A 111605-nucleotide genomic window follows, 5' to 3' on the forward strand; every position below is an offset into this window, starting at 1 on the left:
ATCACGCGACAGCTGCCCGTGTCCCAGTCGGCCGTCTCACAGCATCTCAAGGTGCTGCGCGAATCCCGCTTGGTTCGTGCAGAGCCGAAGGGCGCCAGCAACGTCTATTACGTCGATCCGGCGGGACTCGGCCAGATGCGAGCCTGGCTCGACCGGTTCTGGAGCGACACGTTGGCCGCTTACAAACTAGCCGTCGAAAAACCATCGGAGGGATCCAGATGAACACACGTGTATCGATTGCGCCCGTCAAACATTCCATCGTCGTCGAGGCGCCGATCGAGCGCGCGTTCAAGGTCTTCACCGAAGACTTCGGCAGCTTCAAGCCGCGCGAGCACAATCTGCTCGCCGTTCCCATCGCAGAGACCGTATTCGAACCTCGGGTGGGCGGAAGCATTTATGATCGGGGAATCGACGGCAGCGAATGCCGCTGGGCGCGCGTGTTGGCGTTCGAACCACCCAATCGAGTCCTCTTGAGCTGGGACATCAGCCCGCGCTGGCAAATCGAGACCGATCCCGCCAAGACGAGTGAATGGGAGGTCCGGTTCATTGCGGAGACACCAAGCCGGACCCGCTTGGAGCTGGAGCACCATCACCTCGATCGGCATGGCGAGGGCTGGGAAGGCGTCCGCAGCGGCGTTGACAGCGATCAGGGTTGGCCGCTCTATCTGCGGCAGTTTGCCGAACTGATTGCCGCCAAGCGTTGACGCGCTTCCTTCCGACGCCGCGTCATGACGAGGAGAGGCCCTGTCGGGCCTTGCTCCGATCGGGCCCGGAAACTTCTCACCTCCGCAGCCGTTATTTCGCGGCTGAGGAGACGTCATGCCGGTCAAGGATCAGATCAAGAACTTCGCCAAGAAGCTGGTAGAGGAGCAGCCCGATGCAGCGACGCTGCGGGGGCTGGTACGGGCCCGCAAGCCCACGGCCATGCACTTTCGCGATGACGGCATCGTGCCGAACCATCCGCGCTTCCCGGCGCTGCTCTATCGCGGCGCGGTGAAGCTGAACGGTCGGCGCTTTCCGCCCGAGGTCGTCATCGATACGCTGTTCGACACCAATGGCTGGGGCCGGTCGTGGCGCGACACCGTGTACGACTTCGTCCACTATCATTCGCAGATCCATGAAGTGATGGGCGTGGCGCGCGGCACGGCGAGGATCGAGTGCGGCGGGATCAAGGGCCGCATCCTGAAACTGAAAGCCGGGGACGTGCTGGTCCTGCCCGCGGGCACCGGCCACCGGCTGATCGAATCCAGCCGGGACTTTATGGTCGTCGGCGCCTACCCGCAGGACGGCACCTATGACGAGTGCACCGACACACGCCAGCGTCCCGACGCGGTCAAGCGCATCGCCAAGGTCCGCAAGCCGAAGACGGATCCCGTGCTGGGGAGCGGCGGACCACTGCTCGCCGCGTGGCGGTCCGCTCAGCTTAGATAATCCGGCGAGAAATCCGCAAGTCTGCGCAGCTCGTCGGGCTGGAGCAGCTCGATCTCGCTGCCTTCCCACGCGATCAATCCGCGGTGCCTCAGCTCCTGGATGGTGCGGTTGACGTGGACGATGGACAGGCCACAGGCGTCCGCGACGTGGCGTTGCGTCATTGGCATCTGGAAGCAGTTGCGCTTGACGAGGCCGACGATCTCCAGCCTTGCGGCGAGCTCGCAGATGAGGTGCGCGACCTTGGGCAGCGCCGCCTGCGCGCCGAGGCGGGCGATCCATTGCCGCGAGATGGCCGCGTCGATCAGCGTCTCGCGCCAGAAGACGCGGGTCAGGTGGATCGAGCTGTCGAGCAGCTGGCGGAGCTGGCTGTGGGCGACGGTGCCGACGATGGTCGGGCCGAGCCCCACGAGATCCGCGTCCATCGGCGAGACCAGCAGCGTGTGCAGGCATGGCATGTCGCCGGGAACATGGAAGGCGAGGGTCTGGCTGCGATCGCCGACGATGCGCGACTGGTAGAGGAAGCCGCTGACGACGAAGACGCAGCGGCTCGCGGCCTCGCCTTGGCGCAGCACGATCTCGCCATCCGCGACCTGGCGCAGCGTGGACGGCAAGCCCGCGATCTGGCGGCGCTCGTCCTCGGACAGGCCTTCGATCGTCTGCAGACGGACGATGAATTTCGGATGTGGCATGGGCCTCGCGTGCAGCTTCAGCCGTCCCGCGGCACGGACGCCTCGGCCAGGCGACGCGACAGTTTCGCAAGCGTCCAGTCGGAAACCGGCACGGAGCGGAACTCGCGGATGGCGCGAGCGAGCTCCTGATCCGACATCGGCCGGACCGGCTCCCTCAGCGTTCCCTTCAGCAAGGCGTCGCTGATGCTGTCCAGATGCTCGCCGGCATCGGATGCGAACAGGCGCCGGATGCGCTCCAGGAGAGTGGTGCTTTTCATGTTAAGGCCGGCTGGTCCGAATGGGGGGAATGGGGTGGCTGCGATCGATGCGTCGCAAGCCGGTTAGCAACCTGTGCTTCCGATCTGCGTTCTAGTCCGCTGAACGCAAGCCGGACGTATCATTTGATAGAACCGGCGCGATTTTTGGCGGCTCCATGGAAAAGGCTCACGACGTGCTGATACGGAACCTCGGCGAGCACACCGCGCTCGCAGAGGAGGATATTGGCGAGATTCGCGCGTTGACCTTCATGCTGCGCGATTTCGCAACCAATGAGGATTTCATCCGTCAAGGCGACGAGCCCGAGCATTCCGCTTTGGTCGTCTCCGGCATGGTTGCCCGCTATCACCTGCTCGGCAGCGGGCGGCGGCAATATCTGGCGTTCCATCTCACCGGCGACCTTCCGGATGCGCAGGGGTTGTTCATCGACCAGATGGATCACGGGCTCAGTGCGCTCGGGCCGGCGTCGGTGGCGTTCATCCCGCACCGCGAATTGTTCATCGCGTTCCGGCGGCGGCCGACCTTCGCCCTCGCGGTCTGGCGCGAGACGCTGCGCGATGCCGCGATCTTTCGCGAGGCCATCACCAACAACAGTGCCCGGCCGATGCAGACGCGCATGGCGCACTTGTTTTGCGAGCTGTTTTACCGCGCCCGCGCGGCGCAGCTGGTGCGCGGCAATCGTTGCCGCATGCCGATCAGTCTCACGCAACTCGGCGAGACGCTCGGCATGGCGATCGCGACGGTGAACCGGACGCTCGCCGATCTCAGGCGCAGCGGCGCGATGGATCTTCGTGATGGCGAGCTGGTCGTGCTGAAATGGCGCGAGCTGCAGCGGCTCGGCGATTTCAGTCCGACCTATCTGCATCTGAAGCGGCAGTCGCCGCCGCATGCGTGAGGCGGAGGCATCAACCCTCCGCGGGTGCCGCTCCACCGCGCACCTCGTGGAAATGCTTCTTCACCCAATCGTTACAGCAGCAGGCTCTCGCTTCGAGCGCTGCTGCGTCGAGGATCAGGATGGCGCCGCGGCGGGTCGCGAGGATGCGCCGCGCCTTGAACATCTGGATGACGCGGCTGGCATAGCTGCGGGAGACGCCCAGCATGCCGGCGAGCTGCTCGTGGGTGAGAGGAATCTCGGCTCCGCCGATATGTTCCTGCGCGGACATGATCCACTTGGCGGCCCGCTGCTCGATCGAATGCGCAGCGTTGCAAGCCGCAGTCTGCAAGAGCTGCGCGAACTGGCAGTCGGCATAGCGCGCGAAGGCCTCCTGGAGCGTCGCCGATCTCTGCTGCGCCTGCTCGAGCGCGCGCAACGGCAGCCGCACCAGGGTGCCGCCAAACTTCACGACCATGCGCGAATAGGCGAGCGAAGGGCTGGGGCCGGCGGCCATGCCGACCGCGCCCTCGCGCCCCACCAGCAGGCTTTCGACCTCGCGATCGTCCTCGACCGGCACGGCGAACGACACCAGCGCGGGACCGCATGGAAAATGGACCGCGGCGACGTCGTCGCCGGCGTGATGCAGGACGTAGCTCGCCTCGACGTCGATCGGCTGGAGGTGAGGCGCGAGCAGTTCGAAATCCTGATGATTGAGCTGCCGGAGCAGATCGTTCTGGGGCCGACCGGTCACATTGTGTTCTCTTGGGCGGGCCGGGAATCGGCGCCAGCGGCAAACCTACGTTTCCGCGGCGGAACCGACGGTTCCAAAGTGCACACAACGGACGTTCGAACGTTGAAAACCAGAGCACGGCGTCGCGGCTTCAGCGGGCTGGACGGCAGCGAGGATCGTCAGCCGCAGCGGACTTCGCGATCCCCCGTCAGTCGGCCCTGTGACGCAGCGGCGCGGTAAGCGTCGATCGCCCGGTTGGCGAGCATCAGTTGCCGGCGCTCACCGGTTCGAAGCTGGGCCTCGATGGCGTCGAGCAGGAAGTTCGCGCTCGCGTCCGGCGGCCCGAGCTCGCCGCTCTTCTCGAGGCAGCTCCAGGCGATGAAGAATGCGCTTTCGACGGTGCAACGGATCGACATGCGCAGCCAACGCGGCGCGGCCGCAGGCGTTCCGTGCGGCGGGCGAGACTTGCGTCGGACCCGCCGCGCCGCGGTCAGTTCTTCAGGACGATGCGGCCGACGACCTTGCCGGCACGCAATTCGTCGATCCATTTCTGCACGTCGCCCATCGGCTCCTCGCGCATCGGCGTCGGCTTGATCTTGCCGGCGCGGGCGAGCGCCATCAGCTCGTGAGCCTCCGCGAGCGTGCCGACCATGAAACCTTCGATGGTCATGCGCTTGTAGACCCATTGCACCATCGGCAGCGTGAACTGGCCGCCCATCAGGCCGGAGACCACGATCTTGCCGCCGCGCGCGGCAACGGCGACGGCAAAGGCCATCGACTTCTCGTTGCCGGCGAAATCGACGATCTCGTCGAAGCCGCCCTCGGTCTCCTTCAGGATGCGCTTGATCACGTCGGGCTCGGCCGGATCATAGGCCGCCGCCGCACCGTTCTTGAGGGCGGTCTCGCGCGCGGCCGGCGAGAGGTCGGCGACCGTGATCGGCTGCTTGAACATCGCCTGCGCGAACGACAGGCCCATCATGCCGACGCCGCCGAGGCCGATCAGCAACAGATTGCGCTGGCGCGGACGGTCGACCAGGCGCTTGAGCGCGCCATAGGCGGTGACGCCGGAGCACATCAGGGTGGCGGCCTGGTTGACGGGCAGGGGATCGTAGTCGAGCAGATATTTGGCGTCGGGGACCAGAACGTGGGTGGCGAAGCCGCCGTCGATGGAAACGCCGAGGAAGCGTTGCTTCACACAAAGATTCTCGTCGCCATTGGCGCAGTCGCGGCACTGGCCGCAGCCGATCCACGGAAACACCGCCTTCTTGGCGCCGACGAGGCTGGCCGGAACATCGGGGCCGACCTCGTCGACGACGCCCGCGATCTCGTGGCCGAGCGTGAAGGGCAGCGTCATGCCGCGCGTGGTGTCGAGCTTCTTGCCGCCGCCGAGATCGGCATAGCCGTCCTGGATGTGGAGATCGGAATGGCAGAGACCGCAGCGCTCGATGCGGACCAAGACCTCACGGCCCTGCGGCTTGGGCGTCTCGACGATGGTCTCGCACAGCGGCGCATCGAACTTGACCAGGGACTGCCGACGCATCAACGCCATTTTCTTTCCTCCGGAATTCTTGGTTACTCAGTTTTCGCTGCGTATATCCGCCAATTCACGCGCCATGGCAACAAAGCCGGAGATGGGAATGGTCTCGGCGCGCCGCGTCGCGTCGACGCCGGCGGCTCGTGCAAGCCGCGCCGGATCGACATTCAATGATTTCAGGCTTTGCCGCAGCATTTTCCGGCGCTGGCCGAAGGCGGCGGCGGCGACCTGCTCGAGCAGCCTGCGATCGCAGGCAAGCGGCTCTGCGCGCGGCTTGAGGCGCACGACGGAGGAGGTGACCTTCGGCGGCGGCACGAAGGCGGACGGCGCAATGTCGAACAGGATCTTGGTCTCGCAGCGCCAGTTGGCGAGCACGCCGAGCCGGCCATAGGCCTCCTCGTCTTCGCGCGCGACGATGCGCTCGCCGACCTCGCGCTGGAACATCAGCACCATGATCTCGTACCAGGGCGGCCACGGCTCGGTAATGAGCCAGTTGATGAGAAGCTGGGTCGCGATGTTGTAGGGCAGGTTGGCGACGATCTTGGCGCGTTCGCCCGCGAGCAGCGGGCGTGGATCGAAGGTCATGGCATCGCCATGCACGATCTCGAGTCTGCCCGGGTAGCGCGCGGAAATATCCTGCAAGGCGGGGATCGCGCGCTCGTCGTGCTCGATGGCGATGACGCGGCGGGCGCCGAGCGCGAGCAGCGCCCGCGTCAGCCCGCCCGGGCCGGGGCCGATCTCGACGATGGTGGAATCCTCGAGCGGTGCGGCCGCACGCGCGATGCGCGCGGTGAGATTGAGGTCCAGCAGGAAGTTCTGGCCGAGCGATTTGCGCGCCGACAGCGCGTGCTGGCGAATGACCTCGCGCAGCGGCGGGAGGTCGTCGATCGCGCTCATCAGCTTGTCGCAGCCGCCATGCGGCTGGCGAGCCGCAGCGCGGCGATCAGGCTCGCCGGATTGGCCTTGCCCGTGCCGGCGATGTCGAAGGCGGTGCCGTGATCGGGCGATGTGCGGATGAAGGGCAGTCCGAGCGTGACGTTGACGGCGTCGTCGAAGGCGACGGTCTTGATCGGGATCAGCGCCTGGTCGTGATACATGCAGACCGCGCAATCATAGGTCCGTCGCGCCGCCTCGTGGAACATGGTGTCGGCGGGCAGCGGCCCTCTGGCCTCGATGCCGTCGTTGCGCAGCGCTTTCAGCGCCGGGACGATGACGGTCTGCTCCTCGTGGCCGAGCGAGCCGTCCTCGCCGGCATGGGGATTGAGACCGGAGACCGCGATGCGCGGCCTTGCGATGCCGAAGCGGGACTTCAGCTCGGTGGCGACGATGCGGACGGTCGAGACGATCAGCTCGCTGGTGAGCTCGCCCAGCGCATCGCGCAGCGAGACGTGGATGGTCACGGGCACGACGGCGAGCTGGGGCGACCACAGCATCATCACCGGCTGCGGCACGCGGCCGTTCTCCGCGGCGAGCTCGGCGAGGAATTCGGTATGGCCGGGATGACGGAAGCCGGCGCGGTAGAGCACGCTCTTGGCGATCGGGTTGGTGACGACGGCGCCGGCACGGCCCGCGCGCACGTCGAGGACCGCCTGCCGGATCGAGGCGAGCGCGGCCGGCGCGCTGGATGAATCGGGCTTGCCGGGCTCGGCGGTGGCGCGCTCGCCGGTCGCGACCACGGGCACGGCGTCCGTGAACGCGGAACCCGCTTCACTGGGGCCCACCGCGGCGATCCTGATATCGGCGCCGAACGCCTTGGCGCGGCGCGCGATCAGGGCCTCGTCGCCGAGCAGATAGAAGGCGGGCAGGTTCAGCTCGTCCCGCCTGAGCCAAGCCGCGATCGTGATGTCGGGGCCGATGCCGGCGGGCTCTCCCAGGGTGAGGGCAAGGGGCTTGGCTGCAAGGGGCTTGGTTGCAAGAGGCTTGGCTGCGGACTCGGTGGAGGGCTCTGAGAAGGGCTTAGCCATCAGCGGTTGCGATATTCGATCATCGCCGCCTTGCGCAGCTCGTCGAGATAGGCCTTCTGCGTCTTCTCGTACTTCTCCTGATACATCTTCTCGCGGACCTCACGCTTCTTCGGCGTGTCGATCATGGTCGGCTTGCGCGAGCACAGCACCACCATCTCGATGCCGTTCTTGGTCATCTCGGGCGCGGTCAGGCGGCCGATCGGGGTGTCGTCGAGCACCTTGCGCAGCGGCTCCGGCAGCTCCGCGGTGGTCTTGGTGACGGTGTCGCGGATGGTCGCGTTCGGGGTCGAGCGGAACAGCGAATTGGCCTCCTCGCAGCTCCCGACGCGGGCCCGATAGGACTCGGCTTCTTTCTTCCGGGTTTCCAGGAACGCCGCCGACGAGCCGCGCGGCACGATCAGCACGATCGGCTGCATCTTGTACTCGGTGCCCTCGATCTGAAGCTTTTCGCCGGTCTGCGCCTGCACGGCCTGCGCGACGTCGCGCTCGCCGACCAGCAGCTTCTCCTTGAAGCGGCCGCGCACGAGGCTGCCCCAGACCATCTCGGCCCTCATGCGGCTCTTCAGCGTCTCCGGGCGGACGCCCTTGGATTCGAGCGACTTGGTGAGCTGATCCGGCGTGATGCGCATGCGCTGCGCCATGCCGTCATAGGACTGGTTGATGTCGGAGACGCTGGGATCGACGCCGTATTTCTTGCCTTCCTTGATCTTGACCTTGTCGTCGATCAGCACGTTGATGACCTCCTGCCGGCTGGGGGTCTTCTGTGTCGACAGCTGGTCGAGCTTGATGCGCTGCTCGATGTCGAAATCGGTGATGGGATCGCCGTTGACCATCACGGCGATGTTCTGCGCGCGCGACGGCGAGGGCAGGGCGGCCAAGATCAGCCCGGCACCGATGGCGAGAAGGAGGCGGAAGACAGGCAATGGCGTCGTCATGATGTCGCTCGCATGTCGGCCGCGTCGAGATAGGGCAAACGCGGCCGGCACTTCAAACCATTTACTGGAGGCCGGCGGAACTGCTGGATGTCGTTGAGTTCGCCAGCGTGCGCAGGCCGATTTGGAACATGAACGCGTGGCTCAGCGTGGGCGGTGCGGTGCCCGCCGAATAGCTATACGAAGTTACGTAATTCGCCGCCAGCACGAAGCAATCGTCGACATAGCCGGCACCGAGCACATATTGGTTGATCTTGTTGGTCTCGAGGTCCCAGCGCGCAGAGCCCGACACCACCCAGTTGGTCGCGACCTTCAGCGAGCCCGTCGTCAGGATGCCTTCGCGGCGGGTCAGATAGCCCAGCTCCGGCTGCTCTGCGTAATTGCCGTACAACACGCTGACCGACCAGCGATTGAAGTTGGCGCGGCCTTCCGCCTCGAAGCGCTGCACGTTCCAGGTCTGCTCGTCCATGCGGGAGCGGACGCTGAACGTGTAGGTGCTGTTCGGCGAGTAGTTGGCGCTCGCAACGTAATCCGACCGCGGCTTGTCGAGGCCGGAGTTGAGGCCGGTATTGATGGCATCCTGCACCGTGAAGGAGTTCAGGCCGAACAGGTGGTAGGACTGGCCGAACAGCACCTTAACGGCGCCGCCCCTGTCGAACTGCGTGGTGGACTGCACGCCGACATTGGCGCGGCCGCCGCCCTCGACCCGGTCGTAGCCGGAGAACTTGTCGACGCTGAACAGGTTCGAGGCGTCGAACACCAGGCTCTGGGCGTCCTCGTTCGGCAGCCTGCCGGCATAGGTCTCGTTCGGCCGGATGATAATCTGCGCGATCGGCTCGAGGGTGGTCGAGCCCCAGGGCTGAACGTTGATGAAGGGATAGCGGTACTCCAGGCCCAGGGTCGGCATCAGGCGGAACGCCTCGGTGTCGCCGACGGGCAGGTAGTTCGACACGCCGGGCTGGTTGGAGACCGAGGACCTGATCGCGTCGGCACGCAGGCTCGCGAACGGCGTCCAGATCTGGCCGAACGGGTCGGTGAAGGACTTGCGCCACTGCGCTTCCGCGGTGAGGCGGGTGTAGGTGCCGGGGAAGCCGCGCAGCAGGCACTGCGAGGGCATCCGCGCCAGCGGATCGGCCGATGCCGTGGTGCACAGGCTGTTGGTGTTGGCGAGCGTCGTGATCGGGTCGAACACCGCTTCGTCGCGCGACAGGTTCACGAAATTGGTCTTGTAGCTGAACTCGCCGCCGAAGACGGGATAGTTGAGCACGTTGGAATAGTCGATCACCGGGTAGACGATCGGCACCTGGCTCTGGTTGCCCGAATAGCTCAGCCAGTACATCGTGCGCGCATCGAAGAAGCTGCGGTTGCCGACGCCGGTCAGATAGAGCTGCGACAGCGCTTCCGTCGGCAGCAACAGGAACGAGCCGAGCGGATCGCGGTACTGGTAGAGCCGGTAGTCCGAAAAGAAGTAGTAGTCGGACATCAGCACGCCGTCCCAGCCCCAGACCCATTTGTCGTTGAGGGCGAACTGACCCTTGGTGTCGATGGCGCCGCGGAACTCGCGGTCGCCGGGCAGCCCCGCGAATGCTCCGGGATCGAGCTGGTAGATGCCGTAGGCACGGATCTGGTAGGCGCCGTCGATCAGGCGCTGGCGGAATTCGCCCTGCAGCAGCGCGCCTTGCCGCGACAAGAAGCGCGGGGTGATGGTCGCGTCCATGTCGGGCGCAATCGCCCAGTAATAGGGAACCTCGACGCCATAGCCCGTTCTGTCCGTGCCCGAAATATAGCCCGGCATCAGGAAGCCGGATTTACGCTTCACCGTCGGGTCGGGCGTCGAGAAATAGGGCATGTAGGCGAGCGGCACGCCGAAGAACTCGATCTGTGCCGTCTCGAAGTACAGCATCTTCTCCTGCTGGTCGTGGATGATGCGGGCACCCTTGACCTGCCACAGCGGCGGCTTCTTCGGATCGTCCTTACACGGCGCGCAGGCCGTGTAGACGCCATTCTCGAACACCGTGTAATTGCCGCTGGAGCGGTCGGCGCGGCTCGCGGCCATGCGGGTCTGGTCCGCCGTGTCCACGCGCAGCGAATCGACGAAACCGTCGCGGTAATCGTCGGAGAGATCCAGGATCTCGGCATAGGTGATCTTGCCGTCGGCATCCGTCATGCGGATGTTGCCCTCGGCATGCAGCCGCTTGGTCTTCTGGTCGTAGATGACCCGGTCGGCCTCGACGCTGGTGCCGTTGTAGAACAGCTGCACGTTACCGACCGCGGAGACGCGCGAGTTGTTGTAGTCGTAGTTCACCTCGGTGGCCTGAACCAGCATCTGGTTGTCGTTGGGGGCCTTTGGCGGCTTCGCACGCGGCGGCAGCGGATTGTAGGTGAAGCTCTGGGCCTTCGCCGGCGCCACGGCGGCAGCGTCGATCAAGCCGCCGAGCGAGGCAGCCGCGACGGCGGCAATCAGGAGCCTGCGGACGGACAAGTCGCGCCCGTTCGCGCGCACCCATGTGCGCCGCGTCAAACGAGACACGTGCCCTCGGCGGACGGCAGTCACTATCCGTCCTCCTGATAGAGCAAGGCCAAAAAGCCGGTGAGGCCGCCCACCACAACGGGCAACCACGCCGCAGCGATCGGATGCATCAACTCAGCCTTGCTCAAGTCCTCAGTTACTTTCGACAGAACGTAGAGCAGAAAGCCTGCGCCCACGCCACTCAAAACCATCTTCTGCACGCCGCCCATCCGGAAGAAGCGCAACGACACGGAGGCCGCGAGCATCACCATGGCTGCGAGCAAAAACGGCTGTGCCAGAAGCTTCTGATACTGGAGTCGGTATCCGGCTGTCGCGAAGCCCGAGCTTTCGGAGGAGCGGATGTAGCTCGGTAGTTGCCAAAAGGACACAGTCTCGGGGGTGGAAAAGCTGTTGCGGACCTGCGCCTCGGTCAGCGTGGTCGGAATTTCCAGGGTGGCCTGGTCGATCGGCGGTCCGTCCAGCGAGAAGCGGCGGACGCCCTTGAACAGCCAGCGGCCGGCATCCAGCGTCGCCTCGCGCGCCTCGACCCGCTCCTTGAAGTGCTGGTCCTGGTCGAACCGGAACAGCGTCAGCCCGGTCAGCCGGATGCCCTGCTGCTCGCTGCGCGCCGCATTGATGATGGTCTGCCCGTCGCTGGTCATCTGGTTGAGCCAGAAGCCGGAGGCGTCCTGGATGCCGCCGCCGGGTGCGGAGCCGAACAGCTCGGCCTCCATGCGCTTGGACAGCTCGCGCAAATTGGCCGACATCGGATTGTAGGCGACGGTGGCGATCACGCCGATCAGGAGCGCACTGCCGAGCGCGGGCGCGATGAACTGCCAGGCGGAGATGCCCGCGGCGCGCGCCACCACGAGCTCGAGCCGGCGGGAGAGGGCGAGATAGCAGGTCATGGCGCCGATCAGCATGCAGAACGGCGTCAGCTTCTCCAGGAGCTGCGGCACCCGGAACAGCGAGGTCTCGGCCACCATGAGCGCGGAGGCGGATGCAAGGCCCGAGGTCTTGCGCACCATCTCGATGTAGTCGACCAGCACCAGCAGCAGGAAAATGCCGCCGAAGACGCCGAGCGCCGCGACCACGAAGCGGCCGGCGAAATAGCGCCCCAGTGTGTTGGTGAGCATGCTCATGCGGTGGCCGGACGTCCGAACAGCCGTGCGATCCGTGCATTCGACCGGTTGATGGCCTCCATCAGGCCGGGAGGCGGCTCGACCACGACACCGCGGATGATCATCCACAGCCCGACGCCGATGGCGCCGAAAACCATCGCATATTGAGCCAGCACCGCGCCCGGCGACTTCACCGCCATCACCGAGCAGGCGAAACCGGCCATGCGCAGGCCGAACACCGCCACGATCGAGGAGGCGATGGAGAAGTTGCGGCTCTGGCGAGTGGTGCGCGGCGCTCCGAGAAAGGCAAAGGTCAGCACCGCAAAGGCGAACGGATACATCGGCGCGAGCAGGCTGTCATGCAAGGCCGCGCGGAACTGCCCTGGAATCTGCTTGTAGACGGGATCGTTGTCGGATGGCGAGAACAGCTCCCAGAGATAGCGCTCGCGGATGCCGAGGGTGACGTCGCGGCCCTTGGCGAATTTCGACATGTCGAAGCCGTAGCGGCCGAAGGCCACGAGCGCCGGATCGCGCTTGCCCGCCTCGAAGCGCTGGAGATTGCCGGTTTCCAGCACCAGGAACGAGCCGGTCTCGTTCTTTACGACCTCGCCGTGCTCGGCGACGATCGAGACGCGCTCGTTCGGATCGCGGCGGTCGTCGATGAAGATGCCGGCGAGGATGCCGCCCGGTTGGCGTTCGCGAATCCGGATCGTGAGGTTCTCGTCGAGCCGGGCGAAGCGGCCGGGCTGCAGGATGTTGGTGAGCACGTCCGCGGTGATCTCGGCATCCCACTGCTTGATGCGCCGCATCCCGTCTGGGGCGAGATAGGCCGCGATGAAGGCGACCAGCAGCGCCACCACGCAGGTGGCATACAAGAACGGAACGAACAGCCGGATCGGCGAGAAGCCGGCGGCATTCATCACGATGATCTCGGAATCGGTCGCGAGCTTGTTCAGTGTGTGCGAGATCGCGATCATCAGCGCGATCGGCGAGATGATCAGGACCAGGGCCGGGATCACGAGGCTGGTGATGCCGAGGAAGGTGAGGATGGTCTGACCCTGGCTCGTCATCAGGTCGATGCCGCGCAACGCCTGCGTAATCCAGATCACGCCGGTGAGGCTGACCAGGACCAACGCAAACGACGCCAGCGTCGTGCGGAAGATATACCTATCGATCGACCCCATGCGCTACCGCACGAATTCCCACCAAGCCCCAATTCCGATCGGAATTCCGGCTGCCCAACCAATCCCCGATCAGGGGGATCCCCAAGGTCGGCCAACAGCTCTTCCGCCAGTTCATCCTCTCACTACCATCCCTTTGATCCGTCAACAAAATGGCTGCCCCGTGGCACCCTCATCATATGGTTAATATTTCGCTGTTGTGGCGTGGCGGCCACGGCGGAGCTTGGCATCTGCCGGGCGGGTGGCCCATAGTGGGGGACGCCTCAGTGAATCGCCGTTCAGCTCCGGTTGTGGCTGGAACGCCCGAACGACGAAAAGCCCCATCTTTTGGAGGAGTTATCCATGTCCGATGCCATCAAGGTCGGCTTTGTCCCGCTGTCTGCCGCCCCTCGTGGCATCCTGGTCGTGTTCTGCGACGACGGCCTGAAGCTCGGTCCGGCGACGGTCAAGGCCCTCGGCGGCGCTGCCGAGATTGTGAAGCGCGCGGCGGCTGCGGCCGCCTTCAAGGGCAAGAGTGGTGCTGCGCTGGACATTCTGGCGCCGGAGGGGGTGAAGGCGACCCGGCTGATCGTGATCGGCGCCGGCAAGGCGACCGGCCTCAAGGCCAACGATTTCCTCAAGTTCGGCGGGGTGGCGGCCAGCAAGCTGCCCGCCGGCACCAGCGCCATGACCATCCTGGCGGAGCTGCCGGGTGGCGCCCTGACCAGCGAGCAGGCGGTTGCGATCGCCTCGGGCCTGCGCTTACGCGCTTACAAGTTCGATCGCTACAAAACCAAGAAGAAGGACGGTGAGGAGGGCGGCGCGCGCGCCGACGTCTCGCTTGCGGTCGGCGATGCCGGTGCGGCGAAGAAAGCGTTCGCCGCGGCCGGCCATGTCGTCGACGGTGTGATCATCGCACGCGACTTCGTCAACGAGCCGCCGAACGTGCTTTTCCCGGAGGAGTTCGCCCGCAGAGCGGGTCAGCTCCGCAAGCTCGGCGTCAAGGTTGAGGTGCTCGACGTCAAGGCGATGCAGAAGCTCGGCATGGGCGCGCTGCTCGGTGTCGGCCAGGGCTCGGCGCGGCCGAGCCGCACCGTGATCATGCGTTGGGACGGGGCCAAGAAGGGCGAGGCCCCCGTCGCCTTCGTCGGCAAGGGCGTCTGCTTCGACACCGGCGGCATCTCGATCAAGCCGGCCGGCAGCATGGAGGACATGAAGGGCGACATGGGCGGCGCGGCCTGCGTCGTCGGCCTGATGCATGCGCTCGCCGCGCGCAAGGCGAAGGTCAACGCGGTCGGCGCCATCGGCCTCGTCGAGAACATGCCCGACGGCAACGCGCAGCGGCCGGGCGACATCGTCACCTCGATGTCCGGCCAGACCATCGAGATCATCAACACCGACGCCGAGGGCCGCCTCGTGCTCGCCGACGTGCTTTGGTACGTCGCCAAGAAGGTGAAGCCGAAATTCATGGTGGACCTTGCGACGCTGACCGGCGCCATCATGGTGGCGCTCGGCACCGAGCATGCCGGCATGTTCTCCAACAACGACGAACTGGCCGACCGGCTGCTCACGGCAGGCATCGAGAGCGGGGAGAAGGTCTGGCGCATGCCGCTCGGCCCGGAATACGACAAGCTGATCGATTCCCAGTTCGCCGACATGAAGAACACCGGCGGCCGCCATGGCGGCTCGATCACCGCCGCGCAGTTCTTGCAGCGCTTCGTCGACGGCGTGCCCTGGGCCCATCTCGACATCGCCGGCACCGCCATGGGCGCGCCGAAGACCGACATCAACCAGAGCTGGGGCAGCGGCTACGGCGTTCGCCTGCTGGACCGCCTGGTCGCCGACCATTACGAGCGCAAATGACCCGACATGACTGAAGTGCTGTTTTACCATCTGCAAAACATGACGGTGGAGAATGTGTTGCCGCCGCTTCTCGAGAAATCGCTCGAGCGCGGCTGGCGCGTCGTGGTGCAGTCGACCTCGGAGGAGCGCGCCGATGCGCTCGACTCGCACTTGTGGACCTATCGCGACGATTCATTCCTGCCGCACGCGACATGGCGGGTGAACGATGTTGCCGACCAGCCGATCGTGCTGGCGATCGAGGGCGGCAATCCCAACGGGGCCAACGTCCGCTTCCTGGTCGACAACGCCGCGCTGCCGGAGGACGCGCAGGGCTATGAGCGCATGGTGCTGCTGTTCAACGGCGACGATCCCGACGCGCTTGCGCTCGCCCGCACCGCCTGGACGGATTGCAAGGCGCGGGGATTTGATGTCACCTATTGGCAGGCCGACGACCGCGGCCGGTGGCAGAAGCGCAATTAGCCGCAATTAATGATAATTTGCACTTTTCGGGCGATGCTGGCTTCGGCCACCTTCATGCCGCAAAGGGATGTTGGGACAATCGCTTAGGGCTGGTCCTTCACGTGGGGAATTCGTTTATCGTGCGACATCAAAAGCTTCCCGGCTCGCTCTTGATTGCGTTGGCTGCCGTAGCACCGCTGGTCGCGGGCTGCGCGGGCGGGGCCGATTTGCTGTCGAAGGATGCCGAATGGTTCCAGAAACCCGGCCGCCTCTTCATCAAGAACATCTCGATCGAATCGCCGCCGCTGACCCCTGACAAGCCGGTCCGGGCTGAGGATCTCGTCAGCGCCGACGGCGCCTGTCCCGGCATGGCGCCGCCGCCCGGACCGGCCGATGCCAATGCCTCGACGACGCCCGCGCCGATCGGCGGCACGGTCGCGCTCGGCCACACCGAATGCGACGTGGTGCGCGGCATCGGCGCGCCCTCGACCGTCAACCTGTCCAACGACGCTGGCGGCCGCCGCGTCGCCGTCGTCACTTGGACCACTGGTCCGCGCGCCGGCATCTACACGTTCACCGCCGGACGTCTGTCCTCGATCGAAGGCAATCCGGACCCGCAGCCGGTGCCGAGGGCGGCCAAGGGGAAGAAGAAGCAGGCATAGGCGGGGATCACTTCCGCAGCAGTGAAAGAATCTTCGCGCTCAGAGGATCGGCTTGGTGCTCAAGCGATCAGGCTCGCGAACGCGGAAACGGCCCTTCATCTTGAGGCCGTCACGCATGTTGAGACCGAGCAGAACGATGTTCGCTGCTCCGGCGGCCAGCTCGAGAGCCTGCACGGCGTAGAACGTGGTGTCGAACTCCGCGGCCTTCGCCTTGGAGGCAAGAAACAACGCGGCGGGAATCAGAATCAGGATGCCGTTGCCGGCAATGAACGGCATGCGTTTGATCTTCGCACCGATCAGGCCGGCGCGCCGCTGCTTTGCCAGGACGAATCCCGAGCCTCCCGTCGCCGCAAGCATCGGAATGAGCAGCAGGAAGCCCCACGGTATGGCGGTCTTCACCATGGCTATGGTCTCGTGTGACGCAAACAGCTCGGTGAGAGCCGTGGAAAGCCAGAAAGTCGCAATGGTGATCAGTGCGACCGCTCCCGCGACTGGGTGGATGATCTTGGTCATGGGTCTGCCGTTTTCGAAGCGAGCTACGCGACGCAGATGCCGGGCACCGCGACTTTCTGGAACAGGTGCGGGGAGGCGACCGCGGATGCAGGGTAAGCCGAGATCTTCGACCTGAACTCGGGGTGCGTGAACGCAGCCCGGAAGTCGGCATTCGTCTGCCAAACTGCGTAGTTCAGATACGTGGGGCTTTCGCCGATCGCCCGATGAAGCTGGGTGGAGATGAAGCCGGGCTGCCGCTTCATGAAGGCGGCATCGTCCTGCCAGACCTGGAGAAAGCTTTGTTCGTCGGCCTTGTCGAGCGTGAACAGATTCACCAGCACCAAAGGGCCGGTGTCGATGCCGAGCTGACGCTCGATGGGAAAGTCAGGGTCCAGTGGGCGTAAGCGTGCCATGACGAACTCCGTCGAGATGGTTTTATGATGTCAATATGGTACTATATGCAATCTAGTAATTTGACATCATGATGTCAATAACTGTCTATGGTGACGGATGCGGAAATCCCAACGGACGCCGGCCGGCGATGCCCTGACGAACCTCATGCTTGACTTGTTCCGGCTGAACAGCCTGCTCCTGACCGCAGGGGACCGTTTGGTGGCCCCGCTCGGGCTCACCAGCGCCCGCTGGCAGATTCTCGGCGCCATCGTGCAGGCAGAGCGACCGCAGCCGGTAGCCTGGCTCGCCCGCGATCTCGGCGGCAACCGCCAGAACGTGCAGCGGATCGTCAACGACCTCCATGCGGAAGGCCTCGTTGCCTTCGAGGCCAATCCGCATCACCGCCGCGCACAGCTCGTCGTCCTCACCGACAAGGGGCGGCGCGCTTTCGACGCCGCCATGGCTTTGCAGATGCCGTGGGTCAACAGCCTTTCCGAAGGGCTTGCGGTCAAGGATCTGCAAACGGTTCATCGCATCGTCGCGGCACTGCGGACGAAGCTCGAGAGCGAAGCCGAGGCGCAGACGTGAGGTGGGCGATGGCGAGGCCGCGTGCAGGTCGCATGTCCTCCATCGAAGGCAATCCGGACCAGCAGCCGATGCCGAGGGCAGCCAAGTCCGAAGAGGAAGCAGACGTAAGGTAACGGCTACGGCCGTCCCTTCATTGCATCTTCGAACAACAGGATCTGACCGCTCAGTCCCCTGAATGTAGTTTTCTCGGGCCAAATTTTCTCGAGCTCGCCGAGCAGATGGCGGGTGAGCGGCTTCCAGTCCCAACCCGACCTTAGAGAATAGATGCTGAGGGTCATGCCTTCATCCGCACGAGTAGGATGGATACGAGCGAGCCACGGCTCGTCGTCCACGCTGATGCTGATTCCGGCATCGTTGCACAGGCTTACGCTCCGCCATATGACGTTTCCATCCTGGCTGTGTACGTCGCGCCGAATTGATAGCGCTTGCGCTTGACCGAAGTCGGCGAAGGTTTGCTCGAGTTTTTTCCATTCTTCGGGCGGCACCCTTAGATTTGCATGGACTTGTAGTCGGACGGGCGTGCGGCTGTCCCGGAAGAGATTGTGGCAGCTTTTGTCTCTTACGACGACCGGCAGGACGAAGACGCCGCATGTCAGAAGGACGGCTGCAGAAACGACACGCCATGATCGTTCATCAGACCCGGATATTCGTATGGCGGCCCAAAAGGTGAGGCCGCCAACAAGGCCCAACGAACCCAGGAGTCCTAAGGTGCTGACGTACTCGATCCAACCAAACGGGGGTGGTGCGCCGTTGAACCAATTGATCGTTGTCGGCGTGCCGCCACCGATCATGGAAATCAATGCTAGGACTCCGAATGGCATTGCCCCGACGGCGAAGCCTCCGAGAGCGCAGGCCGCAATCCCGACGTGCGATCGCTTGCGGCTGATGAGAAGATAGAGGGGAAGACCGAGCAGCACTGCGTGCGCCGTTGCGACCATGAACGTCGTCATGGTCAGGTTCAGGCCTTGCGTGATCACGACGATATTGATCGTCTCTTCGATCTGCATGAAAGATGGGATGACGAACGCAATGGTCGCAGCGAACGCCGCAAGTAGAGCCGCAGCCAATAGATGCAAATGCCGCTGAAATCGCATGTCGAGTGGTGGCCCAGATTGTCGTGATCCCACAACTGACAACTTAAAGCATGATGCGGAAAAAGGGCGAAGCGGTTTTCCGGAGAGTTCATGCGCAGCGAACAGCCAAAAGCGTGACAGCTCAGGATCTCGTCGCGCATTAGCGCACCGCCTGATCAATTGCCGGCTGCTTGCCACGGGCCCGGTCGCAGTCGCTCAGATATCCGTCTGCGTTGGTGGCCCGACCATAATCGTGATCGCAACACTCCTGCTGACGTCGCTTTCGTGATGGCCGCGCGCCCCGGAATGCGCTTTGATGGCGCAAACAACAATCCGGAGGAAACTAATGCGGTTCATTGCCCTCGCATCGGCGCTGCTTTTGCCGCTCGGTGCGGCATTCGCCCAGGACTATCCGACCCGGCCCATCACCATGCTGGTTCCATTCGCGGCGGGCGGGCCGACCGACACCATCGCGCGCCTGACCGCGGCCGGCATGGCGAAATCGCTGGGACAGCAGGTCATCGTCGAGAACGCGACCGGTGCCGGCGGCACCATCGGCACGACCCGCGCTGCGCGCGCCCAGCCGGACGGCTACACGCTGCTGATCCATCACGTCGGCATCTCGACCGCGGCGACGCTCTACCGCAACCTCAGCTACGACACCAAGACGGCCTTTGCGCCGATCGGGCTCGTGACCAACGCGCCGATGACCATCATTGCGCGGCCCGATTTCCCGGCCAACACGCTCAAGGAGCTCGTCGCCTACGCCCAGCAGCAGGGCGACAAGCTGACCTACGCCAACGCCGGCCTGGGTGCGGCCTCCCATCTGTGCGGCATGCTGTTCATGACCGCGATCCAGAAGCAGCTCACCACGGTGCCCTACAAGGGCAACGGCCCGATCATGAACGACCTGCTCGGCAAGCAGATCGATCTCACCTGCGACCAGGCGACGAACACGACCGGGCCGATCACGGCCAAGCAGGTCAAGGCCTACGCGATCACCACCAAGGAGCGGCTGAAGAGCCTGCCCGATCTGCCGACGGCCGACGAGGCCGGCCTGAAGGGTTTCGAGCTCGGTGTCTGGCACGGCATCTATGCGCCCAAGGGCACGCCGCCGGCGGTCGTTCAGAAGCTGACGGCGGCGCTGCAGACCGCGCTCAAGGATCCCGCGCTGATCGCCCGGTTCAACGACATCAACACCGAGCCGGTCCCGCAGGACAAGGCGACACCGGAGGCGTTGGGCGCGATGCTGACCAGCGAGATCGACCGCTGGGCGCCGATCATCAAGGCGGCCGGGCAATACGCGGATTGAGCTGGGGCGTCCCGCTGGGCTTGCCGGCCGAGCGGGCAAAAAGCAACTCCTTCAAAGGCTAGTTCGCCGGTGCCATCATGCCGGTACTGTGCATGGGGTTGTTTTGCACGTTTGGTTGGAGTGCGGAGGAGCGCTAGCCCGCCGCCTCGTCGAACTGCGCGCTCGCCTCGAGCCATTGCTCCTCGGCGCGCGCCAGCGCGTCGGCGGCATTGGCGCGCGCCTTGGACAGCTGCGCCGCCTGCTTGGGATCGCGCGTAAAGATGTCGGGCAGGGCCAGCGCCCTGTCGATCTTGGCGATGATCTCGCTGACGCGGGCGATCTCGGCCTCGGCTTCCGCAATGCGCTTCTTCAAGCCTCCGCGATTGTCCGCTTTCGGCCGCTGCGGTTTCTCAGGCGTCGCGCTGCGCTCGCGCGGGGCCTCCGCGTTGCGCGTGGACAGCACCAGGCGACGATACTCGTCGAGGTCGCCGTCGTAATTGGTGACGGTGCGGTCGGCGACGATCCAGAGCCGATCGGCGCAGGCCTCGATCAGATAGCGGTCGTGCGAGACCATGATCACCGCGCCGGGAAACTCGTTGATCGCTTCCGCGAGCGCGCCGCGGCTGTCGATGTCGAGATGGTTGGTCGGCTCGTCCAGGATGATCATGTTGGGGCCGAAGAAAGTCGCAAGCCCCAGCAGCAGGCGCGCCTTCTCGCCGCCTGACAATTTGCCGGCCTTGGTGTCGGCCGCCTTGCCGGAGAAGCCGATCGCGCCGGCGCGCGCCCGCACCTTGGCTTCGGGCGCATCGCCCATCAGCTTGCGGACGTGGTCGTAGGCGGAGGCGTCCTCGTTGAGCTCATCGAGCTGATGCTGCGCGAAATAGGCGATCGACAGCTTGTCCGCGCGCGTCACCTTGCCCGAGAACGGCGCGAGCCGTCCGGCGAGCAGTTTTACAAGCGTCGACTTGCCGTTGCCGTTGGCGCCCAGCAGCGCGATGCGGTCGTCGTTATCGATGCGCAAGGTGACGCGATTGAGCACGGGGCTCGCCGGGTCGTAGCCGACCGAGGCGTTGTCGACGGCGATGATCGGCGGCGACAGAATCTTTTCCGGCGCCGGGAAGCTGATCTCGCGCACGTCCTCGGTGACCAGCGCCGTGATCGGCTTCAGCCGCTCCAGCATCTTGACGCGCGACTGTGCCTGCCGGGCTTTCGAGGCCTTGGCCTTGAAACGATCGACGAAGGACTGCAGGCGAGCGCGCTCGGCCTCCTGGCGCTTGACCGCCTTGGCGTCGAGCAGCTCGCGCGCGGCGCGCTGCTCCTCGAAAGAGGAGTAGCTGCCCTTGTAGAGCGTGAGCTTGCCGCGCTCGAGGTGCAGGATCTGGTCGACCGAGCTTTCCAGGAGGTCGCGGTCGTGGCTGATCACGATCACCGTGCGCGGATAATGCGCAAGGTGATCCTCCAGCCACAGCGTGCCTTCGAGGTCGAGATAATTGGTGGGCTCGTCGAGCAGCAGCAGGTCGGGCGCCGCGAACAGCGTTGCCGCGAGCGCAACGCGCATGCGCCAGCCACCGGAGAACTCGGCGCAGGGGCGGAGCTGATCAGCGGCGGAGAAGCCGAGGCCGGAGAGAATCGCAGCCGCGCGGCTCGGCGCCGAATGGGCGTCGATGTCGACGAGGCGGGTCTGGATCTCCGCGATGCGGTGCGGGTCGGTGGCGTGCTCGGCTTCGTTCAGCAGCGCGTCGCGCTCGAGGTCGGCCTTGAGCACGACCGAGATCAGGCTTTCGGGGCCGTTCGGCGCTTCCTGCGCGAGGCTGCCGATGCGCCAGCGCGGCGGCAGGGTCACCGAGCCGTGCTCGGCCGCGAGCTCGCCGCGGATCACCTTGAACAGCGTCGACTTGCCGGTGCCGTTGCGTCCGACCAGGCCGACGCGCGATCCGGGCGTGATCTGCACGGAACTCTGGTCGATCAGAAGGCGTCCGGCGAGGCGGATGGAGAGGTCGGTGATGGCGAGCATGCGGCCTTGTCACCGCAAGGCGCGGCGAACGCAACTCGTTTTTGCGTTAGTGCGTCTCGCGTTCGCGCCGCTGCAGCTCGTTCAGGAGCTGCTCGAGATGGGTCGGAAGGCGCGGCTCGGGCCGGAGGCTCTGCTGCAGCCGTTCGCCCACGGCATCGCAAATCGAGCGGCTGGTGCGCCGGTCGATCTGTTCGCTGTCATTGGCAAAAAGCCCAGCCATCGCAAGGTTCCGTGTTCTCGAAGTAAAGACACGGTACCAAGTCATTGCCGGCGAAATGGTTTCGCTGGCTTTGGGGAAAGCCGGGTATTCTCGTAAAAATTGTATGAGCGGCGCTTTGTACGCTCAAGGCAAAGCCCCGGCGAGGGGGGCGCCGGGGCTTCTCTTGGAAGGTACCTGGGGGGCTTAGGTAGCCTTCGGAAGTTGCTGACGGATTCAGTAGCAGCGGTTGATCAGCCGCCAGCGGGGTCCCCAGGGGGTCGGGACCAGCCGGCGCACATAGCAGCCGCCATAACCGTAGGAGACGGGACCGCCGGCGTAGAAGCGCGGTCCGCCCCAGCCATGGCCGTGGTGATGGCCGTGGTGATGGTGCGCGTGCCCGTGGTGCCGGCCACCGCCATGCCCGCCGCCTTGCCAATGAGCGGAGGCCGAGGTCGGCGCCAGCGCAGCTCCCAGCGCGGCTGCGGCGACAGCGGCAAGCGAAAGTTTCCTCAACATGGTTATCTCCTGAAGACTGCCAGCGCGGGGCTATCGCGCCGATGGAAAGGCCGCCGAAACGGTCCGCCTGAGGTCAGGCTTCGGTTTCGATGGGCCCAACCTTACGCCGGGGAAGCTGAACCGGATCCTGACAGCGGTTTCAGATTGGGTTCATCTGGGTGAAATTGTCGTCATCCAGCGGATCGGGAGCCATCCCCTCGCGGAAACCGCCTATGAGGCTGTTCCGCGGTCGCTTGCCGTCCGGCAAAGGCGCCGATATAAGCCCCGCAACCCCGAACCCCCGCTTTCTCCCCAAGGACAAGATCATGGCCATCGAACGCACTTTCTCGATCATCAAGCCCGACGCGACCGAGCGTAATCTGACCGGCGCAGTCAACGCCGTGATCGAGAAGGCGGGCCTGCGCATCGTCGCGCAGAAGCGCATCCGCATGACCAAGGAGCAGGCCGAGACCTTCTATGCCGTCCACAAGGCGCGCCCCTTCTTCGGCGAGCTCGTCGAATTCATGACCTCCGGCCCGGTCGTGGTTCAGGTCCTGGAAGGCGAGGGCGCGATCGCCAAGTACCGCGAGGTGATGGGCGCGACCGATCCGTCCAAGGCCGCCGAGGGCACCGTGCGCAAGCTCTACGCCAAGTCGATCGGCGAGAACTCGGTGCACGGTTCGGATGCGCCGGAGACCGCCGCGATCGAGATCGCGCAGTTCTTCTCGGGTAACGAGATCGTCGGCTGATCCAGTCGGCAGACTAGAGGCGACGGGCGAAGGGACTCATTGTGGACTGGCTCTGGCAGATCTTCGATCCCGCTACGATCGGGAGCTTCTTTACCCAGTTCCGCAACGAGATGGCCGCACCGACTTTCTGGATCGCGGTCGGCAAGATCATCTGGATCAACATCCTGCTCTCTGGCGACAACGCGCTGGTGATTGCGCTCGCGTGCCGCGGTCTGTCGCCGCGGCATCGGCTCTGGGGCATGATCTTCGGCGCCGGCGCAGCGGTGATGCTCCGGATCATCTTCACCGGCATCGTCGCCACCCTGATGGAGCTGCCGTACCTCAAGCTGGTCGGCGGCCTTGCGCTGATCGTGATCGCGGCAAAGCTCCTGGTGCCGGAGAACGAGGACGAGAACGACGTCGACGCTGCCGCGCATCTGTGGCACGCCATCCAGATCGTCGTGGTGGCCGACATCGTCATGAGTCTCGATAACGTCATTGCTGTCGCTGCCGCGGCCAATGGCAGCGTGCCGCTGCTGATCCTCGGCCTTACCATCAGCGTGCCGTTGATCGTCGCCGGCGCCGCGCTGATCATGGCACTGCTCACAAAGCTCCCGGTGCTGGTCTGGGCCGGTGCGGCGCTGCTCGGCTGGATCGCGGGCGAGGTGATGGCGACCGATCCCGGGGTCACGCCGCGGCTGCATGCGCTGTTCGAGGGGCCGTTCGGCGCCTCGCTCGACGCCATGCTCGGGGTCTTGCGCATCCCGCCGCAATTCGGCCATGGCGGGGCCGGCGGCGAGTATTTCTGTGCTGTGATCGGAGTCGTCGTCGTGCTGGTGGTCGGCACCATCTGGCGCCGGCGCAGTCTCACCGCGGCTGCCCTCGAATCCTCCGAACGGCACGCCAAGGCCTCCACGGAGTGACGTTGAAGCGCTGATCGGTGCGGCCGCCCCTCCAGCGATGAGAGGCGTCCACATCACTGAGGCGCTTCCCGCGTTGGCAGGACGCGAGCGATCACCGGCCACGGGTTCGGCCGAATCCTCCCATCATTGCATTCGTATGACCGGCGCGCATCACGCTTCGCGAAAGCTCGCGTCGCGCGCGCGTGCGCGCGGGCGTTGCGTGGAGAGTGGTCGTTCGCAACCCTCACGCGATTTAGACCTTGTCTTATTATAAACTACTGAGATTCAAGGGTGCTTTCGTTGACTCGACGAGGGTTCCCACGGCACCTCGCCCCGACGTTCATGTTCATGAAATCGGAAGGTGCGATGTCGTCGAAAGTGTTTTCTCGTCCTGTTGCCGTTCTTGCCGCTCGCATCAAGACGCTTCTGACGTGCGCCAGCCCGAGAGCCTTCACGGTTTTCCTGGTCTCCATTGCCTTGTGCAGCGACGGCGTCCTGCACGGCAGCAGCGCGCAGAGCGCTGCGCCCCAGGCCGCGGGGGGAGGCACGTTGCCGGCGGTGACCGTCACCGCAGACGCGCCGAAGCCGCGCGCGCGTCCACGAGCCAATCCAGTCAGGAGGGCGGGCCGCGGCGCGCCCGCGAACGAGCAGGCTAAATTGCAGGCGGAAGCGACCCCGACGGCTGCGAGGCCCGGTGCACTGCCGCGGACTTACGCAGGCGGGCAGGTGGCACGTGGAGGCCAGGTCGGTTTGCTCGGCAACAAGGATTTCATGGATACGCCCTTCAACATCACAAGCTACACGGCGAAGAAGATCGAAGATCAACAGGCCGTCACCGTCGCCGACGTCGTCAGCAACGATCCCTCGGTCCGTTTCACCGGCCAGACCGGCGGCATTCTCGATTCCTTCTTCATCCGCGGCTTTCCGATCGGGGAAGGCAATGTCGGGGAAATCGCCTTCCACGGCGTCTATGGCGTTGCACCGAACTACCGCGTGTTCACCGATTACGTCGAGCGCATCGAGATCGTCAAAGGCCCGACCGCGCTGCTCTACGGGATGGCGCCGAACAGCAGTGTGGGCGGCACCATCAACATCGTTCCGAAGCGTGCCGGGGATGTCGATCTCACGCGGGTCACGACTGACTACGCGTCAAACACCCAGCTCGGCACGCATCTCGACGTCAGCCGGCGGTTCGGCGAGAACCGCGAATTCGGCATTCGCGTCAATGGCAGCTATCACAACGGCGATACGCCGTTGGACAATCAGTCCCGCGAGGCGCATGTCGGCTCCGCAGCGTTCGATTATCGCGGCGAGAAGTTCAGGGCCTCGCTCGATTTCATCGATCAGGAGGAAAAGTTCGACGCGCCGACGAGACCGTTCCTGGTCGCAACCGGCGTCGCCGTTCCGACCGCGCCGGTCGGGCGGCGCAACGTCACGCAATCCTGGGAATTTGCCAAGGTTCACGACAACTCGCTTCTGGCGCGCGCCGAATACGACGTGACTGACGCAGTGACGGTGTTCGCCAATGTCGGCGGCGGCAGGACCCAGGTCGACCGTCTGTTCGGGACGCCGACGATCCTGAACGCGGCTGGCAACACCACGTCGACCCCGGGACGGTTCAAGTTCGACATCAACAGGAACGTGGCCGACGTCGGCGTGCGGGCCCGGATCGAGACTGGCGCGATCAGTCATGCCGTGAGCTTGCAGGGGAGCTACTACGGGGATGAGATCTCGCGGGGCTCGGTGAACGGCACGGCGGTGTCGTCCAACATCTATGCGCCGATCGCCCGTCCCCAGCAGTTCGTTGCGGCTCCCGCGACCGTGCCGCGGCTGTCGGACACCGAGCTGACCGGCATTGCGCTGGCGGACACCATGTCGGTTCTCCAGGAGCGGCTTCAGCTGACGGTCGGCGTCAGGCAGCAGGGCGTTAGGTCGAACAACTACAACACCACCACGGGCGCCGTGAGCTCGGCCTATGACCAGACGGCGTTCACACCGATGGTCGGCGTGGTCGTCAAGCCCTGGAGCAACGTTTCGCTCTACGCCAACTATATCGAAGGGCTCAGCAAGGGCGACACCGCGCCGACGACGGCCGCAAATCAGGGCGAGGTCCTTGCGCCGTATTTGAGCAAGCAGAAGGAAGCAGGCGTCAAGGTCGATTTCGGCACGCTCGCGACCACGATCAGCCTGTTCGAGATCACCAAGCCGTCGGGGCAGACGGGTGCCGGCAACGTCTTCCGGGCTGATCAGGAGCAGCGCAATCGCGGCGTGGAATTCACCGTGTTTGGAGAAGTGCAGCCGGGCATTCGCGTTCTTGGCGGCGTGACATTGATCGATGCGGAGCTGACGAAGACGACCACGCTGGCCAATTTCGGCAAGACGCCGATCGGAGTGCCCGAGGTGCAGGCCAATCTGTCCGCCGAATGGGACACCCCGTTCGCACCGGGGCTGACATTGGTCGCCAACACCATCTATACCGGGCACCAATATCTGAATGGGGCAAACACGCAGGTTGTTCCGGCCTGGACGAGGCTCGATCTGGGCGCGCGCTACACCACGCGCATCAACAACCGGCAAGTGACGGTTCGGGCCCTGGTCCAGAATGTGTTCGACACCAACTACTGGGCTGGCGTCGCGAGCTTCTCTGCGCTAGCGCAAGGCTCGCCCCGAACCCTGCTCTTGTCGATGTCGACCGACTTCTGAGCTTTGGCCTCCTCGGGCCGGCTGCGGAGCTGGATCAGGCGCAGACGACGGGTGCTCTGAATGGACCAAACAATCAGGGCGCCACGTCGAGGCGGCTCGGCGCCCGCCCGATCCAGGATGATGCCCGGACGCGTGCAGCGCGCGCTGCTGTGGGTGCACCGTTGGTTCGGATTGATCGGCGGCATCGTCGTGGTGCTGATCGGCTTGACTGGAAGCTTCATCGTCTTCTACCGGGAGATCGATGTCGCCCTGAATCCGGCGCTCTATGCGCCCGCCGGTCCGGAGCAGAGCGTCACGTTAGCGGAGGTGATGCACGCCGCCGCGGCAGCGGATCCCGCGCCGATCGCGACGATCCTGGCGCCAGACCGGACCTGGCCGGTCTGGATCGTGATCCATTCGCACGAGACCACGCCAGGCAGCTACCCGAACCGGTGGACGACTATGGTCGATCCTTCCAACGGCAAGGTGCTCGGGCGGCGTGACTACGCCAACGCGTTCGCGCTCAAGGTTTACCGTCTCCATTTCACGCTGCTGCTCTACGAGTTCTGGGGCAAGGAACTGGTCGGCGTGGCCGGGTTCGTGCTGCTCGGCTTGGCGGTCTCGGGTCTCTTCCTTTGGTGGCCGAAGCCGGGGCGATTTTGGCGATCGATCTCGGTGCGCAAGAACGTCTCGCTGCTTCGATTTGTTCTGGACCTTCACGGTGCGGCAGGCTTTTGGGCGCTGGCCGTGCTCTTGTTGATCTCGATCACCGGCGTCGGCATCGTTTTTCCCGACCTGGTGCGGCCCATCGTCGGCCTCGTGTCGCAGCCGACGCCTGATCGCTCGCCGCGAGTCGAAATGCCGCCTCCGGCAGGGACGCCGGTGCTCTCACCTGACGCGATCATGCGACGCGCGCAAGAGGTCAAGCCCGGTGCGACGGTCGCCATGCTCAATCCGCCGACCGCAACGCGCAACACCTGGCGGGTGCAATTCCGTCCTGATGGAGCTGATCCCGCGGTGCGGTCGCGTGGAGCGATCTGGCTCGATCCGTGGAGCGGCGCTGTGGTGCACGACCGCACGCCGGGCACCATGTCGATGGGGGACCGCTATCTGGCCGAGCAGCTCTGGCTCCACAATGGCGCGACGTTCGGATTCGCAGGACGCCTGCTGGTGTTCGCGGCCGGCTTCGCACCGCTAGTCCTCTTCGTCAGCGGCGCGATGATGTGGCTCAAGAGACGGCCCGGGAGGATGAGGCCCGGCTGAGAGGTCAGCGCCTGACGATTGAACCGGCGCGGCCAACCAGGCGGGCGAGCTGACGGAAGCGGCTGCCGACGCGGTCGGCGACGAGGTCGCCGAGCCGGTGCTCGAACACCAGCATCAATTTGCGGCCCTGGCTGCGGAAATGCGTGGCTGGCAGGACGCCGGGACGTGCGGCCGAGATCAGATGCGCGACGCGGAACGCAGCGCCCAGGAGGCGCGCGCGTTCGAGCTGGGCCGGCGTCAGCAGCTCCTGCATGGTGACCGGCGGCTGGTTTTCCTCGCTAAGGCCGGCATAGCGATAGAACACCGACAGGCCGACGAAGGCGCGTTCGGTGTGGGTGATCGCGCCGAAATTGCCGTTGACGACGAGGCTGAGCGTCTGCTCGCCGCGATGATCGGGATGCACGCGCCAGCCGATGTCGGAGAGCAGGCACGCGGTGTGGCGGAGGCGGCGGTCCACTTCCGTCTCGCGCAGCTTGACGACGCGCACCAAGCGGTCGGTCCAGGCAATCAGCTCGCGCGCGTGCCTGGCCGAACGCGACAGCAGCTGGTTCAGCTCCTCCGCCGCGCAGATCAGCCCGTCCTTGTTGCGTTCGGTCTCGGGCAGCTTCTCGTGCAGCAGGCCCTCGCGCACGCCGAAGGTGGAGAACACGATGTTCTTTGGCTTCGCGACGCGGATGATGTGCTCGAGCACCAGCGCCGCATAGGTGAGGAGAGGGCGCCGCGCATCGGCGACGATCTCGATGTCGGCAAGCATGTCGGCGGCGGCGAGGCGCCGCAGGCGGCGCGAGAAGTCGAGCGCCTCGGCAGCCGGAATGGAATAGCCGTGCATCACCTGGAGCGGATAGCCGCTCTGGATGATGTGGATGCGCGCGAGCGCGCGCCAGGTGCCGCCGACGGCATAGAAGGTGCGACCGCGGCCGGCAGTGAGTAAGTGGACCCCGTCGATCTCGTCGCGCACGATGCGGTCGGCGCGCTTGAGCGATTTGTGGGCGAGGTCCTGCAGTGCGAGGCCGCCGAGCGGCAGCGTCACGCCGCTGCGTACGGCGTTCCTGCGCACGTCGATCAGCTCGAGCGAGCCGCCGCCGAGGTCGCCGACGATGCCGTCTGGATGGTGGATGCCGGAGATCACGCCGAGCGCGGACAGTCGTGCTTCGCGCGAGCCCGACAGGATCTCTATCTTCACCGCGCAGATCCGCTCGGCCCTGGCGATGAAGTCGGGGCCGTTGGAGGCGTCGCGGCATGCGGCGGTCGCGATCGCGAACACGCGTCCGACCTTCATCACCCGGCACAGCGCGCGAAACCGTTTCAGCGAGGTCAGCGCCTTGTCGATGGCGTCGGGCGCGAGCAGGCCCGTGCTCTGCACCTCGCGCCCGAGGCCGCACAGCGTCTTCTCGTTGAAGATCGGGATCAGGCTGCGCGCCAGCGCCTCGTAGACGACGAGGCGGACCGAGTTGGAGCCTATGTCGATAACCGCGACGCTCGAGCCGCGCTTGCGCGGCCGCTTCACGTCGCAAACCCCCGATCAGGATTGATGACGTTCGTTCCGGCGCGTGAGACGACGCGGCGAGGATTCCTTGAGCGACTTTCCACGGCCAGACAGACTCGGATTCGTCATGAAGTAGTTGTGGACGTTGAAAGGCTCCTCGCCCTTCGCGGTCTTCATACGCGTTGAAGACCCATCCGGCAACAACTGCCAGCTCTGCTCATTGTCCTTCAGGTTCGCGACCATGATCTGTTCGAGAACCTGCTGATGCACCGTCGGATTTTGCAGCGGACACAGCACCTCGACGCGGCGGTCAAGGTTGCGCGGCATCATGTCGGCGGACGAGATATACACAGCCGCTTTCGCGCTCGGCAGTCCCTGGCCCATGCCGAAGCAGTAGATTCGGCCATGTTCCAGGAAGCGGCCGATGATCGACTTGACGCGGATGTTCTCCGACAGACCGGGAATGCCGGGCCTGAGGCAGCAGATGCCGCGCACCACGAGCTCGACCTGGACACCGGCCTGCGAAGCCTCGTAGAGCGCGTCGATGATATCAGGATCGACCAGCGCGTTCATCTTCATCCAGACCGCGCCGGGACGGCCATGCCGCGCATGTGCGGTCTCGCCCTGGATGTGCTCGATGATGCGCTTGCGCAAGGTCAGCGGCGACACCGCCATCTTTTCCAGATCGCTCGGCGCGGCATAGCCGGTGATGAAATTGAACACGCGCGCGGCATCGCGGCCGATCGTCGGGTCCGAGGTGAAGTAGGAGAGATCGGTGTAGATGCGCGCGGTGACCGGGTGATAATTGCCGGTGCCGGTATGGACGTAGGTCGTCAGGCTGCCGCCCTCGCGGCGCACCACCATCGAGAGCTTCGCGTGCGTCTTCAATTCGAGGAAGCCGTAGACGACCTGCACGCCGGCGCGTTCGAGATCGCGTGCCCAGCGGATGTTGGCTTCTTCGTCGAACCGCGCTTTCAGCTCGATCAGCGCGGTGACTGATTTGCCGGCTTCGGCCGCTTCGGCCAGCGCGCGCACGATCGGTGAATTGTTGGAGGTGCGGTAGAGCGTCTGCTTGATCGCAACGACGTCGGGGTCGCGCGTGGCCTGCTGCAGGAATTGCACCACCACGTCGAACGACTCGTAGGGATGGTGGACGATCAGGTCCTTCTGCCGGATCGCGGCGAAGATGTCGCCGCCATGCTCGCGCACGCGTTCGGGGTGGCGCGGCACGTAAGGGGTGAATTCGAGGTCGGGCCGGTCGAGGCGGGTGAGCTGCGAGAGCTCGTTCATCGCCTGCACGCCGTCGACCAGGAAGATCTCGTCGTCGGCGGCGGAGAGCGCGTGCTGCACGAAGCTGCGCAGCTGCTCCGGCATCTTGGCGTCGATCTCGAGCCGGATCACCGATCCGCGGCGGCGGCGCTTCAGCGCGGTCTCGAACAGGCGGACGAGATCTTCGGCCTCCTCCTCGATTTCGAGCTCGGAGTCGCGGATGATCCGGAAGGCGCCTTGGCCGTGCAGATTGTAGCCGGGGAACAGGCGGTTGATGAACAGGGCGGTGGCCTGCTCCAGCGAGATCAGGCGCACCGTGCCATCCGCCGGCAGGCGGATGAAGCGGTCGATCTTGCCGGGCATGCGGATCAGCGCGTTCATCTGCTTGCCGTCGGCAGCGCGCGTGAGCTGCAGTGCGATGGTGAAGCCGAGGCTCGGAATGAACGGGAAAGGGTGGGCCGGATCGATCGCCAGCGGGGTCAGGAGAGGGAACACGTTGTGGAGGAAGTAGTCCTCGATCCAGGTTCGTTCCGCCTTTGTGACGTCCTTGCCGTCGACCAGCACGATGCCGACCTCGGCCAACGTGGCGCGCAGGTCGCGCCAGATCGCCTGCTGGTCGGAGGCGAGCTGGGAGACGGTGCGGTTGATCAGCGCCAGCTGTTCGGACGGCGTCAGGCCGTCGGGGCTGCGCTCGGCGATGCCCTCGCGGACTTGGGCCTTGATGCCGGCGACGCGAACCATGAAGAACTCGTCGAGGTTATTGGCCGAAATCGACAGGAATCGCACCCGCTCCAGCACGGGGTGGCGGGGATTGACTGATTCCTCCAGGACGCGGCGATTGAAATGCAGCCAGGACAGCTCGCGATTGATGAACCGCTCGGGACTGGACGCGATCGCCGGAAGGCTCTCGGTTTCCGGGGCTTTCTCTTTCGTTTCAACAGCTTGCGCAGAGTCCATCAGAAGTCGGTCCATCCAGTTCACCCCAATTGCGACTCAAGCGCAAAAATCGGCGGGAGCATGTGTTAGAGCGATGACGTTTCGATGACATTGATGTTCCGCCCCCGCGCCGCGTCAAGCGGACTTCGGGGAGGCCTGCGAGCCTGTCAGGCGTCCCGGAGCAGCTCGGCGGCCAGCGCCCGGGTGACGGGACGGCCGAGCCGTAGGGCTTCGCTGTCGAGCAGCTCGACGGCCCGCCGGGCGGCAGCCGAGGACCGCTCCAGGCGCGTCGCGAGGTAGCCGACCACGCTCTCGTCCACATTGAGCTGGCGGTCGGCGCAGAACTTGACGATGAGGCCGCGGAACAGCTGGTCGTCGGGAGGCAGCAGCGTGACCGCCGGAACGGCCCGCAGGCGCGAGCGCAGGTCGCGAAGCTCGATCGGAAGCGTGGCCGGCGCCTCGCGGCCGGTGAACAGGACGTAGGCGCCGTCCTCGCGGGCGAGGTTCATCAGGTGAAACAGGGCACGCTCGTCGAAGTCCCCAGCCTTGAGATCCTCGACCACAAGCGCGCCGGTGGCGAGCGCACCGGGCACGTCCATCGCGGTCAGCGCATTGGCGGTGGTCGAGCGGGCGCCGGCTTCCTCGGCCCAGATCGCGGCGAGATGGCTCTTGCCGCTTCCCTCCGGGCCCGCCAGCCACATGATCCGGTTCGGCCATTCCGGCCAGCCGTCGATGAGGCCGAGACCGGCCGCATTGGCGGGGCCTTCGAGGAAGTTGTCCCGGCTGAGGCTCTCCGCATGCGGAAGCGCAAACGCCAATTGTCGGGGATGAACGCGGCCTGCCACGCTTGCTCTGCTCCATGCCGGCGCGCCGGCCCGCTTGTAGAGATTCGACTTGATGGTGCGGGACTTGGCCTTTTGCTGGGCTGCTTCCCCGCTCATTTGGCCTCGATCGTGCTCATGTGCCGCAGCCACTCGACGAGATAGAGCGACACGGAGGAGAGCGTGAAGACCGTGACGAGACCCATCAGGATGATATCATAAGGCGCGGGCTTGAAGCCGAAGGCAAGCGCCGCCAGCACCAAAGCTGCGAATGCCACTTGTGCCACCGTGTTGAGCTTGGAGACTTTCGACGGCTTCATCTCGACCGGCCGGTCGAACAACCAGGACACGATCACGGCGGCGACAATCATGATGTCGCGCGAGACCACTAGGATCACGATCCAGCGCGGGATCGCGCCCCAGATGCCGAGCGCCATGTAGATCGAGACCAGCAGCGCCTTGTCGGCGAGCGGATCGAGCAGGGCGCCGAGCTCGCTCGTCATGTTGAAGCGCTTGGCCAAAAAGCCGTCCACGGCATCGCTGATGCCGGCGATCAGGAAGACGGCGAACGCCACCTCCATTTGGCTCGACACGATGGCCCAGACGATGATCGGGACCAGCATGATGCGGCCCAAGGTAATGATATTCGGAATACTCACGAAAGCGCTTCCCGGCACCGGTTCTGACCTCAAATCCGGCCCGTTGCAGGCTGAACCGGTTGATATGTCTACATAGTATAGCGGGGAGCGCCATGCGAGCCATTGCGCGTCCCCGGAATTCAACGTAACCAGCCGCAAACCCACTGGAAATCGGGCATGACCGACCGCAAAAACGGCCTCACTTACGCCGATTCAGGCGTCGATATCGACGCGGGCAACCGCCTGGTCGACCTGATCAAGCCGATGGTGCGCGCCACCGCGCGGCCGGGCGCCGATGCCGAGATCGGCGGCTTCGGCGGCCTGTTCGACCTCAAGGCGGCCGGCTTCAAGGATCCGGTCCTCGTGGCCGCGACCGACGGTGTCGGTACCAAGGTCAAGATCGCGATCGAGACCGGCCTGCATGGCGGCATCGGCATCGACCTCGTCGCCATGAGCGTCAACGACCTCGTGGTCCAGGGCGCCGAGCCGCTGTTTTTCCTGGACTATTTCGCCTGCGGCAAGCTCGATCCGGAGGCCACGGCCGCCATCGTCGCGGGCGTTGCGGAGGGATGCCGCGAATCCGGCTGCGCTTTGATCGGCGGGGAGACTGCCGAAATGCCCGGCCTCTACAAGGACGGCGACTACGATCTCGGCGGCTTTGCCGTCGGCGCCGCCGAGCGCGGTACGTTGTTGCCGCGCAAGGACATCGCCGCGGGCGATGCCGTGATCGGTCTCGCTTCGTCCGGCGTGCATTCCAACGGCTTCTCGCTGGTCCGCAAGATCGTCGAGCAGTCGGGCCTCGGCTTCGAGGCGCAGGCGCCGTTCGCGCCGGTGATGACGCTCGGCGGCGCGCTGCTGACGCCGACCAGGCTGTACGTGAAATCCTGCCTGCGCGCGATCCGCGAGACCGGGGCGGTGAAGGGGCTCGCCCACATCACCGGCGGCGGCTTCACCGACAACATCCCGCGCGTGCTGCCAAAGCATCTCGGTGTCGGCATCGACCTGGCACGCCTGCCGGTGCTGCCGGTGTTCAAATGGCTGGCGGCCCAAGCCGGCATCGCCGAGCTGGAAATGCTGCGCACCTTCAATTGCGGCATCGGCATGATCGCGATCGTCGAGCCCGACAAGGTCGACAAGGTCGTCGAAGTCTTCACCGACGCAGGCGAGACCGTGGCGCAGCTCGGCACCGTGATTCCGGCCGAGGGCGAGCACCGCGTCGTCTATAACGGCCACCTCGACATGGCGCTATAATGACTGGCGCCGTGATGAAGCGCCGCGTCGCCATCCTGATTTCCGGGCGCGGCTCCAACATGGCTGCGCTGATCAGGGCAGCCGCCGCCGCGGATTTCCCGGCGGAGATCTCGCTCGTCATCTCGAACAAGGCGGATGCGCCCGGCCTCGAACGCGCCCGGGCGAGCGGCGTGACCACCGAGGTGATCGAAAGCAAGCTGTTCGGCAAGGACCGCGCCGGCTTCGAGACGGTGCTGCAGGCCGCGCTCGACAAGCACGGCATCGAGCTGATTTGTCTCGGCGGCTTCATGCGCCTGTTCACGGCCGAGTTCACCAAGGCCTGGTACGGGCGGATGCTCAACATCCATCCCTCGCTGCTGCCATCGTTCCCCGGCCTCGACCCGCACGGCCAGGCCCTGCGCGCCGGCGTCAAGCTCTCCGGCGCGACGGTCCACTTCGTCATTCCCGAGACCGATGCCGGCCCGATCGTGATGCAGGGCGCGGTTCCCGTCAGCGACCACGATACCGCGGAGACGCTGTCCGAGCGCATCCTCGAAGTCGAGCACCGCATCTATCCCGAGGCGCTGCGGCTGCTCGCGGCCGGTAAGGTCCGCATCGAGGGCGATGTCTGCAAGACGGCGGGAAGCGCAGCGTCGGAGAATTTTTTGGTATCGCCGGTGGTGAGTTAGACAGCTCGGGACTCAAGAGCCGTAGAGCAGTCGATCGACCAGTCTGCCGACTTGCCGGGGGTGATCGAACACACCCGCGAATGCCTCGTCGGGAAGGTCCGAGCCGAAAACATCGAACGGCGTGAGTGCCTTCTCGTCGCACGACGAAGCTGGGCGTTGGAGTTCGTCGGCCGTCGTCTCTGGTCGATTGGTGGTGATATTCGTTTCTCCAGCTACGCGCTGTTTTGCTGGCAGCTCGAAACAAAATCCCCCGGCAGAGCCGGGGGCAACGTCATGATCGCTCGCATGCCGCGAGAGACATCAGGAAACCTTGAGGTTCTCCGCGGATGATTTGCCGCGGTTCTCCACGAGGTCGAATTCAACCACCTGGTTCTCGTTGAGGGTGGAAAGTCCGGCACGCTCGACGGCGGAGATGTGGACGAACACGTCCTTGTCGCTGCCATTCGGCTTGATGAACCCATAGCCCTTTGTCGGGTTGAACCATTTGACGGTGCCCTTTTGCGGCATCGCTCGTCTCCTCCACTAGATATAAAAACGACGCGGCCGCTTTTTCGCGTGCCACGCCACAAACGGGCTCCCGGAAGTCTGTTCGAGTCTTGAGGCGCAATGTCGCGAAACGCACAGCAAACGGCCAATTCCGATTGTGAACGTTATTGCAACATGAAATTCGCCCGCTAGCAAGCCGCGCGCGGATCTCAAGAGCAAGCCAGGTGCCTTCAAGCGCAATTTGCGACCTGTGGCAGCAGAACCACAATCGGTGCAATAGCCTTGGCCGTTATGCGCCAACCGGTTGACCCCTCGTGGCAGTTCGGCCCAAATCGCCGCAAGCGCCGCAGACCGTGTTGCATTTTTGTGCGCCGCCACTTCGCTTTCGGGATTCATCGTCATGCGCTGCGCCGCGCAGCTCTTCGGGACACGGCAGACGATCGGGCTGGACCGCGTCCGGCGGATCGTGGCTGCGCTCGCGATGGCGTTTGCGCTGGTCGTGACGATGGCGGCCGTGAGCCCCGGCTTCGCGCAAAGCACGCCCACACCGACCCCGACGCCCACGCCGACACCCACGCCGTCACCGACCCCGATTCCGTCGCCGACCTCGACCAATCAAAATCAGTCAGCCGGCAACAGCATGCTCAATTTCGGCTCAGGCTTTCTGGAGCGGCTCGGCAATCAGGCCTCCGGCGGCGTCAACCGGGCGTTCCGCACCAATCCGGGCGGCGGCGGCGCCTCGGTGGCTGCGGAAGATCCGCGCTACCGCACCTGGTTCGAGGGCTATGGCCTGTCGGTTCGCACCGAAGCGCAAGGCGACTTCGTCGGCGACAAGCGCAAGACCTTCGGCGGCGTTGCCGGCTTTGGCGCGCGGCTCGCACCCGGCGCCAACATCGGATTCTCCGTCGACCACAGCCACACCGACATCGACGTGCCGCTGGCGCTGCAATCCGCAACCCTCGATCTCACCCAGCTCGGCTTCAGCGGCTCAATCGACAAGGGCCCGTGGACCTGGGCCTTTGCCGTGGTGCACGGCTTCGGCAAGGTCCATTCCAGCCGCGATACCGGCCTTGGCCTTGCGACCGCGCGCTATCGCGCCGCCGTGGACGGCGCGCTGACCGAGATCAGCTATTACTGGACCAAGGACGAGATGCGCATCGTGCCCAAGGGCGCGCTGGAATATGTGCGCGCCACCAGCGCCGCGTTCCAGGAGACCGGCGGGCTCGATCCGCTCAACGTCGGCTCGTCGGCGCTCTCGCGCGCGCGCATCATGCTCGGGGCCGAGGTCGGCCGCTATTTCATCATCGACCAGAAGATCCTGGACCTCTCGGCCTACGGCAAGTTCGTCGACAATTTCCACCAGGACCTCGGATCCATCCAGGTCAGTCTGGGCGCCCAGAACGTCATCGTCCCCGGCATCGGCGAGAGCCGTTACGGCGCGGATGCCGGCGCCTCGGCTTCGCTCAGCCTGACCAACGTGGCGAGGCTCTACGTCAATTACGACGGCAAATTTCGCAACGAGCTCACCTCGCACCAGGGCACGCTCGGCTTCGAATACAAATGGTGAGCTGACGCTCGCCTGCGTTAAGTCGGCGCCGTCGCCACGTATCCCGCCAGGCCAAAGCCCTCGCGCGCCGCCGTCATCATCGGCACCAGCGCGTTCGGATGGATGAACTCGTCGCGGAAGCAGGGATAGGTCCTGGCATCGAAGATCTTCTTCAGCCAGTCGACCACGATCTTGTGCCGCTCGGAGCTGCGGAACTCCTTGTGATAGGTGAGCCAGAGATCGGCGTGATGGCTGACGCCGAGATCGACCGCAACGAGCGGCGCACCGAGCGCGATCGATACCGTCGGCAGGAAGCCGATGCCGGCGCCGCGCTCCACCGCGTAGAGCACGCCCACCGACGAATTGGTCTTGATCCCGACGATGCCTTCGAGCGACTTCAGCCCGAGCACGCGGGCATAGGCGCCGTCGTCGACCTGCGGCGCGCTCTGCTTGATGATGCGGTGATTGTTCAGTTCGGCGAGCGTTGCCGGCACGCCGTAGAGGCTTTCATACTCCTTGGAGACGAAGGGATAGATGTGGAGGCGGCCGAGCTTGGCGACGATCAGATCGGGATTGGTCGGCGGCTCGAGCTGGATCGCGATATCGGATTCGAGCCGCGCGACGTCGGCCTGCTCCATCGCGCAGCGCAGATCGACCGTGATCTTGCGGTACGTCTTCTGGAAGTCGATCAGCCGCGGCAGGATCCAGAAATTGCCGGGGCCTTCCGTCACCGCGACGCGAACGGTGCCCGAGGTGTCGTTCGAGGACCGCGCCGCGCGGCGGAAGACGTTGAAGGCATGACGCTCCATATGCGTGACGTCGGCGATCATCGCGGCGCCTTCATCGCTGAGCGTCAGCCCGCTCTGGTCGCGCAGGAACAGCTTGCACCCAATGCTCTCCTCGAGCCGGTCGATGCGGCGCATCAGCGTGGTGGAGGTGAGGCCGAGCTCTTCGGCGGCATTCCGAAAACTTTTAAATTTTGCGCACGCTAAAAACAGCTTCAAATCATCCCAGGACGCGCCCAGGGCTTCTTCACGGTGCTGCATCATCGCAGCACCCCGGTGCAATAACTGCTGCATACTCCTGATCCCCAACCGCTAAGCTCGTCGTAGCGGGGCATGAAAGCCTCGAACGATAGAGGCGCGACATGAGTATGGAAAGGGGCACGTTTGCCGCAAGGCATGATTTCGATGCCTTGCCGCTGAGCCCGGACGTCGACGTCCGCTGTGCGCAATTTTCCGAAATTGGAGCGCTTTCGGAGATGGCGCACCGGCTGGTGCCGGGCGTGCAGATCGGGACGGCGGAGCTTGCCAAATATTACGTCTTCGATCCCCAGAGCATCCTGACATTCAGCCGCAAAGGCAAGCTCGTCGGCGGCATGGCCTTCCTGTTTCTCAATGACCGCGGACATGACGCGCTGCTGCTCGACGAGATTTGCCTCACCGCGCCCGAGACGCGTTATCTCGCATCGGCAGACGAAGACGTCGCTGCCATCTACATCTGGGCGATCGCGGCGACGGGCCGCGGCATCGCCGGTCTCGGTAAGGCCGCGGCTCATCTGCGGCAGATAAGGTTTCGCGATGCGGATTGCTATGCGCAGCCGTCAACGGTGGCCGGACGCGACATCATGAAGGCGACAGGCTTTGCGCCCGTCCCGAGCTTCCAACCCGACCTTTGGTGCTACGAGCGGCCCTGGCATCGACAGCCGATACGCATGCCGGGAGCGATCATCCAATCAAGGAGCTTTGCAGATGCACGGTACTAGGATTCCAGTCGCCAAGCCCTGTTCCCGCGCCATCACCATCCGCCTCGCGCGCGACCCAAGCGATCTCATGCTGGTGACCGCCATCCGCTCGGCGGTCTACCTCGCCGAGCAGGATTGTCCGTTCGAGGAGGAGTTCGACGGCAACGACATGGTCGCGGCGCATTTCATCGGCTTCGTCGGCAACGAGCCTGCGGGCTGCCTGCGGGTGCGCTTCTTCGGCGATTTCGCCAAGGTGGAGCGGCTTGCGGTGCGTCACCAATATCGGCGCTCGCGCGTCTCGTTCAAGCTGGTGCAGGCCAGTGTCGATTATGTGAAGCGCAAGGGCTTTCGCAAGATCTACGGCCAGGCGCAGGACCGGCTGGTCGATTTCTGGGCCCATTTCGGCGCCAAGCCGCTCGGTCACAACCGCAAGATCACGTTCTCGGATTTCTCCTACACGGAGATGCTGCTGGAGATCGAGCCGGGCCCGGACGCCATCACGCTGGATAGCGATCCCTATGTGATTATTCGTCCCGAGGGCGATTGGGACCGTCCTGGCGTGCTCGATGCCTCGGCCGGGCGGGCGGTGACCTCGCCGCTGCGGGACCTCGCGCTCGCCGACCGCTGAAACAGGTGCAGCTGCGCGCAACTCGATGCTGGTTTCAATGTACGATGATCCGCCGATCCTGGTCTGTGCGGATCTTCAGGTCGAGTACCTGACCCCCGGCCGCCGTCACGTTATCCGCGACGGCGATGCGACGACAGCGCGCTGCCTGGAACTCCTGACGCTGTGGCGCAGCAATCTATGGCCGGTGATGCATCTGAAGCGCATCGCGCAGGCGGCCTGGTTCAATCCGTCATCCAGGCTGACCGATTGGATCGCGGAGACCAGGCCACAACCGGGCGAGATGACGTTCGAGCACCCGCTGCCGTCCGCCTACAGCTCGTCGCGGTTTGGCGGCCACATGTCCGCTATCCGCACCACACGCTGCATCCTGATCGGCTTTTCCCTGGACGAGACCATCCTGGCCACTGCCGTCGAGGGGTTTCACCGCAGTCATCGCTACCATGTGATCACCGACGCGGTGGCTTGCCGGCAGCCGGGCACGGACGATGCCGCGGCCTACCGGCATGCGGTAGTGGATGTCATTGCGAATTTTGCTACAATCCAGTCCAGCGCCGAACTGATCAGAACCAGCGGCGCCGTTGCGGTGTAGGCGGCCGCGGCCGGTCGATGGGGTTGAGAATTGTCGCGGGGAGACGAGCTCAAGGAGCTGGCGAGCGATCTGTCGCATGCCGCCGAGAAGGCGCGCAGACTTGGGCTGCCTACCACGGTCTACTTGCTCTCGATGGCGCTGGTGGAGGTGAGGGAAGCCGTTTCCGCCACCGACGAAGTGGACGACGACGGCGCGGCGTGAGAGCTGCCCAGCCCGATTCTGCGATCCGCGGTCCTATCATGTGCGGCTTTGTGCATCGCTGCTGAGCGCTTGCCGCCGACGAATTGGCATTGCAAGTTTTGCGTCGTGGCAATAGCCAAGTACTTGAGACAAGTACTCGCCATCGAGTGATGACGCCGGCCCGCCGGCGGCGTGACGCTTTTAGGGATCATCGCAAATGTCCATGCTGCCCAATTCGCAAGAGGCCCGGGATGTGGCCTATCAGCTCCATCCCTACACCAATGCGCGCACGCATCAGCAGGCCGGTCCGCTGGTGATCGAGCGCGGCGAGGGGCCTTACGTCTTCGACGCGTCGGGCAAGCGCTATTTCGAAGCCATGGCGGGCCTGTGGAGCGTCGGGCTCGGCTTCAACGAGAAGCGACTGGTCGAGGCGGCGCACAAGCAGATGCAGGCGCTGCCGTTCTACCATACGTTCTCCGCCAAATCGCACGGTCCCTCGATCGACCTCGCCGAGAAACTGGTCGCGCTCGCGCCGGTGCCCATGAGCAAGGTGTTCTTCACCAATTCCGGCTCGGAAGCGAACGACACCGTGTTGAAGCTGATCGCCTATCGCTCCAACGCGCTCGGCCAACCGCAGCGCAAGAAGGTGATCAGCCGCCTGCGTGCCTATCACGGCGTCACCATCGCATCCGCCAGCCTCACGGGCCTGCCGAACAACCACCGCTCGTTCGACCTGCCGCTGCCGAACATCCTGCATACGGGCTCGCCGCACTTCTACAAGGACGGCGCCCCCGGCGAGAGCGAGGAAGCCTTCGCCACGCGCCGGGCCGAGGAGCTCGACGCCCTGATCCAGAAGGAAGGGCCGGATACGATCGCGGCGTTCTTCGGCGAGCCGGTGATGGGGGCGGGCGGTGTCGTGGTGCCGCCGGCGACCTATTGGGACAAGATCCAGAAGGTCCTGAAGAAGTACGACATTCTCCTGGTCGCCGACGAGGTGATCTGCGGTTTCGGCCGCACTGGCAAGATGTTCGGCTGCGAGACCTACGGCATCAAGCCCGATGCGATCGTCGTCTCCAAGCAGATCACATCGAGCTATTTCCCGCTCTCGGCGATCATCCTGAACGACCGCATGTTCGAGCCGATCGCGGACGAGAGCAACAAGATCGGCGTGCTCGGCCACGGCTTCACCGCGGGCGGCCATCCGGTCGGCTCGGCGATTGCGCTGGAGAACCTCAAGATCATCGAGGAGCGCGGCCTCGTCGCACACGCGGCCGAGCTCGGTGGCTACATGCAGGGCCGCTTGCGTGAACTCGCCAGCCACCCGCTGGTCGGCGAGGTCCGCGGCGTCGGCATGATCGCCGCGCTCGAGCTCGTGCTCGACAAGGCGCGCAAGACCGCGGCGGCAACGCCGGGCGCCGTCGGCGGCATCGCCAGCCGCATGCTCCAGGAGCGCGGCGTGATCTCGCGCAACATGCTCGATGCCATCGCGATCTGCCCGCCGCTGATCACGACCAAGACCCAGATCGACGAACTGGTGGACGCGATCTCCGGCGTGCTGAACGACATGAAGAGCGAAGTGGCGAAGCTGACGCCGGCGTAAGGCTTCGTCGCTCTCTCCGTCGTCATTGCGAGGAGCTCTTGCGACGAAGCAATCCAGACTGTTTCCGACGAGGGATTCTGGATTGCTTCCCTGAACCTGTCATCGGGCCGCGCTTCGCGCGGAGCCGTTGGCTCGCAATGACGGGAAATCGGCGCGACAGCGTGCCCCTACGCCCGCTGCACCCCGATCACGCGGCCTTTCTCGATCGCGAGCGCGAGCTCGCCGCGCTTGAGCTTCAGCGCGGCGTCGCCGAACAGCTCGCGGCGCCAACCGCGCAAGGCGGGCACGTCGGCCTCATCGTCCGCCGCGATCTCCTCTAAGTCGTCGACGGTCGCGATCACCTTGCTTGCGACCGCGTGGCGCTCGGCGGTCATCCGCAACAGCACCTTCAACAGCTCGACGATGGCGGCGCCGTTGGAATTGTTGCGCGGTTTCTCCAGCTTGGGCAGCTTCGAGAAGTCCCGCGCCAGCCCCCGCTCGACCGCTGCGATGATGTCCGCGCCCCATTTGGATTTCTCGAACCCCTTCGGCACCGAGCGCAGATGGGCGAGCTTCTCCAGCGTGGTCGGCGCGTGGGTCGCGATGTCGGTGACGGCTTCGTCGCGCAGCACGCGGCCGCGCGGCACGTCGCGGCTCTGCGCCTCCTGTTCGCGCCAGGCCGCGACCTCCATCAGCACCGCGAGGTCCTTGGGCTTGCGGACCCGCGTCTTCAGCCGCTCCCAGGCGCGCTCGGGATGGAAATCATAGGTGCGGGGCGAGGTCAGGACCTCCATCTCGATGGAGACCCATTCGCTGCGGCGGCGCTTCTTCAGGTCGGCGTCGAGCGCGGCGAACACGTCGCGCAAATGGGTGACGTCGGAGACCGCGTAGTGCATCTGCTCCTTGGTCAGCGGCCGGCGCGACCAGTCGGTGAAGCGGTGGGTCTTGTCCGGGCGGTGGCCGGTGACCTTCTCGACCAGGGCGTCATAGGCGATGCTGTCGCCGTAACCGAGCACCATCGCAGCCACCTGGGTGTCGAACACCGGGTGCGGGATGATGCCCGCCTGGTGCCAGATGATCTCAATGTCCTGGCGGGCGGCGTGAAACACCTTGAGCACGCCCTCGTTGCCCATCAGCTCGAAGAACGGCTTGAGATCGATCCCCTCGGCCAGGGTGTCGATCACCACGGCTTCCTCGGCGCTGGCCATCTGCACCACGCACAGCAGCGGGTAGTAAGTGGTCTCGCGCAGGAATTCGGTATCGACTGTTATGACGGGGTGCTTGGCCAGCCGGCTGCAGGCAGCCGCGAGGTCAGCGGTGGTGGTAATTAAATCCATGAACGGCCCATGACACTTGGTATCAGCCGTTCCGCCGAAAGTGCTGTGATGTCAAGGGGCTCTGAGCGAATTCGAGCCTTGCATCGGGCCGGAATCGTCCCTTTCCGACGAAAATCCTATTCGTAGCGGACCCGCTGCGAGGATTTTCGTGCGCAGGGCAGCGCCACCACGAGGACGCACATGGCGACCAGCGCCAGTCCCAGGAACTCGATAACCAACAGATCCACGGCGAAATCTCCAGAAACATTGATAGATTTGTCGGGGCTGCGTTGAGGGTCTGTTAATTGTGATGGTTACCGGCGGCGGGCCGGGGCGGATGGTGGACGAGAAGTTAATTGGGCGCAGCCATGGTCACGCCATCAGCTTCGGCAAGCCGGTCGCGAGGATGTCCACGGCGGCGCGCACCTTCGGCGGCAGCCGGGGTGAGCGCGGCCAGAGAGCGTGGCACTCGTAGAGGAATGGGGGCTGACTGCTGAAGAGATTGACCAGCGCACCCGTGTCGAGGCGCTCGCGGACCAGCCAATAGGGTAGCCAGGCGAGACCCATGCCTTGTGCCGCGGCATCGGCAATCGCCTCCAGGTCGTCAAGTCGGAGCCGGCCCGATGGCATGATCTCGCGATGAGGCCCGCCCTCCTGCGGAAAGAGCCACGGCCGGACACGCCCTGAGCCGCGATAGATGATCGCTTGATGGGCGGCGAGATCGTCGAGCGATTTCGGCTTGCCGCTCGTGCGCAAATACGACCGCGCGCCACATACCACCATGCGCTGGCTTGCGATGCGCCGTGCGATCAGGCCGGACTGGTCGTCGAGATCGCCGGTTCGGATTGCCAGATCGTAGCCGGCCTCGACGATGTCGGCAATCGGATCGCCGAACGAGAGGTCGAGTTCGAGATGCGGATATTTCCGCGCGAGCTTCATCAGCAACGGCGCAATGCAGTGCCGTCCCAGCAGGGCCGGCATGGTGACGCGCAGCCTGCCGCGCGGCTCCGACAACTGGTCGGCAACGACGCTATCTGCGGCTTCGGCCTCGCTCAGCACCGCGCGGCAGCGTTCGTAGTAGGCCTGGCCGGCGTCGGTCAGGCTCTGGCGCCGCGTGGTGCGGTTGAGGAGCCGTGCCCCGAGGCGCTCTTCGAGGAAACGGACGTGCTTGCCAACCATCGGCCCCGACATCTCCAGGGCATCGGCCGCAGCCGCGAACGAGCCGAGATCGACGGCCCTGACGAACACGGCCATGCTGGTCAGGCGGTCCATGATTGAAAACTCCTGGTTTCGACTGTTGGCTTGCTTGGGCGATTTATCCTCTTCGCACGGATCGGCATAGCTCTATTCAGTTCAACTGTTTTGGAGTGCATCCATGGCCCGCGCCGTTCGCTTTTATCGCCATGGTGGTCCCGACGTGCTGCGCATCGAACCCATCGATGTTCCGCCACCGGCGACGGGAGAGGTGCAGATCCGGGTCAAGGCACTCGGCCTCAATCGCGCCGAGGCCTTGTTGCGAACGGGGACCTATATCGAGCGCGCGACATTTCCATCTGGGCTGGGTCTCGAGGCGGCCGGCATCGTCGAAGCGGTCGGGGACGATGTGACGAGCTTTGTGCCGGGCGATATCGTGAGCATCGTGCCGGCGCTGTCGATGGTGCGATGGCCGGCCTATGCCGAGCTCGCGACGTTTCCGGCCGAACTCATCGTGAAACATCCGCCGGAGCTCGGCTTCGAGACGGCGGCGGCCGTGTGGATGCAGTATCTGACAGCCTACGGCGCTTTGGTCGACATCGCCCGACTTGGTCGAGGGGACATCGTCGCCATCACCGCTGCATCCAGCAGCGTCGGGATTGCGGCGATTCAGATTGCGAACCGGGTCGGCGCGACCGCGGTCGCGCTGACGCGGACCTCGGCCAAGCTTGGGGCCTTGCGCGATGCCGGCGCGGCCCATGTCGTCGCCTCGGACGAAGACGACATTCGGGCGCGGCTGGAGGCGATCGCCGGATCTAACGGGGTCCGCGTCGTCTTCGACGCCGTCGGTGGTCCCGCGTTCGAGCCGCTGACCGCGGCCATGTCGCCGGGCGGAATCCTGATCGAATATGGTGGATTGAGTCCTGAGCCGACGCCGTTTCCGCTGTTCAACGTGTTGACGAAGAGCCTGGTGTTGCGCGGCTACCTCGTGCACGAGATCATCCGCGATCCCGCGCGCCTCGCGCAGGCCAAGGCGTTCATTCTCGACGGGCTGTCGGATCGCACGTTGCAGCCGGTCATCGCCAGGACGTTCCGCTTCGAGGACATCGTCGAAGCGCATCGGTTTCTGGAGTCGAACGATCAGTTCGGCAAGATCGTGGTGACGATCTGTTGAAGTGTCTTTCGTGAGCGCTGCTTCGTAGGGTGGGCAAAGCGAAGCGTGCCCACCATCGATCAACAGAGTTGAGAGGTAGATGGTGGGCACGGCGCTATGCGCCTTTGCCCACCCTAAGAGATGCGTATTCGGTTCGAAATCGTACAGCCCCTTACGGCAGCTTGAGCGACGTCTCCGCGTTGTACGGCTTGAGCGTCTCGTCGGCGGCTTTCTGGGCGGCGGCGAGGGCTTCCTTCGGCTGCTTCTTGCCGTTGAGGACCAGCATCACCTCGTCCTCGAGGTTCTTGCGCACCGGCACGGTCTTGTAGGTCGCAAACCACGGCTTTGCGACGTCGAGCTGCTCGACGGCGGTCTTGGCGTCCGGGTTCTTGCCCAGGAATTCGACCATCTCCGGCGTCTTGTAGGCGGCCATGTTTGGCGCGAAATAGCCGGTGGCGCGGCTCCACCAGCCGCTCTTCTCGGGCGAGGTCATCCACTTGATCAGCGTCCAGGCGGCCTTCTGCTTGTCGGCCTCAAGCCCGGCCGGCATGATCAGGGAGGCGCCCCCGATCGGCACCGCGTTGCGGACGTTGCGCGGGATGAAGGCGACCTTGTAGGGGAACTTGGCGTTGTCGCGCACATAGGTGAGCGAGCCTGTCGACAGCATCATCATCGCGGCATTGCCCGAGATGAAGGAGGTGCTCACCGCAGGGCCGGGCGTGGCGCCGGGCGTGTGGACCTTGTGCTTGTAGATCAGGTCGTTCCACCAGGTCAGTGCACCCAGCATCGAGGGCGTGTCGTAATAGACCTCGCCGCCGAACTCCTCGTTGTAGTAGCGCCCGCCATTGCTCATGGTGAGCGTTTCCATCATCCAGCCGCAATAGTCGTAGGCGCAGGGGATCGCGATGCCCCATTGGGTCACCTTGTCGCCCTCGCGCTTGGTCAGCTTCTTGGCCCAGTCGGTGAGCTCGGCCCAGGTCTGCGGCGGCTTGCTCGGATCAAGGCCCGCTTCCTTGGCCTTGTCGGCGTTGATGTAGAGCAGCGGCGTCGAATTGTGGAACGGCACGCCGTAGACCGAGCGGTTGATCACGGCATTGCCGTGCAGCGCCGGGAAGAACTGGCCGAGGAACTGGTCCTTGGTGGTGCCGTCGGCCTTGATCAGCGCATCGAGATTGGTGAGCTCGTTCTCGATCTGCATGTCGAGCAGGAAGTTCGCTGACATGATCACGGCGGCCGGCGGCTTGCCGGCCTTGATCGCGGCGCGGGTCTTGATCAGCGTGTCGTCATAGGAGCCGGTGTAGACCGCAGTCGCCTTGACGCTGGGATGAGTCTCGTTGAACTCCTTGATCAGGGTGCCCATGTCGCGGGCGAGCTTGCCGTCGACGGGGACGGGAAAGAACAGGTCGACCTCGGTCGGACCTTCGGCCTTGGCCGGAACGGCGAGGGCGCCTGCCATGGTGCCTACCATGGCAAGGCCGAGCATGAGCCTGCGAGAGAACAGCATCGGAAAATCTCCTATTTGATGCCTGAGGTGACGAAAGAGCTTATGAAGCGTTTCTGGAAGATCAGGAAGGCGACGAGCAGAGGCGCGATCACCATGAGCGTGCCGGCGGCGATGGTGCCCCAGGCCTGCGTGCCTTCGGCGGTCTTGGTGAAGACGGAGAGGCCGATCGTGAGCGGGCGCTTGTCCGGCGAATTGATCACCATCAGGGGCCACAGGAAGTCGTTCCAGTGGCTGGTCACGGAGATGATGGCGAAGGCCGAGAAGCTCGGCATCGACAGCGGCACGTAGATGTGGCGGATGCGCTGGAACAGGCCGGCGCCGTCGATCAGGGCGGCGTCTTCCAGCTCGGTCGGAATGGCCTCGAACGCCTGGCGCATCAGGAAGGTGCCGAAGGCCGAGGCGAAGAACGGCATCATCACCCCGGTGAGCGTGTCGTAGAGACCGAGCTGCGCCACCAGCGACAGGTTCGGCACGATCAGCAGCACCGGCACCAGCATCAGCTGCATCAGGAACAGGTAGAAGATCGGCGTCTTGCCGGCGAAATCGAGGCGCGCGAAGGCAAAGCCGGCCAGCGTGATCGTGACGAATTGCACCAGCAAAATGCCGGTGCAGATGATCGTGGTGTTGAGCGTGTAGCGCGGGAAATCGCCGATCTCCCAGGCGTCTCTGACATTGTCGAGCGTGGGTTTGAGGCTCGGCATCAGCTCGGCCATGGCGTTGATGCCGTCGGAGGCCGGGCGCAGCGTCGCGACGACCATCCACAGGAATGGGATCAGCCAGACCATCGCGAGCAGCACCGTCAGCGCAAAGCCGATCTTGGGCGTGATCTCGCCGCGGGTGGCGAGCGGGGCGTCCTTCCACAGCGTATCAAACAGCTTCATGGCCCGCCCTCGCGGTTCGCCATGGTGCGGAAGGACAGCGCGGTGAGGGCCATCAGCGCGGCCAGCGTCAGCAGCGTCGCCGCCGAGGCCTTGCCGATGTCGTAGTGCTCGACCGCCTGCTGGTAGATGTAGAACAGCACGAGATTGGTCGCGTTGGACGGCCCGCCCTGGGTCAGGACGAAGACGTGGTCGACCTGCGTCACCGCATTCAGCGTGGCGATGACGGTGACGAACAGGAAGGTGGGCTTGAGCTCCGGCAGGATGATGTGGCGCAGCCGCCGATACGGTCCGGCGCCGTCGAGATGCGCGGCCTCCATCACGTCCTCGGGCACGGCCTGGAGGCCGGCGAGGAAGAACAGCATGTAATAGCCGGCGTTCTTCCAGATCGTGATGACCATGATCGCATAGAGCGCGATGTCGGGATCGCCGAGCCAGTTCGGCAGCACCGGCAGCAGCCGGCCGATGTAATAGTCGAGCAGGCCGACGTTCGGCAGGAAGATGAACAGGAACAGCGCCGAGGCCGCGACCATCGGGATCAGCACCGGCAGGAACAGCGCGGCGCGCAGCGCGCTGTTCACGGCATGAGTGCGCGCCAGCGCCAGCGCGAACAACAGCGCAAGCGCGATGCTCGGCACTGCCGTGCCGACGGCGTAGATCAAATTGTTGACGACGGCTCCTGCGAAGGCGGGGTCGGCAAGCACCGCGCTGATGTTCTCAAAGCCGACGAAACGCACCGGCGCCTTCGGCGTCGCGCGCTGATAGAGCGCATCGATCAGCACGCGCCCCATCGCGCCATAGGTGAACAGCGCGAGGAAGACCAGCGAGGGCAGGAGCAGCAGATAGGCCGGCAGCGAGGCCTTGAAGCGGCTCGTGAAGCGCTTCAGAAGGTGCAGACGCGGTGCCGCCGACGTCGCGACCGGGAGAGCCGCGGGTTCAGCGAGGCTCATCTCATCGCGCCCGGAAATTGAGCGCGTAGTCGCGGCCGTCCACTCCCGCCGGCGGCTCGAAGGGGAAGCGCAGACTCTGGTCGAGGAAATCGTGGCTGTGCACGACGAGGTTCTCGTTGTCGATCAGCACGACGCCATAGGCCGGCGGCTCGTGGCTGGCGAGATGCTCGCTGGCCGCGACGTTGAGCTCGAACCAGACCTGGTGGTTGGTCCCGCGCAGCGTCGAGAACGGGATCTTGCCGTAGCTGCCGAAGATCGGCCGGTGCACATGGCCGAAGAAAAGGTGGCGGATCCGCGCGCGATAGGGCGCGATGACTTCCGCGAATTCGGCGCTCTGCTTCAGCGCGATCTCGTCCATGGCGTGGACGCCGACCGGGAAGGGCGGATGGTGCATGAACACGACGAATTCCTGATCGGCGGGCGCGGCGGCGAGTGTGCTTGCCAGCCAGCCGAGGCGCCTTACGCACATCTCGCCGGCATGGCTGGTCTCGTCCAGCGTGTCGAGGAAGACGAACAGGCCGTGCTCGGTGGTGCGCGTGCCCTGCACGAAGCCGTTGGCATCGCGCGGCGCCGCCTTCAGCGCGTCCAGGCAGGTGACGCGCTTGTCGTGATTGCCGACCATCGCGATGTAGGGAATCTTCAACGCCGTCATCGCCTCGGCGAAGTTGGCGTAGGACTGAGGCTCGCCCCAATGGGTGAGATCGCCGGTCACGACCGCAAACGCAGCGTCGGACTGGTGCTTGTTGATGTCGGCGATCGCCGCATCCAGCCGGGCGCGCGGATCGAGGCCGTAGAGCATCGAGCCGGGATTCGCGAGATGCGTGTCGGTGAGGTGGATGAATTTGAAGGGCATGGCGCGCCTAAATCGGGACGGTTGGAGGATCGGCGCCTCCGGCAAGACGGCGCTCTCAGCCCGTTAGAGCGCGTGTGTTTCAGTTTGATGACAGCGGTTCCCGCGGCCTGCTGAAGATGTGGACACGCCTCCGGGGGCAGATGCGACGCGGACGGCGCCTCACGATTGCGCTGCAGTGAAGGAGCTACCTTGCCGTGAAGATGCGGTCATGGTTTGCTGGGTCCAAGCCTCATTTGCATCACGAGTTTCCCCAATGCCGCCGCGAGTCTTCCGCAAGCTGGGATTGCTTGCTCTCTCCGTCCTGCTTGCCGTGTTGAGCACCGGTCCGCGTGCGACCGCGGCCGAGTTCAACTTCGCCCGCTACAAGGAGACCGATCTCGACGAATTCCTGGCGCGCCGGCGGCCCGCCACCGGCATGGACGTCTACCCAATGTCGCCGCTGAAGCTCGATGTCACGCTGGCCTCTCACGGCGAGCCGTGTGCCAACGGAGCGCTCAAGCGGTCTCTGATCATGAGCGGCATGCCCAAGCAGGATGCCGACAGCCTGCAGGCGACCAACTGCATCACGGTGCGCTCCGCCAAGGGGCGCGAGCTCAAGGTCTTTATCCAGGATGTGGTCTACGGCTTCCTGCCGGGCGAAGTGCCGGTCGGGGACAAGCTCTCGCTTTATGCGATCCATGCCTTCACGTCCCCTGACGGGCCGGGACTGCTGGTCAACGAATTCCTGACCCCGCGCAGCTTTCCACGTGCCGACAAGCCGGCGGACACGACGATGACATCCTGCGGATGCTGGACCCACGACGAGCATCCCGGTGTCGATTTCACCGCCGACAAGCCGGGCGCTCCGGTGGCAGCGATGGCGGACGGCGTTATCGTCAAGATCGAGGCCGGCGAGCAGGCGCCGGCCGATTTTCCCGGGATCGGCGGCTGCGGCCGATACGTCGTGCTCAAGCACACCTATCCCAATGGCGGCATCGTCTACACGCGCTACGTCCAACTCGGCCGCGTGGTCGGTCCGAAAGGCGAGACACTTAGGGTGGGAGCGACCGTCAAAGCGAAGGACACGATCGGCGAGATCGGCCCGAGCAAGGTGCTGCATTTCGAGCTTCGCCCCGTCGCTCCCGGCAACACGACGACGGACAAGGCCTGGAGCGAACGCTACGGCAAGATGCCGGACATGGAGTGGTCACGCTACGAGACCGTCGATCCCCAGAAGTTCGACGTGGCATCGTTCGGCGGGGTGAAGAAGGCGACGAAGTAGAATGAGTGCGTAGGGTGTATTAGCGAAGCGTCATCCACCTTTTCGCTCTTCGCGCGTCGAGAGAAGTGGTGGATTACGCCTTCGGCTAATCCACCCTACGCAGCGGGTTCGATCTCGCTTCGGCTACGTCCCGCAGAACGTCTGCAACACGCGCTGGTCCGGCAGCGGCGGGTCGGCGTAGGCGGCATACTCCGGCTGGTCGTCGAACGGCCTCGCCAGCACCTTCACCAGCTCCTCGAACGGCGCGTAATCGTCGTCGTTCACCGCGGCCTGGATCACGGCCTCGACGCGGTGGTTGCGCGGGATAAAGAGCGGGTTGACCGCGTGCATGGCGGCCTGGCGCTCGGCGGCGGTTTGCGGCTCCAGCGCGATGCGTGCGCGCCAGCGGCCGGCCCATTCGTCGAAGGCTGCGGGCTCCATGAACTGGGCGCGCACGTCGGCAGCCTCATCGCCAGTGGCCTCGCCGAGCTTGCGGAAGGTGAGGGTGAAGTCGGCCTGGTTCTTGGCCATGGCATCGAGCAGGTCCTGGATCAGCGCATCGTCGCCGTCGCGCTCCGTGAACAGGCCGACCTTCCTGCGCAAGCCGGCCTGATAGGCCGCGCTGAACTGGTCCGAGAAGGCGCCGAGAATGTCCTGGGCTTCGGCGACGGCCTTCTCCTGGTCGTCCGAAAATAGCGGCAGCAGGCATTCGGCAAGCCGCGTCAAATTCCACAAGCCGATGCGCGGCTGGTTGGCATAGGCGTAGCGGCCCATCTCGTCGATCGAGGAGAACACCTGGGCAGGATTGTAGGAATCCATGAAGGCGCACGGGCCATAATCGATGGTCTCGCCCGAGATCGAGCTGTTGTCGGTGTTCATCACGCCGTGAATGAAGCCGACCAGCAGCCAGCGCGCGATCAGCTCGGCCTGGCGCGCGACCACGGCGGCGAGCAGCGCGTGATACGGCCGCTCGGCGTGGAGCAGGTCCGGATAATGGCGCGTGATGACGTGATCGGCGAGCCGGCGGATCGCCTCGGTGTCCCGGCGGACGGCGAAGAACTGGAAGGTGCCGACGCGGATGTGGCTGGAGGCGACGCGGGTCAGCACCGCGCCGGGCAACGCGGTCTCGCGGATGACGTGCTCGCCGGTGACGACCGCGGCGAGCGAGCGCGTGGTCGGGATGCCCAGCGCAAACATGGCCTCGCTGACGATGTATTCGCGCAAGACCGGGCCGAGCGCCGCGCGGCCGTCGCCGCGGCGGGAGAATGGGGTGGGGCCGCTTCCCTTGAGCTGGATGTCGCGGCGGACGCCGTCTTTGTCGATGACCTCGCCGAGCAGGATGGCACGGCCGTCGCCGAGCTGCGGCACGAAATGCCCGAACTGGTGCCCGGCATAGGCCATGGCGATGGGATCCGCTCCGGCGGGAACCGTCTTGCCGGCCAGGATTTCCGCGCCTTCAGGGGTCTCCAGCACATCAGGATCAAGCCCGAGCTGGACCGCCAGCGGCCGGTTCAGCTTGATCAGCCGGGGCGCGGCGACGGGGGTCGGCGCGACGCGGGCGAAGAAGTTGTCCGGCAGCGCCGAATAGGAGTTCTGGAAGGGGAAATGCACCGTCATGACCTCAAGATAGGGCTGGAACGTCAATCGGCAAAGGTTCGCCCCCGGATAAGCCAAAAATGGGCACCTGAGGTCCAAATCCGGCCGTTCCCTTGGTTGCCGCCCCCGTCCTGCCGGGGTAAACCCTGCCGCAACTTCGGACCGGCCATCACGGGCCGTTCGATTCGCTTCCTTCAGACATTGATTTTGGGACGACCATGCATCGCTACCGGTCACATACATGCGGCGCGCTCCGCGAGAGCAACATCGGCGAGACCATCCGCCTCTCCGGCTGGGTCCATCGCGTCCGCGACCATGGCGGCGTGCTGTTCATCGACCTGCGCGACCATTACGGCCTGACCCAGTGCGTGGTCGACCCGGACTCGCCGGCGTTCTCGCTGGCCGAAAAGCTGCGCTCGGAATTCGTGGTCAAGATGGACGGCAAGGTCCGCCGCCGCCCCGATGGCACCGACAATGACGACCTGCCGACCGGCAAGGTCGAGGTCTACATCAGCGAGATCGAGGTGCTGGGACCGGCCGGCGACCTGCCGCTGCCGGTGTTCGGCGACCAGGAATATCCCGAAGACATCCGCCTCAAGTATCGCTTCCTGGATCTGCGTCGCGAGAAGCTGCACCAGAACATCATGACGCGCGTCGAGATCATCAAGTCGATGCGCCGGCGCATGGAGGGGCAGGGCTTCTTCGAGTTCAACACGCCGATCCTGACCGCGTCCTCGCCGGAAGGCGCGCGCGACTTCCTCGTCCCGTCGCGTATCCATCCCGGCAAGTTCTACGCGCTGCCGCAGGCGCCGCAGCAGTACAAGCAGCTCTTGATGATGTCGGGCTTCGACCGCTACTTCCAGATCGCGCCCTGCTTCCGCGACGAGGACCCGCGCGCCGACCGTCTGCCCGGTGAGTTCTACCAGCTCGACGTCGAGATGAGCTTTGTGACGCAGGAAGACGTCTTCGCGGCGATGGAGCCTGTGATCACGGGCGTCTTTGAAGAGTTTGCCAAGGGGAAGCCGGTGACCAAGGGCTGGCGCCGGATTCCGTTCGCCGAGGCGTTGCGCAAGTACGGCAGCGACAAGCCGGACCTGCGCAATCCCATCGAGATGCAGGACGTCTCCGAGCATTTCCGCGGCTCCGGCTTCAAGGTGTTCGCGCGCATGCTCGAAGATCCCAAGAACCAGGTCTGGGCGATCCCGGCACCGGGCGGCGGCAGCCGCGCCTTCTGTGACCGCATGAACTCGTGGGCGCAAGGCGAGGGCCAGCCCGGCCTCGGCTACATCATGTGGCGCGAGGGCGGCGAGGGCGCCGGTCCCCTCGCCAACAACATCGGGCCCGAGCGCACCGCCGCGATCCGCGCACAGCTCGGCGTCAAGGAAGGCGATGCCGCCTTCTTCGTCGCTGGCGATCCCGACAAGTTCTGGAAGTTCTCAGGTCTTGCCCGCACCAAGGTCGGCGAGGAATTGAACCTCACCGACAAGGAGCGGTTCGAGCTCGCCTGGATTGTCGACTTCCCGATGTACGAGTATAACGAGGACGACAAGAAGGTCGACTTCTCGCACAACCCGTTCTCGATGCCGCAGGGCGGCCTCGATGCGCTGAAGTCGCAGGATCCGCTGACCATCAAGGCGTTCCAGTACGACATCACCTGTAACGGCTACGAGATCGCCTCGGGCGGCATCCGCAACCACGTGCCGGAAGCCATGGTGAAGGCGTTCGAGATCGCAGGTTACGGCGAGCAGGAAGTGGTCGACCGCTTCGGCGGCATGTACCGCGCCTTCCAGTACGGCGCGCCGCCGCATGGCGGTATGGCCGCCGGCGTCGACCGCATCGTGATGCTGCTCTGTGGCACCACGAATCTACGGGAGATCTCGCTGTTCCCGATGAACCAGCAGGCCATGGACCTCCTGATGGGCGCCCCGTCGGAAGCCACCACGAAACAGCTCCGCGAGCTGCATGTGCGGGTCAACCTGCCGCAGAAGTGAATTTGACGGTTTCTAGTCTGGTGCCCCGGACGCAGCGCGGCACGCGAGTGATGCGCTGCTGAGCTGGGGCCCAAGAATTCCGGTGAACTTGCTCTTTTTGTCTTCGTCGTGTTCAAGTTGACGTTAATCGTGAGATCGATCTAAGGTCGCGTCGTGGACGGAGAGCTCAATGAGCAACAGTCGCGTCGCCGCCCTAGTCTTGGCAGTGATTGCGCTGCTTATCGCCGGCATGATGCTCGACTTTTACTGGGACTGCCGCCTCCTGAAGGGGGGAACGATGAAAGACTGCATGCCCGGTCGCCCCGGACCGACGGGACTTCACTGACGACACGAGTTGAAGCCCTCCCGAGCCGCATCCGGGAGATCGAACTACAGCCCCGTCGAGGCCTCGATCCTGAACTGCGCCAGCGCGCTCTGCGGGTCGGTTTGCGAGAGCTGCATCAATTGCATCAACGGCACCTTGGCGCGGGGCGTCAGTTTGATGGTCAGCGTCTGCCCCGGCGCTTCCACGAATCCGGCGAGCGCGTCGACCGCGCCCCTGGCATCGCTATTGGTCCCTGCGATCTTCTCGCCTTGCGCCCTGATCATCGCGACGATGGCGCTGCGGGCAGCATCGCGGCTGACATTCTGCATGCGTGCGAACTGCGCCACGACGAGATCGACCACGCCGCCGTCACGCAGCGAGGCCTCAAGCGCGCCGGTTTCGACCAGCGCTGCCTGACCCATCGCCTGCGCCGGGTCGGTCGTGAACAGGCCGCGCGGCACATTGACGAGCGCGACGCGGGTCTGCAGCCTGGCGAGGTTGCCGAGATCGAGCGTAGCGGGGGCGAGCGCGAACGCGCCCGACGATTCCGTCCAGGCCGCGCCGAGATCCAGATCGATCGCCAGCTTGTCCACGCCTGCCACGATCAGCGGCTGCAGCGCCGGATTGGCGGGATCGGTCGGCGCGAGCATCTTCACGACCAGATTGACCTTGCTCGGGATCGGCCCGACGAACTCCCCCCAGTTCAGGCTGATCGTATCGATGGTGAAGAGCTGCCGCGTCGTCTTGTACGGCGAGACCACGCCCTTGATCTCGGCACCTTGGAGCACGCGGAATAGGCCGACCATCTGATCGGGCGAGGGCGGCCGTCCCGGCGTTTGGAGACTCGCCGCCCAGCGCATCAGATTTGCCACGCTGAAGGACTTCAACGCGAAGCGGTCCATCTTGAACTGGCCCTGCGGCATCGGGATGTCGAGGCCCTCCAGCGTTATTCTGTCCTGATCGTATTTGACCGCGTCGAGCCGTCCCGTCCCTTGCGGCGTCTCGGCCGTTTGCCGGCCAATTTCGGCCTTGCCGATCTGGAAGCCGTCGAAGAGGTCGGCCACCTTCTCGATCATGTCACGCGACTGTGCCGGCGTTGGGATCGAGCCGTCGGCCGGCACCAGCGCGATGATCTCGGCCGGCCGGAATTTCGAGGGCCGGATGGCAATGTCGTCGAAGGTGAACCCGTCCACCTGCATGCGCATGCCGGGAGCCGCCGTCACGACATAGGAGTTGACCGAGATGCGCCGATAGATCCTGTGAAAATTGTCGTCGTTCGATCCTTGCGGATCGAGCGCAGCCCTCACGGCGGTTGGGTCGAATTCGTAGATGGCCAGGCCGGACAATTCGCCGGTCATCTTCGCGGGCCTGCCCGGCTGGGTCAGGTCGACCGTAAGGGCGACGCGGTCCATCTTCGCCGTTTCGATCTTGCCCCGGTTGACGTTCTGGATGGACACGCCCGAATAGACATAATCACCGCCGCCGGCATTGCCGCCCGCATCGACGTTGACCTCGAGGGTCGGCACCGCGATCTCCGACGCCGAGATGTTCGCGTATTGCGCGAGGATGAAGCGGTACATGTCGATAATCGAGCCGGTCACCGGCGTGCCCTCTGCGCGGGTCGGGCCGGAAAAATTGCGCGCGGTGATCTGCGGGAGCTTGTAGTTCGCCTTCACGGTGATCCGCTCGGTGGATGTAAAGCCGACCTCGACGCCCGACGCCTCGATGCTGTCGGCCGAGAAACGAGCCTCGTCCGGCTGGCGCACACCGACGGCCGTGATCTTGGCGACCTTCAAGGTGGCGAGCTGCGCCTGGGCAGGCTCGACTTTGATGTCCTCCACCGTCAGCGTCCGGGTCGCGAGCTCGAACCCGATCTTGCCATGGCTCGCCTTGCCCCCACCCGAGCGGATCTGCGCGAACACCGCCTCGACCTCGGCGGTCGCCCGGTTCTGCACATACAGATTGAAGCCGAACCATCCGCCCGCGGCGAGCACCGCTGCCACGACGAGGCCGATCAGGATTCGCTTCATTCCCAGCTCCGATTGCCGATTTTGGATCGCGCAACCTGCCATATTCGCGAAACGCCGCGCGGTCCAGAGAAAGCTATGGTTTCAAATATTTGACGGCGCGCCCTGTTGACGGGGATGCAATCGGATGTTGCCACCGGGCCTTCGGCCGTGCTTCATCCCGTTTCCATGACCCGGAAATACGGTCCGCTTGGGCCGTCGAATCGCATTTTTGAGGCCGGTAACGCGAGGCGAGACACCGCATGTCGTCCTATTCTGATGATCTCCACCAGGCGGCGCTCGCCTACCACCGTCTGCCGCGCCCTGGAAAGCTCGAGATCCAGGCAAGCAAGCCGCTTGCCAACCAGCGCGACCTTGCGCTGGCCTATTCGCCAGGCGTCGCCGCGGCCTGCACCGAGATCGCCAAGAACCCGGCCGAGGCGGCCACGCTCACCACGCGCGCCAATCTGGTTGCCGTGGTCTCCAACGGCACCGCGGTGCTCGGCCTCGGCAATATCGGTCCGCTGGCCTCCAAGCCGGTGATGGAAGGCAAGGCGGTCCTGTTCAAGAAATTCGCCGGCATCGACGTGTTCGACATCGAGATCGCCGCCGACACCATCGACCGTGTGGTCGAGACCGTGGCCGCGCTGGAGCCGACCTTCGGCGGCATCAATCTGGAGGACATCCGCGGACCGGAATGCTTCGAGATCGAAGCGCGCTTGAAGGAGCGCATGAAGATTCCGGTCTTCCACGACGACCAGCACGGCACTGCGATCATCGTCGCCGCCGCCATCACCAATGGTTTGAGGCTGAACGGCAAGAAGCTGTCCGAGGTCAAGATCGTCGCGTCGGGGGCAGGGGCCGCGGCGATCGCGACACTCAATCTCCTGGTCTCAATGGGCGCGCAGCGCAAGAACATCTGGGTCTGCGACATCGACGGCCTCGTGCACGAGGGCCGCAACACCTCGATGGACCGCTGGAAGGCGGTCTATGCGCAGAAGACCGACAAGCGCACGCTCGCCGACGTGATCGGCGGCGCCGACATCTTCATCGGGCTCTCGGCGCCGGGCGTGCTCAAGCCGGAGATGGCCAAGGCGATGGCCGACAAGCCTTTGATCATGGCGCTCGCCAATCCCGTGCCGGAAATCATGCCGGAAGAGGCGCGCAAGGCGCGCCCCGACGCCATGATCTGCACCGGCCGTTCCGACTACCCGAACCAGGTCAACAATGTCCTCTGCTTTCCCTTCATCTTCCGTGGGGCGCTCGACGTCGGCGCCACCGCGATCAACGAGGAGATGAAGCAGGCCGCCGTCGAGGCGATCGCGCAGCTCGCGCGCGAGGCGCCGTCGGATGCCGTCGCGCAGGGTTTCGACACCGGCGAGACGCAGGGCTTCGGTCCGGGCTCGCTGATCCCGAGCCCCTTTGATCCCAGGTTGATCTTGCGCATCGCGCCGGCCGTGGCGAAGGCGGCGATGGAATCGGGCGTCGCAACGCGCCCCATCACCAATTTCGACGAATACACCGCGCTGCTCGAGCGCTTCGCCTTCCGCTCCGGCCTCGTCATGAAGCCGATGTTCGCCAAGGCCAAGACCCAGCCGGTGCGCGTGATCTATGCCGAAGGCGAGGACGAGCGCGTGCTGCGCGCCACGCAAGTCGTGCTGGAGGAAAAGCTGGCGCGGCCGATCCTGGTCGGCCGTCCGTCGGTCGTGGAGGCGCGCATCAAGCGCTTCGGCCTCTCGATCCGGGCCGGCAAGGATTTCGACCTCGTCAATCCCGAGGACGATCCGCGCTACCGCTCCTACGTGCAGTCCTATGTCGAGGTCGCCGGTCGCCGCGGCGTGACGCCGGATGCAGCCCGCACCGTGGTGCGCACCAACAATACGGTGATCGCCGCGCTTGCGGTGACGCGCGGGGAAGCAGACGCCATGCTCTGCGGCGTCGAGGGCCGCTACATGAGCCATCTGCGCCACGTCCGCGAGATCGTCGGCTTCTCGCCTGGAATCAGCGACTATGCGGCGCTGGCGCTATTGATCACCAGCAAAGGCGCCTTCTTCATCGCCGACACGCAAGTTCGCCCCAATCCGAGCGCGGAGGAGCTTGCCGAGATCGCATCGCTCGCCGCGGTCCACGTCCAGCGCTTCAACATCAAGCCGAAGATCGCCTTCGTCTCGCATTCGGATTTCGGCAGCTACGACACCGATTCCTCGCGCAAGATGCGGCTGGCGACCCAGCTTCTGAAGGACAAGCATCCGGAGATCGAGGCCGACGGCGAAATGCAGGGCGACACCGCGCTCTCCGCAGCTGCGCGAAGGATGGTGCTGCCGCATTCCAAGCTGGAGGGCGAGGCCAACATCCTGATCATGCCGACCCTGGATACTGCCAACGTCGCCTATCAGATGATCAAGTCGCTGGCGGACGCGCTGCCCGTCGGCCCGATCCTGGTCGGCCCGGCGCGCCCCGCGCATATCCTCACCCCCTCGGTGACGGCACGCGGCATCCTCAACATGACGGCCGTGGCCGTGGTGGAAGCGCAGGAACGCGCCTCGCGGCAGCAGCCGACGTTGTTTACGTAAGGCACCGCTGTCGCGCCGCTGGAGGTGCAATCCTTCTCCCCTTGTGGGAGAAGGTGGCATAGGCGGCCTTCGGCCGCCGTTCTTAGCGACGCCGAAGCGAAGCTTCGGCCGTGGCGCCGGATGAGGGGGCTGTTTCCGCGAGTCGGGATCTCGCGAGTTGCCCGTGCCGATAGATACCCCTCATCCGTCTCGCCCTTCGCGGCGAGCCACCTTCTCCCACAAGGGGGAGAAGGGAAGAGACCGGCAATTTTGAATTCCTATCAGTTCGCCATTTCCCCGTTTGTAAACCGGCGCACGACTCTCCATAATCTCCTCAAGCGTTCTGCGCTCTGAGCTTGCCAAGAGGCCGATCATGCCAGCGTTCGTGACTTTCGGGCGAATCCTGTTCGCCGTGCTGTTCATCTACACGGGCGCGACCAAGCTGTTTGCCATCCAGGCCACCGCCGACGTCATCGCAACCAAGCTCGTGGTGCCCGATGTCGTCGCGCCTTATGCCCAGCAGGTCGAGACGGCGACCGCCATGACCACGCCGCAGCTCTTGGCGATCGCGATCGGCGGGCTCGAGATCATTGCAGGGCTGATGATCGCGCTGAATTTCGGCGCGCGTTTCTTCGCGATGCTGCTGATCGTCTACGTCGCCGTCGCGACCGTCCTGTTCTACGATTTCTGGAACATGGCGGCGCCCGACAACGCCAAGATGCTGGTCGACGCGCTCAAGAACCTCTCGATCATCGGCGCGCTCTGCATGATCATCGGCTATGGCCGCACCACGCGTCCGGCCGAGGCGGCCTACGGCGACGTCTAGCGGTCACTCCGCTCTCGGCGGCGCGATCTCGCGCATCCAGCGGGAAATCGTCGCGCTGCTCGCTCCATCGCTGCCGTGCTGTCGGCCGAGCAGGGCGGCCTCCCGTGCGGCGCGGGGCGTGATGCCGTAGGCGGCCTTGAACGAGCGCGTGAAATGCGCGTCGGTGCCGAGCTGCCAGCGCCGTGCCACCTCGCTGATCCGGGGGCCCCGCGCGCCCGAATTGGCGAGGTCGAAGAAGGCGCGGTGCAGCCGGCGGCTGCGGATGTAGTCGGCGATGCCGCCGACCGGGGCGAACAGCCGGTACAGCGAGGCCCGGGACAGGCCGAAATGGGCGGCGATCGAATTGGCCGACAGATCCTCGCTGGCAAGGCCAGCCTCGATATATTGGCGGATCCGCATCAAGGACGGGCTTGCCGCGACGCCATGGTCGGCATCGGCCTCGCCCCGTTCGATTTCGTTGCGAAGGCACGCGGCCAGCAGCGACACCGTGCCCTCGACCACGGATTGGCATTCGTCGAGGCTCATGCGCGGGGCAAATTCGAACAGGGCGGTGAGATGCCCCGCCAGCAATCGCGCGATCACGCTGCTGCCCGGCAGCACCAGGCCATGCAAATCATCGACCCGCAAGACATGGGCGGCGAACATCGGGCGCGGCACGACCAGCGTGACATTCTCGAACGCCGTCGCCTTGGTCTCCAGCGCCTGGGCGAGATCGAACAGGCAGATGTCGCCGGCGCGTACGCGCATCGGCCGTGTGCCGGCAACGCCGTCATAGCCGCCCTTCAGATAGAGCTGGAGGATGATGTGGTCGACGCCGCTGCGCGCGATCGTTTCGGCCGTCCGGCGGAAACGCTGGCCGCTGGCACGGCTCAGCCCGATCAGCACCGGTCCCATGGAGTAGGAGCTTAGGTCGGCGCGAAACGGGCCCGGTTCGCCGGCGGCGAGCTCGTCCACCTCGAACAGCGTGGCGACGGCTTCCCGCCACGCCGCGATGTTCGCCTCCGTCTCCATCTGATCGGCGCTGAAGCCGAATGCCGGCAGCAGGGACGATATCGGGGCGACATCGTCATTCAATCCGGAAGCGTCCGTCGGACTAGTCGTCGTGCAGTCGTCGCTCATTCTGGCCGTGGGTTAGTTTTTGCTCTTTTGTCTCAGTCTATTGATACGGTGTGTCGCAGCCGTTGGCCCGTATTGACGCCGCGCCTCGGACGTTGGCTATAGCGCCACGACCGCCGTCGGGGCCGATTTTCGGGTCTCGGCAAATATGCTAGCCGGCTTTGCGCTGGCCGGCGGCGGGACCAATTTTAGCGCGATACATCAACAATATGTGCAACGGTATGACGTTGCCGGTACTGTGCATGGGGTTGTTTTTCCAGTTTGAGTCGGAGCCGGCGTAAGCGCCGCCACTGCCGGCAGGCTACCCCCGCCGCCACGGGGTCACGGTCACCTCATGCGCCGCGTCGAGGAGGTAGGGCGCACCCGGCCTCATCCCGCGCGCAGCCAGCACCTCGTGAGGCGTGCGCTGGGGTACGCCGACGAAGCAGCCTTCACCGCCGGGCAGCCGCACATGCGGAGCCTCCGACAGCCAGAACGTGTCGTAGCGGTCCATGAACAGGTCGAACACGACCGGGCCGCCGATGATGGCGACCATGCCGGATGCGACGTCGGCGAAGGCGCAGGCCTCCTCGAAGCTCGCATGCTCAGGATTCCACAGCGTCGCGTTCGGCATCTCGGGATCGACGGTGAGGTCCCTGATCTTGCGGGTCAGGATCAGCCGCTTGCGGCTGGCCGAATTCGGCTGCTGCTCGTGCGAGTTGCGGCCGTGCACGATCAGCGCGGCGCGATCGAGCGCCTGCTCGAAGAACCGCTTGTCACCTTCGAATTTCAACGTCTCAGGCATGATGTGCGACGGATCGGCGAGCATGCCGTCCGCGGAGACGATGACGTAGCCTTCGAAGCGGAAAGACAATGGCCTACTATTCGGAAACGGTGGTCACCACCGAATTGACCGGGCGCTGACTCACCGTCGGCAGCTTGAGGTCCTTGAGCAGCTCCTGGTCGTATTCCGGCAGCGTCGAGGCCGGGAACTTGGCGCGCATCGCGACCACCTTGTAGCCGCCGGCCTTCAGCCGCTTGAGCAGCTCGGGTAGGGCCTCCGCGGTGTGCTTCTGGAAGTCGTGCATCAGGATGATGCCCTTGCCCTTGGTGTCGAGCTTCTTCATCACGGTCTCGACGATCTTCTCGGGCTTGGAAGCCTTGAAGTCGAACGAGTCGATGTCGCAGGAGAAGCTCGCGACATTGCGGTTGCCGAGATAGGTGACCATCTCGGGCGGATGCTGCAGCGCCGGGAAGCGGAAGAACGGCGCGGGCGAGATGCCGCCGAGCGCCCACTTCACCGCCGCGAAGCCCTTCTCGATCTCGTCCTTGCGCTGCGCTTCGTTGAGCTTCTTGTTGTTGAGGTTGGCGTGCGACCAAGTGTGGGCGCCGACGGTGTGGCCGGCTGCGTAGACCTGCTTGAGGACCTCCGGCTCGTAGGTCGCGTGCTTGCCGATGATGAAGAAGATTCCGGTGGTGCATTCGTCCGCGAGCGCCTTCAGCACCGCGGGCGTGTTGCGCGGCCAGGGGCCATCGTCGAAGGTCAGCACGACCTCCTTGTCACGCAGGAAGTCGAGCTCCTTGAAGTGCTCGAAGCCGAAGCCGGGACCACCCGTGGTGTCGATCTCGACCGTGCGGGCGACGCCGAGGGCGCCCGGCGTGTTGCAGGCCGCGCGGGCCGGCTGCGGCGGCTGTTTCGGCGGGGGCGGATTGACGAAGCCCGCTGGCGCCGCAGCCGCTGCTGCGGGCGCTGGACCTGGGGACGTTGCGGCCGCTGGTGTTGCCGCCGGCGCGGCTTGCGGTGCGGCCGCGGGCTTCGCGGCCGGCGTCTGCGACCATGCGGCGCCGGAGAGCGCCACCGACATCGCACCTGCTAAAATCAGTCCTGCCGCCACGCGCATGGTGATGTCCCTCGAGATTGATCCCGTTGTTCCGCCGTGGCTTTTCGCCTGCGGCAAAAACCGTCCTGCCCAAAACAATCCTAGCCTAGATGGTGGGCCATCGCCATTGCAACGGCTGTTTGATGCCGCGTCGCAATTGTGCCCAGCCGGATGGCGTGCACTTGAGTCGTGCACGTGAGTCAAGTGTCGGCCAGGGCCCTTGCAATCGCGGTCTTGATCCGCGTGTCGGCCGGATCGACGGCGGATGGAAATACCTCCGCGATATAGCCGTCGCGGCCGATCAGGTATTTGTGGAAGTTCCAGCGCGGAACTTCCTTCGGTCGGGCTTCCGCGGCCCATTTGTAGAAGGGATGCGCCCTCGCACCGACCACCGCAGCCTTGGCCGTGATCGGGAAGGTAACGCCATATTGGTGGTGAGCGGTCTGCGTGATCTCGCTGCTGCCACCGGGCTCCTGGCCGCCGAAATCGTTGGACGGCACGCCGATCACGGTGAGTCCGCGCCCGCGAAACTCGTTCCAGATTTCCTGCAGGCCGGCATATTGCGGCGTGTAGCCACAGAGCGAGGCCGTGTTCACCACCAGCAGCGGTTTGCCGGTGAACGTGGCGAGGCGGATGTCGTCGCCTGACAATGCGGGGAAGGAGAAGGCGTAGGCCGAGATCCGGCTCATGGCGCCATCGGCGAGGGCGCGCGTGACAGGCGCGAACGCGCCCGCAAGCGTGACGCTCAGCACGGTTCTGCGATTCATCATGACGGCGTCCCCCGAGATGATCCGAGGGCAGATTACTCCGCCACTGCGGCCTCGCGCGTCAACACCGCGTTATCGGTCCTGCGAGAGAGCTAGTACAGGCGGACGATGAAGTCGGTACCTTCGCCGGTCTCGCCCTGGTTGATGCCCTGGTCGGAGACGATGATCGAGCCGCCTGACGTCAGCATCTCGTTGATTTTCGCCATGGTCTCAGTGGGGACCGAGATGCGGTTGAGGGCTTCGGCTGGGCTGTCCGGCGTCACCACCGGTTTTGCGGCGACGGGGATCACGGCGGCACCGCGCTGGCGGCGCGCCACGCGGTTGTCGTCCTCGCGCGCCACGGAACGGGCGGACACGGGCAGCGACACCACCGACCAGTGCAGCGTGTTGGCATCGGCCTTGTCGAGCTCGGCGGTGAAGACATGCGTGCCGAGCGGCCGGTCGCTCGCGGCGATCGTGACAGGCACCTCGAACAGCGGCGCAAAATTCTGCCGCACATAGAGCTTGGAATCCTTGCGGCTGATGAAGACGGCAATCTGGCCGGCCCGCTTGGGTGTGTCCGGCTTTGCCGCCGGCGCAGGATCGGTGAGGCGGCCCTCGTCCTTCTTTGCATCGGGTGCGGTGGCGAGCGCCGGCGCATCGGGTGCCTTCGCGGCTTCCGTTTTGACCGGGTCGACCTTGTCGGCAGGCTTGTTCTCGGTCGCCGGCTTGGCGGCGTCTTCGGACGCAGGCTTGGCCGCTTCGGCCGTCTTGACCTCGTCGGCCGTCGCCGCGGCTTCCTCGCGCGCAGCCGCATGGCCGGTGGTCACGTCCGACAACACGGTGTGGCCGACCGAGGTGCGCAGCTCGACCACGCTGTCGGCGCTGGCCGTCTTGGTCTCGACCGGCTTGGCTTCGGTCGTGCCCTTATCGGCCTTGTCAGCGACATTGGTCTGCGGCGCGAGGCTCGCGGCGGGCTGCGGCGGCACGCGCATGGAGGCGAGCACGGGATGGGAGAAGCTTTGCGGCGACACCTGGCCGGGCGCCACGATCACGCGCGCGCCCATCCTGGTCCAGTTCCACATCTTCATCGCGAACGCCATGGGCATGCGGATGCAGCCATGCGAGGCCGGATAGCCCGGCAGCGCGCCAGCATGCATCGCGACGCCGGACCAGGTGATCCGCTGCATGTACGGCATCGGCGCGCCGCTATAGAGGTTGGAACGGTGGAATTTGTGCTTCTGGATGATGCTGAACACGCCCATCGGCGTCGAGTGGCCCTTCATGCCCGTCGACACCGGTGATTCCGCGAACACGCCGGCTTTGTCGTAGACCGTCATCTTCTGCCGGTCGATCGAGACGACAATGACGAGTGGCCCTTGCGGCTTGGTGCCGGCTTCCTTCTCGACAACGACGTCCTTCTTGCTTGCGGCGCCGCGCTTTTGCGGCTTCTGGCGCGGTATTTCGGGAAGCCGGTTCGGCCGGGCGTAGTAGGGCCGGTCGGAATAGTCCGTCCAGTAATAAAATGCTGCGTTTGCTTCGCTGGTTGCGCCGATCGCACCCGCCGCCGTCAACATGGCGACCTGCCACAGCCGTGCCGGCTTGGCAGGCGAACCCCACCCGTTCACGCTGTTCATCCTCGAATCCATTATCCAAATCAGACGTTAGTCTCGCAAAGGGGATACGCGTTCACCAGCAGCGCGGTTCTGCCATCAGCTACTTTTGTCCAAGGCGTAGCAAAAAAGCCTCACGGAGCGGTAAACGGCGGCCGGGTCCGCTCCTCTGCCGCCTTCCTGACCGCCGCTTGCGTTCCTACATTGCGGGGACTTGTTAGCGGAGAACTTCATGTCATCTCGTTTCCCCGGTCTTTCGAGCATCCGTCTGAAAGGCCTCGCTTTATTCCTCCTGGCTCTGACCGCGCCAATGGCGTCGGCATCTGCGGCCGACGAACCTGATCTGATCTTCCGCCGCTCTACCGTGTTCAAATGGATGAGCCCGAACGACAAGCTCGCGACCTATGGTCTCGACGATCCCGAAGTCGAAGGCGTCGCCTGTCATTTCACGGTGCCGGAGAAGGGCGGCTTCAAAGGCTGGCTCGGCCTTGCCGAGGAGGTCTCGGATATCTCGCTGGCCTGCCGCCAGGTCGGTCCGGTCAAGTTCAAGCACAAAATGGAGCAGGGCGACGACATGTTCCGCCAGCGCCGGTCGCTGTTCTTCAAGAAGATGCAGATCGTGCGCGGCTGCGACGCCAAGCGCAACGTGCTGGTCTACATGGTCTATTCAGACAAGCTGATCGAAGGCTCGCCCAAGAACTCGACCTCGACCGTGCCGATCATGCCGTGGGGACCGGCGGACGCAAACGTCCAGAAGTGCGGCGAGTTCTTCACGCAATGAGGCGCTCCGCGTTCACTCCTGCAACGCGCTCGCGTTCACCCGGCGGCGATCGCGCGGCGTCGCAAGGCGCGATCCGGTCAGTCGCACGAACGTCTGCGGCGCCGCCTCGAGGCCGCGGCTCGATTGCAGCGCCATTGCGCCGGTGCTGCCGCGAATGATCGGTTGATCTGCGCGCTCCGTCGGTGGATTTTCATCGCGCGGCGTTGCGCGATTTCCCGCCATCATGGCCATCCCTCACGTGAATGCGCCCGATGATCCGGGCGTCTCGGTTTCGATGGCTTGGGTCGTTGCTGAACCAATTCCGGTTCGACAGGATCCAGCCTTCTTTTGCCGCCCTTTCAGCAGAAAACGTAAAATGCATGTGAAGCGCGCGCGGCGGCCGCGTGACAACGCCTGGGCGGGGTGCACGTCCGTGCCGGCGCCGGAACTTGGCAGGCGACTTTGGCCTGCCGCCAGACCTATCTGAAATAACTGGCATTTTCCGAGAATTGTTTCGTCGCCGTGGCCGGGACGAAACAATTCTCACGAAGACGAAACCATTTTCAGTTTTTCGCGCATCACGCGCGAAACCGCCCATGGTTATCAGGCTGATAACGACGACGGCGCACCGCCGGTCACAGAATTGGGACACAGATCATGCGCGCGCTCAGCTTCATCCTTGCTTTCGGTTTCGTGCTCGCCGGCTCCTCGTTGGCGGGTGCGCCCGACGGCAATCTCCCCGGTGTCGGTACCTTCCAGTACAGCGGCTCGCCCGTTGCGGTTCCGGCCGCTCAGCCGATCATGGTCGCCGCGCGCTTCTGACTGCACACAACGAAACAGCCGGCAAAACTATCATGTTGCTTCGTCTCTGCGCCGCAGCGTTCGTGTCCCTTCTGACGATCAACTCCGTTCAGGCGCAGGTCCGCTCACCTTCCAGGCTACCCGATCCGCGTGGCGAATTCGTGCGCCAGTGTGCGCCGCACATGCTCGGGCGCTGGCAGCATCCGGAAGCGGTCTGCGGCTGCCTGCACGATCACGCCGCCGCGGCCGTCGAGGATCGCGATCTGCGCGAAGCGCTGCTGCGCGGCATCAGCGAGACCGGCGTGCCCACCATCGAGACAGATTGGGTACCGGCCTCCAAGCACAGCGAGATCGGCCCGACCTTCACCAAGATCGCCAAACCGACCCTGCAGTGCATGTTCGATCCGGCGAAATAGTCCTGGATCCTTACTTCGTTTTCGGTCCGTGCCGGGGCACGCAGGAACTCGTGCGCGAGACTCCCTTGTCGGTCATCTTCGCGCCGCGCACTTCCCTGAGCTGACCGGCGGGGCAGGTTCCGTCATCCACGTGCACGCGCTGGCCGAGCTTCAGATCGCCGATATCCTGCTCACGTCCGACTGTGGCAGCGCGTGCCGTCGAGACAAGCGCGATGGAGATCAGCAGCGAGAGGCAGGTCGCGTGGCGCAGCAGCATGATGTGAGGTCCCGGAATCGATGCCGCAATCTAGGGAGCGGCGGGCGATTCTGATAGTGAAGCTTCGTCAGGCCCGGCGGGCCGGTTTTCCTTTTGCGGCCAAGGCTGCGCGCGATTCCCTCGCGAGACGTTCCGCGGACGCCACGAGCTGCGGCACGGGATGTCCGGAAAATCCCAGCACGAAGCCGGGCAGGGGACGCCCGCGCGAATAGGTGTCGGCCAATAGCCAGCCTTCGGCGCCGGCCGCCTGCTTGGCCAGCGCCGCCACCGCCGGATCGACGGCAGGATCGAACCGGGCGACAAGATGCAGGCCTTGTGAGGGCACCGGCACCGAAAGCGCGCCACCGGATGCGACTTCCAGCCTCTCGGCGAGCACGTCGCGCGCCTCGCGATAGAGTTTCCGCACGCGCTTCAGATTCGCGGCGAAGGCGCCGGAATTGAGCATGTCCGCCACCGCGCCCTCCATCAGCGTGCCGGGAAAGCGGTCGAGCGCCGCCCGCGCCGCCGTCACCTCCGCGATCAGGCGTTCGGGCAGGGCGCAATAGCCGATGCGCAGGCCCGGAAACAGCGTCTTGGCAAAGGTGCCGAGATAGATCACGCGCTGGAGCCGATCGATGCCGGCGAGCGACATCAGCGGCGCGCCGTCATAACGGAACTCGCTGTCGTAATCGTCCTCGAGCACGAATGCGCCGGCCTGTTTGGCCCAGTCCAGAAGCTCGAGCCGTCGCGGCATCGACATCTGCACGCCAAGTGGAAACTGGTGCGACGGCGTAACGTAGGCCGCGCGCGCGGACGGTGCCGCGATGCGGCCTTTGGCGACGCGCATCCCGTGCTCGTCCACCGCGACAGGCACAGTGCGATAACCGCAATGGACGATGGTTTTTCGCGCGGCGGGATAGCCCGGGTCCTCGCACCAGACCTGGTCGCTGGATTTCAGGATCGCGCTCAGCACGATGCGCAGCGCGTGCAGCGTGCCCGAGGTCAGCATGATCTGGTCGGGATCGCAACGCAGCCCCCGCGCCGACAACAGATGGTCGGCGATCGCCACGCGCAGCTCGCGGCTGCCGCGAGGGTCGCCATAATGCAGGTGCTCGGTTCCGAATGCGCGCATGCGGCGGCCGACGAAAGCGCGAAAACGCTGCACGGCGCGTTCGTCGATATGGGTGCAGCCAAGCGCAAACGCGCCTTGCTTTGGCGCTTCGAGAACGACCTTCGGCTTGTTCGGCTCGGCGGCGCGCTGGGGTATACGCGCCGCGACGAACGTTCCGGAGCCGACCGTCGCGTCGGCAAAGCCGTCGGCGATCAGGCGCTCATAGGCGGTGACGACGGCGTTGCGGCGGAAGCCGGTCTGCCTCGCCAGCGTGCGCGACGGCGGCAGCGGCTCGCCCGGTCTGACCAGGCCGGAGACGATCATCTCGCACAGCGCCTGATAGAGCCGGTGCGCCGCGGAAGCGCCGGCCGTGACGTGAGGGCTGGTGAGGTCGAGCGGAAGCTCGGGCTTGGCTCGGGAGGACGAATTGGTCGGAATTTTTTGCATGGAATTGGAACTATCGCAGACCAAATGCGCCGCTACAACTGCTCCGGATTTCTTCCATCCGAGCAGGAGCGGCTGTGAGCCAGACCGAGACCTCGAATTCCTATCCGACATCGGCACGCAACCAGGTGAAGCGCCGGCACGACCGCGGCTTCTATGATCACGACACGGTTCATCGCATCCTGGATTCCTCGATGCTGTGCCACGTCTCCTACGCAATCGACGGCCAGCCCTATTGTACGCCGACCTTCTTCTGGCGCGAGGGCACCAGGCTGTATTGGCACGGATCGAGCGCCAGCCGCATGCTGCGCAACCAGAGCAAGGGCGAGCGCGTCTGCCTGACGGTCGCCCATCTCGACAGCCTCGTGCTGGCACGCTGCGGCTTCAACCATTCCGCCGACTACCGCGCCGTGATGGCGTTCGGCACGGCCTATCTCGTCACCGATCCTGATGAGAAGGAGCGCGCGGTGATCGCCATGGTCGATCGCTTCTTCCCGGATCGCACCGCCGGCCTGCGACCGAGCACCACGCAGGAAATCAAGGCGACGTCCTTCATCGCAATGGAAATCGAGGAAGCCTCGGCCAAGATCCGCGCCAAGGGCGTCGCCGACGATGACGAGGACTATGCGCTGCCGGTCTATGCGGAGCGCATTCCGGTCCGCACCGTGCTCGGCGCCCCCGAACCGTGCCCGCGCCTGCTCGATGGTGTCAGCCGGCCTGCGACTCTGAACGGCTATTCCGAAGGCCGGCTGCTCGAAGATGCATTGCGGGATGCATATTTTCTGGAGTACCCGAACGGCTGAAATCGGCTAGTTTGCGCGCTCCCTGGGACCATTGGAATGTCTGGAGTCGCCCGAATGAATGCCGAAACGCAGCAGAGGATTCTTGACGCCGTCGACAGCGGCTTCGAGGCTCAGCTCGCAACCACCCGCGATTTCGTCGCGATCCCTTCGACCCGCGGGGCGGAGGGACCATGCCAGGACATGATCGGCGATCTCCTGCGCGAACGCGGCTACGAGGTCGACGACTGGCATATCGACGTCGAGGATTTGAAGGATCTGCGCGGCTTCGGTCCGATCGAGCACGACTTCTCGAAAGCGCGATCCGTGGTGGGAACTTACCGTCCGAGAACCAATGGCGGCAAGTCGCTGATCCTGCAAGGGCACTGCGATGTGGTGCCGGCCGGTCCGCTGGAATTGTGGGAAACGCCGCCATTCGCGCCGGTCATCAAGGACGGCAAGATGTTCGGCCGCGGTGCCTGCGACATGAAGTCCGGGACGATCGGTGCGCTCTATGCGCTGGACGCGATCAAGGCCGCGGGCTTCAGGCCGACGGCGCGGATCCATTTCCAATCGGTCATCGAGGAGGAGAGCACCGGTGTCGGCGCACTCTCGACGCTGCAACGCGGCTATCGCGCGGACGCCTGCTTCATTCCGGAGCCGACCGGCGGCAAGATGGTGCGCTCCCAGGTCGGCGTGATCTGGTTCCGCCTCCGCGTGAAGGGGCATCCGACCCACGTTGCCTTCGCAGGCTCCGGCGCGAACGCGATCATGGCGGCATATCACCTGATCCAGGCGCTGCAAAAGCTCGAGATCGAATGGAACGAGCGGGCCAAGGCCGACCGTCACTTCAAGACGCTCGACCATCCCGTCAACTTCAACGCCGGCATCATCAAGGGCGGCGACTGGGCCTCGAGCGTGCCGGCCTGGTGCGATGTCGACTGCCGGATTGCGGTGTTGCCGGGCTGGTCGATCGCCGATCACCAGAAGGAGATCATGGCTTGCGTCGCCGCCGCTTCGCGCAACCACCGCTTCCTCGCCAACAATCCGCCGCAGGTCGAATGGTCCGGCTTCCTGTCGGAAGGCTATGAGCTGACCAACGCCGCGGAGCCCGAGGCTGCGTTCGGTAAGGCCTTCAACAGGGTCTATGGCGGTACGCCAGAGGACCTCGTCTTCACGGCGCTGACCGACACGCGCTTCTACGGCCTCAACCACGGCATCCCGAGTCTGTGTTTTGGTGCCAGCGGAGGCGAGATGCACGGCTTCAACGAGTTCGTCGACCTGGAGTCATTGAAGAAGGCGACCAAGGCGATGGCGCTGTTCATCGCGGAATGGTGCGGCGTGGAGAAGGCGTAGCGGTCTCCCCATCGCCACTGCGGTAGGGTGGGCAAAGGCGCACTTGCGCCATGCCCACCACCTTTCTCTCGGATGAACCAAGATGGTGGGCACGCTCCGCTTTGCCCACCCTGTACCCTCGTAGCGGTCGCTGCCCAATCCACCGGCTCCCTCAATCCTTTAAGCTTAAAAGAAAGACTAGGATGCCGCCCTGACCGGTGGCAGACTGGCTTCGGTTCGTCGGACGAGTCCTCGGGAGCAACGATGCGCGATTGGGATGACGCTTACGCCAATTCGGCCCACATCTCGGGCTCGGACAAGATGCCGGCGCTGTGGGCGGAGCGGGCAGCGGCCTACCGCGCCGGGCTGAAGAAATTTCGCCCCGACATCGCCTACGGCGCCGGCGAGCGCCAGAAGCTCGATCTGATCCTGCCTGACGGCGACAGCAAGGGTCTCGTCGTCTTCGTCCATGGCGGCTACTGGATGCGCTTCGACAAATCGACCTGGACCGATCTCGCCGAAGGTGCGCGGCACCATGGCTGGACGGTGGCGCTGCCGAGCTACACGCTGGCACCGGCTGCCCGCATCTCCGATATCACTGCGGAGATCACTGCCGCGATCGCCAAAGCGGCATCGCTCGTCTCGGGGCCGATCCGGCTCGCCGGCCATTCCGCCGGCGGCCATCTCGTCACGCGCATGCTGTGCGACGACAGTCGGCTCGAGTCCGCCGTCTACAACCGCATCGCCGGTACGCTCTCGATCAGCGGCCTGCACGACTTGCGTCCGCTCCTGAAGACGGGAATGAACGAGACGCTGCGCATGACGATGGAGGAGGCGACGCTGGAAAGCGCGGCGCTGCATCTGCCACGAGGGCATTCGCCCGTGACGGCCTGGGTCGGCGGCAGCGAGCGGCCCGAATTCATCCGCCAGTCCGATCTGATGGCGAACATCTGGACCGGCTTCGACGTGCCGACGCACCTCGTCGTCGAGCCCGGCCTCAACCATTTCACGGTGATCGACGGGCTCAAGGATCCGTCGTCACAGATCACCGCGCGCCTGATCGGCCTCGATGAATGAGACCAGGGACGATCGATCGAGAGGGCCAGCCATGACGTCCAGCGATTACGATCCCACAAGCGAAGGCGCCGAGACCGATTTCACCCGGCGCATGTCCTACGGTGATTATCTCGCGCTGGACGCGATCCTCGGTGCGCAGCATCCGCTGTCGGAGGCGCATGACGAGATGCTGTTCATCATCCAGCATCAGACCACGGAACTGTGGATGCGGCTCGCCATCCACGAGCTCGCGGCTGCGCGCCGTGCGATCTCACGGGATGAGGTGCAACCCGCGATGAAGATGCTGGCCCGGATGTCGCGTATCTTCGAGCAGCTGAACGGGGCCTGGGACGTGCTGCGCACAATGACGCCCAGCGAGTATACCCGCTTCCGCTCGCAGCTTGGACAATCCTCGGGCTTCCAGTCGCGGCAATACCGGCTGATCGAATTTCTGCTCGGCAACCGCAACCACGCCATGCTGAAGCCGCACGCGCACGATGCGGAGACGATCAAGCTGCTCGAAGCCGAGCTCGCGACGCCGAGCCTCTATGACGAGGTGCTGCGGCTTGCCGACCGCAACGGGCTCAAGATGCCTGCTGCGGTGCTGGCGCGCGACGTTCGCGAAACCCACAGCTTCAACGAAGGCGTGCTGCAGGCATGGCGGATCGTCTACGAGGCGCCGGAAACCCACTGGATGCTCTACGAACTGGCCGAGAAGCTGGTCGATTTCGAGGACTATTTCCGGCGCTGGCGCTTCAACCACGTCACCACGGTCGAGCGCGTCATCGGCTTCAAGCGTGGTACCGGCGGCACTGGCGGCGTCAGTTATCTCAAACGCATGCTCGAGGTCGAACTGTTTCCCGAACTCTGGCGCGTGCGTACGATTCTGTAGGGATGTCCATGACCCGGCTTCGCGTCTACGACGATACTAGAGCCTTGTTCCATTTGCCTGACGGCGTGATCTATCTCGACGGCAACTCGCTGGGTGCGCTGCCGCTGGGCGTTGCCGAGCGTGTCAACCGCGTGATCACCGAGGAATGGGGCAACGAGCTGATCCGCGCCTGGAATAGTGCAGGCTGGTATGTGCAGCCGCGCCATGTCGGCGACCGCATCGCGCGGTTGATCGGCGCGGAGGCCGGCTCGGTCATGGTCGGCGACACGCTGTCGCTCAAGGTCTATCAGGCGCTAGCTGCCGCGCTCGACATGAGCGTCTCGCGCAAGGTGATCCTGTCGGATACCGGTAACTTCCCGACTGACCTATACATGGCCGAAGGCCTGATCGCGACGCTCGGACGGGGCCATCAATTGCGCCTGGTAGCACCGGAGGAGATCGAGGACGCATTGTCTGAGGAGATCGCCGTTCTGTACATCACCCAGGTCGACTACCGCACCGGCCGCCGCCACGACATGGCGAAGTTGACAGCGAAAGCGCATGCGCTCGGCATCGTCACGGTCTGGGATCTCGCCCATTCCGCCGGCGCGCTGCCGGTCGATCTCACCGGGAGCGGTGCCGATTTCGCCGCGGGGTGCACCTACAAATATCTCAACGCCGGCCCCGGCGCGCCGGCCTTCCTCTATGTCGCACCGCGCCATGCCGACGGCGCGCGCGCCGCGCTGTCGGGGTGGATGGGCCACGCAAAACCGTTTGCTTTCGAGCTTGCCTATGCGTCCGCGGGCGGCGTCGAGCGCATGCGCGTCGGCACCCCGCCGGTGCTCGCCATGGCGGCGTTGGAGGCCTCGCTCGATATCTGGGACAAGGTCGATATTACCGAGGTTCGTGCGCGTTCGCTGGCGCTGGGCGATCTCCTGATCGGTGAAGTCGAGCGCCGTTGTCCGCAACTCAAGCTCGTGACGCCGCGCGACCATGAGCTGCGCGGCTCGCAAGTCTCCTTCGCCTTCGCCGGCGGCTACGCCGCGATGCAGGCCCTGATCGCCCGCGGTGTCGTCGGCGACTTTCGCGCGCCCGACATCATGCGCTTCGGCCTCGCGCCGCTGTACATCGGCGAGAGCGAGATCGTGCGGGCCGCGGAGATCATCGAGGAGGTGATTTCGGGGGAGGTGTGGCGACGGCCGGAGTATCAGGTCGTGCATGCAGTGACGTGAGGGTGGTCTCGTGCCCCGGACGCAGTGCAGCGCTTCCCGGCTCTGCGCGCCGATGTCAGCATCGCCATTACCTCGGACGTCATTGCTTTGCGGCTTGAAGCAATTCACGTTGAGCCAACAAGAAGTTGGGAGGAGATCCGATGACGCCGCTCGAGAAACTTAAAGCGATGAAGATGCCGTTCGCCGAACTCAAGGGCGTCGAATTTGTCGAGGCGGAGAAGGACCGCGTGGTGGCGCGGATGACGGTCCGGCCCGAACTCTGCACGCTTCACCACACCATCCACGGCGGGGCCGTGATGGCGCTGGCCGATTCCGTCGGCGCGGCAGCGACCGTGATCAATCTGCCCGAGGACGCCAAGGGTACGACCACGCTGGAGAGCAAGACCAATTTCATCGGTGGGGCCAAGGAGGGGGCCACGGTCATCGCCACCGCGACCCCGGTGCACAGGGGTCGGCGGACCCAGGTCTGGACCACCAGATTGGAAACCGAGGACGGCAAATTGGTTGCGGTGGTGACCCAGACCCAGCTGGTCCTGTGAAACTATGGGACTTTGATTTTATTAACGAATTGGTCGCTTCGGTGCCCGAAACTTGGGCAGGTCTCCGTCTTGAAAATCATGGTGCGATGCACAATATAGGAGGCCTAGGGATTCGAACGCCTCCTCGAGGGAACACCAAGAGGAGTTCTGACGTGGTACTTGAAGACGCCGTCCGTACCGTTCCCGGCTATGTGCGGACCCTGATCCAGCAGGAAGAATTGCCGCTCCTGCGCGATCACCTGCTGAGGCTTGATGCCGGCAGCCGGCACGACCGTTTCAACGGCTTTCTCGACGACAGCTTCATCGAGCGCTACGCCGCCCGCTGTGCCGAGGACGGCACCGTCATCGTTGCCTATATCGTCGAAGGCGTGGTGCGCGGCGCGGCCGAGCTGCACCCGCCGGAGGACGGTTCCTTGCCGGAGGTCGCCTTCAGCGTGGAAGCCTCCGCGCGCCGCCAGGGCGTCGGCACCGTGCTGTTCCGCCGCCTGATCGCAGAGGCCCGCTGGAAGGGCTACAAGCAGCTGCGCATCACGACGGGCGCGGACAATCATGCGATGCGGGCGCTCGCCAGGAAGTTCGGGGCCCATCTGGCTTTCCGCCATGGTGAATCGACCGGCACGATCGACCTCGCCAAGTCGCCCGAGGCCGAGCTTGCCGATCTCGCGGCCTCGCCGTTCACGGCCGGGCGCGCGCTTCTCAGCTTCAACAGCACGTGCTGGAAGCTGATCTCGAGCATGTACGGCAATCGCGCCGCATAACCGGGAAATTGCGGACAGGAATCAAAAAGCGGACCGGCCAGGCCGGTCCGCTTTCGTGTTCGGTGCGATGAAAGGAATGCTCAGCTGCGCGTGCCGGCGCCGAAGCGGCGGACGACGCGGCGTTCGACCACGACGGAGCGCTGCGCGCCCTGTTCGCCGGCGATCACGCGGGTGGCGGTGATGCGGCTGTTGGAGCGGGCCTGCTTCTTCACCTCGGCCTGGACGACGTCGAGCGGCATCCCCATCAAGGCTGCGGCGATCTCGGCCTGCTGCGCCTGGTCGTCTGTGATGCCGACAGCGGCGAAGATCGCCTCGTCCAGGGTCGGGGGATCGTGGCGGACGCGCCGCGTGCCATATTTGGTATTCCAGTCTGCGCTCATAACGGCCTCATCTTGATGCCGGGATACCTAGTGCCGCCAATGTTGCATTGCAATATGAAATCGGTGCGGCATCTCAGCTATGCACCGGTCTGGTGTCACAGCGGTGACGCAGCACCTGCGCCGACCTCCACCCGTTGCTGAGGCCAACGTTTCAGGGCGGCGTGTCCAGCTTCGGTGAGCCGGTAGATTCCCCGCTCCGTGCGTTCGAACCAGCCATACACATTGTTAAGCAAGATCTTGCCGGCATCGGGGCAGCGTTCGCGCAGCTCGCGCACCGGCTTCGGCCCTTCGGCAAGAGCCGACGCGCAGGCCAGTGCCTGCTGGCGATAGGCCGTCATGATCGGTGCGCGGGTGCTGCCGCCGAGCACGGGGTCGCCCTGGCGGCGCTGATGCTCGGCGACGAGACGCGAGCGCACCTTCGGCTCGCGGCGCGGCGCCGCGGTCGGCGGCTTCACCAGCACTTCGACCTGGCCGCGATCGGTCACGCCGAGCATGCCGAAGCCGAGGCGGCGGCAGAGATTGCGATAGCGTGCGTCGCTCTCGCGTCCCTTGCCCCGCGCGGACATCTTCGCTGCGATCCAGACCTCGTCACCGGCCGGCGCGCGATCGACCGCCTGCAGGATCAGCTCGAGATTAAAGGCAAGCTTGAGCTCGCCGATCACCACCACTGGCGGATCGCCCGCGCTGAGGCCGACGAGATCGCAACCACCGATCTCGCCCTTGACCGTGAAGCCGAGCTCTTCGAGGAAGCGTTTGACGGGCAGGTAAAGCGCGGTTTCCAAGGGACGTCCGATCGGAGAATCAGTTGCAGCCAGTCTAGAGCGTTCTCGGCCCCGATTGAATCGGAGCCGGTGCCTCTAACGTTTTGATCGGAACGCGACTACACCCGGCCACCGACCGGGATCAGGGCGCCCGTGACGCCGCTCGCGGCATCGCTGGCGAGGAACAGGATGACTTCGGCGAGCTCCTGCGGCGTTACCCATTTGGAAAAGTCGGCTTTCGGCATGTCGGCGCGGTTGGCCGCGGTGTCGATGATCGAGGGCAGCACCGCGTTGACGGTAACCTTGCCCTTCCACTCGTTTGCGAGGGCCTCGGTCAGGCGATGCACGCCGGCTTTCGACGCGGCATAGGGGCCCATCCCGTTGCCGGCCTGCAGTGCGCCCATGGCGCCGATATTGACGATGCGGCCGGCCTTGGACTTGGCAAGGTGCGGCAACGCCGCACGCGAGGCGTTGAGCGCGGTCAGCACGTTCAGCGCATGCATGCGCTGCCACGTCGCGATATCGCCGTCGCCGACGGTCTCGAAGGCAAAGCCGCCGGCGATGTTGATCAATGCGTCGAGCCGGCCGAAATGCTTTGCCGCCGCATCGACGGCCGTTCTCGCCTGCGCTGGGTCGGACAGGTCAACGCCCCCGATGTCGATGTGGTCAGCGCTTGCGGCGGTTTGCGAAGGTGCGTGATCGATGCCGGCCACGCGCGCGCCGCGTACCAGCGCCGTTTCTGCGACCACCTTGCCGAGCGCGCCGCCTGCGCCCGTCACGATCAAGATCTTGCCTTGCATGATCGTTCTCCCGGCACAGCCGCCCTATGCTTGCAGATAGCGCGCCTTCAGCGCGTCTCGCTCTGCCGTGCCGAGCTTGAGCCCGTCGCGCAAATAGGTTTCGAGATCGCCATATTCGCTGCCGACCGCTTCGAAAGCGGCCGCAAGGTACGAGGCCTCGACGCTGCCGATCGCGTCGAGGACGTCGGCGGGCAGATCGAAGACGTTCGACGGGTCGCGCTTGTAGTGCCGGTTGGTCAAGAGATAATCCTCGGCAATGACCTCGTCCGCCACGCCGAGCGCATGCAGGATCAGCGCGCTGGCGAAGCCGGTGCGGTCCTTGCCGGCGGTGCAGTGAATCACGAGCGGCGCGCGATCTTCCAGCAAATGACCGAACAGCGCGCGGAAGCTGTGCGTGTTGTGGCGCACATAATTGCGATAGGACTCGCGCATGAGCTCGAGCGCCACGGCCGCGGTCAGCGTGCCCTTCGCGAGCTCGGCGCGCAGCCCGGCCACGACGGTCGGTTCGATCGGCAGCGAATGCACCGTGATCTCGTCCACGACGCAGATGCCGGCCGCGCGCTCCTCCAGGCCACGGAAATCGAACGCGCTGCGCACGCCCAGCGCGCGGACGACCTCGATGTCGGCAGCAGTGAGCTGGCCGAGATGGTTGGAGCGGAAGATGTGCCGCCAGCGTGTGGTGCGGCCATCAATGGTCGGATAGCCGCCGAGGTCGCGGAAATTGCTCGCACCCTGAAGGGCGAGATGGCGGGCGGGGGAGTCCTTCAGGGAGGAGTCTTGCATGGGATGAGCTTGGGTTATGGTTCCACCGGATGCACGTTTGGCGTCCTTGCGGTCTATTACAGGGGGCGATCATGGGCCGGCACAAGGCCATTGTTTTGACGGTCAGCATGCTGGCGGGCGCAATGCTCGGTGCGCGGCAGGCCGATGCGCAGACCTTCCAAACCTACCGCTGCGCCGATGGTACGCAGTTCATCCTAGGCTTTTATGACCACGACAAGCGGGCCTTCGTCCAGATCGATGGCCAGCCGGTTACGCTCGCCAAGCGGCTGGCGGTTTCGGGGATGCGCTATTCGGGGGCGGGAGTCACGCTGAGGATTCCCAAGACCGGGCCCGCTACGGTCAAACACCTGAAGCGGCCGGTTACGGCCTGCGCGGTGGTCGACAAGCCCGGGATCTAGGCGCGGGCGCGCCTGGAATCAAAAAGGGCCGAAACGCCGTTGTTTCGACCCTTTTTCAAACTGCCGCTGCCGCTTGCGAAAGCCCGGCACTGTCAGACCAGCAGCTGGCATCAGCGTTCCCATTTGGGCTTGGCTTCGTCGACCGCATCCTGGTGATACCAGCTGTCGCTGCAGATCGAGACGTTCGCGGGCAGCGAAGCCTGATCGGCGGGAAGGCGGGTCTCGCCATAGCGGCGTCCGGCGAGGGCCGCACGGCCGCCGACGGGGAATTGGTAGATCTTTGCAGATCCGTGACTCAGACCATTGTTCATCATTGCGATTCTCCTTGGTCGAAGCGCCTTGGCCTCCATGGTGCGCCCGACTCGTTCGATTGTGGTTACTGGAATCCCCATATCGGCCGCTCATCCCCGATTGGAAAGTGCTGAAAAGGAAATCAGTTTCCGCTCAATTTGTAGGCAGGAAGCCTTCTGCATCCTCCAAGGCACGCTACCGCTGACCAACGCGTGGGCCATTCCGAAGGTTGCTGAGGAGGGGTGGGGGAGTTTGCGAAAGTTACCGGACGTTGATGCGCGTTTCATCGGCAATGCGCGGTCGGCGTCCGCTGCTTCTAAATCGGGCGTTTTCCGCCGGATTTTTGCAGCGCAGCTTCGGGCCAAGGTGCGCGGCTATGACGCACGGTGCCGTGGAGGGCCCGTCTGTGGCGAAGAGAAGCCGGAAGCGGTGGAAAACCGCCCGTACTGCGGCCTTTTGGCACGCGAAATGCTTGGGAAAGGCTGGCCGATGATGGCCGGGTACAAACGTGCGGGGGCCCTCCCGGGCCCCCAACCTTTCGCATCATCTACAGAGAGGCTCAATGACCAAGTACAAGCTCGAGTACATCTGGCTCGACGGATATACGCCGACTCCGAACTTGCGCGGCAAAACTCAGATCAAGGAATTCGCGTCGTTCCCGACGCTCGAGCAGCTTCCGCTCTGGGGCTTCGACGGCTCCTCCACCCAGCAGGCCGAAGGCCACAGCTCCGATTGCGTGCTGAAGCCGGTCGCGGTGTTTCCGGACGGTGCGCGCACCAACGGCGTGCTGGTGATGTGCGAAGTCATGATGCCCGATGGCAAGACCCCGCATCCGTCCAACAAGCGCGCCACCATCCTGGACGATTCCGGCGCCTGGTTCGGCTTCGAGCAGGAATACTTCTTCTACAAGGACGGCCGTCCGCTCGGCTTCCCGACCGCCGGCTATCCGGCGCCGCAAGGCCCGTACTACACCGGCGTCGGCTACTCGAACGTCGGCGACGTCGCCCGCAAGATCGTCGAAGAGCATCTCGACCTGTGCTTGGCTGCCGGCATCAACCATGAAGGCATCAACGCGGAAGTCGCCAAGGGCCAGTGGGAATTCCAGATCTTCGGCAAGGGCTCCAAGACCGCTGCCGACCAGATGTGGATGGCCCGCTACCTGATGCTGCGCCTCACCGAGAAGTACGGCATCGACATCGAATTCCACTGCAAGCCGCTCGGCGACACCGACTGGAACGGCTCGGGCATGCACGCCAACTTCTCGACCGCCTATATGCGCGAAGTCGGCGGCAAGGAGTATTTCGAGGCGCTGATGGCCGCCTTCGAGAAGAACCTGATGGACCACATCGCCGTCTACGGCCCGGACAACGACAAGCGTCTGACCGGCAAGCACGAGACCGCGCCGTGGAACAAGTTCAGCTACGGCGTTGCCGATCGCGGCGCCTCGATCCGCGTTCCGCACTCCTTCGTCAACAACGGCTACAAGGGCTATCTGGAAGACCGCCGTCCGAACTCGCAAGGCGACCCCTACCAGATCGCTTCGCAGATCCTGAAGACGATCTCGTCCGTGCCGACCGACAAGAAGGCCGCGGCCTAAGATCCTCCCGGCCCGGGCTGGGGGCTGGCCCGGGTTGGCTTTCAATCCGCCGGAGCGAAGGCTCCGGCGGATTTTTGCATTTTGATGACAACCGTTCCTGTGCCTGCCGACCCGGGCGCCGCGAAACTTGTCCATCGCCGCCGAAAGCGGGATAGAGTGCATCCGGATGCGCGCAGGGCCGGGGACACGGCTGGTGATTGAAGGCTTCTACAAAGTCAGATTTCAGCTCGGCGATACCGTCGGCCGCAGCGTGATGCATGCCGGCGACGGCAAGATGCTCGGCGGCAATTCGGCCTTCGCCCATATCGGCACCTATGAGAAGACCGACAGGGGCGTCGACATCGTGATCAAGACCGTCCGCCATAATCCCGATCCGAGCTACCGCGCCATGGCAGGCACCGACGATGCAACCCTGATCGCGAAGGGCTGGGCCGACGGCGATCTCTATCGCTTCAAGGGCGAGCTCAAGGAGTTGCCGGGCGTGCCGTTTCAGTCGCTGATGACGCCGATCACTGACGAGGAGGTGCCGATCGCCGGCGGCGTCGGCGAAGCCGGCATCAGCGACGGTCTCTACTCCATCCATTTGCGCATGCTCGACGGCCTCGACGGCGGACTCACCGGCGTGATGCTGCTGAACCAGGGCCGCATCCTCGGCGGCGATGCGGCTTTCTATTATCTCGGCAGCTACACCGCCGCGAAGGGACGCTGGAAGGGCCAGATCCTCAACCAGGAGCACACGCCGGCCAAGGACGATCCGATCTTCGGCGGCCACGAGGTCGGCATCGGCTTCTCCGGCAGCTATGACGCGGAGCAGGCGGTGCTGGAGGCAACCGCGCTGGCCGGCAAGCGGAGCTTGCGCCTGACCGCAGCGCTCAAGCTGATGCATCGCGCCTGAGCCACCCATCGCAGACGCGAACCGACTTGAGCCTTGAATTTGCCGGGCCACAGACGCAACGTGACGATCATGCGGACTTTCCTCCTTGCCATGCTCTTTGCGCTCGCCGCGCCCCTGACGGCGCAGGCGCAATCGGCCGACCTCGTGTTGTGTGACCGTCTCGCCGCCGATCCCAGCGATCCCGACAAGCCGGCTGACGTGAAGGGCGTAACCGACATCGCGGCGTCCGACGTCGCGACAGCGATCAAATTCTGCAAGCAGGCGGCAAATTCCTCGCGGCGTGCGATGTTCGCACTCGGCCGCGCCTATGCGGCCAACCGGCAGACCGCAGAGGCGATCGCGGTCTGGCGCAAGGCGGCCGACAAGGGATCCAGTGCGGCCATGGTCGAGCTCGGTGTTACCTACGCCACCGGCTCGGGCGTCGCCAAGGACGAGGCGCAGGCGCGTAAGCTTTTCGAGAAGGCGGCGCAGGCCGGCAACCCGCGCGGCGTCAGCAATCTCGCAGCGCTCGGTGGCGCAGGTGGCGCCGCGCCGGCCGATCCCGCCCAAGCCCGTGCGCTGCTCGGCAAGGCCGCCGAGACCAATGCGGAAGCGCAGTACCAGCTCGGCCTGATGTTGTCTGAAGGCGATGGCGGCGCAAAGGACGATGTCGCGGCGCGCGCGCTGTTCGAGAAGGCGGCGGCGCAAAACCATCCAGGCGCGCTGGAGCGGATGGGCGCCTTCGCGCAGGAGGGGCGCGGCGGTGCGAAGGACAAGGACGCCGCAAAGGCCTACTACGAGCGCGCCGCCGCGCTCGGCGACGAGGATGCCAAGAAGGCGCTGGAGCGCATTCGCTGTCCCTATGCGATCAAGGACAAGCAGGGCAGGCTGGTCACCACGCTGTGCTTCTAAAGCGCGATGCGATCAGGATGAATCGTCATCGCGCTTTAGCCTATTGTTTGAGCATGATCTTTTCGGAAAACCGCTTCACACTTTTCCGGATCATGCTCTAGTTCACTTCATGTAGTAGGCGAGATCGTTGCGGGCATCGCGGTAGGTGGTCTCGAGATAATGCGGATATTTCCGCGCGGCCTGTTTCACCGCGCGCGCCACGCAATCCTCGAAATCGCCGTTCCAGTCGAAGTGCTTGTTGTAGGCGTCTTCGAATTTGACCGCCGTGATGATGGCTTGCCGGATCGCCTGATCGTCGGCGCGCGGATGAGCGCGCTTCACATAGCCGAACATCGGCCCTTCATGGGCGTGGGCGCGTTCATGGCGGTACTGGATGATGAATTCCTCCGGCGAGAAGGTGCGATTGACCCGCACCTCTTCGGCGGTGGGGCGGCCCGCGATGGCCTCCAGACGGTAGCGTTGGCGCCAGAGCGCGTAGGCGGCATCGAGCAGCGGCTGCTTCGCGGCGCCGGCGATGATCGCGCTGAGCTCGTCTTCGGCTGATTGCGTGTCCATGCGCGATTGGTCGTGCGTCCGTGGGGGCAGGTTCGAGCCTGGCACCGGTCGGCCGAGGAGCTTTTTTCGGAGGCCGGCAAACAAACCTCCAAAACAACCCCATGCATAGTAGCCAAGTCCCTGAAAACATTGACTGCGGGTTTTACGAAGTGGAGTTTTGACCCGTCGGGCAAAACAGGGGCATAATGGCATCATGGCGGGCGAAGGTCCCCGGGGTGGCGATGCGCGGAAAAGCCGGTGGCTTCGCTGTGGCGTCGATGCTAGGTAGCCCGCGATTCATTCTCAATTTGCAGGTTCAGGACGTTGCTGGACGGGCTCTACAAGGTTGAATACGGCGTCAACGATGGGTTCGGCTGCAGCATCATGTGCCTGCACGACGGCAGGATGCTTGGCGGCAATTCGGGCTTCGCGCATCTCGGCAGTTATGTCGAGCGCGACGGCGAGATCATCGCCCAGGTCATCACCGAGCGGCACAACCTCGACCCCAGCTACAAGCCGCTGATGGGCGCCGACGTCGCCTCGATCGGAGCGCGTGGCCGGCTCTACGGCAACCAGATCCGTCTCGAGGGCGGTGCGGACACCATGCCCGGCGCCAGGTTCTGGGCCAATCTCACGCGCCTCGACGACGAAGGCTTGCCGCCGAGCGGAACGGTCAGACCGGGCGGCATGGGCTCTATGGGATGGGCTTGCGCGCGCTCGACGGCGTCGATGCTGGACTGTCCGGCGTGATGCTGCTGATCGACGGGCGCATCCTCGGAGGCGATGCGTTCTTCTACTATCTCGGCGCCTATTCCTCGGCGGACGGCCGCTGGAAGGGCGAGATGCTGAACCAGGAGCACACGCCGGCGAAAGGCGAGAACCCGGTGTTCGGCGGCCTCGAGGTCGGCATCGGCTTCTCCGGGACCTGCACGGAAGACAGCGGCGAGCTCGAAGGCATCGCGCTCGCGGGAAAGCGGAGCCTGCGGCTGACGGCGTCGCTCAAGCTGATGCGAAGAGCGTAGGGCGCCGATCGTTCTGTCGCGTCTGCTCCGGAGGCGACAATCAAGTCGCGCATCTGGATGTCCGCATTGGGCCATAGGCGCCATTAACCAACCACACCTAGCAATTAGCAAGAAAGCGCCGAACCAGTTCGGCGACCTTATCGGTCGCCTCGTCCAACGCGAAATGACCTGCTTCAAGCAGGTGGACCTCCGCGTCAGGCACATCGTCGACGTACGCAGTTGCCCCCGCCACGGTGAACGAAGGATCGTACTTTCCCCAGACCACTAGCATCGGTGGCTGAACTTCGCGAAGCCATTTCTGCCAGCGCGGATAGGATGCGACGTTGCTGCGATAGTCCAGGAACAATTTCGCCTGAATATCCGCCTGACCCGGACGGGAGAGAAACGCGTGCTCGTCGGTCCAGCTATCCGGATCATACCGCTCGGGATGCGGGCTGGTCCCGACATGCCGCAGCCGGGTTGCCTCCAGCGAGGTGAAATTGGCCTTGAGGTTATCGAGTTCGCCGGCCGGATCGGCCCAGTACCTGCGGCGGGCGTCCCACAGCGAACTCAAACCCTGCTCATGCGACACCGCGTTCTGGACAACGATGCTGCGCACCCGTTCGGGATGAGCGAGCGCTAGGCGGAAGCCGACGGGCCCGCCATAGTCCTGAACGAACAGGACATACTTGGCGAGGCCGAGCTTCGTCACAAACGTGTCCATGATCTGCGCGAGCCGGTCGAACGTATAGGTGAAATCGGATGTCGGCGGCGCGCTGCTGTGACCGAAGCCGGGATAATCAGGCGCAATCAGGTGATATCGATCGGCAAGGAGCGGCAGCAACGGCTCCCACATCCGCGATGAGGATGGAAAGCCGTGCAGCAGCAGCACGGTCGGCGCATCGACCGACCCTGCCTCCCTGTAGAAGATCTCGAGGCCTTCGATCTCGATGCTGCGATAGGCGATCGACTGTCGTGTCGAACGCAGATCGCGATTTGTTGCCCGCACGCTCATACCGATCTCCTAACCATAGAGAAACGGCGGGCTGAATTGGATCAGCATGAGCAACGCGATGAGGGCGAGTGCCGCCAGAACACTTGTCTTGCGCATGGTCACATTCTCCTCGTTCGCTCGACGGGATCAGGCTTCGCCATCGACATCGATGATCGCCCCTGCGAATGCGCGCGGCGCCTCCTGGGGCAGATTGTGCCCAATGCCGCCCGAGATGGTCCGATGCTCGTACTTGCCAGAGAATTTTTTGGCGTAGGCGGCCGGCTCCGGGTGCGGCGCGCCGTTGGCGTCGCCTTCCATGGTGATTGTAGGCACGGCGATGGCAGGACCCTGCGCGAGTTTCGCTTCGATGTCCTCGTATCTAGCCTCGCCATCGGCAAGCGCCTGCCGCCAGCGGTAATTGTGAATGACAATCGCGACATGATCCGGATTGTCGAAGGCGCTCGCGCTGCGCTCGAAAGTGGCATCGTCGAAATTCCACTTCGGCGACGCCAGCTGCCAGATCAGCCTGGAGAATTCCCGGCGATACTTGTCATAGCCGAGCTGGCCGCGCTCCGTGGCGAAATAGAACTGGTACCACCATTGCAGTTCCGCTTTCGGCGGCAGCGGCATCTTGCCGGCCTGCTGGCTGCCGATCAGATACCCGCTCACAGATACCATCGCCTTGCAGCGTTCCGGCCACAGCGCCGCCATGATGTTGGCGGTCCGCGCGCCCCAGTCGAAGCCGGCGACAACAGCCTTCTCAATCCTAAGCGCATCGAGTAAAGCGATCATGTCTAGCGCAATCGCCGAAGGCTGACCGTTGCGAAAGGATGTCGGGGAGAGAAACCGCGTCGATCCGTAGCCGCGAAGATACGGGATGATCACGCGATAGCCGGAGCCGGCGAGCAGCGGCGCGACATCGACGAAGCTGTAGATGTCATAGGGCCAGCCGTGCAGCAGCAGGACCGCGGGTCCATTTGTCGGGCCGGTCTCCACATAGCCGACATTGAGCAGGCCAGCATCGATCTGCTTGAGGGCAGAGAAAGCCGTATTCGTGCCCGGCTTGATCGCTGGTAGGCTGCCCGATTTCGTCCGGTTGAGATCCGCATCGGCTGCGGCGGTCAGCTTGGTAAGGCCAGCCTGCGAGGTGCCGGCCAGAGCAAATTGAGCCGTGGCGAGCGTCATCGCGGCGGTGCCGAAGAAGTTGCGGCGCTGAACGTCGATCTTGTCTGACATGGTAATTTTCCTGTCGTTGGCCCGTCCAGCTTTCGGTCGAGCTTGGTTGCGAGCTCACTGTGCAACGACACGGCGATTTCCGCCCGTTAACTGATGTTATTTGGCGCGAAACGGCGCCATTCCGGCGGTTCGCATGCCGGTCCAGCCTTCCGCGGGCGGCCATTAACATCGCTTTACATCTATGAACTCGCGCCGCGCGCGTAGGCGGCGGCACCATGGCCAGGTTGAAACGGGGAGAATTAGACATGATTCCGCTCCTGGCCGAAGCGATCGAAGCTCATGGTGGCGAAAGCCGCTGGCGGGCGCACGGCCGTCTCAGCGCATCGTTCGTCATCACGGGCGAACTCTGGGACCTGAAATGCGTGCACCAGAGTGGCCTTCCAAGGACGGTGCATGTCGATCTGCACCGGCAATGGGCGTCTGTCGACGATATCGGCAAACCTGGACAACGGAGTGACTTCACCCCCGACCGCGTCGCGATCCTGTCCGGCGGCAGCAGGACAATCGCCGAGCGCAGGAACCCGCGCGCATCGTTCGATGGCCACGACATGCGTACCGCCTGGGATCTACTGCACCGGGCCTATTTCGGCGGCTACGCGCTCTGGACTTGCCTGACCGTGCCATTCCTGCTCACGATGCGCGGCTTCACGCTGCGCGAGATCGAACCATGGCGCGAAGGCGCGGAAATCTGGCGCGGATTGCGGGCCGTGTTTCCGGAGAGGCTAGCCAGCCACAGCCTCGAGCAGGACTTCTATTTCGGACCCGACATGCTGATCAGGCGCCACGACTATCACGTGCAGATCGCCGGCAATTTTCCTGCCGCCCAATACTTCTCCGAGCCGGTCGTGATCGACGGCATCACGATTCCGACCAGGCAGCGCGCCTATCTGCGCGACCGTGATTTGAAGCCGATCCCGGAAGATCTGATGGTCGGCATAGATCTATCTGTGGTTCGTTTCAGCCCGGCCGAGTCGAATGCCGGATCGTGACCCTATATTGGGCGCATCTTCCATGACCTAACTGTGTATTGATTTGAAGCTCCGCCCGCGACATGCTTCCTCATTGGCCTCGACCGCAGTACTGCTAATTTTCCCGGAATAGTTGTGAAATGCGCGAAATAAACGGCAACGAAGCAACGCGCGCGCCGCGGATTGCATCGCGACGATTGTCGAAGTAGCGGGCGATGCCTTCCAGCCTCCCAGCAAAGCACAGAGGCGCACAGCCATCTCGCGCGAGCGAGCCTGATTCCCTGGGCGTAAGATTCGGCCGGTTTTGTCTTTACGAAAAATCCCGATTGCTCGAAAAAGATCAGGGTCCCGTCAAGATCGGTAGCCGCGCGCTCGACATTCTGTGCCTGCTGGTTGGTCGTGCGGGAGACATTATTCACAAGGACGAGTTGCTGGCGCACGCCTGGCCGAACCTGACGGTGGACGAGGCCAGTCTCCGCGTCCACATCGCAGAGATCCGAAGGGTGCTCGGCGACGGCAAGGACGGTGCGCGCTTCATCACCAACGTACCCAATCGGGGATACTGCTTCGTTGCGACCATCGAACAGCGCCAGCCGGCGCAGGATGCCCCGAAGCCGGCGGCAATGGTCTCGGGCGAACCGTCGTTTCCGCTGCTGCTGACCCGCACGATCGGACGGGAAGATGTGGTTCAGCGCCTCTCGGAGCGATTACTCGCCGAGCAGTTCATTACGCTGCGGGGACCTGGCGGCATCGGGAAGACGACGGTTGCGCTTGCGGTTGCCCACGCATTGTCGGGCCGCGCGCAGGAAGTGCGCTTCGTCGATCTTGGGCCCCTGAAGGAAGGCGAGCTTGTTCCAAGCACCGTCGCTTCGGCGCTCAATCTGGTCGTGCAAACCGCGGACCCGACCTCAAGTATCGTGCAATTCCTGGGCGGCCGGCGCGTCGTGCTCATTCTCGACAGCTGCGAGCACGTCATCGAACATGCCGCACGGCTCGCCGAAGCCATCTATCTGCAGGCGCCTGGCACCAGCATTCTTGCCACCAGCCGAGAATCCTTGCTGGTTCAGGGAGAGCAGATCGTCGAGTTGCCGCCGCTCGCAACCCCCCCCGCGGACCAGGCGCTCACATCGGAGGAGATGCTGGCCTATCCGGCGGTCCGGCTCTTTACGGAACGAGCGACGGCGGCCGGATACAGCGTGGAGATGAGTCCCGACAATATGCGGCTCCTCGCCGGCATCTGCGAGAAACTCGACGGCATCGCGCTCGCCATCGAGCTCGCGGCCGTTCGCCTCGGCGCGCACGGCCTGCGCGAGATCGATGCGCTGCTGGACGGTCGGCTGAAACTGGAATGGCGGGGGCGTCGTACGGCACCGCCGCGCCACCAGACGCTGAGCGCAATGCTGGACTGGAGCTACAATCTCATCACCGACGCCGAACGGCTGGCGCTTCGGCGGCTTGCCGTGTTCGCCGGGGCGTTCACCCTGGAAGCTGCAATAGCGGTTGCCGGAGCTGAGCCCGACGACGAGCAGGTCATCGACATGATCGGGCAACTCGTCGCCAAGTCCCTGCTGTCAGCCAGGCCGATCAAATCGTCGATGCGGTATCGGTTGCTTGACACCACCCGGACCTACGCGCTGAAAAGGCTCAGCGAAAGCGGCGAGGCCAATACCATCGCGCGACGGCACGCGGAATACGTGATGAGCGCGCTGGTCCGTAGCGGGTCGAACGGAAATGCCCTAGGCCTGCCGGCGCGCTCCGAACTGCTCGGCGACGTGCGTGCCGCGCTGTCATGGGCCTATTCGGATGAAGGTGCGGCAGAATTGCGCGTTCCCTTGAGCGGCGCTAGTGCTCCGCTGCTCGTCGAACTGAACCTGCTCAACGAGTGCAGCCGGGTGGCGCAACGCGCCCTCGGAGCGCTCGACGACACCAACCGCGGCGGAATCTGGGAAATCGAACTGCAATCGGCGCTCGGTCACGCAGCCATGTTCACAGAGCGCAACAGCGAGCAGGCCGAGGCCGCGCTGCTACGAGGGCTCTCCGTCGCAAGGAAATTGTCGGATCGACCCAACCAATTCCGGCTGCTGTCGCGCCTCAACATGTTCTACCGGCGAACCGGCGAATGCGACCGCCTGGTACCGTCCGCGGAGGCGGCCGAGGAAGTGGCACGCGAGATCGGCGATCCCGCAGGACTTGCCGGAGCAAGCGTCCTGCTCGGCGTTTCCCATCATTTGGCCGGCAATCAGATCCTTGCGCAGCATCACCTCGAAAAGGCCATGCAAAACGACATCGCGCTGCGCGTTGCCGGTCCCAGCCACTTCGCCTTTGCGCGCACGCCACGCATTCCGCTGGCGCGAACATTGTGGTTGCGGGGATTTCCTGATCAAGCGGTGGAACTCGCCCGTGCGGTCACCAATGATGCCGCGCCAAAAGACGTTGTGATGTACAGCATCGCGCTGTGCTGGGCTGCATCAGTATTTGGCTGGGTCGGCGATTGGGCGAGCGTGGAAAAATTGACCGCGCGCCTGAGCGAACACGCCTTGATGCACGGCTTCGTTCCGTATCAGGCCGTGGCCGACGGATTCCGTGGTCAGGTGATGGTAGCCCGCGGCGACGTGAAGGACGGCGTCGATCTTCTCCACGACGTGCTGCCCCGCCTGCACGCCGACCGCTACGAACTCTACGCATCCGGGTTCAGCGCCGACCTAGCGCAAGGGCTAGGCCGGCTAGGGCGGGTTGAGGAAGCGCTTGAAGCGCTCGACAACTCGATGTCCCGTACATCCGCCGGCGGTGAGATTTTTGATATGCCGGAGTTGCTCCGGCTTCGCGGCAAGCTGAAGGCCCAGGGCGGCGACGAAGACGGCGCGAGGCAGAGCCTCAAATCATCCATTGAACTCGCCGAGACGCAAGGCGCGTTGTCCTGGCGGCTGCGCTCCGAGATTACGCTGGTCGTGCTTTCCGGCAAACAGGGCAAGAAATCCGCGCTGACGGCTTTAGCCCAGACGTTGGCTCGCTTCAGTGAGGGGCTTGAGACAGCCGATTTGCAGTCGGCTCGCGGCCTGCTCCAGTCCTGATCATTCTCGGTGGGCGACGCTTCGCGTTATCGCGAGGCAAGCAAGCGGCCCAGCGGAGCATAACGCGCTTTTACATCACCTAACGAGCAATCTCCCAGGTTCTGCGCAAGTGTGGCGGCGTCACGAACCGCCTGGCCGGCCATATCGACGGCCCGCAAACCAAGGAGATTAAAATGATCGCGCAGTCCACTTCCGAAACGATCGACCAGGATCGCCGCCAACTGCTGGGTACCGCCGCCATGGGCATCGTCGCCGCGGGAGCCGTCAGCCTTCTGCCGTTGCAGCCCGCCTCGGGCAAGACCGCTGGCGAAATCCGCCCCTTCCACGTCCATGTTCCCGAGGCCACTTTGATCGACCTTCGTCACCGCCTCGGCGCGACGCGGTGGCCGGAGAAGGAGACCGTGACTGACGACAGTCAGGGCGTGCAGCTCGCGACCGTCAAGAAGCTGGTCCAGTACTGGCAGACGGACTACGACTGGCGCAAGGTGGAAGCACGGCTCAATGCACTGCCGCAATTCATCACCGAGATTGACGGGATTGACATCCACTTCATTCACGTTCGGTCCCGGCACGACAATGCGCTGCCGCTGATCGTAACGCATGGCTGGCCCGGCTCGATCATCGAACAGCTGAAGATCGTTGATCGCCTGGTTAATCCCCTTGCCCACGGGGCGGCAGCGTCGGATGCTTTTGACGTGGTGATCCCGTCGATCCCCGGCTACGGGTTTTCCGGCAAGCCCGAGACCACCGGCTGGGATCCGCAGCGCATCGCGCGCGCCTGGATCGTGTTGATGAAGCGGCTCGGCTACATGCGGTTCGTCGCGCAAGGCGGCGACTGGGGCAACGCCATCACCGAACAGATGGCGCTTCTCGGCGCACCCGAACTTGTTGGCATCCACACCAACATGCCTGCAACTGTTCCTGACGACGTTGCGGCTTCGCTCCAGGCCGGTGGGAAGCAGCCGTCAGGTCTCTCCGGCGAAGAGCAGAACGCGTGGAACCAGCTCGACTTCTTCTACAAACACGGCCTCGGCTACGCTATCGAAATGGCCAACCGGCCGCAGACGCTGTACGGCATCACGGATTCGCCGGTCGGCCTCGCAGCATGGATCCTCGACCACGATACACGCAGCCATCAGCTTATTGCCCGAGTCTTCGGCGGCGAGACCGCCGGGCTCACGCGGGACGACATCCTTGACAACATAACGCTGTACTGGGTGACGAACACGGCAATGTCATCGGCGCGACTTTATTGGGAGAACAAGCTTCAGTTCTTCCAGCCGAAGAATGTCACTATTCCGGTCGCAGTGAGCGTGTTCCCGGACGAGATCTACGCCGCCCCACGGAGTTGGACGGAACGTGCCTATCCCAAGCTGATCCATTTCAACCGGCTTGATCGCGGCGGACACTTCGCCGCCTGGGAGCAGCCCGAGCTGTTCAGCGCGGAGATGCGCGCCTCGTTCCGCTCTTTGCGTCAATCGTCCTGAAAAATGGAGGCGCGCGAGGATATTGCGCGCCCCCATCAGCACCTGACGCCCCTTGCCACTCAAACCAAACACGGCGTGTTCACCTGATGGCGCCGACAATGGGAGTTTCCAATGAGAATCCTGATGGTCATGACTTCGCACGATCAACTCGGTAACACCGGCCGCAAGACCGGTTTCTGGCTCGAGGAATTTGCGGCGCCCTACTTCACCTTCCTTGATGCCGGCGCGGACATCACCGTAGCTTCGCCCCGGGGCGGTCAGCCGCCGCTCGATCCCGTCAGCGATACGCCGGAAGGTCAGACCGACCTGACCAGGCGATTCAAGCAGGATCCCGCAGCGCAGGCGGTTCTTGCCAATACGCGCAAGCTGTCGCAGATGAAGCCCGCAGACTTTGATGCGGTATTCTATCCGGGTGGTCACGGCCCTATGTGGGACCTCGCCGAGGATCCGGATTCCGTCGCGCTGATCGAAGCCTTCTACAACGCCGGCAAGCCGGTGGCGGCCGTCTGCCATGCGCCGGGCGTGCTCCGGCACGTCACATACAACGGCGAGCCGATCGTGAAGGGCAAGCGCGTGGCCGGATTCACCAACAGTGAGGAAGAAGCGGTTGGGTTGACGAAGGTCGTGCCGTTCCTTGTCGAAGACGAATTGAGGCGGCTGGGCGGGCTATTTGAAAAGGCGCCGGACTGGCAGAGCTTTGTCATCACCGACGGAAGGCTCGTCACCGGCCAGAATCCAGCCTCGTCAAAGGCCGGCGCCGAGGCGCTGCTCAAGCTCCTGAAGCCTGCAGCCACCCGCGGCATCAGGCTGCAACGCCGCACGCCATCTTATTGGCGCGTCACCTTCGACCTTCCGCCGCTGAATATCTTTGGGCCCGAGAACATTCCGCAGCTCAACGAAATCATCACGGCGATCGAGACCGACCCGCAGGTCAAGGTGGTCGTGTTCGACAGCGCAGTCGAGGGCTTCTTCCTGACGCACTATAATTTCTTCGCCCCGCTGGAGGAGTCGACGAAGATTCCGCCGGGCGCCACCGGACTGCAGGCGCTACCTGACCTGCTGGTCCGTCTGAGTCGCGCGCCGGTCGCGTCAATCGCCATGGTCCGTGGCCGCGCCACCGGCGTTGGCAGCGAACTGGCGCTGGCAAGCGACATGCGCTTTGCGAGCCGCGAAAATGCGATCCTGTCGCAATGGGAAGTCGGCGCTGGCCTCGTGCCGGGCGGCGGCCCAATGGCGCGGCTCCCGCGCTTGATCGGCCGGGGTCGTGCCCTTGAGGTGCTGCTAGGCGCCGATGACATCAGCGGGGATCTTGCGGAACGCTACGGTTACGTCAATCGATCGCTGACGGACGCAGAACTCGACGGCTTCGTTGACGCCCTGGCCAGACGAATCGCCTCCTTCGACAAGCAAGCGATCGCCGAGACAAAGCGGCTGGTCAACGTCGCGAGCCTGCCGTCGGATGCGGACATCGCGCCCGAATGGGACGCTTTCCTCGCGTCGGTCCAGCGTCCGGCCAGCCAGAGCCGAATCAAGATCCTGCTCGATCGTGGCTTCCATCGGCCGGGCGATGTTGAGAACCGGCTCGGATATCACGTCGGCCGGCTGAACAACTAACCATCCGGAGAATCCGCGACAAGGGGCTGCCGCGAGGCGGCCCCCTCTCAGGTCTTCGCTAGCAGAGGAGAGGTTATGATCCTCGAGCATCAATTGGATGAGGATACATTCCGAGCGATTCTGCCGGAAGAAATTACGTGGGAGCCGTTCCCGGCGTTTCCAGCGGGCGCACGTCTAGCTGTTATGGTTGGTCACCCCGCCGAACCGGGGCCGTACCTAATTTGGGTTAAAGTACCGCGCGGAACGAAGCTTATGCCGCACAAGCATCCGGAGGACCGGATCTACACGGTCATATCCGGGGTCTTCTATATCGGCCTTGGAGAAGCCTTCGATGACGACAAGCTCAAGGCCTATCCACCTGGGAGCGTCATTGTCCTCCCGGGCGAGACCTGGCATTTCCACTGGGCGAAATCAGGTGAGTACGTCACGCAGGTCTCGGCGCTCGGTCCGCTCGGCCTCGAGTATCACGACTCGCGAGATGATCCGCGCGGCAGTGCGGGGGCCGCAATCGGAAGCGAGAGGAGCAATGGTCGTCTCTGCGACCACAGCAACTCCGCTTCGGGTGAATTGGCCTATCACATCGACAAGCAGTTCCGTCATACTGCAGTCATCGATCCGCGACGACTGTTCGTCAGCAGGGAACGGATTGAATGAGCGGGTTGTCGCATGACCGCAACGGGTCACAAGCTGCGGTCCGACCGCTCTGCTCGTCCGGTCCGGTTTCTCTCCGAGAGCAGGCTTCGCGGCGGTCATGGGCAGTTCGGCTGAGGGCCAATTGACCTGACATTCGATGCAAAAGCGCGTCGGTCCGCTCACGGCGGCGGAAAGGCTCCTGCTATTGGCCCGACGACGTCGCGGCCAGCTGCCGGTCGATGGGATCGAACGAAAATGAAACGAGATGCTACCGGTATATCCGCTTCGGAGCGACCATCCTGGCCGATGAGTATCAATCCGGCGCCGCCATTTGCCACATTCAGAATGATCGGCTCGCCGCTCCATGTCTTGATCGGGTCCATTCCGATGATGAGAAATTCGCCGATAGGCTGGTCGAAATATTGAAGACGCAATTGCGGGCCGACTTCGGCCGCAGCGAGTTCGAGGCCGAACTGCTGGGCGCGTGCGTAAACGTTAGCCAAAGTCACGGTATCGGACGTGAATCCAAGCTGCGCAGGCGATAGATCGAGAAGCTCCACATATGTCTTCCGAGAGCTAACGGTGAACGTCGGCCTAGCAAGGATTTCAGCGGCTTGACCACCGACATTGCAGCCCTTGCTATCGAGTTCGTTGCGCAAGGCAAGAGAGTCGGCGAAGGTACCTATTGTGATCGTTTTCCATGTCGCAACGTCGCGCGCGGACTTAATAGGCTGTTGCGACGCCGGAGCCGAGCGCGTCTTGAGCTTCAGCTTGTTTTGCAACACGTCGCGCGCCGCGCATTGAGCGGACGCGGCGCTCGCAAAGGAAATGACGCAGGCCGCCGAGAGTATGGAAGCCAAAAGGTAGAGGAAAGGTCGGCTTGCTTGGTTATGACCTGCCGCGCGCCGGGCTCGGCTTGTGAAAATACACATGACAAATGACTTTTCTGAAAACGTTTGGACCGAAAAAGCCCAATTCCGGCAGCGGATGCTGCGCCGACGCGATGCCCTTCTCTTATCCGGCTTCTTCCAACCGTACTCCGTTTAACTAAGACAGCATGTGAACCAGCTCACAGCCTCCTTCGACGCGTGCTTACGCGCTTACATCACCGGCGCCGAACTTGTGATCAACGGCGGCTACCTGCCGCAATAGCTCGCTGCCACGGCGGTACGCGCGCTCAGCATTGCACGGCATACAGCGCGCGTCCGCCGTGATGCAGCTCGATTGAAAAAGAGTAGGGAGCACGCTTGGCAACGTCTAAACTATCACAAGAGCCATCGCCCTGACATCATGCTCTGGCGTTCTCGTCTCCTACCGCCCGCCTCAATCACGCTTTAGTCACCTCACCACCTGAGGAGCAGAAATTGAACCATCCCGCGCGGCCTCGCTCCTCTGGTTGCCTGCTGGCCCTGATCATCCTCGCACCGGTCGCGGCGCCGGTGCCGGCGCACGCACATGTCAAATGGTTTGCGCCCTATATTGTCGGAGCGCCACCACAGTCGATCGGGGCCACGTTGACCAATGTATGGTTCTGGACCGGCATTGCGCTCGTGCTGGCATTCTTCCTCGCGTCACGAGCCATCGAGAAGTCGAGCGCCGGCGAGACGATCCTGCTGGCCATGGATCGCATCACCGACCCTCTCTGGATGCGCCTCGACAACTTCGTGCGCGTCGTCATCGCCGCCTTCTTCGTGGCGATCTTCGCCGTCGGCGGCGTCTACCTGACGCCAGATCTCAAAACGCCGGCCGAATGGGTGTCCTGGACCCAGCTCCTGATCGCCGGGTTGATCTTCTCTCGCAAGACGCAGCCACTTGCGGCTCTCGGGATCATCGCCTTGTGGCTACTCGCGCTGCGCGACTATGATGTCTTCCATTTGCTGGACTACCTGGCGCTTGGAGTCGGTGTCGCCGCCTATCTGGTGTTGGAGGCTTCATCCAATCCGGAATGGCGCAACCATCGCTTCGAGGCGCTGCGCTGGGGCGTCGCCATCGCGCTGATGTGGTCGAGCCTCGAAAAGTTTGCCTATCCGGACTGGTTCTACCCGCTCGTGCAGGAAAAGCCCTTCTTGACCTTCGGCATGCCGCGCGACGTGTTTATCCCGATGGCGGGCGTCGCCGAATTCACGATGGGATTTGGCTTGATCTGGACGCCGCTTGTCCGCCGGCTGTCGGCCATCGCTCTTTTCATCATCTTCAACGCAGCGGTCTATCCGTTCGGGCGAACCGACCTGATCGGACACGCGCTCATCATGGCGGTCGTCGTTGCCATTGCTGCCGATCATAGTCGTGAGGTTCATTTCCTGCCCGCACTCAAGCGAAGGCTTGCCGGCGTCCCGGCCGGACTTGCGGCGGCGCTAGTCATTTTCACAACGGGTTACTGGGGACTGCACATTGCGATTTATGGCATCGAAGGAGACATCGGAACGCTGGCTGGAGAGCGGCTGACCCATACGCCGAACCCCGAACATCCGCATGGCATGCACGGCGCTGCGGCGATAGGGTTGACGGCTCCGGATGCCTACCGCGCCGCCATGGACCGCATGCACGGTCCGATGATGCGAGGCATCACCAACGCTGATCCCGATGCAGCCTTCGTGCTCGGCATGATCCCTCACCATCAAGGCGCAGTCGACATGGCCGAGATCGTCCTGAAATTTGGCAAGGATCCTCGAAACCAGCACTTTGCTCGCGAGATCATCGACACCCAAAGGCGCGAGATCGGCGAGATGCGCGCATGGCTCAGTCAGAAGAACATTCCGCAACCGTGAGGAAGGGCGATGAGCGCGACGGACTTGATTGCCGCCTACAAGGTTTGGTGCTTGCCGCTGGCGACAATCGCCTGAGGAACAGCGGGGCCTCATGCTTTTCTGCCTGCGCACGAAGCGCTGGTTGCAGGCAGCCTCGCCCGAAATCTGCGTGTCCACCAGCAAATTGATACTGTTACGGCTGAGAGAAATCGTTTCGTTCCGGACCGGGATGAGGTGGATTTGGCGGGCCCTTACAGGCTCGGCGTCACCCCAAAGCGGCCGAGACCGGGTAGCTTGAGCGCCGGGCGTCGGATGTCGATGCCGAGAACGGCGCCGAAGAAATTGATCTCCAGACCTTCGACCCAGCCGAGCGAGAAGCCGATGTATCCGGCAAGCGAGGCGTAGATGCCCGTGCCGGACGCCGTTACGCCGAACCATTTGCCGGTGTACGGGAAGTCCTTGCCGATCGCGGTCGGCGGCAGGACGGCCCGGAGCTCAGGGACCGAATCGAGTGCGGCCTGCACGAAGGTGTTCGAATTGGGCCCAGGCCAGACGCTGTAATCTCCATAGGATCGAAACCTGTAGTTTTCGACCACATGCCTGATCTTCGGGATCAGCGCCTCCGCACGCTCGCCATCGACGGCCACGACGATTTCAGGCACAGCGCCGAACCATCGCCCGTCCGGAGCGAAGCCGTTGGTGCGGATCGGCTCGCCCCAGGCCGTGTAGTCGTACCTTGTGTAGGTCGGCGCATCTTTCTCTTTGACGACGATCCAGGTGTGAATCGCGAAGATGCCGCGCCATCTCACCGTTCTTGCTCCGAACACCCGGATGACGGCCTCACGGTGGTCGGTCGCGGAGGTCAATAGACCCGCGCTGGAGCGGTCGGCCGTTTGCCAGTTCTGGCGGCCATCATCCAGCCAAAAATATCTCGCCGCCGATGCGGCAAGCGGTGCGAAGACGAGGAACAGAAAGATGAGCAACGGCTTTTTCAAGGGAGCGGTACGGCGGGGATCTTCGACAAGCATATAGTTCGCATCGATGTCGACGCCATAGCCGCCGCCCCGGTCGTCGGACGAGCCTGTGACCTCGGTCGGACGGGCACGAGATCGATCGAGTTGTTCCGCAACCGTCATCGGATGGAGCTTGGGCATGGACATGAAGGAAGCCGCGGCAATGACGGAAGCCTCCGGGCTGACGGACGATCAGGGCGGCATGGAGCGGACTTCAGGCCCGCGGCCGGGTTCCGAAGAGCAAGGAGGAGCTTTTGCTCCGCAGGCCCGCACGCCGTCGCCAGAGCCGGCGAAGCGATGGGCCGACCAGTTGCGCGAGGTGACAGTGAAGGCGCCGTTACGGTCCTTGCTCGTCGCTTTCCTGGCCGGAGCATGGATCGCTCGCCGCCGCTAGGAACTGTGACAAGAAGCAGCGGTTTCAGGCGCTGGCATAGGAAAGGGTGGACGATGAGGGTTCTGGTTTTGATGGCGACTGTCCTTCTGGGCACCATCTCGTTTTCCATGGCGCAAAGCTCAGGAGGCGGTTCAGGAGGTGCTTCCTCCGCTGGAGGGGCGGGCGCAACCGGTTCGGGCGGCGCTGGTGGCTCGACGCTCTCGAACGGGACGACGCTGAGCGGAACCGGCGGTTCGCCGGGGCCCAACACGCTTAATGCAAAGGGCCAGGGAACGACGGGCCAGAGACTCGGGCTGCCCCCGTCCGGTCAGGAGGGCGGCGGATCTCGACCGTCTTACAACACGCCAGCCGCCGACGCCGCCATCCAGCAGCTTGGAAACACCAACACGGGTATCCTTAAGAAGTAGCGGTGATCAAGGCGGCGTGCCCACTCGCTATGGCAGCGCTTTGGTCGACGTCCCCTCGCAGTGGACCAGGAGCAGGCATCTGTGTTGATCGGCCGCAAGGGCTGCTCACCTGCATTGCAACTCGAGCCTTTTGAATCGGCCTGTGCAATTTCGGGCCTAATTGAGAAGGTGTTGGCTTCGCAGGAAGCCAATCGCGCTTGCGACGCCGTCTTCGACGCGGATCGCTTCGCCAAGGCGGTTCGCTCGCTGCTGAATCAACGGATTTCCGGTGGCCTCTGCGATCGCGGCGGCCAGCCAATCGGCTGAAAGGTTCCTCACTCCTCTTGATCTTGGTCCGACGCCCAGATCGTCGATGCGCCTTCCCCAGAACGGCTGGTCGCCAAAGAAGGGACAAATGATATTCGGCTTGCCAGCTCGAAGCGCAGCCCCCGTAGTGCCGGCCCCGCCGTGATGGACGCAGGCCGACATCAGCGGGAACAACTGCGCATGCGGTGCGCCTTGGATGAAATGGACGTGACTGGCTCCGAGATCGCCTCGAAGAGCACCGCCGCCGACCGCTAGAACGCCGCGTTTCCCAGCCTTGGCCAATGCCTCCAGTACGAGTTTCGTCAGGGACGTCGGGTCGACACCTGGCATGCTGCCAAAGCCCACATAAACAGGCCGCTCATCGCCCTCTACGAAGCGCTGGAGTTGCGGGTCAGGCTGCCAAACGTCGTCGCCTCCCAGGAACCAGTACCCAGTCACCGCGACAGTATTCGGCCAGTCCGGCGGAACGGGCACGACATGCGGACTATAGGCGTAGAGCGTCGCGCGAGGCCGCAGCTTCTTCTCCGGCGTGTTTGCGAGGTGGAGTTCGGTGGCCCGCCATTCCCCGATCATCCCGCGAAAGAGGGCGTAGGCGCTGTGAGCCATCGCGCTGTGCGTGAGTCTGTTGAGGGGGCCAAGCGAGCGGAACGGCACGAGCGGGCTCGCGAACGCTGCTGTCGGTGTGAAGCCAGGCAGGGGAGAAGCCAGAACGGCAGGGCAGGATAACTTTTCTGCGATATGCGCCGCGGCGATGGCCTTCGGGTGATAGATGATCAGTTCTGGACGAAATCGTCGGGCGGCTTGCCATTCGGCGCTGAGCTGTTGGCGGCCGATCGGCCTGAACTGCTTCAGCATCCTGAAGCCAGCCATAAACCCCGCACCGCCCGCCATTGCCGCCTTGGCTTCCGGGGTTTCCAGGAGGGCGAGATATTCACTCGGAAGATGCGCGAAAGCGATGCCGCGGCTCACGACGAACGATTCGAACTGCGAGGGCGCGGCGATCAGCACTTCGTGCCCGGCCTGCTTCAGACCGAGCGCCAAGGCGAGATAGGGTTGCACGTCGCCGCGGGTGCCTAGTGTATGGATTGCGACTCGCATGCTTCTGACCATTGAGAAATGGATTGGGACGACAACCGCTGCTCAGACAAGCCGCTTCTGATGAAGCTTTGACCACACCCCACCCATGTGTCGCAATCGGGCGCGAGTTTCTGCTCACTGGTCAGACGCTCCGGTTTCGGGAGATCGAGAGATCGGCCGATAGTGTGACGGCCCGCCAGGCTTTATGTTTGAGCCTCATCGTTCAGCGACGCCAATGAGTGCGGTCGAGTTTATCGGCAGCACCGGACGACCATCGGCCCTCGCTCGCACCTCGGCAATCACCGCAGCCTTTTCGATGTCGTCCAGGCTGGTCCAGTCGGGCGACATGCCAAAGAGCGTGTCAGGCGCGTCGAGCGCCGCGACGTCGAGCAGAAAATCATGAGTCACCGTGTCGATCCGGGGATTGCGATAGCCGGCACTGACGAGGGCGCGGGCGAAATCGTCCGGATCGCTCAGGGCCTGAACGGCTTCAGGCATTGCCATGCCCGGCCGATCAGGGAACAGCTTTTGCCGCACTTCGCCCAACAGGAGGAAGGTCGCCGCGCCCCGTTTCCGCCAGGTCGCAACCACGCCATGCCCGCCGGGCCGCGTAACCCGTCGCATCTCGGCCAAACCCTTGCGCCAATCGGGGAACATGATGACACCGAAGATCGAAAAGACGGCATCGAAATGCGCGTCGGGCAGGTCCAGCGCCTGTCCGTCCATGACCCGCGCCTCCACATTGGGCAGACCAGCAGCTGCGATGCATCCGACCATGCCGGGCGAGAAGTCGGTCGCCAGGACTCGTGCGCCGGTGCGAGCGGCTGCGAGGGCGACCGCGCCGGTGCCGGCTGCCACATCGAGAACATGACTCTGAGGCGTCAGGGTTACGCGCGCCAGCGCCGCCTCCGCAAACAGGGCGGTGAAGGGGTGCGCGGTCTCTCGATAATGCCTGGCTGCGCTGTCCCAGTGGTCTGGATCCTCAAACTGTTGCACGTCGGATACCTCACGAGTCATGTAACTTTATATGTATCATGACTGCGTGCCCTTGCCAATGATGGGATGCGTGCGAAAGATCAGCCGATGCGAAACGACAGCCGCCTTTCTCGAATGCTGCATGTGCTGCTCCACATGGCGCGACATGACGGCCCCATGACCTCGGAGGCGATCGGCACGATGCTGGGGACCAATCCGGTCGTCGTTCGCCGCACATTGGCGGGGCTGCGCGATGCGGGCTATGTCCGGTCGGACAAAGGGCATGGCGGCGGCTGGGTCATCGCGTGCGACCTCGAGCGCGTGTCACTTCTCGATGTCTATCGTGCGGTTGGTGGTCCCCGGCTATTTGCGATCGGGAACGAGCATTCCAATCCAGACTGTGCGATCGAGCAACTCGTCAACGCAGCGGTGGACGATGTCCTTCGCGATGCCGAAGCATTGCTGGTCGAACGGTTGGGCGCGGTGAGCCTCGCAGACTTGAGCAAAGGTCTCGACGCGCGCTGCGCAGGCGATCCCAGGTGGCAGCTCGAACGGGTTGGCCGCTAAAGCTCTCTTCTTGTCGTAATTCTGGCTGCTCCGGCCAATGCCGAGAAGTGAAGCGTCTTCTTGCCATGGGGCATTCAGCGAGGCGCGCCGTTCGTCCGCAGGGATCGCACGAAATCGATCACGGCTAGCACCACGACGCAGACAACGATGATGATGAGCGGAATGGCCTTGATCCAGACCAGCAGGATTCCAAGAAATGCGATCATGAGCGCGAGGCCGATGAGTCCGGTGATCAGATTGGTCATCGCACTTTCCTTTTCTCCGCGCCGGGAGCCGAGTTCGATCCGGCGCTCGGGGCGTTGCGCCGACCGCTGCCACGCGTGCGCCCAATGGTCTTGATCAGCCAGTGCGCCGTGCGCAAGAGGCGGGCGTCGTTGCCGCGGCGGCCGACGAGCTGGGCGCCCAGCGGAAGGCCCGTTTCTGAACGCATCAAGGGCAGGCTGATGGCGGGCACGCCGAGATAGGTCCAGAGCGAGCAGAAGACCGGATTACCCGTCGTTTCGATTGCGGGCGCCGCGCCCGGTGCCGCGGGCGTCAGGATGGCGTCGTATTCATCGAAAACGTGGTCCAGGGCCTGGTTGAGCGGCGCAATCCCGGTCAGAGCGTTGCAATAATCCGCCGCAAGATGCGCGCGGCCGCGCGCGATCGCCTGGCGTAGCCGCGTGCTCAGTCTGTCGCCGCCGCGTTCGTCATCGCGCCGCAGATTGTGCGCCATATCGACTTCCATGATGATGCGGTGCATGTCGACGGCCCCGTCGAAGCTCGGCCCAAGCTCGACCTCGCTGCACGCTTCGCCCAAAGCGTCGACGAGCTCGGCAAAGGCTTCACGCGTCTCCGGCTCGGCCTGATCCCAGACCGGAGAGCGCACAAAGGCAAATCGCGGCGGCAACGGCGGCTCGCTCGCCGCGACCGCAGAAAACGGCGGGCGTGCAACAGGCCGGGTGTCCGGATCCTCCGGGTCGAAGTCGACCATGACCTCCGCCAGCAGGGCCGCGTCCTCGACGTTGCGCCCGAACACGCCGACATGATCGAGCGTGCGCGACAATTGGAGCGCGCCGCTGCGTGGAATGAGACCATGCGTGGGCTTGAAGCCGACCACGCCGCAGAAGGCGGCAGGGCGGATCACCGAGCCGTTGGTCTGCGAGCCGATGGCACCCGGCACCATCAGCGCCGCGACGGCCGCGGCGGAGCCCGAGGACGATCCGCCGGGGGTGTGATTTGGGTTGTGCGGATTTCGGGTCTTGCCCGGATTGTAGTACGCGTACTCGGTGGTCACCGTCTTGCCGAGGATCACCGCTCCAGCCGCCCGCAGACGCGCCACGGCCGCCGCATCGCGCCGCGGCGTGCGTCCGGCCCACAGCTCCGATCCGAATTCGGTCGGCATGTCGCCGGTGTCGAAGATATCCTTGATGCCCACGGGCACGCCATGCAGCGGGCCTGTGGCCTTGCCGTGCTTGCGATGATCGTCGGCCGCCTCGGCCTGCCGCATCGCGTGGTCGCGATCGAGAAACGCCCACGCCTGGATATCGCGATCGACCTCATCGATACGCCTGAGGCAGTCGCCGACGAGCTCCACCGAGCTGAGCCGGCCGTCGCGGATGCCGGCCGCGGCGTCCGCGAGGCCGAGCGCGTTGAGACTCATGCGCAGCCTCTCGTCGGTTTGCCGGGTCCGCTCATCGCGCCCCATAGAGATAGCTCGGCAGCCACAATGCGATCCCCGGGAAGATGTAGACCAGTGCCATGGTGAGGAAGACCAGGCCGACGAACGGTAGCGCGCCGGAGAAGATGTCGGTCAGCTTGACCTCAGGCGGCGCCACGCCCTTCAGATAGAAGGCGGCCATCGCGACCGGCGGCGTGTTGAAGGCCGTCTGCGTGTTCAGTGCGACCAGGATGCCGAAGAAGATCGGATCGATGCCGTATTGCGGAAGCAGCGGCAGGAAGATCGGCACAAAGATGATGATGATCTCGGTCCATTCCAGCGGCCAGCCGAGCAGAAAGATGATGATCTGGGTCAGCAGCAGGAACTGGATCGGCGAAAGGTTCATCGAAGTGAAGAACTGCTCGACCACCGATTGTCCGCCAAGGACGGCAAACACCGCCGAAAACGTCCAGGATCCAATGAAGAGGTAGCAGACCATCGCCGTGGCGCGCACGGTCAGGTACACGGATTCGCGTATCATCTCGTAGTTGAGCGAACGATAGGCAGCCGCCAGCACGATGCTCATGAGGGCTCCCACCGCGGCCGCTTCCGAGGGCGTCGCCAGCCCAAACAGGATCGCGCCGAGCACCGAAACGATCAGCAACGCGAGCGGCAGGAACGACGTGGCGAGCGCCCAGATGACCTTTGAGGTCGGCACGTCGGTCTGCTCGCGGGGCAGCTTCGGCGCGAGCGCGGGATTGATGATCGCGCGCGTCATCGCATAGAGGACATACAAGCCGGCCAGCATGAACCCCGGAAAGAACGCCGCCGCGTAAAGCTTGACCGCCGAGACGCCGGCGGTCGCCGCATAGACGATCAGGAGAATGCTCGGCGGAATCAGGATGCCGAGGCAGCCACCGGCGCAGACGACGCCCGCCGACAGCTTGGCGTCGTAGCCCGCTCGCAGCATCGCCGGCAATGCCAGCAGCCCCATCAGCGTGACGACGGCACCGACGATGCCGGTGGCGGTCGCGAACATGGCGCAGGTGATCAGCGTGGCCACGGCAAGTGCGCCCGGCACGTTCTTCATCGACAGCTGCAGCGAGTAGAACAGGCGGTCGAGGATGTTTGCGCGCTCGATCAAATAACCCATGAACAGGAATAGCGGAACCGCCACCAGCACGTCGCTGGATGTGACCTCGAACGTCTTCTGCACCAGAAGCGTGAAGATACGGTTCTGAAAGAAGTCCTGACCGGGGGTGTAGTAGGCGTAATAGCCGAACGAGACGCCCATCGCCATCAGCGTGAAGGCGATCGGGAAGCCGAGCATGATGATGAAGATGAAGAGGCCCAGCATCAGCATGCCGAGTTGAGGATCGGTCATGCGCCTGGTCCCTTCTCACTCTGCGGCTCAGCCGCGTGCTGCTGATGTTCGCGGATGACGAGGCTCTCGGTCTCCTCCACGTCGTGCAGGCGCTGCGGCCATCGACCGGTGCGGATGCACAGCACGCAGCGGATGATCTCGGCGACCCCTTGCAGGAACAGAAGGAAGCCGGTGAGCGGGATCAGCGCCTTCAGTGGAAACACCGGAACGCCGGCCGGACTGAAGATGCTGACTTCGCGGAAGCGCACCGACATCTGGGCGTAGTTCCAGCCCGAATACATCAGCGCCGCGATCGCCGGCAGGAAGAACAGGATATACAGGACGAGGTCCATCGTCGCCTGGGTGCGCGGCGACCAGAGGCGGTAGACCACGTCGGCGCGGACATGGCCGTTTCGCGAGAGCGTGTACGCGCCGGCCATCAGGAACATCGCGCCATAGGTGATGTAGCTGATGTCGAAAGCCCAGGTGGTCGGCGCACGCAGCACGTAGCGCACGAACACCTCGTAGCTGACTCCCAGGGTGAGAACGAGGATCAGCCAGGCGAACGCCTTGCCCACCCACGTGCTGAGCTCATCGATGAAGAACAGGAATTTCGTCATGCGAGCTGAACTCGCTGCGAGCAGTCCATCCGGATGTCCCCCTCCAACTCGTGGGCGGCGCTTCAATTGCGCCGCCCTCGCGATAAGACCTGACGCGATCCCCCGCGACAGCCGTCAGACCTTGAGCACGCCCGGGAAGTGATGCTCGAAGGCGCCGCGGTAGTCCGTCGCGTTGTTCATGTTGTAGTAAACCACGCGGCGCACCCATTCCTTCTGCGAATCCATCACCTTCTTCATGAATGGATCCGAGCCGAGCTGGGCGATCAGACCGTCCCACGCCTTGATCTGCGCGTCGAACACAGACTTCGGTGTGCGCTGGACGTTGACCTTGTCCTTGTTGATCAGCTCCTGCAGGTCCTTCGAATAATAATCCATTGCCTTCCATTCGTTGGCGGAGGACACGGCTTCGGCGGCGTATTGCAGGATCGCCTGCTGTTCCTTCGGCAGCGCGTTGAATTTCGTCCGGTTGAACATGATCTCGAAATATTCCGTCGCCTGATGATGGCTGCCCATCATGTAGTTCTTGGCGACATCCTGCGCGCCGAAGCGCCGGTCCGAGGTCGGATTGTTGAACTCGAACCCGTCGATCACGCCGCGCTCCATCGCGGGTACGATCTCGCCGCCGGGCAGCTGCGCGACCGATGCGCCCATCGCCTGGAAGAGATCGGCGGCCAGACCCACCGTGCGATATTTCAAGCCCTTGAGATCGGCGTCGCTGGTGATCGGCTTCTTGAACCAGCCGAGCGGCTGGGTCGGCATCGGCATGGCGAAGAAGCTCTTGATGTTGACGTTCATGATCTTGGTCTGGAGTTCCTCGAACAGCTCCTTGCCGCCGCCGTTGTGGATCCAGCCAAGGCCTTCGTTGGCGTTGAAGCCGAACACCGGGCCGGTGCCGAACAGCGAGGCGGCCTTGTGCTTGCCGTACCAGTACACCGTCACCGTGTGTGCCGCGTCGATCTGGCCGCCATGAACGCCGTCGAAGACCTGGAACGGATGCACGACCGAGCCGCCGACCAGATAGTCAATGCGCAGCCGGCCTCCGGCCATATCGTTGACGCGCTTCACATAATCTTCGGCCATCTCGTTGAAGACATCGGCCTTGCCCCACGAGCCCTGCATCTTCAGGGTCGCTGTCTGCGCCCGGCTGACTTGCGGCATGGCGATGGTGGCAGCGCCGGCCGCGCCGGCGGTCAGCAGGAATTTGCGACGAGTTGTTCTGGTCTTCTCGGACTTTGCAGTCATGGACGTCCTCCCTGGCGGCCTGATTGTTCGAACGCGTTTCGACGCGCTTGTCGTTGTGAACCGCTGGAGGTATGCCGCATTCCAGCGACTTTGATCACAGTTTGGACGCATTGCCGGCATCCGACAAGCCCCGGTGTCGCATTATTGGTCTTAGACGTTCGACTCCAAGCAGCCGGATATTCACGCGCATGTCGCGGCGCAGCAAAGATGCAGCCGGACTTCTGCCAGTGGTGCCCGCCCGATGCGATTCTGGAAAATTTCGCGGCTCCTCAGGGCTCGCGTGCCGTCATAGGATCGGATCATCCGGGCTTCATTTCCAAGCCCGTTCGTTGTGAACTCGACCTTGGCGGCGGAAGCAGATCTGGACATCCAGCCCGGCCGTTGCCGCGAACAAAAGCACAGAGGGGGGATCATCATGCCTGCGTTGTCACGCCGCGATTTCCTGGCACTCTCGACGGCGGCCGCCGCCGTCGGCCTCGCCGCGCCCGCGCGCGGGGCGATGGGGCCGAACGACAAATACGATCTGGTGATCCGCGGCGGCGAGGTGCTCGACCCCAGCCAGTCGCTGCGCGCCAGGCGCGATGTCGGCATCCGCTGGGGCACGATCGAGGCGGTCCAGGAGGCGATCCCGGCGGAGCGCGCGGTGAAGAGCATCGACGCCTCGGGCAAGCTGGTGATGCCCGGCCTGATCGATCTGCATTGTCACGTCTATCCCTACGGCTCGGCGATCGGCATTCCCGCCGACGAGCTGGTCCAGTTCCAGGGCACGACGACCGTCGTGTCGGCGGGCGATGCCGGCGTCAACAATCTGGCGGCGTTGCGCCGCTTCATCGTGGCCCAGACTCGGGCGCGGATGTACGCCTTCGTCCACATCGCCAATAACGGCCTGTCGGCGTTCCCGGTCGCCGAGCTCCACAACATCGATACAGCGCAGACCGAAGCCTGCGCCATGGCACTGGCCGAGAATTCGGACTTCCTGCTCGGGGTCAAGGTGCGCATGTCGGAAAACGTCATCTTCAAGCATGGGCTCGAGCCGCTCAAGCGCGGCATCCAGGCGTGCGAGATGTGCGGCTGGCCGGCGAAGATGATGGTGCATATCGGCGGCGTCGAATCCAAGGAGCTGATGTCGCAAATCCTCGACCTGATGCGCCCGGGCGACGTGCTGACGCATGCCTATTCGGGCGCCCCGAACATGTCGAGCGTGTTCACGAATATCGTTCAGGACGGCAAGCTGCTGCCTGCGGCTCTCGCGGCCAAGCAGCGCGGCGTCATGTTTGACGTCGGGCATGGCGGCGGCAGCTTCGATTTCACCGTGGCGGAAGTGGCGATCCCCGGCGGATGCGCTCCTGATACCATCTCTTCGGACATCCACGTCTTCTCCGGCAATTCGCCGGGGATTCCCTTCCTGCCCAACGTCATGAGCAAGTTCATGACGCTCGGTTTCACGCTGGAGCAGGTGGTCGCAATGGCAACGACCGCGCCGGCGAAGATCATCAGCCGCGCGCCGAAGATCGGCACGCTGCAGGTCGGTGCGCCCGCCGACGTCGCGATCATGGAGCTGGTGGAGGGACCGGTCAGCTTCGTCGACACGCGCAACAACAGGAGGGAAGGGAAGGCCCACCTCAAGCCGATCCAGACCGTCATCAACGGCGTGCCGTTCGGGCGGCCGTATCAGGCGCCGTTCTCAGTAAGATAGAGAGGCGGCGCCGGTCTCAGGTCTCTTCGAGGTTCGGCGAAAAGTTCTTACAGACCGGGCGTTGATCTCCAGGCCTTCGACCCAGCCGATGGAAAAGCCGACATATCCGGCAAGCGAAGCATAGATGCCCGTGCCGGACGCAGTTAGCCCGACCCATTTGCCCGTAGGCCCCGAACCGAGCGGTCACGAGCGAATGGGCTCGATCCCGGCCTGTCCCGGGCTTCCCCTCGCGCCCCGCATGGCCTATGACGCTGCAACGCAAAAATCCCCCAAAAGACACGCATGATCCGCCTCGACAACGTCAGCAAGCAAGCCGGCCACCAGATCCTGTTCATCGAAGCCTCCGCGGCCCTCAACAAGGGGGAGAAGATCGGCCTTGTCGGGCCGAACGGCGCCGGCAAGAGCACGCTGTTCCGGATGATCGCCGGCGAGGAACTGCCCGACGAGGGCCAGGTCTCGACCGATCGCGGCATCACCATCGGCTATTTCAACCAGGACGTCGGCGAGATGTCTGGCCGCAGCGCGGTGGCCGAGGTGATGAACGGCGCGGGGCCCGTCAGCGAGGTCGCGGCCGAATTGCGCGAGCTCGAGGCCGCCATGGCCGACCCCGACAAGGCCGACCAGATGGACGAGATCATCGCCCGCTATGGCGAGGTGCAGCACCGGTTCGAGGAGCTCGACGGCTATGCGCTCGACGGCCGCGCGCGCGAGGCGCTCTCCGGCCTCGGCTTCAGCCAGGAGATGATGGACGGGGACGTCGGCAAGCTCTCCGGCGGCTGGAAGATGCGCGTGGCGCTGGCGCGCATTCTCCTGATGCGCCCCGACGTCATGCTGCTCGACGAGCCGAGCAACCATCTCGATTTGGAAAGCCTGATCTGGCTGGAAAAATTCCTGCACGATTACGAAGGCACGCTTCTGATGACCTCGCACGACCGCGAGTTCATCAACCGCGTGATCTCCAAGGTGATCGAGATCGATTCCGGCTCGCTCACCACCTACACCGGCGATTACGAATTCTACGAGCAGCAGCGGGCGCAGAACGAGAAGCAGCAGCAGGCGCAGTTCGAGCGCCAGCAGGCCATGCTCGCCAAGGAGATCAAGTTCATCGAGCGCTTCAAGGCGCGCGCCTCGCATGCGGCCCAGGTGCAGAGCCGAGTCAAGAAGCTCGACAAGATCGAGCGAGTCGAGCCGCCGCGGCGCCGCCAGAGCGTGGCGTTCGACTTCCTGCCGGCGCCGCGCTCGGGCGAGGACGTCGTCGCACTCAAGAACGTGCACAAGGGCTATGGCTCAAAGCGCATCTATGACGGGCTGGACTTCATGATCCGCCGTAAGGAGCGCTGGTGCGTGATGGGCGTCAACGGCGCCGGCAAATCGACGCTGCTCAAGCTGGTGGCCGGTGCGAGCGAGCCGGACGAGGGTACGGTGGCGCTGGGCGGCAGCGTCAAGATGGGCTATTTCGCCCAGCACGCGATGGATCTGCTCGACGGCGAGCGCACCGTGTTCCAGTCGCTGGAGGACGCGTTTCCGACCGCGGGGCAGGGCTCCTTGCGCGCGCTCGCCGGCTGCTTCGGCTTCTCCGGCGACGACGTCGAGAAGCGCTGCCGCGTGCTCTCGGGCGGCGAGAAGGCGCGCCTCGTCATGGCCAAGATGCTGTTCGACCCGCCGAACTTCCTGGTGCTGGACGAGCCCACCAACCATCTCGACCTCGCCACCAAGGAAATGCTGATCAACGCGCTGTCGGATTTCGAGGGCACCATGCTGTTCGTCTCGCACGACCGGCATTTCTTGGCGACGCTGTCGAACCGCGTGCTGGAGCTGACGCCTGATGGCATCCACCAATATGGCGGCGGCTACACCGAATATGTCGCGCGCACCGGCCAGGAGGCGCCGGGGTTGCGGAGCTAGTGGTGGGCGGTAGCCCGGATGGAGCGAAGCGCAATCCGGGATCCGTGTGCGACGTCGGCGCTCGTGTCGTGCCGCGGGGACCATCCCTGGATTGCGCTGCGCTCCATCCAGGCTACGGGCGGCCGTGATGGACCGGTAGCCCGGATGGAGCGTAAGCGTAATCCGGGATCAGTCTCCGCGTTCACCAAAGCTGCCGCTTATCTCGCCGGCTCCTCCCCAATCGGGAGGTAGAATACCAGCGCGAACGTAGTGATAGAGCGAGCTGTAGGGCCACTCAATCGCCGCTGCAACGAGCCCGTGCTTGACCGGATTGTAGTGAATGTAATCGGCGCAGCGCTCGAAATCCGCATCGTTACGAATTGTGTGTTCCCAAAATCGCCGCTGCCAGAGCGCGTACTCGCCGCGATGATTGCGGCAGATCGGTGCGCCGGAAGCTGCCAGGCGGTGTGTGAAGGCACTCTTGATGCGCTTCCAACGACCCGAGAAGTCCGAGTCACTATCGGGGAGCCTCATAATGACATGCAGGTGATCAGGTAGGATCACGATCGCATCGATCTCGAATGGTCGTTCGGCACGCGTTACGCGAAATGCGCTGCGGAGCTCGTCGACATGATCAACCAGCACGGATGACATTCGATCGTCCAGCGTGACGGTGAAGAAGAACATCCCGCCGGGTACGAAATTTCGCCGATAGCGAACCATGCGAGGGACTTTCCCGGATTGCGCTTCAGTCGGGCGAAGGATGGGCCGAAGCCCGGATGCCGCGCAGGGCAATCCGGGGAGTGCTACAGGGACAGTCGTGCCGGTGCTTGGTCTGCCCCGGATTACGCTGCGCTTCATCCGGGCTACAACTAGGGCGGCCCTCCGGGTCCGGATCATGCTCTAATAGGCGTAGAACATCCGCTGAATGTCCTTGGTGTCGGTCGTCCTGGTCAACGCCAGCATCAGCAAGATGCGCGCCTTCTGGGGATTGAGCGTATCCGAGACGACGAAGTCGTGCTCATCGTCCTTGGCCTCGCCATTGCGCGCGACGATGCCGTTGCCGACACGGCTGCTGCGAAGGATCACCACGCCCTTCTTGCGGGCTTCGTCGAGCGCCGGCTCGACCGCCGGGCGGGCCAGGCTGCCGTCGCCCACGCCGGCATGCACGATGCCCTTGGCACCGGCGGCGACAAAGGCGTCG

At 64.3% G+C, this 111605-nt stretch carries 111 protein-coding genes and 2 pseudogenes (2 of these 113 cut by a window edge); 54 read left to right on the forward strand and 59 right to left on the reverse strand.

Features of this window, described 5'->3' with window-relative positions; all coding sequences use genetic code 11:
* From I6F09_RS02075 to I6F09_RS02085, 3 genes are all read left to right on the forward strand, one after another.
* On the forward strand, window positions 1–222 hold the 3' portion of the coding sequence (locus I6F09_RS02075) for a metalloregulator ArsR/SmtB family transcription factor (protein WP_036000689.1). The gene continues 96 nt to the left of window position 1, outside the view; only the last 222 of its 318 coding nucleotides appear in the window; the start codon falls outside the window, past its left edge; it ends in the stop codon at window positions 220–222.
* Window positions 219–704: an SRPBCC family protein gene (locus tag I6F09_RS02080; protein ID WP_225187356.1), complete on the forward strand. Its 486-nt coding sequence runs from the start codon at window positions 219–221 to the stop codon at window positions 702–704. Before I6F09_RS02075 ends, I6F09_RS02080 begins: the two co-directional genes overlap by 4 nt.
* 115 nt (window positions 705–819) lie before the next feature.
* A complete protein-coding gene (locus I6F09_RS02085; RefSeq protein ID WP_036000681.1) occupies window positions 820–1431 on the forward strand; it encodes a cupin in 612 nt (203 codons plus the stop codon).
* Here the strand turns inward: I6F09_RS02085 and I6F09_RS02090 are convergent.
* Together I6F09_RS02090 and I6F09_RS02095 are read right to left on the reverse strand one after the other, a co-directional pair.
* Entirely contained in the window at window positions 1419–2120 is a 702-nt protein-coding gene (locus I6F09_RS02090) for a Crp/Fnr family transcriptional regulator (RefSeq protein ID WP_225125694.1), read from the reverse strand. The two genes, I6F09_RS02085 and I6F09_RS02090, sit on opposite strands and share 13 nt — an antisense overlap.
* A 17-nt stretch (window positions 2121–2137) precedes the next feature.
* Complete coding sequence (locus tag I6F09_RS02095; protein WP_036000675.1) at window positions 2138–2377, reverse strand: hypothetical protein; 240 nt, start codon at window positions 2375–2377, stop codon at window positions 2138–2140.
* Between the two features lie 155 nt (window positions 2378–2532).
* Between I6F09_RS02095 and I6F09_RS02100 the strand changes: the two genes are divergently transcribed.
* Window positions 2533–3270 carry a Crp/Fnr family transcriptional regulator gene (locus I6F09_RS02100; RefSeq protein ID WP_225150960.1) on the forward strand — a complete coding sequence of 246 codons (738 nt, stop codon included), beginning with the start codon at window positions 2533–2535 and terminating at the stop codon, window positions 3268–3270.
* A gap of 10 nt (window positions 3271–3280) precedes the next feature.
* Here I6F09_RS02100 and I6F09_RS02105 read toward each other — a convergent pair whose 3' ends face one another.
* The 9 genes from I6F09_RS02105 to lptF form a co-directional block, all read right to left on the reverse strand.
* Window positions 3281–4000, reverse strand: a complete 720-nt coding sequence (locus tag I6F09_RS02105; RefSeq protein ID WP_225187357.1) for a Crp/Fnr family transcriptional regulator — start codon at window positions 3998–4000, stop codon at window positions 3281–3283.
* A gap of 158 nt (window positions 4001–4158) precedes the next feature.
* Entirely contained in the window at window positions 4159–4395 is a 237-nt protein-coding gene (locus tag I6F09_RS02110; RefSeq protein WP_036000665.1) for a hypothetical protein, read from the reverse strand.
* Window positions 4396–4469: 74 nt separating this feature from the next.
* On the reverse strand, window positions 4470–5528 hold the full coding sequence (locus I6F09_RS02115; RefSeq protein WP_225185931.1) for an alcohol dehydrogenase: 1059 nt from the start codon (window positions 5526–5528) through the stop codon (window positions 4470–4472).
* A gap of 27 nt (window positions 5529–5555) precedes the next feature.
* Window positions 5556–6410 (reverse strand): 16S rRNA (adenine(1518)-N(6)/adenine(1519)-N(6))-dimethyltransferase RsmA, encoded by an 855-nt coding sequence (gene rsmA, locus I6F09_RS02120; RefSeq protein ID WP_225187358.1) that lies wholly within the window; start codon window positions 6408–6410, stop codon window positions 5556–5558.
* Complete coding sequence (gene pdxA, locus I6F09_RS02125; RefSeq protein WP_225187359.1) at window positions 6410–7477, reverse strand: 4-hydroxythreonine-4-phosphate dehydrogenase PdxA; 1068 nt, start codon at window positions 7475–7477, stop codon at window positions 6410–6412. Before pdxA ends, rsmA begins: the two co-directional genes overlap by 1 nt.
* Window positions 7477–8412 carry a SurA N-terminal domain-containing protein gene (locus tag I6F09_RS02130; protein WP_036000650.1) on the reverse strand — a complete coding sequence of 312 codons (936 nt, stop codon included), beginning with the start codon at window positions 8410–8412 and terminating at the stop codon, window positions 7477–7479. The genes pdxA and I6F09_RS02130 overlap by 1 nt, the downstream gene beginning before the upstream one ends.
* 61 nt (window positions 8413–8473) lie before the next feature.
* Window positions 8474–10963, reverse strand: coding sequence for an LPS-assembly protein LptD (locus tag I6F09_RS02135; RefSeq protein WP_225187360.1), 2490 nt, complete (start codon window positions 10961–10963; stop codon window positions 8474–8476).
* Entirely contained in the window at window positions 10963–12060 is a 1098-nt protein-coding gene (lptG, locus tag I6F09_RS02140) for an LPS export ABC transporter permease LptG (protein ID WP_036000645.1), read from the reverse strand. The genes I6F09_RS02135 and lptG overlap by 1 nt, the downstream gene beginning before the upstream one ends.
* The gene (gene lptF / locus I6F09_RS02145; protein WP_109143997.1) at window positions 12057–13223 is read right to left on the reverse strand and encodes an LPS export ABC transporter permease LptF; all 1167 of its coding nucleotides are present in this window, start codon (window positions 13221–13223) and stop codon (window positions 12057–12059) included. Before lptF ends, lptG begins: the two co-directional genes overlap by 4 nt.
* A gap of 339 nt (window positions 13224–13562) precedes the next feature.
* Between lptF and I6F09_RS02150 the strand changes: the two genes are divergently transcribed.
* The 3 genes from I6F09_RS02150 (at window position 13563) to I6F09_RS02160 (ending at window position 16162) form a co-directional block, all read left to right on the forward strand.
* The gene (locus I6F09_RS02150; RefSeq protein ID WP_057028975.1) at window positions 13563–15062 is read left to right on the forward strand and encodes a leucyl aminopeptidase; all 1500 of its coding nucleotides are present in this window, start codon (window positions 13563–13565) and stop codon (window positions 15060–15062) included.
* A gap of 6 nt (window positions 15063–15068) precedes the next feature.
* A complete protein-coding gene (locus tag I6F09_RS02155) occupies window positions 15069–15521 on the forward strand; it encodes a DNA polymerase III subunit chi (RefSeq protein ID WP_036000609.1) in 453 nt (150 codons plus the stop codon).
* 158 nt (window positions 15522–15679) lie between these two features.
* Entirely contained in the window at window positions 15680–16162 is a 483-nt protein-coding gene (locus I6F09_RS02160) for a hypothetical protein (protein WP_081494469.1), read from the forward strand.
* Window positions 16163–16201: 39 nt separating this feature from the next.
* Here the strand turns inward: I6F09_RS02160 and I6F09_RS02165 are convergent, their stop codons facing one another.
* Together I6F09_RS02165 and I6F09_RS02170 are read right to left on the reverse strand one after the other, a co-directional pair.
* On the reverse strand, window positions 16202–16675 hold the full coding sequence (locus I6F09_RS02165; protein ID WP_036022723.1) for a hypothetical protein: 474 nt from the start codon (window positions 16673–16675) through the stop codon (window positions 16202–16204).
* Window positions 16676–16698: 23 nt separating this feature from the next.
* Window positions 16699–17067 carry an antibiotic biosynthesis monooxygenase family protein gene (locus I6F09_RS02170; RefSeq protein ID WP_036000602.1) on the reverse strand — a complete coding sequence of 123 codons (369 nt, stop codon included), beginning with the start codon at window positions 17065–17067 and terminating at the stop codon, window positions 16699–16701.
* A gap of 97 nt (window positions 17068–17164) precedes the next feature.
* Between I6F09_RS02170 and I6F09_RS02175 the strand changes: the two genes are divergently transcribed.
* Complete coding sequence (locus tag I6F09_RS02175; RefSeq protein WP_109143994.1) at window positions 17165–17635, forward strand: MarR family winged helix-turn-helix transcriptional regulator; 471 nt, start codon at window positions 17165–17167, stop codon at window positions 17633–17635.
* A 116-nt stretch (window positions 17636–17751) separates the two neighbouring features.
* On the opposite strand, the gene I6F09_RS02180 is transcribed toward I6F09_RS02175, so the two are convergent.
* Window positions 17752–18729, reverse strand: a complete 978-nt coding sequence (locus tag I6F09_RS02180) for a hypothetical protein (protein ID WP_141697615.1) — start codon at window positions 18727–18729, stop codon at window positions 17752–17754.
* Between the two features lie 325 nt (window positions 18730–19054).
* On the opposite strand from I6F09_RS02180, the gene I6F09_RS02185 reads away from it, so the two are divergent.
* Window positions 19055–20020 carry a tripartite tricarboxylate transporter substrate-binding protein gene (locus tag I6F09_RS02185; protein WP_225150952.1) on the forward strand — a complete coding sequence of 322 codons (966 nt, stop codon included), beginning with the start codon at window positions 19055–19057 and terminating at the stop codon, window positions 20018–20020.
* A gap of 133 nt (window positions 20021–20153) precedes the next feature.
* Here the strand turns inward: I6F09_RS02185 and I6F09_RS02190 are convergent, their stop codons facing one another.
* The 3 genes from I6F09_RS02190 to I6F09_RS02200 form a co-directional block, all read right to left on the reverse strand.
* Window positions 20154–22013, reverse strand: a complete 1860-nt coding sequence (locus I6F09_RS02190; protein ID WP_225187361.1) for an ABC-F family ATP-binding cassette domain-containing protein — start codon at window positions 22011–22013, stop codon at window positions 20154–20156.
* A 46-nt stretch (window positions 22014–22059) separates the two neighbouring features.
* Window positions 22060–22233 carry a hypothetical protein gene (locus I6F09_RS02195; RefSeq protein ID WP_167361656.1) on the reverse strand — a complete coding sequence of 58 codons (174 nt, stop codon included), beginning with the start codon at window positions 22231–22233 and terminating at the stop codon, window positions 22060–22062.
* Between the two features lie 213 nt (window positions 22234–22446).
* Window positions 22447–22728 carry a sulfur globule protein precursor gene (locus I6F09_RS02200; RefSeq protein ID WP_225140273.1) on the reverse strand — a complete coding sequence of 94 codons (282 nt, stop codon included), beginning with the start codon at window positions 22726–22728 and terminating at the stop codon, window positions 22447–22449.
* Window positions 22729–23033: 305 nt separating this feature from the next.
* Between I6F09_RS02200 and ndk the strand changes: the two genes are divergently transcribed.
* The 4 genes from ndk (at window position 23034) to I6F09_RS02220 (ending at window position 28282) form a co-directional block, all read left to right on the forward strand.
* A complete protein-coding gene (gene ndk, locus I6F09_RS02205; protein WP_036000620.1) occupies window positions 23034–23456 on the forward strand; it encodes a nucleoside-diphosphate kinase in 423 nt (140 codons plus the stop codon).
* Window positions 23457–23497: 41 nt separating this feature from the next.
* Window positions 23498–24358, forward strand: coding sequence for a TerC family protein (locus tag I6F09_RS02210; protein WP_225187362.1), 861 nt, complete (start codon window positions 23498–23500; stop codon window positions 24356–24358).
* A 750-nt stretch (window positions 24359–25108) separates the two neighbouring features.
* The gene (locus I6F09_RS02215; RefSeq protein WP_225187473.1) at window positions 25109–27040 is read left to right on the forward strand and encodes a TonB-dependent siderophore receptor; all 1932 of its coding nucleotides are present in this window, start codon (window positions 25109–25111) and stop codon (window positions 27038–27040) included.
* Between the two features lie 117 nt (window positions 27041–27157).
* Entirely contained in the window at window positions 27158–28282 is a 1125-nt protein-coding gene (locus I6F09_RS02220) for a PepSY-associated TM helix domain-containing protein (protein WP_109143988.1), read from the forward strand.
* A gap of 4 nt (window positions 28283–28286) precedes the next feature.
* On the opposite strand, the gene ppx is transcribed toward I6F09_RS02220, so the two are convergent.
* The 4 genes from ppx to I6F09_RS02240 form a co-directional block, all read right to left on the reverse strand.
* Complete coding sequence (ppx, locus tag I6F09_RS02225; protein WP_225140275.1) at window positions 28287–29789, reverse strand: exopolyphosphatase; 1503 nt, start codon at window positions 29787–29789, stop codon at window positions 28287–28289.
* A gap of 15 nt (window positions 29790–29804) precedes the next feature.
* Window positions 29805–31994, reverse strand: coding sequence for an RNA degradosome polyphosphate kinase (locus I6F09_RS02230; RefSeq protein WP_225187474.1), 2190 nt, complete (start codon window positions 31992–31994; stop codon window positions 29805–29807).
* Window positions 31995–32140: 146 nt separating this feature from the next.
* The gene (locus I6F09_RS02235) at window positions 32141–32818 is read right to left on the reverse strand and encodes a DnaA/Hda family protein (RefSeq protein WP_225133124.1); all 678 of its coding nucleotides are present in this window, start codon (window positions 32816–32818) and stop codon (window positions 32141–32143) included.
* 92 nt (window positions 32819–32910) lie between these two features.
* The gene (locus tag I6F09_RS02240) at window positions 32911–33453 is read right to left on the reverse strand and encodes a CDP-alcohol phosphatidyltransferase family protein (RefSeq protein WP_025035876.1); all 543 of its coding nucleotides are present in this window, start codon (window positions 33451–33453) and stop codon (window positions 32911–32913) included.
* A 156-nt stretch (window positions 33454–33609) separates the two neighbouring features.
* Here I6F09_RS02240 and purM point away from each other — a divergent pair, with 156 nt between their 5' ends.
* Both purM and purN read left to right on the forward strand, forming a co-directional pair.
* On the forward strand, window positions 33610–34683 hold the full coding sequence (gene purM / locus I6F09_RS02245) for a phosphoribosylformylglycinamidine cyclo-ligase (protein ID WP_036000563.1): 1074 nt from the start codon (window positions 33610–33612) through the stop codon (window positions 34681–34683).
* A gap of 14 nt (window positions 34684–34697) precedes the next feature.
* Window positions 34698–35351, forward strand: a complete 654-nt coding sequence (gene purN / locus I6F09_RS02250; RefSeq protein WP_225187475.1) for a phosphoribosylglycinamide formyltransferase — start codon at window positions 34698–34700, stop codon at window positions 35349–35351.
* 300 nt (window positions 35352–35651) lie between these two features.
* Here purN and I6F09_RS02255 read toward each other — a convergent pair whose 3' ends face one another.
* Window positions 35652–35858: a cold-shock protein gene (locus I6F09_RS02255; RefSeq protein ID WP_027576280.1), complete on the reverse strand. Its 207-nt coding sequence runs from the start codon at window positions 35856–35858 to the stop codon at window positions 35652–35654.
* A gap of 379 nt (window positions 35859–36237) precedes the next feature.
* On the opposite strand from I6F09_RS02255, the gene I6F09_RS02260 reads away from it, so the two are divergent.
* Window positions 36238–37404: an autotransporter outer membrane beta-barrel domain-containing protein gene (locus I6F09_RS02260; RefSeq protein ID WP_225187363.1), complete on the forward strand. Its 1167-nt coding sequence runs from the start codon at window positions 36238–36240 to the stop codon at window positions 37402–37404.
* Window positions 37405–37421: 17 nt separating this feature from the next.
* Here I6F09_RS02260 and I6F09_RS02265 read toward each other — a convergent pair whose 3' ends face one another.
* Window positions 37422–38462, reverse strand: a complete 1041-nt coding sequence (locus I6F09_RS02265; RefSeq protein ID WP_036000552.1) for a LysR family transcriptional regulator — start codon at window positions 38460–38462, stop codon at window positions 37422–37424.
* Window positions 38463–38530: 68 nt separating this feature from the next.
* Between I6F09_RS02265 and I6F09_RS02270 the strand changes: the two genes are divergently transcribed.
* The 5 genes from I6F09_RS02270 to I6F09_RS02290 all read left to right on the forward strand — a co-directional run bounded on the left by I6F09_RS02270 (window position 38531) and on the right by I6F09_RS02290 (window position 42124).
* On the forward strand, window positions 38531–39148 hold the full coding sequence (locus I6F09_RS02270) for a hypothetical protein (protein ID WP_036022739.1): 618 nt from the start codon (window positions 38531–38533) through the stop codon (window positions 39146–39148).
* Complete coding sequence (locus I6F09_RS02275; protein WP_036000546.1) at window positions 39135–39755, forward strand: GNAT family N-acetyltransferase; 621 nt, start codon at window positions 39135–39137, stop codon at window positions 39753–39755. The genes I6F09_RS02270 and I6F09_RS02275 overlap by 14 nt, the downstream gene beginning before the upstream one ends.
* A gap of 25 nt (window positions 39756–39780) precedes the next feature.
* Window positions 39781–40344: an isochorismatase family protein gene (locus I6F09_RS02280; RefSeq protein WP_225187364.1), complete on the forward strand. Its 564-nt coding sequence runs from the start codon at window positions 39781–39783 to the stop codon at window positions 40342–40344.
* A gap of 30 nt (window positions 40345–40374) precedes the next feature.
* The gene (locus I6F09_RS02285; protein WP_225133048.1) at window positions 40375–40545 is read left to right on the forward strand and encodes a hypothetical protein; all 171 of its coding nucleotides are present in this window, start codon (window positions 40375–40377) and stop codon (window positions 40543–40545) included.
* Window positions 40546–40741: 196 nt separating this feature from the next.
* Complete coding sequence (locus tag I6F09_RS02290) at window positions 40742–42124, forward strand: aspartate aminotransferase family protein (RefSeq protein WP_036000540.1); 1383 nt, start codon at window positions 40742–40744, stop codon at window positions 42122–42124.
* Between the two features lie 167 nt (window positions 42125–42291).
* Here I6F09_RS02290 and rnd read toward each other — a convergent pair whose 3' ends face one another.
* The gene (gene rnd, locus I6F09_RS02295) at window positions 42292–43440 is read right to left on the reverse strand and encodes a ribonuclease D (RefSeq protein ID WP_036000537.1); all 1149 of its coding nucleotides are present in this window, start codon (window positions 43438–43440) and stop codon (window positions 42292–42294) included.
* A gap of 351 nt (window positions 43441–43791) precedes the next feature.
* Entirely contained in the window at window positions 43792–44691 is a 900-nt protein-coding gene (locus I6F09_RS02300) for a LysR family transcriptional regulator (RefSeq protein WP_057028984.1), read from the reverse strand.
* A gap of 103 nt (window positions 44692–44794) precedes the next feature.
* Here I6F09_RS02300 and I6F09_RS02305 point away from each other — a divergent pair, with 103 nt between their 5' ends.
* The gene (locus I6F09_RS02305; RefSeq protein WP_225187365.1) at window positions 44795–45787 is read left to right on the forward strand and encodes a zinc-dependent alcohol dehydrogenase family protein; all 993 of its coding nucleotides are present in this window, start codon (window positions 44795–44797) and stop codon (window positions 45785–45787) included.
* Between the two features lie 151 nt (window positions 45788–45938).
* On the opposite strand, the gene I6F09_RS02310 is transcribed toward I6F09_RS02305, so the two are convergent.
* The 4 genes from I6F09_RS02310 to I6F09_RS02325 are packed head-to-tail and all read right to left on the reverse strand — an operon-like array spanning window position 45939 to window position 49951.
* Window positions 45939–47270, reverse strand: a complete 1332-nt coding sequence (locus tag I6F09_RS02310; protein WP_036000530.1) for an ABC transporter substrate-binding protein — start codon at window positions 47268–47270, stop codon at window positions 45939–45941.
* An 11-nt stretch (window positions 47271–47281) separates the two neighbouring features.
* Window positions 47282–48151 (reverse strand): carbohydrate ABC transporter permease, encoded by an 870-nt coding sequence (locus I6F09_RS02315; RefSeq protein WP_225187366.1) that lies wholly within the window; start codon window positions 48149–48151, stop codon window positions 47282–47284.
* Complete coding sequence (locus I6F09_RS02320) at window positions 48148–49098, reverse strand: sugar ABC transporter permease (RefSeq protein WP_225187367.1); 951 nt, start codon at window positions 49096–49098, stop codon at window positions 48148–48150. Before I6F09_RS02320 ends, I6F09_RS02315 begins: the two co-directional genes overlap by 4 nt.
* Window position 49099: 1 nt before the next feature.
* Window positions 49100–49951, reverse strand: coding sequence for a phosphodiesterase (locus tag I6F09_RS02325; protein ID WP_225187368.1), 852 nt, complete (start codon window positions 49949–49951; stop codon window positions 49100–49102).
* A 253-nt stretch (window positions 49952–50204) separates the two neighbouring features.
* On the opposite strand from I6F09_RS02325, the gene I6F09_RS02330 reads away from it, so the two are divergent.
* Complete coding sequence (locus tag I6F09_RS02330; RefSeq protein ID WP_225187369.1) at window positions 50205–51212, forward strand: M23 family metallopeptidase; 1008 nt, start codon at window positions 50205–50207, stop codon at window positions 51210–51212.
* 123 nt (window positions 51213–51335) lie between these two features.
* On the opposite strand, the gene I6F09_RS02335 is transcribed toward I6F09_RS02330, so the two are convergent.
* The gene (locus tag I6F09_RS02335) at window positions 51336–52808 is read right to left on the reverse strand and encodes a protein adenylyltransferase SelO (protein WP_225187476.1); all 1473 of its coding nucleotides are present in this window, start codon (window positions 52806–52808) and stop codon (window positions 51336–51338) included.
* Between the two features lie 197 nt (window positions 52809–53005).
* Between I6F09_RS02335 and aspS the strand changes: the two genes are divergently transcribed.
* Complete coding sequence (gene aspS / locus I6F09_RS02340) at window positions 53006–54778, forward strand: aspartate--tRNA ligase (protein WP_225187370.1); 1773 nt, start codon at window positions 53006–53008, stop codon at window positions 54776–54778.
* 169 nt (window positions 54779–54947) lie between these two features.
* Entirely contained in the window at window positions 54948–55103 is a 156-nt protein-coding gene (locus tag I6F09_RS02345; protein ID WP_158284410.1) for a hypothetical protein, read from the forward strand.
* Window positions 55104–55147: 44 nt separating this feature from the next.
* On the opposite strand, the gene I6F09_RS02350 is transcribed toward I6F09_RS02345, so the two are convergent.
* Complete coding sequence (locus I6F09_RS02350) at window positions 55148–57112, reverse strand: hypothetical protein (protein ID WP_225187371.1); 1965 nt, start codon at window positions 57110–57112, stop codon at window positions 55148–55150.
* A gap of 239 nt (window positions 57113–57351) precedes the next feature.
* On the opposite strand from I6F09_RS02350, the gene I6F09_RS02355 reads away from it, so the two are divergent.
* Complete coding sequence (locus I6F09_RS02355; protein WP_225140286.1) at window positions 57352–59661, forward strand: NADP-dependent malic enzyme; 2310 nt, start codon at window positions 57352–57354, stop codon at window positions 59659–59661.
* Between the two features lie 352 nt (window positions 59662–60013).
* The gene (locus tag I6F09_RS02360; protein ID WP_036000486.1) at window positions 60014–60466 is read left to right on the forward strand and encodes a DoxX family membrane protein; all 453 of its coding nucleotides are present in this window, start codon (window positions 60014–60016) and stop codon (window positions 60464–60466) included.
* Between the two features lie 3 nt (window positions 60467–60469).
* Here I6F09_RS02360 and I6F09_RS02365 read toward each other — a convergent pair whose 3' ends face one another.
* The 5 genes from I6F09_RS02365 to I6F09_RS02385 form a co-directional block, all read right to left on the reverse strand.
* Complete coding sequence (locus tag I6F09_RS02365; protein WP_225187372.1) at window positions 60470–61585, reverse strand: helix-turn-helix domain-containing protein; 1116 nt, start codon at window positions 61583–61585, stop codon at window positions 60470–60472.
* Between the two features lie 298 nt (window positions 61586–61883).
* A complete protein-coding gene (locus I6F09_RS02370; RefSeq protein WP_225150921.1) occupies window positions 61884–62435 on the reverse strand; it encodes a dihydrofolate reductase in 552 nt (183 codons plus the stop codon).
* 7 nt (window positions 62436–62442) lie between these two features.
* Window positions 62443–63462, reverse strand: a complete 1020-nt coding sequence (locus I6F09_RS02375; protein ID WP_225155954.1) for a polysaccharide deacetylase family protein — start codon at window positions 63460–63462, stop codon at window positions 62443–62445.
* A 179-nt stretch (window positions 63463–63641) separates the two neighbouring features.
* Window positions 63642–64211 (reverse strand): glutathione peroxidase, encoded by a 570-nt coding sequence (locus I6F09_RS02380; RefSeq protein ID WP_225150919.1) that lies wholly within the window; start codon window positions 64209–64211, stop codon window positions 63642–63644.
* Between the two features lie 89 nt (window positions 64212–64300).
* Window positions 64301–65824, reverse strand: a complete 1524-nt coding sequence (locus tag I6F09_RS02385; protein WP_225114137.1) for a L,D-transpeptidase — start codon at window positions 65822–65824, stop codon at window positions 64301–64303.
* Window positions 65825–66032: 208 nt separating this feature from the next.
* Between I6F09_RS02385 and I6F09_RS02390 the strand changes: the two genes are divergently transcribed.
* Entirely contained in the window at window positions 66033–66581 is a 549-nt protein-coding gene (locus I6F09_RS02390) for a CreA family protein (RefSeq protein WP_036000425.1), read from the forward strand.
* A 12-nt stretch (window positions 66582–66593) separates the two neighbouring features.
* On the opposite strand, the gene I6F09_RS02395 is transcribed toward I6F09_RS02390, so the two are convergent.
* Window positions 66594–66803 carry a hypothetical protein gene (locus I6F09_RS02395; protein ID WP_311735374.1) on the reverse strand — a complete coding sequence of 70 codons (210 nt, stop codon included), beginning with the start codon at window positions 66801–66803 and terminating at the stop codon, window positions 66594–66596.
* A gap of 414 nt (window positions 66804–67217) precedes the next feature.
* Here I6F09_RS02395 and I6F09_RS02400 point away from each other — a divergent pair, with 414 nt between their 5' ends.
* Both I6F09_RS02400 and I6F09_RS02405 read left to right on the forward strand, forming a co-directional pair.
* A complete protein-coding gene (locus tag I6F09_RS02400) occupies window positions 67218–67382 on the forward strand; it encodes a hypothetical protein (RefSeq protein WP_167361658.1) in 165 nt (54 codons plus the stop codon).
* A 32-nt stretch (window positions 67383–67414) separates the two neighbouring features.
* Window positions 67415–67777: a hypothetical protein gene (locus tag I6F09_RS02405; RefSeq protein ID WP_036022768.1), complete on the forward strand. Its 363-nt coding sequence runs from the start codon at window positions 67415–67417 to the stop codon at window positions 67775–67777.
* A gap of 10 nt (window positions 67778–67787) precedes the next feature.
* On the opposite strand, the gene I6F09_RS02410 is transcribed toward I6F09_RS02405, so the two are convergent.
* Both I6F09_RS02410 and I6F09_RS02415 read right to left on the reverse strand, forming a co-directional pair.
* Window positions 67788–68033 (reverse strand): DUF6719 family protein, encoded by a 246-nt coding sequence (locus I6F09_RS02410; RefSeq protein WP_225155956.1) that lies wholly within the window; start codon window positions 68031–68033, stop codon window positions 67788–67790.
* A 67-nt stretch (window positions 68034–68100) separates the two neighbouring features.
* A complete protein-coding gene (locus I6F09_RS02415; RefSeq protein WP_225187373.1) occupies window positions 68101–69570 on the reverse strand; it encodes a PLP-dependent aminotransferase family protein in 1470 nt (489 codons plus the stop codon).
* Between the two features lie 74 nt (window positions 69571–69644).
* Between I6F09_RS02415 and I6F09_RS02420 the strand changes: the two genes are divergently transcribed.
* The 7 genes from I6F09_RS02420 to I6F09_RS02450 all read left to right on the forward strand — a co-directional run bounded on the left by I6F09_RS02420 (window position 69645) and on the right by I6F09_RS02450 (window position 76137).
* The gene (locus I6F09_RS02420) at window positions 69645–70370 is read left to right on the forward strand and encodes a pyridoxamine 5'-phosphate oxidase family protein (RefSeq protein WP_225187374.1); all 726 of its coding nucleotides are present in this window, start codon (window positions 69645–69647) and stop codon (window positions 70368–70370) included.
* 54 nt (window positions 70371–70424) lie between these two features.
* A complete protein-coding gene (locus I6F09_RS02425) occupies window positions 70425–71702 on the forward strand; it encodes an ArgE/DapE family deacylase (RefSeq protein ID WP_036000410.1) in 1278 nt (425 codons plus the stop codon).
* Window positions 71703–71945: 243 nt separating this feature from the next.
* Window positions 71946–72758: an alpha/beta hydrolase gene (locus I6F09_RS02430; RefSeq protein WP_225155959.1), complete on the forward strand. Its 813-nt coding sequence runs from the start codon at window positions 71946–71948 to the stop codon at window positions 72756–72758.
* A 31-nt stretch (window positions 72759–72789) separates the two neighbouring features.
* On the forward strand, window positions 72790–73629 hold the full coding sequence (gene kynA / locus I6F09_RS02435) for a tryptophan 2,3-dioxygenase (RefSeq protein ID WP_036033884.1): 840 nt from the start codon (window positions 72790–72792) through the stop codon (window positions 73627–73629).
* A gap of 8 nt (window positions 73630–73637) precedes the next feature.
* Complete coding sequence (gene kynU, locus I6F09_RS02440) at window positions 73638–74840, forward strand: kynureninase (protein WP_225187375.1); 1203 nt, start codon at window positions 73638–73640, stop codon at window positions 74838–74840.
* Between the two features lie 140 nt (window positions 74841–74980).
* Window positions 74981–75379, forward strand: coding sequence for a PaaI family thioesterase (locus I6F09_RS02445; protein ID WP_036000401.1), 399 nt, complete (start codon window positions 74981–74983; stop codon window positions 75377–75379).
* 152 nt (window positions 75380–75531) lie between these two features.
* Window positions 75532–76137 carry a GNAT family N-acetyltransferase gene (locus tag I6F09_RS02450; RefSeq protein WP_225187376.1) on the forward strand — a complete coding sequence of 202 codons (606 nt, stop codon included), beginning with the start codon at window positions 75532–75534 and terminating at the stop codon, window positions 76135–76137.
* 80 nt (window positions 76138–76217) lie between these two features.
* Here I6F09_RS02450 and I6F09_RS02455 read toward each other — a convergent pair whose 3' ends face one another.
* The 4 genes from I6F09_RS02455 to I6F09_RS02470 all read right to left on the reverse strand — a co-directional run bounded on the left by I6F09_RS02455 (window position 76218) and on the right by I6F09_RS02470 (window position 78846).
* Entirely contained in the window at window positions 76218–76517 is a 300-nt protein-coding gene (locus I6F09_RS02455; RefSeq protein WP_036000395.1) for a hypothetical protein, read from the reverse strand.
* 95 nt (window positions 76518–76612) lie between these two features.
* Complete coding sequence (locus I6F09_RS02460; RefSeq protein WP_057029000.1) at window positions 76613–77299, reverse strand: DUF2161 family putative PD-(D/E)XK-type phosphodiesterase; 687 nt, start codon at window positions 77297–77299, stop codon at window positions 76613–76615.
* A gap of 98 nt (window positions 77300–77397) precedes the next feature.
* A complete protein-coding gene (locus I6F09_RS02465; protein ID WP_225155962.1) occupies window positions 77398–78078 on the reverse strand; it encodes an SDR family oxidoreductase in 681 nt (226 codons plus the stop codon).
* A gap of 24 nt (window positions 78079–78102) precedes the next feature.
* A complete protein-coding gene (locus I6F09_RS02470; protein WP_036022792.1) occupies window positions 78103–78846 on the reverse strand; it encodes a tyrosine-protein phosphatase in 744 nt (247 codons plus the stop codon).
* An 86-nt stretch (window positions 78847–78932) separates the two neighbouring features.
* On the opposite strand from I6F09_RS02470, the gene I6F09_RS02475 reads away from it, so the two are divergent.
* Entirely contained in the window at window positions 78933–79259 is a 327-nt protein-coding gene (locus I6F09_RS02475; protein WP_225114128.1) for an MliC family protein, read from the forward strand.
* Between the two features lie 110 nt (window positions 79260–79369).
* On the opposite strand, the gene I6F09_RS02480 is transcribed toward I6F09_RS02475, so the two are convergent.
* Complete coding sequence (locus I6F09_RS02480) at window positions 79370–79573, reverse strand: DUF2735 domain-containing protein (RefSeq protein WP_036022780.1); 204 nt, start codon at window positions 79571–79573, stop codon at window positions 79370–79372.
* A 539-nt stretch (window positions 79574–80112) separates the two neighbouring features.
* Between I6F09_RS02480 and I6F09_RS02485 the strand changes: the two genes are divergently transcribed.
* The 3 genes from I6F09_RS02485 to I6F09_RS02495 all read left to right on the forward strand — a co-directional run bounded on the left by I6F09_RS02485 (window position 80113) and on the right by I6F09_RS02495 (window position 82933).
* Window positions 80113–81147, forward strand: coding sequence for a glutamine synthetase beta-grasp domain-containing protein (locus I6F09_RS02485; RefSeq protein WP_036000382.1), 1035 nt, complete (start codon window positions 80113–80115; stop codon window positions 81145–81147).
* A gap of 193 nt (window positions 81148–81340) precedes the next feature.
* A complete protein-coding gene (locus tag I6F09_RS02490) occupies window positions 81341–82042 on the forward strand; it encodes a GrlR family regulatory protein (protein WP_225114157.1) in 702 nt (233 codons plus the stop codon).
* Between the two features lie 69 nt (window positions 82043–82111).
* Window positions 82112–82933: a tetratricopeptide repeat protein gene (locus I6F09_RS02495; protein WP_225187377.1), complete on the forward strand. Its 822-nt coding sequence runs from the start codon at window positions 82112–82114 to the stop codon at window positions 82931–82933.
* A 102-nt stretch (window positions 82934–83035) separates the two neighbouring features.
* Here I6F09_RS02495 and I6F09_RS02500 read toward each other — a convergent pair whose 3' ends face one another.
* Window positions 83036–83488 (reverse strand): hypothetical protein, encoded by a 453-nt coding sequence (locus I6F09_RS02500; RefSeq protein ID WP_036022783.1) that lies wholly within the window; start codon window positions 83486–83488, stop codon window positions 83036–83038.
* 303 nt (window positions 83489–83791) lie between these two features.
* Here I6F09_RS02500 and I6F09_RS37670 point away from each other — a divergent pair, with 303 nt between their 5' ends.
* Window positions 83792–84217 carry a hypothetical protein gene (locus tag I6F09_RS37670; protein WP_346730103.1) on the forward strand — a complete coding sequence of 142 codons (426 nt, stop codon included), beginning with the start codon at window positions 83792–83794 and terminating at the stop codon, window positions 84215–84217.
* Window positions 84169–84489, forward strand: coding sequence for a hypothetical protein (locus I6F09_RS37675; protein ID WP_346730104.1), 321 nt, complete (start codon window positions 84169–84171; stop codon window positions 84487–84489). Before I6F09_RS37670 ends, I6F09_RS37675 begins: the two co-directional genes overlap by 49 nt.
* 97 nt (window positions 84490–84586) lie before the next feature.
* Here the strand turns inward: I6F09_RS37675 and I6F09_RS02510 are convergent, their stop codons facing one another.
* Complete coding sequence (locus I6F09_RS02510) at window positions 84587–85483, reverse strand: alpha/beta hydrolase (protein WP_036022786.1); 897 nt, start codon at window positions 85481–85483, stop codon at window positions 84587–84589.
* Window positions 85484–85609: 126 nt separating this feature from the next.
* On the reverse strand, window positions 85610–86698 hold the full coding sequence (locus I6F09_RS02515) for an alpha/beta hydrolase (RefSeq protein ID WP_036022787.1): 1089 nt from the start codon (window positions 86696–86698) through the stop codon (window positions 85610–85612).
* A 245-nt stretch (window positions 86699–86943) separates the two neighbouring features.
* Between I6F09_RS02515 and I6F09_RS02520 the strand changes: the two genes are divergently transcribed.
* The 6 genes and pseudogenes from I6F09_RS02520 (at window position 86944) to I6F09_RS02540 (ending at window position 94492) form a co-directional block, all read left to right on the forward strand.
* Window positions 86944–87687 carry a hypothetical protein gene (locus tag I6F09_RS02520; RefSeq protein WP_036022789.1) on the forward strand — a complete coding sequence of 248 codons (744 nt, stop codon included), beginning with the start codon at window positions 86944–86946 and terminating at the stop codon, window positions 87685–87687.
* Window positions 87688–87992: 305 nt separating this feature from the next.
* Entirely contained in the window at window positions 87993–90737 is a 2745-nt protein-coding gene (locus I6F09_RS02525) for a winged helix-turn-helix domain-containing protein (protein WP_225125637.1), read from the forward strand.
* A gap of 173 nt (window positions 90738–90910) precedes the next feature.
* Window positions 90911–92224: an epoxide hydrolase family protein gene (locus I6F09_RS02530; RefSeq protein ID WP_036022790.1), complete on the forward strand. Its 1314-nt coding sequence runs from the start codon at window positions 90911–90913 to the stop codon at window positions 92222–92224.
* 111 nt (window positions 92225–92335) lie between these two features.
* Window positions 92336–93004: pseudogene (locus tag I6F09_RS37365) on the forward strand (type 1 glutamine amidotransferase domain-containing protein); the annotation flags it as partial.
* Complete coding sequence (locus I6F09_RS37370) at window positions 92990–93838, forward strand: enoyl-CoA hydratase/isomerase family protein (RefSeq protein WP_050995869.1); 849 nt, start codon at window positions 92990–92992, stop codon at window positions 93836–93838. The pseudogene I6F09_RS37365 and the gene I6F09_RS37370, both read left to right, overlap by 15 nt.
* A 75-nt stretch (window positions 93839–93913) precedes the next feature.
* Window positions 93914–94492: a cupin domain-containing protein gene (locus I6F09_RS02540; protein WP_225187378.1), complete on the forward strand. Its 579-nt coding sequence runs from the start codon at window positions 93914–93916 to the stop codon at window positions 94490–94492.
* Between the two features lie 158 nt (window positions 94493–94650).
* Here the strand turns inward: I6F09_RS02540 and I6F09_RS02545 are convergent, their stop codons facing one another.
* Window positions 94651–95403, reverse strand: coding sequence for a hypothetical protein (locus I6F09_RS02545; protein WP_050991661.1), 753 nt, complete (start codon window positions 95401–95403; stop codon window positions 94651–94653).
* Between the two features lie 432 nt (window positions 95404–95835).
* Here I6F09_RS02545 and I6F09_RS02550 point away from each other — a divergent pair, with 432 nt between their 5' ends.
* Window positions 95836–97239: a DUF305 domain-containing protein gene (locus tag I6F09_RS02550; protein WP_225187379.1), complete on the forward strand. Its 1404-nt coding sequence runs from the start codon at window positions 95836–95838 to the stop codon at window positions 97237–97239.
* Window positions 97240–97469: 230 nt separating this feature from the next.
* On the opposite strand, the gene I6F09_RS02555 is transcribed toward I6F09_RS02550, so the two are convergent.
* A complete protein-coding gene (locus I6F09_RS02555) occupies window positions 97470–98201 on the reverse strand; it encodes a DUF3750 domain-containing protein (protein ID WP_225187477.1) in 732 nt (243 codons plus the stop codon).
* A 169-nt stretch (window positions 98202–98370) separates the two neighbouring features.
* Here I6F09_RS02555 and I6F09_RS02560 point away from each other — a divergent pair, with 169 nt between their 5' ends.
* On the forward strand, window positions 98371–98625 hold the full coding sequence (locus I6F09_RS02560) for a hypothetical protein (protein ID WP_225187380.1): 255 nt from the start codon (window positions 98371–98373) through the stop codon (window positions 98623–98625).
* Window positions 98626–99188: 563 nt separating this feature from the next.
* Here the strand turns inward: I6F09_RS02560 and I6F09_RS02565 are convergent.
* Both I6F09_RS02565 and I6F09_RS02570 read right to left on the reverse strand, forming a co-directional pair.
* On the reverse strand, window positions 99189–100436 hold the full coding sequence (locus tag I6F09_RS02565; RefSeq protein WP_036022807.1) for a glycosyltransferase: 1248 nt from the start codon (window positions 100434–100436) through the stop codon (window positions 99189–99191).
* A 195-nt stretch (window positions 100437–100631) separates the two neighbouring features.
* Window positions 100632–101411, reverse strand: a complete 780-nt coding sequence (locus I6F09_RS02570; protein WP_225187381.1) for a class I SAM-dependent methyltransferase — start codon at window positions 101409–101411, stop codon at window positions 100632–100634.
* A gap of 87 nt (window positions 101412–101498) precedes the next feature.
* Here I6F09_RS02570 and I6F09_RS02575 point away from each other — a divergent pair, with 87 nt between their 5' ends.
* The gene (locus I6F09_RS02575) at window positions 101499–101957 is read left to right on the forward strand and encodes an Rrf2 family transcriptional regulator (RefSeq protein ID WP_036000430.1); all 459 of its coding nucleotides are present in this window, start codon (window positions 101499–101501) and stop codon (window positions 101955–101957) included.
* Window positions 101958–102031: 74 nt separating this feature from the next.
* On the opposite strand, the gene I6F09_RS02580 is transcribed toward I6F09_RS02575, so the two are convergent.
* From I6F09_RS02580 to I6F09_RS02600, 5 genes are all read right to left on the reverse strand, one after another.
* On the reverse strand, window positions 102032–102202 hold the full coding sequence (locus tag I6F09_RS02580; protein ID WP_157284651.1) for a hypothetical protein: 171 nt from the start codon (window positions 102200–102202) through the stop codon (window positions 102032–102034).
* Entirely contained in the window at window positions 102199–103599 is a 1401-nt protein-coding gene (locus I6F09_RS02585) for an amidase (protein WP_225187382.1), read from the reverse strand. Before I6F09_RS02585 ends, I6F09_RS02580 begins: the two co-directional genes overlap by 4 nt.
* Window positions 103600–103630: 31 nt before the next feature.
* On the reverse strand, window positions 103631–104980 hold the full coding sequence (locus I6F09_RS02590; RefSeq protein WP_036000352.1) for a TRAP transporter large permease subunit: 1350 nt from the start codon (window positions 104978–104980) through the stop codon (window positions 103631–103633).
* Window positions 104977–105579 (reverse strand): TRAP transporter small permease subunit, encoded by a 603-nt coding sequence (locus I6F09_RS02595; protein WP_025035930.1) that lies wholly within the window; start codon window positions 105577–105579, stop codon window positions 104977–104979. The genes I6F09_RS02590 and I6F09_RS02595 overlap by 4 nt, the downstream gene beginning before the upstream one ends.
* Before the next feature lie 114 nt (window positions 105580–105693).
* Window positions 105694–106821: a TRAP transporter substrate-binding protein gene (locus tag I6F09_RS02600; protein WP_036000349.1), complete on the reverse strand. Its 1128-nt coding sequence runs from the start codon at window positions 106819–106821 to the stop codon at window positions 105694–105696.
* 415 nt (window positions 106822–107236) lie between these two features.
* Here I6F09_RS02600 and I6F09_RS02605 point away from each other — a divergent pair, with 415 nt between their 5' ends.
* Window positions 107237–108517: an amidohydrolase/deacetylase family metallohydrolase gene (locus I6F09_RS02605; RefSeq protein ID WP_225187383.1), complete on the forward strand. Its 1281-nt coding sequence runs from the start codon at window positions 107237–107239 to the stop codon at window positions 108515–108517.
* Window positions 108518–108577: 60 nt separating this feature from the next.
* Here I6F09_RS02605 and I6F09_RS02610 read toward each other — a convergent pair.
* Window positions 108578–108682 (reverse strand): annotated as a pseudogene (locus I6F09_RS02610) (DUF3750 domain-containing protein); the annotation flags it as partial.
* Between the two features lie 117 nt (window positions 108683–108799).
* On the opposite strand from I6F09_RS02610, the gene I6F09_RS02615 reads away from it, so the two are divergent.
* Window positions 108800–110422 carry an ABC-F family ATP-binding cassette domain-containing protein gene (locus I6F09_RS02615; protein WP_225146698.1) on the forward strand — a complete coding sequence of 541 codons (1623 nt, stop codon included), beginning with the start codon at window positions 108800–108802 and terminating at the stop codon, window positions 110420–110422.
* A 168-nt stretch (window positions 110423–110590) separates the two neighbouring features.
* On the opposite strand, the gene I6F09_RS02620 is transcribed toward I6F09_RS02615, so the two are convergent.
* Both I6F09_RS02620 and I6F09_RS02625 read right to left on the reverse strand, forming a co-directional pair.
* Entirely contained in the window at window positions 110591–111124 is a 534-nt protein-coding gene (locus I6F09_RS02620; protein WP_225187384.1) for a transposase, read from the reverse strand.
* Window positions 111125–111304: 180 nt separating this feature from the next.
* Window positions 111305–111605: the end of a type II asparaginase gene (locus I6F09_RS02625; RefSeq protein WP_225187385.1), read on the reverse strand. It continues 752 nt past the right edge of the window; only the last 301 of its 1053 coding nucleotides appear in the window; its start codon lies beyond the right edge, outside the window; it ends in the stop codon at window positions 111305–111307.

It is taken from the genome of Bradyrhizobium sp. IC3195, from assembly GCF_020193585.1.
Taxonomy (GTDB): Bacteria; Pseudomonadota; Alphaproteobacteria; order Rhizobiales; family Xanthobacteraceae; genus Bradyrhizobium; species Bradyrhizobium yuanmingense.

Coding starts and splice junctions, on each gene's coding strand:
- pdxA (WP_225187359.1), bottom strand. CDS start 7,477: ATGGCTAAGCCCTTCTCAGAGCCCTCCACCGAGTCCGCAGCCAAGCCT.
- I6F09_RS02375 (WP_225155954.1), bottom strand. CDS start 63,462: ATGCGCGTGGCGGCAGGACTGATTTTAGCAGGTGCGATGTCGGTGGCG.
- I6F09_RS02280 (WP_225187364.1), top strand. CDS start 39,781: ATGCTGGTTTCAATGTACGATGATCCGCCGATCCTGGTCTGTGCGGAT.
- I6F09_RS02310 (WP_036000530.1), bottom strand. CDS start 47,270: ATGCTGTTCTCTCGCAGGCTCATGCTCGGCCTTGCCATGGTAGGCACC.
- I6F09_RS02320 (WP_225187367.1), bottom strand. CDS start 49,098: ATGAGCCTCGCTGAACCCGCGGCTCTCCCGGTCGCGACGTCGGCGGCA.
- I6F09_RS02445 (WP_036000401.1), top strand. CDS start 74,981: ATGACGCCGCTCGAGAAACTTAAAGCGATGAAGATGCCGTTCGCCGAA.
- I6F09_RS02360 (WP_036000486.1), top strand. CDS start 60,014: ATGCCAGCGTTCGTGACTTTCGGGCGAATCCTGTTCGCCGTGCTGTTC.
- I6F09_RS02315 (WP_225187366.1), bottom strand. CDS start 48,151: ATGAAGCTGTTTGATACGCTGTGGAAGGACGCCCCGCTCGCCACCCGC.
- I6F09_RS02255 (WP_027576280.1), bottom strand. CDS start 35,858: ATGCCGCAAAAGGGCACCGTCAAATGGTTCAACCCGACAAAGGGCTAT.
- I6F09_RS02620 (WP_225187384.1), bottom strand. CDS start 111,124: ATGGTTCGCTATCGGCGAAATTTCGTACCCGGCGGGATGTTCTTCTTC.
- I6F09_RS02575 (WP_036000430.1), top strand. CDS start 101,499: ATGCGAAACGACAGCCGCCTTTCTCGAATGCTGCATGTGCTGCTCCAC.
- I6F09_RS02350 (WP_225187371.1), bottom strand. CDS start 57,112: ATGAAGCGAATCCTGATCGGCCTCGTCGTGGCAGCGGTGCTCGCCGCG.
- I6F09_RS02545 (WP_050991661.1), bottom strand. CDS start 95,403: ATGTGTATTTTCACAAGCCGAGCCCGGCGCGCGGCAGGTCATAACCAA.
- I6F09_RS02180 (WP_141697615.1), bottom strand. CDS start 18,729: ATGCGATTTCAGCGGCATTTGCATCTATTGGCTGCGGCTCTACTTGCG.
- purM (WP_036000563.1), top strand. CDS start 33,610: ATGACCGACCGCAAAAACGGCCTCACTTACGCCGATTCAGGCGTCGAT.
- I6F09_RS02265 (WP_036000552.1), bottom strand. CDS start 38,462: ATGCAGCAGTTATTGCACCGGGGTGCTGCGATGATGCAGCACCGTGAA.
- I6F09_RS02185 (WP_225150952.1), top strand. CDS start 19,055: ATGCGGTTCATTGCCCTCGCATCGGCGCTGCTTTTGCCGCTCGGTGCG.
- I6F09_RS02260 (WP_225187363.1), top strand. CDS start 36,238: ATGCGCTGCGCCGCGCAGCTCTTCGGGACACGGCAGACGATCGGGCTG.
- I6F09_RS02530 (WP_036022790.1), top strand. CDS start 90,911: ATGATCGCGCAGTCCACTTCCGAAACGATCGACCAGGATCGCCGCCAA.
- I6F09_RS02115 (WP_225185931.1), bottom strand. CDS start 5,528: ATGGCGTTGATGCGTCGGCAGTCCCTGGTCAAGTTCGATGCGCCGCTG.
- I6F09_RS02190 (WP_225187361.1), bottom strand. CDS start 22,013: ATGCTCGCCATCACCGACCTCTCCATCCGCCTCGCCGGACGCCTTCTG.
- kynU (WP_225187375.1), top strand. CDS start 73,638: ATGACCCGGCTTCGCGTCTACGACGATACTAGAGCCTTGTTCCATTTG.
- I6F09_RS02515 (WP_036022787.1), bottom strand. CDS start 86,698: ATGTCAGACAAGATCGACGTTCAGCGCCGCAACTTCTTCGGCACCGCC.
- I6F09_RS02585 (WP_225187382.1), bottom strand. CDS start 103,599: ATGAGTCTCAACGCGCTCGGCCTCGCGGACGCCGCGGCCGGCATCCGC.
- I6F09_RS02500 (WP_036022783.1), bottom strand. CDS start 83,488: ATGGACACGCAATCAGCCGAAGACGAGCTCAGCGCGATCATCGCCGGC.
- I6F09_RS02230 (WP_225187474.1), bottom strand. CDS start 31,994: ATGGACTCTGCGCAAGCTGTTGAAACGAAAGAGAAAGCCCCGGAAACC.
- I6F09_RS02385 (WP_225114137.1), bottom strand. CDS start 65,824: ATGAACAGCGTGAACGGGTGGGGTTCGCCTGCCAAGCCGGCACGGCTG.
- lptF (WP_109143997.1), bottom strand. CDS start 13,223: ATGGGGTCGATCGATAGGTATATCTTCCGCACGACGCTGGCGTCGTTT.
- I6F09_RS37675 (WP_346730104.1), top strand. CDS start 84,169: ATGGGCTTGCGCGCGCTCGACGGCGTCGATGCTGGACTGTCCGGCGTG.
- I6F09_RS02110 (WP_036000665.1), bottom strand. CDS start 4,395: ATGTCGATCCGTTGCACCGTCGAAAGCGCATTCTTCATCGCCTGGAGC.
- I6F09_RS02155 (WP_036000609.1), top strand. CDS start 15,069: ATGACTGAAGTGCTGTTTTACCATCTGCAAAACATGACGGTGGAGAAT.
- ndk (WP_036000620.1), top strand. CDS start 23,034: ATGGCCATCGAACGCACTTTCTCGATCATCAAGCCCGACGCGACCGAG.
- I6F09_RS02305 (WP_225187365.1), top strand. CDS start 44,795: ATGGCCCGCGCCGTTCGCTTTTATCGCCATGGTGGTCCCGACGTGCTG.
- I6F09_RS02600 (WP_036000349.1), bottom strand. CDS start 106,821: ATGACTGCAAAGTCCGAGAAGACCAGAACAACTCGTCGCAAATTCCTG.
- I6F09_RS02275 (WP_036000546.1), top strand. CDS start 39,135: ATGCACGGTACTAGGATTCCAGTCGCCAAGCCCTGTTCCCGCGCCATC.
- I6F09_RS02380 (WP_225150919.1), bottom strand. CDS start 64,211: ATGATGAATCGCAGAACCGTGCTGAGCGTCACGCTTGCGGGCGCGTTC.
- purN (WP_225187475.1), top strand. CDS start 34,698: ATGAAGCGCCGCGTCGCCATCCTGATTTCCGGGCGCGGCTCCAACATG.
- aspS (WP_225187370.1), top strand. CDS start 53,006: ATGCATCGCTACCGGTCACATACATGCGGCGCGCTCCGCGAGAGCAAC.
- I6F09_RS02580 (WP_157284651.1), bottom strand. CDS start 102,202: ATGACCAATCTGATCACCGGACTCATCGGCCTCGCGCTCATGATCGCA.
- I6F09_RS02170 (WP_036000602.1), bottom strand. CDS start 17,067: ATGGCACGCTTACGCCCACTGGACCCTGACTTTCCCATCGAGCGTCAG.
- I6F09_RS02390 (WP_036000425.1), top strand. CDS start 66,033: ATGTCATCTCGTTTCCCCGGTCTTTCGAGCATCCGTCTGAAAGGCCTC.
- I6F09_RS02355 (WP_225140286.1), top strand. CDS start 57,352: ATGTCGTCCTATTCTGATGATCTCCACCAGGCGGCGCTCGCCTACCAC.
- rsmA (WP_225187358.1), bottom strand. CDS start 6,410: ATGAGCGCGATCGACGACCTCCCGCCGCTGCGCGAGGTCATTCGCCAG.
- I6F09_RS02085 (WP_036000681.1), top strand. CDS start 820: ATGCCGGTCAAGGATCAGATCAAGAACTTCGCCAAGAAGCTGGTAGAG.
- I6F09_RS02215 (WP_225187473.1), top strand. CDS start 25,109: ATGGATACGCCCTTCAACATCACAAGCTACACGGCGAAGAAGATCGAA.
- I6F09_RS02495 (WP_225187377.1), top strand. CDS start 82,112: ATGCGGACTTTCCTCCTTGCCATGCTCTTTGCGCTCGCCGCGCCCCTG.
- I6F09_RS02100 (WP_225150960.1), top strand. CDS start 2,533: ATGGAAAAGGCTCACGACGTGCTGATACGGAACCTCGGCGAGCACACC.
- I6F09_RS02590 (WP_036000352.1), bottom strand. CDS start 104,980: ATGACCGATCCTCAACTCGGCATGCTGATGCTGGGCCTCTTCATCTTC.
- I6F09_RS02475 (WP_225114128.1), top strand. CDS start 78,933: ATGGGCCGGCACAAGGCCATTGTTTTGACGGTCAGCATGCTGGCGGGC.
- I6F09_RS02415 (WP_225187373.1), bottom strand. CDS start 69,570: ATGCAAAAAATTCCGACCAATTCGTCCTCCCGAGCCAAGCCCGAGCTT.
- I6F09_RS02220 (WP_109143988.1), top strand. CDS start 27,158: ATGATGCCCGGACGCGTGCAGCGCGCGCTGCTGTGGGTGCACCGTTGG.
- I6F09_RS02365 (WP_225187372.1), bottom strand. CDS start 61,585: ATGAGCGACGACTGCACGACGACTAGTCCGACGGACGCTTCCGGATTG.
- I6F09_RS02165 (WP_036022723.1), bottom strand. CDS start 16,675: ATGACCAAGATCATCCACCCAGTCGCGGGAGCGGTCGCACTGATCACC.
- I6F09_RS02080 (WP_225187356.1), top strand. CDS start 219: ATGAACACACGTGTATCGATTGCGCCCGTCAAACATTCCATCGTCGTC.
- I6F09_RS02565 (WP_036022807.1), bottom strand. CDS start 100,436: ATGCGAGTCGCAATCCATACACTAGGCACCCGCGGCGACGTGCAACCC.
- I6F09_RS02395 (WP_311735374.1), bottom strand. CDS start 66,803: ATGGCGGGAAATCGCGCAACGCCGCGCGATGAAAATCCACCGACGGAG.
- I6F09_RS02090 (WP_225125694.1), bottom strand. CDS start 2,120: ATGCCACATCCGAAATTCATCGTCCGTCTGCAGACGATCGAAGGCCTG.
- I6F09_RS02325 (WP_225187368.1), bottom strand. CDS start 49,951: ATGCCCTTCAAATTCATCCACCTCACCGACACGCATCTCGCGAATCCC.
- I6F09_RS02290 (WP_036000540.1), top strand. CDS start 40,742: ATGTCCATGCTGCCCAATTCGCAAGAGGCCCGGGATGTGGCCTATCAG.
- I6F09_RS02615 (WP_225146698.1), top strand. CDS start 108,800: ATGATCCGCCTCGACAACGTCAGCAAGCAAGCCGGCCACCAGATCCTG.
- I6F09_RS02200 (WP_225140273.1), bottom strand. CDS start 22,728: ATGTTGAGGAAACTTTCGCTTGCCGCTGTCGCCGCAGCCGCGCTGGGA.
- I6F09_RS02560 (WP_225187380.1), top strand. CDS start 98,371: ATGGACATGAAGGAAGCCGCGGCAATGACGGAAGCCTCCGGGCTGACG.
- I6F09_RS02425 (WP_036000410.1), top strand. CDS start 70,425: ATGAATGCCGAAACGCAGCAGAGGATTCTTGACGCCGTCGACAGCGGC.
- I6F09_RS02430 (WP_225155959.1), top strand. CDS start 71,946: ATGCGCGATTGGGATGACGCTTACGCCAATTCGGCCCACATCTCGGGC.
- I6F09_RS02410 (WP_225155956.1), bottom strand. CDS start 68,033: ATGCTGCTGCGCCACGCGACCTGCCTCTCGCTGCTGATCTCCATCGCG.
- I6F09_RS02400 (WP_167361658.1), top strand. CDS start 67,218: ATGCGCGCGCTCAGCTTCATCCTTGCTTTCGGTTTCGTGCTCGCCGGC.
- I6F09_RS02405 (WP_036022768.1), top strand. CDS start 67,415: ATGTTGCTTCGTCTCTGCGCCGCAGCGTTCGTGTCCCTTCTGACGATC.
- I6F09_RS02595 (WP_025035930.1), bottom strand. CDS start 105,579: ATGACGAAATTCCTGTTCTTCATCGATGAGCTCAGCACGTGGGTGGGC.
- I6F09_RS02480 (WP_036022780.1), bottom strand. CDS start 79,573: ATGATGAACAATGGTCTGAGTCACGGATCTGCAAAGATCTACCAATTC.
- I6F09_RS02345 (WP_158284410.1), top strand. CDS start 54,948: ATGAGCAACAGTCGCGTCGCCGCCCTAGTCTTGGCAGTGATTGCGCTG.
- I6F09_RS02300 (WP_057028984.1), bottom strand. CDS start 44,691: ATGGACCGCCTGACCAGCATGGCCGTGTTCGTCAGGGCCGTCGATCTC.
- I6F09_RS02485 (WP_036000382.1), top strand. CDS start 80,113: ATGACCAAGTACAAGCTCGAGTACATCTGGCTCGACGGATATACGCCG.
- I6F09_RS02130 (WP_036000650.1), bottom strand. CDS start 8,412: ATGACGACGCCATTGCCTGTCTTCCGCCTCCTTCTCGCCATCGGTGCC.
- I6F09_RS02465 (WP_225155962.1), bottom strand. CDS start 78,078: ATGCAAGGCAAGATCTTGATCGTGACGGGCGCAGGCGGCGCGCTCGGC.
- I6F09_RS02510 (WP_036022786.1), bottom strand. CDS start 85,483: ATGAGCGTGCGGGCAACAAATCGCGATCTGCGTTCGACACGACAGTCG.
- I6F09_RS02270 (WP_036022739.1), top strand. CDS start 38,531: ATGAGTATGGAAAGGGGCACGTTTGCCGCAAGGCATGATTTCGATGCC.
- I6F09_RS02095 (WP_036000675.1), bottom strand. CDS start 2,377: ATGAAAAGCACCACTCTCCTGGAGCGCATCCGGCGCCTGTTCGCATCC.
- I6F09_RS02520 (WP_036022789.1), top strand. CDS start 86,944: ATGATTCCGCTCCTGGCCGAAGCGATCGAAGCTCATGGTGGCGAAAGC.
- lptG (WP_036000645.1), bottom strand. CDS start 12,060: ATGAGCATGCTCACCAACACACTGGGGCGCTATTTCGCCGGCCGCTTC.
- I6F09_RS02330 (WP_225187369.1), top strand. CDS start 50,205: ATGCCGCCGCGAGTCTTCCGCAAGCTGGGATTGCTTGCTCTCTCCGTC.
- I6F09_RS02195 (WP_167361656.1), bottom strand. CDS start 22,233: ATGGCTGGGCTTTTTGCCAATGACAGCGAACAGATCGACCGGCGCACC.
- I6F09_RS02540 (WP_225187378.1), top strand. CDS start 93,914: ATGATCCTCGAGCATCAATTGGATGAGGATACATTCCGAGCGATTCTG.
- I6F09_RS02150 (WP_057028975.1), top strand. CDS start 13,563: ATGTCCGATGCCATCAAGGTCGGCTTTGTCCCGCTGTCTGCCGCCCCT.
- kynA (WP_036033884.1), top strand. CDS start 72,790: ATGACGTCCAGCGATTACGATCCCACAAGCGAAGGCGCCGAGACCGAT.
- I6F09_RS02455 (WP_036000395.1), bottom strand. CDS start 76,517: ATGAGCGCAGACTGGAATACCAAATATGGCACGCGGCGCGTCCGCCAC.
- I6F09_RS02335 (WP_225187476.1), bottom strand. CDS start 52,808: ATGACGGTGCATTTCCCCTTCCAGAACTCCTATTCGGCGCTGCCGGAC.
- I6F09_RS02175 (WP_109143994.1), top strand. CDS start 17,165: ATGCGGAAATCCCAACGGACGCCGGCCGGCGATGCCCTGACGAACCTC.
- I6F09_RS02605 (WP_225187383.1), top strand. CDS start 107,237: ATGCCTGCGTTGTCACGCCGCGATTTCCTGGCACTCTCGACGGCGGCC.
- rnd (WP_036000537.1), bottom strand. CDS start 43,440: ATGGATTTAATTACCACCACCGCTGACCTCGCGGCTGCCTGCAGCCGG.